65 protein-coding genes, 10 tRNA genes, 1 rRNA gene, 1 pseudogene and 1 riboswitch are annotated in these 84,041 nt (G+C 72.9%); of the genes and pseudogenes, 32 read left to right on the forward strand and 45 right to left on the reverse strand.

Translation table 11 applies throughout. The features are described from left to right. A 16S ribosomal RNA gene (locus AC07BS_RS18635) occupies window positions 1-87 on the reverse strand; the annotation flags it as partial. Between the two features lie 578 nt (window positions 88-665). After that, window positions 666-1,214 carry a MarR family winged helix-turn-helix transcriptional regulator gene (locus AC07BS_RS18640; RefSeq protein ID WP_478648771.1) on the reverse strand — a complete coding sequence of 183 codons (549 nt, stop codon included), beginning with the start codon at window positions 1,212-1,214 and terminating at the stop codon, window positions 666-668. A 101-nt stretch (window positions 1,215-1,315) separates the two neighbouring features. Between AC07BS_RS18640 and AC07BS_RS18645 the strand changes: the two genes are divergently transcribed. Then, complete coding sequence (locus tag AC07BS_RS18645) at window positions 1,316-2,671, forward strand: MFS transporter (RefSeq protein WP_478648773.1); 1,356 nt, start codon at window positions 1,316-1,318, stop codon at window positions 2,669-2,671. Window positions 2,672-2,725: 54 nt separating this feature from the next. Here the strand turns inward: AC07BS_RS18645 and AC07BS_RS18650 are convergent, their stop codons facing one another. Next, entirely contained in the window at window positions 2,726-4,486 is a 1,761-nt protein-coding gene (locus AC07BS_RS18650) for an ATP-binding SpoIIE family protein phosphatase (protein WP_478933231.1), read from the reverse strand. 367 nt (window positions 4,487-4,853) lie between these two features. Then, window positions 4,854-6,149, reverse strand: a complete 1,296-nt coding sequence (locus AC07BS_RS18655; RefSeq protein ID WP_478648777.1) for an NAD(P)/FAD-dependent oxidoreductase — start codon at window positions 6,147-6,149, stop codon at window positions 4,854-4,856. Between the two features lie 703 nt (window positions 6,150-6,852). Here AC07BS_RS18655 and AC07BS_RS18660 point away from each other — a divergent pair. Beyond that, on the forward strand, window positions 6,853-7,614 hold the full coding sequence (locus AC07BS_RS18660) for a TetR/AcrR family transcriptional regulator (protein WP_478648780.1): 762 nt from the start codon (window positions 6,853-6,855) through the stop codon (window positions 7,612-7,614). A gap of 248 nt (window positions 7,615-7,862) precedes the next feature. Further along, window positions 7,863-10,061 carry a sigma-70 family RNA polymerase sigma factor gene (locus AC07BS_RS18665; protein WP_478933233.1) on the forward strand — a complete coding sequence of 733 codons (2,199 nt, stop codon included), beginning with the start codon at window positions 7,863-7,865 and terminating at the stop codon, window positions 10,059-10,061. Here the strand turns inward: AC07BS_RS18665 and AC07BS_RS18670 are convergent. After that, window positions 10,012-10,881: a pentapeptide repeat-containing protein gene (locus AC07BS_RS18670; protein WP_478648785.1), complete on the reverse strand. Its 870-nt coding sequence runs from the start codon at window positions 10,879-10,881 to the stop codon at window positions 10,012-10,014. The genes AC07BS_RS18665 and AC07BS_RS18670 overlap by 50 nt on opposite strands. 104 nt (window positions 10,882-10,985) lie before the next feature. Further along, window positions 10,986-13,046, reverse strand: coding sequence for an asparagine synthase-related protein (locus tag AC07BS_RS18675; RefSeq protein WP_478648787.1), 2,061 nt, complete (start codon window positions 13,044-13,046; stop codon window positions 10,986-10,988). A 742-nt stretch (window positions 13,047-13,788) separates the two neighbouring features. On the opposite strand from AC07BS_RS18675, the gene AC07BS_RS18680 reads away from it, so the two are divergent. Together AC07BS_RS18680 and lhgO are read left to right on the forward strand one after the other, a co-directional pair. Further along, window positions 13,789-15,264 carry an MFS transporter gene (locus tag AC07BS_RS18680; protein WP_478648790.1) on the forward strand — a complete coding sequence of 492 codons (1,476 nt, stop codon included), beginning with the start codon at window positions 13,789-13,791 and terminating at the stop codon, window positions 15,262-15,264. A 220-nt stretch (window positions 15,265-15,484) separates the two neighbouring features. Continuing rightward, window positions 15,485-16,699: an L-2-hydroxyglutarate oxidase gene (gene lhgO / locus AC07BS_RS18685; RefSeq protein WP_478649227.1), complete on the forward strand. Its 1,215-nt coding sequence runs from the start codon at window positions 15,485-15,487 to the stop codon at window positions 16,697-16,699. 29 nt (window positions 16,700-16,728) lie between these two features. On the opposite strand, the gene AC07BS_RS18690 is transcribed toward lhgO, so the two are convergent. Continuing rightward, the gene (locus AC07BS_RS18690) at window positions 16,729-17,712 is read right to left on the reverse strand and encodes a glycoside hydrolase family 16 protein (protein ID WP_478933236.1); all 984 of its coding nucleotides are present in this window, start codon (window positions 17,710-17,712) and stop codon (window positions 16,729-16,731) included. A gap of 305 nt (window positions 17,713-18,017) precedes the next feature. Between AC07BS_RS18690 and trmB the strand changes: the two genes are divergently transcribed. From trmB to AC07BS_RS18710, 4 genes are all read left to right on the forward strand, one after another. Then, window positions 18,018-18,824 carry a tRNA (guanosine(46)-N7)-methyltransferase TrmB gene (gene trmB / locus AC07BS_RS18695; RefSeq protein WP_478933238.1) on the forward strand — a complete coding sequence of 269 codons (807 nt, stop codon included), beginning with the start codon at window positions 18,018-18,020 and terminating at the stop codon, window positions 18,822-18,824. Between the two features lie 124 nt (window positions 18,825-18,948). Next, the gene (locus tag AC07BS_RS18700) at window positions 18,949-20,304 is read left to right on the forward strand and encodes a PrsW family intramembrane metalloprotease (RefSeq protein ID WP_478933240.1); all 1,356 of its coding nucleotides are present in this window, start codon (window positions 18,949-18,951) and stop codon (window positions 20,302-20,304) included. A 70-nt stretch (window positions 20,305-20,374) separates the two neighbouring features. After that, the gene (locus AC07BS_RS18705) at window positions 20,375-20,809 is read left to right on the forward strand and encodes a very short patch repair endonuclease (RefSeq protein WP_478933242.1); all 435 of its coding nucleotides are present in this window, start codon (window positions 20,375-20,377) and stop codon (window positions 20,807-20,809) included. A gap of 132 nt (window positions 20,810-20,941) precedes the next feature. Then, complete coding sequence (locus tag AC07BS_RS18710) at window positions 20,942-21,250, forward strand: hypothetical protein (protein ID WP_478649229.1); 309 nt, start codon at window positions 20,942-20,944, stop codon at window positions 21,248-21,250. Between the two features lie 11 nt (window positions 21,251-21,261). On the opposite strand, the gene AC07BS_RS18715 is transcribed toward AC07BS_RS18710, so the two are convergent. From AC07BS_RS18715 to AC07BS_RS18770, 12 genes are all read right to left on the reverse strand, one after another. Further along, window positions 21,262-22,230, reverse strand: coding sequence for an aldo/keto reductase (locus AC07BS_RS18715; RefSeq protein ID WP_478933244.1), 969 nt, complete (start codon window positions 22,228-22,230; stop codon window positions 21,262-21,264). A gap of 29 nt (window positions 22,231-22,259) precedes the next feature. Next, entirely contained in the window at window positions 22,260-23,774 is a 1,515-nt protein-coding gene (locus AC07BS_RS18720; RefSeq protein WP_478648807.1) for an MFS transporter, read from the reverse strand. A gap of 127 nt (window positions 23,775-23,901) precedes the next feature. Next, window positions 23,902-25,230, reverse strand: coding sequence for a M23 family metallopeptidase (locus tag AC07BS_RS18725; protein ID WP_478933246.1), 1,329 nt, complete (start codon window positions 25,228-25,230; stop codon window positions 23,902-23,904). Window positions 25,231-25,241: 11 nt separating this feature from the next. Beyond that, a riboswitch (cyclic di-AMP (ydaO/yuaA leader) is annotated at window positions 25,242-25,380 on the reverse strand. 138 nt (window positions 25,381-25,518) lie between these two features. After that, window positions 25,519-26,694 carry a PP2C family protein-serine/threonine phosphatase gene (locus AC07BS_RS18730; RefSeq protein WP_478648813.1) on the reverse strand — a complete coding sequence of 392 codons (1,176 nt, stop codon included), beginning with the start codon at window positions 26,692-26,694 and terminating at the stop codon, window positions 25,519-25,521. Window positions 26,695-26,915: 221 nt separating this feature from the next. Continuing rightward, on the reverse strand, window positions 26,916-28,538 hold the full coding sequence (locus tag AC07BS_RS18735; RefSeq protein WP_478933249.1) for a DEAD/DEAH box helicase: 1,623 nt from the start codon (window positions 28,536-28,538) through the stop codon (window positions 26,916-26,918). 188 nt (window positions 28,539-28,726) lie between these two features. Further along, window positions 28,727-28,930 (reverse strand): cold-shock protein, encoded by a 204-nt coding sequence (locus tag AC07BS_RS18740; RefSeq protein WP_478648819.1) that lies wholly within the window; start codon window positions 28,928-28,930, stop codon window positions 28,727-28,729. Between the two features lie 231 nt (window positions 28,931-29,161). Then, a complete protein-coding gene (locus AC07BS_RS18745) occupies window positions 29,162-30,016 on the reverse strand; it encodes a DUF6227 family protein (RefSeq protein ID WP_478648822.1) in 855 nt (284 codons plus the stop codon). Window positions 30,017-30,240: 224 nt separating this feature from the next. Next, window positions 30,241-31,692, reverse strand: coding sequence for an MFS transporter (locus AC07BS_RS18750; RefSeq protein WP_478933252.1), 1,452 nt, complete (start codon window positions 31,690-31,692; stop codon window positions 30,241-30,243). 240 nt (window positions 31,693-31,932) lie between these two features. Then, a tRNA-Lys gene (locus AC07BS_RS18755) sits at window positions 31,933-32,005 on the reverse strand. A gap of 124 nt (window positions 32,006-32,129) precedes the next feature. Beyond that, window positions 32,130-34,379: a DEAD/DEAH box helicase gene (locus AC07BS_RS18760; protein ID WP_478648827.1), complete on the reverse strand. Its 2,250-nt coding sequence runs from the start codon at window positions 34,377-34,379 to the stop codon at window positions 32,130-32,132. Window positions 34,380-34,618: 239 nt separating this feature from the next. Then, window positions 34,619-35,125, reverse strand: a complete 507-nt coding sequence (locus AC07BS_RS18765) for a hypothetical protein (protein ID WP_478648830.1) — start codon at window positions 35,123-35,125, stop codon at window positions 34,619-34,621. 95 nt (window positions 35,126-35,220) lie between these two features. Further along, on the reverse strand, window positions 35,221-35,571 hold the full coding sequence (locus AC07BS_RS18770; RefSeq protein WP_478648832.1) for a metallopeptidase family protein: 351 nt from the start codon (window positions 35,569-35,571) through the stop codon (window positions 35,221-35,223). A gap of 138 nt (window positions 35,572-35,709) precedes the next feature. Here AC07BS_RS18770 and AC07BS_RS18775 point away from each other — a divergent pair. From AC07BS_RS18775 to AC07BS_RS18800, 6 genes are all read left to right on the forward strand, one after another. Beyond that, window positions 35,710-35,782, forward strand: a tRNA-Glu gene (locus tag AC07BS_RS18775). Between the two features lie 40 nt (window positions 35,783-35,822). After that, window positions 35,823-35,897, forward strand: a tRNA-Asp gene (locus AC07BS_RS18780). 25 nt (window positions 35,898-35,922) lie between these two features. Next, window positions 35,923-35,996, forward strand: a tRNA-Phe gene (locus AC07BS_RS18785). A gap of 205 nt (window positions 35,997-36,201) precedes the next feature. Further along, window positions 36,202-40,143 carry an ATP-dependent RNA helicase HrpA gene (hrpA, locus tag AC07BS_RS18790; protein ID WP_478933255.1) on the forward strand — a complete coding sequence of 1,314 codons (3,942 nt, stop codon included), beginning with the start codon at window positions 36,202-36,204 and terminating at the stop codon, window positions 40,141-40,143. A 172-nt stretch (window positions 40,144-40,315) separates the two neighbouring features. Next, window positions 40,316-40,390: transfer RNA gene (locus AC07BS_RS18795), tRNA-Asp, on the forward strand. Between the two features lie 136 nt (window positions 40,391-40,526). Beyond that, window positions 40,527-40,748: a DUF6274 family protein gene (locus AC07BS_RS18800; RefSeq protein ID WP_478933257.1), complete on the forward strand. Its 222-nt coding sequence runs from the start codon at window positions 40,527-40,529 to the stop codon at window positions 40,746-40,748. Between the two features lie 434 nt (window positions 40,749-41,182). Here AC07BS_RS18800 and bldC read toward each other — a convergent pair whose 3' ends face one another. Next, window positions 41,183-41,389 (reverse strand): developmental transcriptional regulator BldC, encoded by a 207-nt coding sequence (bldC, locus tag AC07BS_RS18805; RefSeq protein ID WP_003949541.1) that lies wholly within the window; start codon window positions 41,387-41,389, stop codon window positions 41,183-41,185. Window positions 41,390-41,879: 490 nt separating this feature from the next. Next, window positions 41,880-42,725, reverse strand: a complete 846-nt coding sequence (locus AC07BS_RS18810; RefSeq protein WP_478933259.1) for a DUF8083 family protein — start codon at window positions 42,723-42,725, stop codon at window positions 41,880-41,882. 208 nt (window positions 42,726-42,933) lie between these two features. Between AC07BS_RS18810 and AC07BS_RS18815 the strand changes: the two genes are divergently transcribed. After that, complete coding sequence (locus AC07BS_RS18815; RefSeq protein ID WP_478648842.1) at window positions 42,934-44,034, forward strand: Leu/Phe/Val dehydrogenase; 1,101 nt, start codon at window positions 42,934-42,936, stop codon at window positions 44,032-44,034. 363 nt (window positions 44,035-44,397) lie between these two features. After that, window positions 44,398-44,655, forward strand: coding sequence for a DUF3073 domain-containing protein (locus AC07BS_RS18820; protein WP_478648845.1), 258 nt, complete (start codon window positions 44,398-44,400; stop codon window positions 44,653-44,655). Between the two features lie 174 nt (window positions 44,656-44,829). On the opposite strand, the gene purM is transcribed toward AC07BS_RS18820, so the two are convergent. The 6 genes from purM to purS all read right to left on the reverse strand — a co-directional run bounded on the left by purM (window position 44,830) and on the right by purS (window position 51,717). Then, window positions 44,830-45,897: a phosphoribosylformylglycinamidine cyclo-ligase gene (gene purM, locus AC07BS_RS18825; RefSeq protein WP_478933261.1), complete on the reverse strand. Its 1,068-nt coding sequence runs from the start codon at window positions 45,895-45,897 to the stop codon at window positions 44,830-44,832. 37 nt (window positions 45,898-45,934) lie between these two features. Next, complete coding sequence (purF, locus tag AC07BS_RS18830; RefSeq protein WP_478648849.1) at window positions 45,935-47,452, reverse strand: amidophosphoribosyltransferase; 1,518 nt, start codon at window positions 47,450-47,452, stop codon at window positions 45,935-45,937. A gap of 163 nt (window positions 47,453-47,615) precedes the next feature. Continuing rightward, on the reverse strand, window positions 47,616-48,458 hold the full coding sequence (locus tag AC07BS_RS18835; RefSeq protein WP_478933264.1) for a sterol carrier family protein: 843 nt from the start codon (window positions 48,456-48,458) through the stop codon (window positions 47,616-47,618). 87 nt (window positions 48,459-48,545) lie between these two features. After that, entirely contained in the window at window positions 48,546-50,795 is a 2,250-nt protein-coding gene (purL, locus tag AC07BS_RS18840; protein ID WP_478933265.1) for a phosphoribosylformylglycinamidine synthase subunit PurL, read from the reverse strand. Next, a complete protein-coding gene (gene purQ / locus AC07BS_RS18845) occupies window positions 50,792-51,475 on the reverse strand; it encodes a phosphoribosylformylglycinamidine synthase subunit PurQ (RefSeq protein ID WP_478648855.1) in 684 nt (227 codons plus the stop codon). Before purQ ends, purL begins: the two co-directional genes overlap by 4 nt. Then, window positions 51,472-51,717 (reverse strand): phosphoribosylformylglycinamidine synthase subunit PurS, encoded by a 246-nt coding sequence (gene purS / locus AC07BS_RS18850; protein ID WP_478648857.1) that lies wholly within the window; start codon window positions 51,715-51,717, stop codon window positions 51,472-51,474. The genes purQ and purS overlap by 4 nt, the downstream gene beginning before the upstream one ends. A gap of 316 nt (window positions 51,718-52,033) precedes the next feature. Here purS and AC07BS_RS18855 point away from each other — a divergent pair, with 316 nt between their 5' ends. The 10 genes from AC07BS_RS18855 to AC07BS_RS18900 all read left to right on the forward strand — a co-directional run bounded on the left by AC07BS_RS18855 (window position 52,034) and on the right by AC07BS_RS18900 (window position 57,025). Next, the gene (locus AC07BS_RS18855) at window positions 52,034-52,351 is read left to right on the forward strand and encodes a histone-like nucleoid-structuring protein Lsr2 (protein WP_478648860.1); all 318 of its coding nucleotides are present in this window, start codon (window positions 52,034-52,036) and stop codon (window positions 52,349-52,351) included. A 183-nt stretch (window positions 52,352-52,534) separates the two neighbouring features. Further along, window positions 52,535-52,606, forward strand: a tRNA-Gly gene (locus tag AC07BS_RS18860). Window positions 52,607-52,651: 45 nt separating this feature from the next. Further along, a tRNA-Gly gene (locus tag AC07BS_RS18865) sits at window positions 52,652-52,723 on the forward strand. A gap of 54 nt (window positions 52,724-52,777) precedes the next feature. Further along, window positions 52,778-52,849, forward strand: a tRNA-Gly gene (locus tag AC07BS_RS18870). Between the two features lie 78 nt (window positions 52,850-52,927). Beyond that, window positions 52,928-53,000, forward strand: a tRNA-Gly gene (locus AC07BS_RS18875). 144 nt (window positions 53,001-53,144) lie between these two features. Beyond that, entirely contained in the window at window positions 53,145-54,095 is a 951-nt protein-coding gene (locus AC07BS_RS18880; RefSeq protein ID WP_478933268.1) for an ABC transporter ATP-binding protein, read from the forward strand. Continuing rightward, entirely contained in the window at window positions 54,095-54,853 is a 759-nt protein-coding gene (locus AC07BS_RS18885) for an ABC transporter permease (protein WP_478933270.1), read from the forward strand. Before AC07BS_RS18880 ends, AC07BS_RS18885 begins: the two co-directional genes overlap by 1 nt. Window positions 54,854-54,894: 41 nt before the next feature. After that, the gene (locus AC07BS_RS18890; protein ID WP_478933272.1) at window positions 54,895-56,280 is read left to right on the forward strand and encodes a sensor histidine kinase; all 1,386 of its coding nucleotides are present in this window, start codon (window positions 54,895-54,897) and stop codon (window positions 56,278-56,280) included. A 44-nt stretch (window positions 56,281-56,324) separates the two neighbouring features. Continuing rightward, window positions 56,325-56,918 (forward strand): response regulator transcription factor, encoded by a 594-nt coding sequence (locus AC07BS_RS18895; protein WP_478649231.1) that lies wholly within the window; start codon window positions 56,325-56,327, stop codon window positions 56,916-56,918. A 34-nt stretch (window positions 56,919-56,952) separates the two neighbouring features. Next, window positions 56,953-57,025: transfer RNA gene (locus AC07BS_RS18900), tRNA-Gly, on the forward strand. Window positions 57,026-57,080: 55 nt separating this feature from the next. Here AC07BS_RS18900 and AC07BS_RS18905 read toward each other — a convergent pair. The 6 genes from AC07BS_RS18905 to purD form a co-directional block, all read right to left on the reverse strand. Then, window positions 57,081-58,487 (reverse strand): sensor histidine kinase, encoded by a 1,407-nt coding sequence (locus tag AC07BS_RS18905; RefSeq protein ID WP_478933274.1) that lies wholly within the window; start codon window positions 58,485-58,487, stop codon window positions 57,081-57,083. After that, complete coding sequence (locus AC07BS_RS18910) at window positions 58,484-59,209, reverse strand: response regulator transcription factor (RefSeq protein ID WP_478933276.1); 726 nt, start codon at window positions 59,207-59,209, stop codon at window positions 58,484-58,486. The genes AC07BS_RS18905 and AC07BS_RS18910 overlap by 4 nt, the downstream gene beginning before the upstream one ends. 100 nt (window positions 59,210-59,309) lie before the next feature. Next, window positions 59,310-60,209, reverse strand: coding sequence for a phosphoribosylaminoimidazolesuccinocarboxamide synthase (locus AC07BS_RS18915; protein ID WP_478648875.1), 900 nt, complete (start codon window positions 60,207-60,209; stop codon window positions 59,310-59,312). A 68-nt stretch (window positions 60,210-60,277) separates the two neighbouring features. Next, a complete protein-coding gene (locus tag AC07BS_RS18920; protein WP_478933278.1) occupies window positions 60,278-61,756 on the reverse strand; it encodes a N,N-dimethylformamidase beta subunit family domain-containing protein in 1,479 nt (492 codons plus the stop codon). A 174-nt stretch (window positions 61,757-61,930) separates the two neighbouring features. Continuing rightward, window positions 61,931-63,598 carry a hypothetical protein gene (locus AC07BS_RS18925; protein ID WP_478933280.1) on the reverse strand — a complete coding sequence of 556 codons (1,668 nt, stop codon included), beginning with the start codon at window positions 63,596-63,598 and terminating at the stop codon, window positions 61,931-61,933. Window positions 63,599-63,913: 315 nt separating this feature from the next. Continuing rightward, complete coding sequence (gene purD / locus AC07BS_RS18930) at window positions 63,914-65,164, reverse strand: phosphoribosylamine--glycine ligase (protein ID WP_478933405.1); 1,251 nt, start codon at window positions 65,162-65,164, stop codon at window positions 63,914-63,916. A 280-nt stretch (window positions 65,165-65,444) separates the two neighbouring features. Here purD and AC07BS_RS18935 point away from each other — a divergent pair, with 280 nt between their 5' ends. After that, window positions 65,445-66,161, forward strand: coding sequence for an SLATT domain-containing protein (locus AC07BS_RS18935; RefSeq protein ID WP_478933407.1), 717 nt, complete (start codon window positions 65,445-65,447; stop codon window positions 66,159-66,161). A gap of 52 nt (window positions 66,162-66,213) precedes the next feature. On the opposite strand, the gene AC07BS_RS18940 is transcribed toward AC07BS_RS18935, so the two are convergent. From AC07BS_RS18940 to AC07BS_RS18955, 4 genes are all read right to left on the reverse strand, one after another. After that, the gene (locus tag AC07BS_RS18940) at window positions 66,214-66,864 is read right to left on the reverse strand and encodes a hypothetical protein (RefSeq protein WP_478648882.1); all 651 of its coding nucleotides are present in this window, start codon (window positions 66,862-66,864) and stop codon (window positions 66,214-66,216) included. A 152-nt stretch (window positions 66,865-67,016) separates the two neighbouring features. Further along, window positions 67,017-69,488 (reverse strand): glycosyltransferase, encoded by a 2,472-nt coding sequence (locus AC07BS_RS18945; protein ID WP_478648885.1) that lies wholly within the window; start codon window positions 69,486-69,488, stop codon window positions 67,017-67,019. A gap of 45 nt (window positions 69,489-69,533) precedes the next feature. After that, window positions 69,534-70,229, reverse strand: a complete 696-nt coding sequence (locus tag AC07BS_RS18950) for a GntR family transcriptional regulator (RefSeq protein ID WP_478648887.1) — start codon at window positions 70,227-70,229, stop codon at window positions 69,534-69,536. A gap of 199 nt (window positions 70,230-70,428) precedes the next feature. Next, entirely contained in the window at window positions 70,429-71,784 is a 1,356-nt protein-coding gene (locus AC07BS_RS18955) for an aminotransferase class III-fold pyridoxal phosphate-dependent enzyme (protein ID WP_478933283.1), read from the reverse strand. 355 nt (window positions 71,785-72,139) lie between these two features. Between AC07BS_RS18955 and AC07BS_RS18960 the strand changes: the two genes are divergently transcribed. Both AC07BS_RS18960 and AC07BS_RS18965 read left to right on the forward strand, forming a co-directional pair. Then, window positions 72,140-72,343 carry a cold-shock protein gene (locus tag AC07BS_RS18960; RefSeq protein WP_190063543.1) on the forward strand — a complete coding sequence of 68 codons (204 nt, stop codon included), beginning with the start codon at window positions 72,140-72,142 and terminating at the stop codon, window positions 72,341-72,343. A gap of 168 nt (window positions 72,344-72,511) precedes the next feature. Further along, window positions 72,512-74,239, forward strand: coding sequence for a serine/threonine-protein kinase (locus AC07BS_RS18965; RefSeq protein WP_478933284.1), 1,728 nt, complete (start codon window positions 72,512-72,514; stop codon window positions 74,237-74,239). A 73-nt stretch (window positions 74,240-74,312) separates the two neighbouring features. Here AC07BS_RS18965 and AC07BS_RS18970 read toward each other — a convergent pair whose 3' ends face one another. After that, window positions 74,313-75,599 (reverse strand): adenylosuccinate synthase, encoded by a 1,287-nt coding sequence (locus AC07BS_RS18970; protein WP_478648896.1) that lies wholly within the window; start codon window positions 75,597-75,599, stop codon window positions 74,313-74,315. A gap of 177 nt (window positions 75,600-75,776) precedes the next feature. Here AC07BS_RS18970 and AC07BS_RS18975 point away from each other — a divergent pair, with 177 nt between their 5' ends. Beyond that, on the forward strand, window positions 75,777-76,724 hold the full coding sequence (locus AC07BS_RS18975; protein WP_478933287.1) for a diacylglycerol kinase: 948 nt from the start codon (window positions 75,777-75,779) through the stop codon (window positions 76,722-76,724). 16 nt (window positions 76,725-76,740) lie between these two features. Here the strand turns inward: AC07BS_RS18975 and AC07BS_RS18980 are convergent, their stop codons facing one another. From AC07BS_RS18980 to AC07BS_RS19010, 7 genes are all read right to left on the reverse strand, one after another. After that, window positions 76,741-77,430 (reverse strand): response regulator, encoded by a 690-nt coding sequence (locus AC07BS_RS18980; protein WP_478648901.1) that lies wholly within the window; start codon window positions 77,428-77,430, stop codon window positions 76,741-76,743. Then, complete coding sequence (locus AC07BS_RS18985; protein WP_478649238.1) at window positions 77,427-78,713, reverse strand: sensor histidine kinase; 1,287 nt, start codon at window positions 78,711-78,713, stop codon at window positions 77,427-77,429. The genes AC07BS_RS18980 and AC07BS_RS18985 overlap by 4 nt, the downstream gene beginning before the upstream one ends. 77 nt (window positions 78,714-78,790) lie before the next feature. Then, the gene (locus AC07BS_RS18990) at window positions 78,791-79,543 is read right to left on the reverse strand and encodes an alpha/beta fold hydrolase (RefSeq protein WP_478933289.1); all 753 of its coding nucleotides are present in this window, start codon (window positions 79,541-79,543) and stop codon (window positions 78,791-78,793) included. Beyond that, on the reverse strand, window positions 79,540-80,790 hold the full coding sequence (kynU, locus tag AC07BS_RS18995; protein ID WP_478933291.1) for a kynureninase: 1,251 nt from the start codon (window positions 80,788-80,790) through the stop codon (window positions 79,540-79,542). Before kynU ends, AC07BS_RS18990 begins: the two co-directional genes overlap by 4 nt. Continuing rightward, complete coding sequence (locus tag AC07BS_RS19000; protein WP_478648909.1) at window positions 80,783-81,649, reverse strand: tryptophan 2,3-dioxygenase family protein; 867 nt, start codon at window positions 81,647-81,649, stop codon at window positions 80,783-80,785. The genes kynU and AC07BS_RS19000 overlap by 8 nt, the downstream gene beginning before the upstream one ends. 168 nt (window positions 81,650-81,817) lie before the next feature. Next, a complete protein-coding gene (locus AC07BS_RS19005; RefSeq protein ID WP_478648911.1) occupies window positions 81,818-82,231 on the reverse strand; it encodes a DUF3151 domain-containing protein in 414 nt (137 codons plus the stop codon). Between the two features lie 70 nt (window positions 82,232-82,301). Then, window positions 82,302-83,852 (reverse strand): MFS transporter, encoded by a 1,551-nt coding sequence (locus AC07BS_RS19010; protein ID WP_478933294.1) that lies wholly within the window; start codon window positions 83,850-83,852, stop codon window positions 82,302-82,304. 7 nt (window positions 83,853-83,859) lie between these two features. Between AC07BS_RS19010 and AC07BS_RS19015 the strand changes: the two are divergent. Further along, window positions 83,860-84,041: pseudogene (locus AC07BS_RS19015) on the forward strand (hypothetical protein); the annotation flags it as partial.

An 84,041-nucleotide genomic window follows, 5' to 3' on the forward strand; every position in this document is an offset into this window, starting at 1 on the left:
CCACCCCGAAGGGCTTCATCGTTCGACTTGCATGTGTTAAGCACGCCGCCAGCGTTCGTCCTGAGCCAGGATCAAACTCTCCGTGAATGTTTACCGGTAATCCGGTCGTACACTCGCGTTGAGCGGAACAACCAGGCGGAATAGGCCCGGTCGTTCACAGCGTCCTCGCTGTGTGTTGCCTACCCGATCCATACGGACCCGGCAGGACTTTTTAAAGGAACCTCATCCATCGAGATGGACGGGGTGTCAACATATCTGGCGTTGACTTTTGGCACGCTGTTGAGTTCTCAAGGAACGGACGCTTCCTTTGTACTCACCTCAGCTATTCGCTGGGCTTTCCTCCGGGCGCTTCCCTTCGTTGTTTCCAACCTTACCAGATCCGTTTTCCGTTCCGTTTCCGGTTCGGATTCCTTTTCTGGCCCCCTGCTGGAGCGGGGCTGCCTTTCGGCGTGATCACTACTTTAGCGGATTTTCCTTCCGGCTCCTAATCGGAACCGGAGGGCCTTCTCGTTCAGAATTCCGGGCACGCCGGAATCCATCCCGTTCAGGGACCGTGCAAGTGGTGATTGCCGCCGATGCGGCTGGAGTGGCTGCCGCCGGACCGTACCGGCCCCGCGACAACTCGGAGAACACTACGGATCCGCCACCCCCGTGTCAACCCGCGATCAGTCGAGGTCGCTGAGCCGTCCGCCGGCGTCCGGCTGGGTCTGTTCCACACGGCGGAGCAGGCGGGTGAGCATGGCGCCGAGCTGGCCGCGCTCCTCGGAGGAGAGGTCCTGGAGAAGGTCCTCCTCGAAGACGGTGGCCCTCCGCAGACCCTCCAGCCACTTCGCTCGCCCCTCCTCTGTTACGCCGACGATGACGCGCACCCGGTTGGTCTCGTCCCGCTCGCGCGTAACAAGGCCTTCGGCGACCATGCGGTCGATCCGGTGGGTCATGGCGGCCGGGGTGAGGCCGAGGCGCTTGGCGAGGTCGCCGGGGCCGAGGCGGTAGGGCTCGCCGGCGAGGACGAGGGCCTTGAGGACCTCCCACTCGGCGTTGCTGATGCCCAGGGACGCGGTCTGGCGGCCGTAGGCGACGTTCATGCGCCGGTTGAGGCGGCTGAGGGCCGAGACGATCCGCTCGACCTGGGGGTCGAGGTCCTGGAATTCGCGCTGGTAGGCGGCGATCTGCTCTTCGAGGCTCGGCTCGGCGGGCCCGGGGGTGTCAGCCATGGGCGGCAGTATGACAGAAACCCGTTCGACATAAAGACCTTCGGCATGTACTGTTTAGTTTCGAAGTTTAGGTTCGAAGTCTTTGAGTTCAAGGGGTGAGTGTGACCACCGCGATGGGCGCGGCACTGCGCCGGATCCAGCTGGGCAACGCGCTGAGCGCGTTCGGCAACGGCTTCACGGTTCCGTATCTCTACGTCTATGTGGCGAAGGTGCGGGACCTGGGAGCGGGGACAGCGGGACTGACGCTGTTCACGCTGGCCGTCGCCGCGCTGCTCGTGCTGCCCTTCACCGGTCGGGCGATCGACCGGCGGGGTCCGTTGCCCGTGGCCGTCGTGGGTACGGTCTCGGCGGCGATCGGTTCGCTGGGAATGGGGCTGTCCGCCAGCACGCCGCTGGTCATCGCCTCGGCCGCCGCGCTCGGCGCGGGTATAGCGGTGATCCAGCCGGCCCTCGCGACGATGATCGTGTGGTGCTCGACTCCGCAGACCCGTTCGCGGTCGTTCGCCACTCAGTTCTTCATGAACAACCTGGGCCTCGGTCTCGGTGGTCTCATCGGCGGTCTGATGGTCGACGAGAGCGCGCCGTCGAGCTTCATCCGGCTGTTCGGGATCGAGTCCCTGATGTTCCTGGCGCTCGGTGCGACCGTGGCGACCGTGCGGCTGCCCGCGGCGCCCAAGGTCGAGGGTGTGGTGCCGACCGGTACGCGTCCCGAGGGCGCGTGGCGCACTCTGCTGCGGGACCGCTCGATGGTGTGGCTGTGCGCTCTGGGCTTCGTGATGTTCTTCGCCTGCTACGGCCAGTTCGAGTCGGGCCTGGCCGCGTACGCCACCGAGGTCACCCGGGTCTCCCCCGCGACGCTGGGCATCGCGCTGTTCGCCAACACCGCCGCCATCGTGCTGACGCAGTTCGTCGTACTGAAGCTGGTGGAGCGGCGCCGGCGCAGCCGTGTCATGGCGCTGGTCGGGCTGATCTGGACCGTGGCGTGGGTCGCGGCGGCGCTGTCCGGTCTGGTGCACGGCACCCAGGCGGTGGCGACCGGGCTGCTGATCTCGACGTACGTGCTGTTCGGTGTCGGTGAGTCGATGCTGGCGCCGACCGTGGCGCCGCTGGTGGCCGACCTGGCCCCCGCGTCGCTGATCGGTCAGTACAACTCGGCCTTCGCCCTGGTGAAGCAGCTGGCGATGGCCTCGGGGCCGCTGCTGGGCGCACTGCTGGTGGGGCTCGGTCTGCACGGCGCGTACGTGTCGCTGCTGATCGTGTTCTCGCTCGGCATCACCGTGCTGGCGCTGCGCCTGGGGCGCCGGCTCACCCCGGCGCAGGACAACCCGTTCGTGGCCCGGGCCCGGCGGGCGGACGCCCTGGCGAGCGCCGACGTGGCCGGGTCGGACGTCACCCGGTCGGATGCGACCCGGTCCGATGCGACCCGGTCGGACGAGCGCGTGGCCGTCACCGTCTGACCCTCCGCCCGTCCCGTTCCCGCGATCCCGCCCTGCCCCCTGCCCCGCTGCTCGTCAGCCGTGGCCGGCCGGCAGGGCGAACTCGCACCACACCGCCTTGCCGCCGCCCGGCGTACGGCGCGAGCCCCAGGACGAGGCGATCGTGGCGATGATCGAGATGCCGCGTCCCGCCTCGTCGGCGGGTTCGGCGCGGCGGCGGCGCGGGAGGTGGTCGTCGCCGTCGGTCACCTCGATGATCAGGCGGCGGTCGGTGCGGCGCAGGCGCAGCCGCATGGGCGGTGTGCCGTGCTGGAGGGAGTTGGCGACGAGCTCGCTCGTCGCCAGGACGCCGAGGTCACGGAGGTCGTTGGGGAAGCGCCAGCTGGCCAGGACGCCGGAGGCGAAGGCCCGGGCGCGCGGGGCGGCCTCGACGCCGCCGAGCAGTTCGAGCGCGGCGTTGTGGAAGAGCTCGGCGTCGTGGCCGGTGCGGGCGGGGTGCTGGAGGACGAGCATGGCGACGTCGTCGTCGTGCTCCTCGGTGACGCCGAGGGCGCGGATCAGGCGGTCGCACATGACCTGGGGCGAGCCGGTGGCTCCGGCGAAGGCGCGTTCGAGCGCGGCGACGCCTTCGTCGATGTCCTCGTGCCGGCGTTCGACGAGGCCGTCCGTATAGAGGACTGCACTGGATCCGGGGCCCAGGGCCACAGTGCCGGAGGTGTGCAGCCAGCCGCCGGTGCCGAGCGGGGGTCCGGTGGGTTCGGCGGCGCGGCGGACGGTTCCGTCGGGGTCGCGGACGAGGATCGGCAGGTGGCCCGCGGAGGCGTAGACGAGCCGGCCCTCGTTGGGGTCGTGGACGGCGTAGGCGCAGGTGGCGATCTGGGTGGCGTCGATCTCGGTGGCGAGGCCGTCGAGGAGCTGGAGTACCTCGTGGGGCGGCAGGTCGAGGCGCGCGTAGGCCCGTACGGCGGTGCGCAGCTGGCCCATCACGGCGGCGGCGCGGACGCCGCGGCCCATGACGTCGCCGATGACGAGGGCGGTGCGGCCGGCGCCGAGGGTGATGACGTCGTACCAGTCGCCGCCGACGGCGGTGTCCTTGCCGCCGGGCTGGTAGGTGGCGGCGACGCGGAGGTCGTCGGGCTGTTCCAGCTCCTGGGGCAGCAGGCTGCGCTGGAGGGTGACGGCGGCTTCGCGCTGGCGGCGTTCGCTGGCGCGCAGGCGTTCGGCGGCTTCCACCTGGTCGGTGACGTCCGCGGCGAAGACGAGGACACCGCGCTGGGTGTCCCTGCCCTCTCCCACGTCGATGGGGGAGCAGGTGAAGGTGTAGTAGCCGTGGCGCCGGCGGGGGCCGCGGTCGTGGGCCTCGGCCGGTGGGACGGTCACGCGGCGGGACTTGACGGTGCGGGGCCTGTCGCTGCGCAGGACCTGGTCCATGAGGGGGAGCAGGCCGAGTTCTTCGAGCTCGGGGAGGGCCTCGCGGGCGTGGGTGCCGGGGGTACGGGGGCCGAAGACGGCTGCGTAGGCGTCGTTGACGTAGGCGATGCGGTGGTCGGGGCCGTAGACGACGGCGGCGAGGGCGGGGACCTTGCCGAGGATGTCGTGGACGGAGAGGCCGTCGAGGGTGGGGACGGGAGCGGGGTCGGCGTCCTGGGCCGGCGAGGCCTCGGCCCGGGCCGCGGGCACCGATCCGCCTCCGCCGTTGCCACCACCACTGCCTCCGCCCGTGCCGCCGGCCGCGGCGGAGGCCTTCGGGGACGCGGCGGGGGTGCTGCGGTCGGCGCGGGCCGCCGCTCGGCGTTGTGTGCCGGGGAGCCGGGCGCTCCAGCGGGTGAAGTTCACTGAGGATTACCTCGCGGAGTCGTTCCGGGTCAGCTCGGCGACGTGGGATGCGGGGACGTGGTCATACCTGGGGTCCGGCGTGCGATGGCAGGTGGTCCGGCGGGGGCCGGTTCCCGGGAGAGTGCAGCAAGCGTCCGAATCCTCATGATTGTCACTCTTCGCTGATACCAGCCCACCCATGGTCACACGACCAGTGTGGCCGACAGGGCTGACATCCGTCAGGCGCCGTGTCGGTTGAAGGGGTCGCGTGTTCCGGGCCGTGTCGCGGGCTCGGCCCGCGACCTGCTTCGTCGCGCTCCGGCGCGCCGCGCCGGCTCGCCCGGGCGCGGCGGCCCGCCCCGGGGTGTCGGCCCGCCCCGGGGTGTCGTCAGCTCGCCTCGGGGTGGCGTCCGGTGCCGGCGGCGAGTTCGAACTCCGCCCGGGGGTTCTCGAGCGAGCCCAGGGAGACGATCTCGCGCTTGAAGAGCCCCGCGAGCGTCCATTCGGCGAGGACGCGCATCTTGCGGTTGAAGGTGGGCACCCGGCTGAGGTGGTAGGCGCGGTGCATGAACCATGCCGGGTAGCCCTTGAGCTTCTTCCCGTACACATGGGCGACGCCTTTGTGGAGGCCGAGCGAGGCGACCGAGCCGACGTACTGGTGCCGGTATTCGCGGAGGCCGTCGCCGCGCAGCGAGGACACGAGGTTGCGGGCGAGGACCTTGGCCTGGCGCACGGCGTGCTGGGCGTTGGGGGCGCAGGTCGTGCCGCTCTCGGCGGCCGTGAGGTCCGGTACCGCGGCCGCGTCGCCCGCCGCCCACGCGTGCTCGACGCCCCGGATGCGCAGGGTCGCCTCGCAGGTGAGGCGGCCGCGCTCGTCGAGCGGGAGGTCGGTGGCGGCGAGGATCGGGTGCGGTTTGACGCCCGCCGTCCAGACGAGCGTGCGGGTGGGGAAGCGGGAGCCGTCGCTGAGCACGGCCACGCGGTTCTCGCAGGAGTTCAGGCGGGTGTCGAGGCGTACGTCGACGTTGCGGCCGCGCAGCTCGCGCACGGCGTACCGGCCCATGTCCTCACCGACCTCGGGGAGGATGCGGCCGGTGGCCTCGACCAGGATGAACTTCAGGTCGGCGGGCTCGATGTTGTGGTAGTAGCGCGTGGCGTAGCGGGCCATGTCCTCGAGTTCGCCGAGCGCCTCGACGCCCGCGTAGCCGCCGCCGACGAAGACGAAGGTCAGGGCGGCGTCGCGCACCTCGGGGTCGCGGGTGGAGGAGGCGATGTCCATCTGCTCCAGGACGTGGTTGCGCAGGCCGATGGCCTCCTCGACGGTCTTGAAGCCGATGCCGTGGTCGGCGAGGCCCGGGATGGGGAGGGTGCGGGAGACGGACCCGGGGGCGAGGACCAGTTCGTCGTAGTGGAGGTCGATGGGGCCGGTGCCCTCGTCCGCCGTGGCGAGGGTCTTGACGCTGACGGTGCGCTTGGCGTGGTCGATCGCGACCGCCTCGCCGGTGAGGACGTCGCAGTCGCCGAGGGTCCGGCGCAGGGGGACGACGACGTGGCGGGGCGAGATGGAGCCGGCGGCCGCCTCGGGGAGGAAGGGCTGGTACGTCATGTACGGCTCGGGGTCGATGACCAGGATCTCGGCCTCGTCGCGCTTGAGCCTCCGCTGGAGGTGGAGCGCGGTGTACATGCCGACGTAGCCGCCGCCGATGATGAGGACGCGGGCGGGTTTCCGCGGTTGTGGGGCTTCGGGGGTCTCCGGGGCTTCGGGGGTCCCCGGTGCTTCCTTTGTTTCCTTCGTTTCCCGCGTTTCCTGGGGCTCCGGCGTTTGCCGTGGTTCCGGCGTTTGCCGCGGTTCCTTCGGTTCGACTTCCTTCGGGTCTGCCCGGCGACCGGCTTGATCCGGCCGTGCGGACCGGCCCTCGTGCCCCGCGTGCCCCTCCCGCGCCGGTTCGTTCACCAAGGCCCGTTCCTCCTCGCCTCGTCGCGTCGCCCTCGGCCCTACTCGGCTCTACTCGGGTACCCGCCGTGCTCGTTCGTACTCGGTCGTTCTGGCGCCGCGGCACAACTCCTCCCCATGACGCATCGACATCGGTGGTTTGTCCACAGGACTTGTGATCTGTACGACCGGCGCCGGAGCTGATCCGCCCGGTTCGGGAATGCCGCTCCGGAGCGAAGCCTCGCAGGTCAGGGGGGATGCGGCGGGGTGGTGCGGTAGTGCAGAATCAAGAGGGAGCAGGCCTGTACTCCAATCGGGGGCGGCCTGTGCGGAGCTACCCCCTTCTTTCTTGACCTGGGCTCAACTATGTTCGTACTCCGTCGGGGTGTCGAGACGTGCCCCGGCAGTCAGGGCGGGGAGTCTCCGGGGGGAGACGTCATAACCGGGGGAACGTATGCACATTCAGGGCTCTCATTGGTCTGCTGCTGTCGCGACGGCTGACGGCACCGGTGGCCGTAATACGCCGTTGCGCGTGGATGCACAGCGCAATCTGGAACATGTGCTGCGGGCGGCTCGCGAGGTCTTCGGCGAGCTGGGGTACGGAGCGCCGATGGAGGACGTGGCGCGCCGGGCCCGGGTCGGAGTGGGGACGGTCTACCGCCGCTTCCCCAGCAAGGACGTGCTGGTCCGGCGCATAGCCGAGGAGGAGACGGCACGGCTCACCGAGCAGGCGCGGACGGCTCTGGGGCAGGAGGACGAGCCCTGGTCGGCGCTGTCGCGGTTCCTGCGCACCTCGGTGGCGTCCGGCGCGGGCCGGCTGCTGCCTCCGCAGGTGCTGCGGGTCGGCGTCGACGTGGAGTCCGACGAGCAGCGGCCGCAGGCCGCGGTGCCGGACCGGGCGCGGGTGCCGCAGCAGCGGCAGCCGGGGACGGCCGGTGGCGGTCAGCTGCACGAGCTGCGGCTGGTCGAGCAGCGGCCGGCGGCGATCGACGAGCGGGACGACGCGGGTGCCGCGGCGCTGCTCGACGTCGTGGGCCGGCTGGTCGAGCGGGCGCGGGCGGCCGGTGAGCTGCGCGCGGACGTGACGGTCGCCGATGTGCTGCTGGTGATCGCGACGGCGGCGCCGTCGCTGCCGGATGCCGCGCAGCAGGCGGCGGCCTCCTCGCGGCTGCTGGACATCCTGCTGGAAGGCCTCCGTTCGCGGCCGGTCGAGTAGGCCGGGTTCAGCACGGACACCGGGCTCCGTGGCCCTTCTTCGGTGAGTATCGGTAAGTAAGGGCCACGGCTGCTCGCGGTGATGTGTACGAGCTTCCTGTCCGAGTTTCATATGTCAGCTTCGGCGTGAGCCTCGTGGACGGCTGAACCCGGATGAGTGGTTGCGGTTCGCGGAGTGACCCTGAGGCATGCCCTTGTGCCACGCTGCTCGGTATTCGAGTGTGACGGCGTGTACGGGGAGCATCCGCTATGGGTGTCGACGGGCGCGAAGAACCGCGCAGAACCGAAGAGACGGACGATCCTCCGGCGCCGCACAAGGTGCCCGGCCAGGGCGGTCCGCTCTCTTCCGCCTCGCTGGACCTGTGGAGCGACGGCACCGGACCGGTGTCCGGGCCGCCGGTGTCCGGAGCGGTGTCCGGGCCGGCGGTCCCGCAGCAGCGGACGCCGTCGGGGCCGGGGGGCGACATGGCCTCCGACCCCCGTGGCGATGACGCGGACAGCTCGGACGACGCGGACGGCTCGGATGGTGCGGGCAGCGCGGACATGCCTCCGTCCGACCTCGAGCTGGTCGCCCAGCTGCGCGGCGGCGGGGAGCACGCCGGCGCGTACGAGGAGCTCTACCGGCGGCATGCCGACGCGGTCCGGCGGTACGCCCGGAGCTGCTGCCGTGACGACCACACCGCCGAGGACCTCACCAACGAGGTCTTCACCAGCACGCTGCAGGCGGTGCGCCGCGGTGCGGGGCCCGACGCGGCGGTGCGGGCGTATCTGCTGACGACCGTGCGGCGGGTCGCGGCGGCGTGGGCGAAGACCGCGCGGCGGGAGCAGCTGGTCGAGGACTTCGCGCTGTTCGCGGCGTCGGCGGCGTCCTCGTCCGTGGCCTCCGACGACGACACGCTCAACCTGGGCGCGGACGTGCGGGCCATGCAGGAGGCCGAGGAGTCCCTGGCCGTGCAGGCCTTCCGGAGCCTGCCCGAGCGCTGGCAGACGGTGCTCTGGCACACGACGGTGGAGGAGGAGTCGCCGAGCGAGGTCGCGCCGCTGCTCGGGCTGACCGCCAACGCGACCGCGGTGCTGGCGCACCGGGCCCGCGAAGGCCTCAAGCAGGCCTATCTGCAGGCCCATGTGAACACGCGGCTGATGGCGGGCGGCGACTGCGCGCAGTACGCCGACCGGCTGGGCGCCTACGCGCGGGGCAGGCTGCGCACGCGTGCCGAGCGGGGCATGCGCAAGCACCTGGAGGGCTGCGCGAAGTGCCGTACGGCCGCGCTGGAGGTCGCGGACGTCAACGAGCGGTTGCGCGCGCTGCTGCCGGTCGCGGTCATCGGCTGGTTCGCCACCGGGTGGTCGGTCAAGGCCGTCGCGGGGCTGGCGGCGGGGGCTGGTGCGGCGGCAGGGGCCGCCGGGGCGGGAGTCGCCGCCGGTTCCGGGGCGGGCGCGGGTGCGGCTGCGGGAACGAGTGCCGGTGCGAGTGCTGGTGCTAGTGCCGGCGTGGCGTCCGGTGGGGGGTCGGCCGGTGGCTCGGCCGCGGGCTCCGGGGCCGCGTTGAGCGAGGGGCTGGGGCTGCCGGTCAAGGTGGGGCTCGGCATGGGGGTGCTGGCCGCCACGGGTGCCGTCATCGCGTACGCCGTCGCCGGGCACGCCCCCGCGCGGCCGGAGGAGCCGCGGGCCAGGGCCACGGCGGCCCCGGTCGTACCGGTGACGCCGCACAAGCGGGGGCCGCGGACCGGTCTGACGGCCTCGCCCGCGCCCAGCGCGCCCCCGGCACTGGCGGCGAAGTCCGCGCCGAGTCCCTCCGCGTCGCCCTCGGCCGCCTCACCGTCACCGTCCCCCTCGCCCTCGGTCCCGGCTTCCGCCGGGCCGACGGCGGCGACCGTGCGGCCGTCGCCGGTTCCGTCGTCCCCCGCGCCGAAGCCGTCCGCCGGCGCGTCGGCCGGTGCGACGGTGAAGCCCTCCGTGCCCGCTCCCCCGCCCCGGCCCTCCCACGTCTACCGGCTCAACGAGCTGGACTACAGCGGCATCGGCGACGGCAGGGAGCCCGAGGTGCGGCTGGGCGGCAGCTGGCTGTGGCAGCGGTACGGGCCGCGGGTGGGCGGTACGACGTACCGCGACGGGGTGAGCATGCACGCGGCGTCGTCGGCGACGGTCGAACTGAACCGTTCCTGCACGGCCTACGACGCACTGGCGGGCGTGGACGACATGTCCCTCGGACTCGGTGCCGTCACCTTCTCCGTCTACGGCGACGGCACCCGCCTGTGGAGCTCGGGCCTGGTGCCGGGCGGCCGGGCGGCCGTCCCGGTGCACGTGCCCCTGACGGGGTACCGGACGCTCCGCCTGGTCGTCGAGCCGAGGACGGCGGCGGACCGCGTCGCCGTGGCGGACTGGGCCGACGCCCGGATCAGCTGCGGGCCGTGGCGGGCCCCGACGCCCAGTGCGGGGGCCGGGTGAGGGAGGGCGGCAGCTTGGTGGCGGCATCGCCCCTGGCCGCGTTGATCTGCGGCTGGGTGAGGAAGATGCTGCCGGTCAGGTCGGCGCCCGAGAGGTCGGCGTCGCGGAAGTCGGCGCCGATGAGGTCGGCCGTCCGCAGGTCCGCGCCCGAGAGGTCGGCGGCGATGAGGTAGGCGCCGCGCAGGTTGGCGCCCCTGAGGTCGGCGCGCCGGAGCCGGGCGCCCATGAGGTCGGCGCCCCGGTGGTTCTTGGCCTTGCGCCCGGCCTTGGCACGTACGAGTTCGCTCGTGCGCAGCAGCAGGACGTTGACCTTCTGCCGGTGCTCCGCCACGTCGACCTCCAGCAGGGAGGCGGGGTCGCGGCGGGTGAGCTCCTCGGTCTCGTCGAGGAGGCGGCGCAGGTCGGGGTGGATGGAGCGCGCGGCGGGCAGGCCGAGCGCCTCGTTCAGGTACCAGAGCAGTTCGTGGAGCTGCCGCACGACCGGGAACACGTCGAACATCTGCTGCGCGGTGTCCGGCGCCTGTCGCCAGTCCCGGCCGCCGAAGGTGACCTGGGAGACCTTCTGGCCGGCGCCGAAGCAGTCGTAGACGGTGCAGCCGGGGAAGCCCTGCTTCCTGAGGCGGGTGTGGATGCCGCAGCGGAAGTCCGTCTGCAGGTTGGTGCACGGTTTGCCGGCGGCCTTGTTGACCGCGAAGTCGGCCGAGGCGGCGAAGGGCAGTGCGACGCAGCACAGCCCGAAGCAGTTCGCGCAGTCTCCGCGCAGGGCGGAGTCGCCCTCGCCGGGCTGTGCGTCATGCGTCTGTCGGGGTATTCCAGCCACCGTGGCCACCGTGGTTCCTCTTGCCTGGTCGGGGCCCGAGTAGAGCCCGGCGCGGCCGCGCCCGTCCAGCCATTTTATGCGGGGCATCTTTACGCGGTGCCTCTCTATAGAGGGCCTCGTGGCGGGCGGGGCCCCGGCCAGGCGTCCGCGCCCGCGCCCGTGGCCGTACCGGCTCCGGGTGTCACGCCGCCCGTGACCGCGCGGTGGTCGGCGGCCGGGCCGGCGCTCGCGTCCGTCCAGCAGGTGCCGCGCCGGGCCAGGAGGCGGCGCAGCCAGACCTCCATGGAGACGATCTCCATGAGTCCGTCCGCGGGCACCGGTTCCCCGGCGGCCGCGGCGCGCAGCGCGTCCCGTACGGCCGTGGCGTCGATCAGGCCGGCGTCGGCCAGCAGCGGGCGTCGGAAGAGGTCCGTGAGCGGCCCGGCGGCGGCGCCGAGCCCGGCTCGTACGGCCGCGGCGTGCGAGGCGTGGGACGTCGTTCCCCAACCCGGGGGCAGGGTGAGGATTCCCGCTCCGGCGAGGGCGGCGCGCAGGACGGAGGGGCGCGCTCCCGGTCGTACGCGGAGGGTGTCGGGGAGCGCGCGGCAGGCGCGGACGACCTGGTTGTCCAGAAAGGGGGTGTGCAGCCGTTGGCCGGGCACCTCCGCCGCCTGCTCCAGGACGCGGTGGTCGGTGGCGTGGCGGGTGAGCGCGGCGGCGGCGCGGCGTTCCCCGGGGCGCTGGGGCGGGCCCGCCGGGCGGGCGGCGGTGTCCACGAGGCGAACCGATACTTCTGCGAGCGCTTCCTCCGTGAGCCAGTGCGCCGCCGGTCCGGGCCGGCACCACGCGAGCGCGGCGAGCGAGGCGTCCACCGCCCCGGGCCCGGCGGTACGGAATCCGGGCGCCCGCAACCGTGCCGCCGCGTCCTCCACGCCCTCGCGGTACGGGGTGCGGGCGAGCCGGCGTGCCGCGCGGTAGACGGTGAGCGGTACGGACAGGGAGTGCGCCGGGTGGCCGTCCGCGCGGGCCAGTGCCGAGACCGGGCGCAGCAGGTGGCGGCGCCTGTGGTCCATCAGCAGGTCGGCCAGGCGGGCCGGGTGGGCGTCGAGGACCTGGCGGGCGCCGTGGCCGACGAGGTGGTCGGCGCCGCCGGCGGTCAGTCGCCGCAGGTGCCGGCCGGCGGTGGCGAGGGCGGGCCCGGGCTCGTCGGTCAGCGGGCCGGCGGCCAGGCCGGCGTAGGGGAGGGCCTCCGGGCCGGCCGCGACGATCACGTGCCGTACGGGGTGGCGGGCGGCGAGGGCGCGGGCCCGTTCCAGTTCCGCGTCGTGGGCCGCGCGGGCCGGGCCGGTGCTCGCCGCGAGGTCGTCGAAGGTGACGGCGAGGAGCCGCTCCCCACTGTCCTGCCCGCTCGCGCATCGTGCTCCGCGGTGTGGGTCGGCTTCCCGCGGTCCGGTCGCGGCGAGGAGGGCCAGGGTGGCGGAGGCGACACCGCCGGAGAGGTCGGCGCCGGGCCCGGGGGCGGTGAGCCGGGTGCGTACGGCGTCGACCAGCGCGTCCCGGATGCCGTCGACGGCCTGGCGGGCGTCGAGCCGGTGCGCGCCGGCGGCGAGGGAGGCGGTGGGTTCGTAGCCGGTGATGTCGCGGACGCCGTCGCGGAGGACCAGCGCGTGCGCGGCGGGGACGCGCCGTACGCCGAGGTAGGGCGTGCCGTCGCCGAGGGCCTCGGGCGAGTCGGGGCAGGCGAGGAGGGCGGCAAGGTGGCCGATGTCGAGCTGCGCTCCGGCGAGGTCGGCCAGCGGCAGCGCGGCCGTGGCGTAGGCGGTGCCCTCGTCGAGGGCGGTGTGGAAGACGGGCCGGAGACCGGCCAGGTCGCCGACGACGGTGACGCGGCGGCCGGCCCGGACGACGGAGGTGTAGCTGCCCGGCCAGGCGGTGAGGTGGCGCAGCGCGCCGCCCCGGGCGGCGCGCAGTCCGGCGCTCAGTGCCTCGTCGCTCGCGCCGCAGTGGCCGGCGACGACGAGGCAGGTGCCATGATCGGCACGGACGACGCGGAGTTCGGCGGGGCGCCAGTCGCCGACGGCCCACAGGGGTGACGGACCGCCCCAGAGGAGCCGGCCGCCGACGGGCCGGACGGCGGGGCCGCCGGGTCCGGTGGCGCTGCGGCTCCACCCCACCAACCAGCGCATCGCCGCCTCCACAGGCTGTGGACAACCAACACGTCGCTGTCATCATGCACAGCGGCGCGGCGGTTGCGACATGGGTGGACGGGCGGCGCGCTCCTGGTCCCGCTTCTCAACTCACCCGACAGCACGACGAGATGGCGTGAGGAGAGGGCACGCGGAGAGGACTCGCGGAGAGGGCGCGGAGGGCCGCCTCGGGCGGAATCCGGCCATTTTCGCTCCGGCCGTGGGGACGAGGGTTGAACCGGCGCCGTTCACCAACTGTCGCAGCCTCGCCGAGCCTCCTCCGGGCCGGCCGGACCGCGCGCCCGCGAGCCCGTACGAGCACCGCCGGGCCACGCGCGCGGGCGGCTTCCGCCGTGCCGCCCCGGGCGGATTCCGGGCGGCCCGGCGCGTACGCCCGCACGGCCTGCGACGACGCGGTCCGGGAGGCGCGAGCCACCTCCCGGACCGTTCCGTCGCCCGCGGGGAATGAGGCGACGGCTTCCCCCGGCCCACTGGATCCAGTACAGCGGGCCAACCCACGCTCCTCCATGGAACCTCGGTCCGCGATGGCGCGGACAGAGCGCACGGTGGGCGCACGGCCACACACAACCGGAGCACGTGCCCCTCGATGCACGCACATACGGACCTGAATCTCGCCATCCGGGACATCGCCTCTTAACGGTCGGGATGCGGCGAACTACGCTGGGTTTACGAATGCCTCCCGCCTATGCCGGGGCGTGGGTCGTGTCGTCGAGGGGTGCGCATGTCCAGGGAGCCACGCGGGCCGAATGAGAAGCTGGGCACTGTCCTCGCCCTCGCAGGGATCAGCAACGCCGGTCTCGCGCGCAGGGTCAACGACCTCGGCGCACAGCGCGGATTGACCCTTCGCTACGACAAGACCTCGGTGGCCCGCTGGGTGTCCAAGGGCATGGTCCCGCAGGGCGCGGCCCCGCATCTGATCGCCGCCGCGATAGCGGCCAAGCTCGGCCGTCCGGTGCCGCTGCACGAGATCGGGCTGGCGGACGCGGACCCGGCGCCGGAGGTGGGGCTTTCCTTTCCGCGCGACGTGGGCCAGGCGGTGCGGTCGGCTACCGAGCTGTACCGGCTGGATCTCGCCGGGCGGCGCGGCGGCGGGGGCATCTGGCAGAGCCTGGCCGGATCCTTCTCCGTCAGCGCCTATTCGACGCCCGCCTCGCGCTGGCTGATAACGCCGGCCGACAGTTCGGTGGCCCGCGAGCCGGAGCAGGCCGCCAGGGAGGCCGAGGCGGCCCGGGCGGCCGGCGCGGGCGGCGCGCCCGGCGGCGGTCCGGAGGCTTTACCGCAACGCGTCGGCCACAGTGACGTGGCCAAGCTGAGGGAGGCCGCCGACGACGCCCGCCGCTGGGACTCCAAGTACGGGGGCGGCGACTGGCGTTCGTCGATGGTCCCGGAGTGCCTGCGGGTGGACGCGGCGCCCCTGCTGCTGGGGTCGTACAGCGACGAGGTGGGGCGGGCGCTGTTCGGCGCGACGGCCGAACTGACCCGCCTGGCCGGATGGATGGCCTTCGACACCGGGCAGCAGGAGGCGGCCCAGCGCTACTACATCCAGGCCCTGCGGCTGTCCCGGGCGGCGGCGGACGTCCCGCTCGGCGGGTACGTCCTGGCGTCAATGAGCCTGCAGGCCACCTATCGCGGCTACGCCGACGAGGGGGTGGACCTCGCGCAGGCGGCCCTCGAACGCAACCGCGGCCTCGCCACCGCGCGCACGATGAGCTTCTTCCGGCTGGTCGAGGCGCGCGCCCAGGCGAAGGCGGGTGACGCGCCGGCCTGCGGCGCCGCGCTCAAGGCCGCCGAGGGCTGGCTGGAACGCGCGCGGCCCGGCGACGCCGACCCGTCCTGGCTGGATTTCTACTCCCCCGAGCGGTTCGCGGCCGACGCCGCCGAGTGCTACCGCGACCTGCGGATGCCCCGGCAGGTGCAGCGCTTCACGGAACAGGCGCTGGCCCGGCCCACGGAGGAGTTCGTGCGCTCGCACGGCCTGCGCCTGGTGGTGTCGGCGGTCGCCGAGCTGGAGTCGGGAAACCTGGACGCGGCGTGCGCGGCCGGCGCGCGGGCGGTGGAGGTGGCCGGACGGATCTCGTCGGCGCGGACGACCGAGTACGTCCGCGATCTGCTGCACCGGCTGGAGCCGTACGGCCATGAGCCACGGGTGGCGGAGCTGCGCGAGCGGGCCAGGCCGTTATTGTTCGCGCCGGTGTAGGGCGGGGCCGTCGAGACCGCCTCGGGCCGGCCTCGCGGATCGTCGCCGGCCCGCCCGTCCGCCGCCGGATCGCCCGCCGATCACCCGCCGATCACCCGGGTGGTTACTCAAGAGTCACCTCATCAGGCGCGTCGTTGTCAGCAGCACAGGTCATGATGGGGTGCGTGGGTGAGGCGCTGAGGGGCATTCACGGCGGCGAGCGCGGGGAGGCGAGGTGAGGGTGGCGTACGACTGCGATGTGCTGGTGATCGGGGGCGGGATCGTGGGCCTCTCGACGGCGTACGCGATCACGCGCGCCGCACCGGGTACACGCGTGGTGGTGCTGGAGAAGGAGAGCGGACCGGCCGGCCACCAGACCGGACGGAACAGCGGGGTGATCCACAGCGGGATCTACTACCGCCCCGGCTCCCTCAAGGCACGCTTCGCGGTCGCGGGCGCGGCGGAGATGGTGCGGTTCTGCGCCGAGCACGACCTGCCGCACGAGGTGACGGGCAAGCTGATCGTCGCCACCGATCGGGCCGAGCTGCCACGGCTGCACGCCCTGGTCCAGCGCGGCCGGCAGAACGGCATCCCGGTGCGGGAGCTGGGCCCCGCGCAGATCGCGGAGTACGAGCCCGCCGTGCGCGGCATCGCCGCGATCCACGTCGGCACGACCGGGATCTGCGACTACGGCGCCGTGACGCGGCAGCTGGCGCGCCTGGCCGAGGACGCGGGGGCGTCCGTGCGGTACGACGCGGAGGTGCGCACCGTGGGACGGCGGGGCGCGAGGGTCGCCGTCCGCACGGCGCGCGGCGAGGTGCTGCGCGCCCGGGCGCTGGTCAACTGCGCGGGACTGCACAGCGACCGGGTGGCCCGGCTGGCGGGCGACGACCCCGGTATGCGGATCGTGCCGTTCCGGGGTGAGTACTTCGAGCTGGCCGCCGACCGCGCCGACCTGGTGCGCGGCCTGGTCTATCCGGTGCCCGACCCCGCGTTCCCCTTCCTCGGCGTCCACCTCACCCGTGGCGTCGACGGCGGCGTGCACGTGGGGCCGAACGCCGTGCCGGCGCTGGCCCGCGAGGGGTACGGCTGGCACGTCGTACATCCCGGCGAGCTCGCGGGGACGGCGGCGTACCCGGGCACCTGGCGCCTGGCCCGGCGCCACTGGCGGTACGGGGCGACCGAGGTGCGGCGTTCGCTGTCCCGGAGCGCCTTCACGGAGTCGGTGCGCCGGCTCCTGCCGGAGGTCCGGCAGGAGGACCTGATACCGGCGCCGCCGGGGGTGCGGGCGCAGGCGGTGCTGCGCGACGGCACGCTCGTGGACGACTTCCTGTTCGCCCGGTCGCCGCGGATGGTGCACGTCCTCAACGCCCCCTCCCCCGCCGCGACGGCGTCGCTGCCGATCGGGCGGGAGGTGGCGCGCAGGGTGCTGGCGGAGCTGGACGAGCCGGCCTGAGGGCGGGCACGCGGGCCCTGGCCTCCGGCTCAGTGGCGGGGTGGCGCGTAGACCCGTACGTAGTCGACGAGCATCCGCGCGGGGAAGGGCGTGGTGGCGTCCGGCGGTCCTGGCCAGTCGCCGCCGACGGCCAGGTTGAGCAGCAGGTAGTGCGGGTGGTCGAACACCCACTTCTGGCCGCGCCGCAGCTGCCCCGCGCAGGCGTTCCCATAGGCCCTGCCGTCCAGGAACCAGGTGACCTTGCCGGGTGTCCAGTCGACGCGGTACGTGTGGAAGCCGTCGGCCAGGCTGGCCCCGCGGGGGAGCGCGGTGTGGCGCTCCAGCCCCTGGGTGACGTAGCCGGGGCCGTGGACGGCGCCGTGGGCCGTGCCGGGTTCCCGGCCGAGGGCCTCCATGACGTCGATCTCGCCGTTGGCGGGCCAGGTGACCCTGTCCGCGTTCGCGCCGAGCATCCAGAACGCGGGCCAGAGGCCCTGCCCCTTGGGGATCTTGATGCGGGCCTCGAAGCGTCCGTAGGCGCGGGCGAACCTCCCCTTGGTGGTCAGCCGTGCCGAGGTGATGTCGCAGGGGCCGACGGCGCACCTCATGCCGCGCAGCCGTTCGTGGCGGGCGGTGATGACGAGGCTGCCCCTGCCGTCGAGCGAGGCGTTCGCGGGCCGGTCGGTGTAGTACTGCCACTCGTGGTTGCCCCACTTGGGCTCGCCACCCCGTTCGAAGCCCCATTTGGCGCGGTCGGGGCCGCGATGCGCGGGACCGCGGAACTCGTCGGACCAGACGAGGCGCCACTGGTCCTGATCACCGTCGTCGTGCCGGAGGGCGGCGGCGGAGCGCTTCCGGGGTACGGCGTCGTCGTCGCGGGCGGAGGAGGACGGGGCGCAGCCCGTGCTCACGATCAGGAGGACCGCGGAGGCGGCGGCCGCGGTGGCGGTGATCGCGGCGGTCAGGGGGCGTGGCAGGGAGCGGGTCAGGGAGCGGGTCAGGGAGCGAGGCAGGGCGGGGAGGCGCAGTCGCATGAGGGAGTCCATGGGGGCGCGTGGGGTGTCCGACGGCTCTGACGGCCTGATGCGGGCCGGGCCACGAGGAGCGTATGGGGGCCGGGGACGGGCACGGGGGCGCCGCCACGCCGCCGGAACGACTGATCACACGATCGGCTGAGGTGAGAAGAGGACTGGTGGCCGGGCCGGCTGCGCCCGTGCCGATGCTGGTGCCGGTGCCGGTGCCGGTGCCGGTGCCGGTGCCGATGCCGATGCCGGTGTGACGGTCGCCGCGTCCGTCGGCCCTCCGGGGAGCGGTCGGCCGCCCGTAGACTTGAGGAACTGTGTCCGAGAACCACGCCTCCGCCTCCGCCGCCCCCGCCACTGCCAGCCCGGCTCCGCCGCGCGCCCGGCGGGAACCGATGTTCCCCGACGGTCCGGCCCCGGACCCGGCGGGCTCGCACCACGAGCGCCGCATCCGTTCCTTCCAGCCGCGCCGCAGCCGCGTCACGACCGGACAGGGCGAGGCGCTGCGGCGCCTGTGGCCGACGTGGGGCCTGGACATCGACGGGCTGAGCCGGCTGGACCTCGGCGAGCTCTTCGGCGACCCGGAGCTGCCCGTCGTCCTGGAGATCGGCTTCGGCATGGGCGAGGCGACGGCCCGGATGGCGGCCGCCGACCCCGGCACCGGCATCCTCGCCTGCGACGTCCACACCCCCGGCCAGGGCAACCTGCTCAACCTCGCCGAGCAGCAGGGCCTGACCAACGTCCGGGTGGCCAACGGCGACGCGATCATCCTGCTGCGCGAGATGCTCGTTCCCGACGCCCTCGCCGGCATCCGCGTCTACTTCCCGGACCCCTGGCCCAAGAAGCGCCACCACAAGCGCCGCCTGATCCAGCCGGAGTTCCTGGCGCTCGCCGCCACCCGCATGGCGCCCGGCGCGCTGCTGCACTGCGCGACGGACTGGGAGCCGTACGCCGAGCAGATGCTGGAGGTGCTCTCGGCCAGCCCGGACTTCGAGAACACCCAGCCCGACGGCGGCTACGCCCCGCGCCCGGAGTTCCGTCCGCTGACCCGCTTCGAGGGTCAGGGCCTGGACAAGGGGCACGTGGTGCACGACCTGCTGTTCCGCCGGCGCGCGGACCGCTGAGGCGTACGGACCGCTGAGGCGTACGGACCGCTCAGGCGTACGGACCACTGAGGCGTACGGACCGCGCGGCCACCGGACCGGAAAACGGTCGGTGACCGGGTCGGGCCTTGGTTAGGGTCGTCGCGTGCATGAGCCCGCGACCGCGCCCCACCAGCAGCCCCCGCCACCTGCGGAGTACGCCCACTACAAGCCCCGCCGGGCCCTGTGGGACACCCTCTGGGACAACAGGGCGATACGCCTGGGCGGGCTGTTCCTGCTGCTCGCCCTCTGCGGCCTGATCATCCTCGCGCTGGTGCGCGAGCAGACCGGTACCGAAGGCTTCCTGGTCGGCCTGGGCCTGGCCGTGCTGCCCGTACCGCTGCTGATAGCCGCGTTCCGCTGGATGGACCGGGTCGATCCCAAGCCCTGGCGGAACCTGATCTTCGCCTTCGCCTGGGGCGCCTGCGCGGCCACCCTGGTCGCCCTGCTGGCGAACGGCATCGCCACGAAGTGGCTGGTCACCACGATCGACTTCACCGAGCGGGGCGACGCCTCGAGCGTGGGCGCCACGTTCGTGGCACCGGTGGTCGAGGAGAGCGGCAAGGCCGCGGCCGTGCTCCTGCTCTACCTCTTCCGGCGGCGGGACTTCAACGGCATCGTCGACGGCGTGGTCGTCGCCGGCGTCACGGCGACCGGCTTCGCCTTCACGGAGAACATCCTCTACCTGGGCAACGCCTTCGCGTCCGACCAGAGCTTCGGCTACACCGGACTGCACTCGACGACGGCGGCCACGTTCTTCATCCGCGTGCTGATGTCGCCCTTCGCGCACCCGCTCTTCACCTCGATGACGGGCCTGGGCTTCGGCCTGGCGGCGACGCTGGCCCCGAACCGCCGCGTCCTGCGCGTCCTCGTACCGGTCGTCGCCCTGCTGACGGCCATGCTCCTGCACGGCCTGTGGAACGGCTCGGCCACGCTGGGCGGACTGGGCTTCCTGGCCGTCTACGTCCTCTTCATGGTCCCGGTCTTCGGCCTCCTGACCTGGCTGACCATCTGGTCCCGCCAGAACGAGCTGCGCACCGTCCTGACCCACCTCCCCGCCTACCAGGCCGCGGGCTGGCTCACCCCGCCCGAGCCCTACGCCCTCGCCTCGCTGCGCGCCCGCGGCATAGCCCGCGACGTGGCACGCCGCACCGGCGGCCCGGCGGCGGCCCGCGCGGTCGCCGAGTACATATCCTTCGCCACCTCGCTGGCCTTCCTCCGCCACCGTGCCCACCGCGGCACCCCGGACCCCGACTTCACGGCCAGGGAACAGGAACTCCTCCACCACCTCTGGCACCGCAGGGCAACAGCGCAGCCGGCCCTGACCCAAGCGATAGCAGGCACGCCCCGCCCGTTCGCACCCCCGATGCCCCCCACCCCCTGGACAGGCTGGACACCCCCCACCACCCCACCCCCAATCCCCACCTGCTCCCAGCCCCAGCCCCCGGGCCGGCCGCACTGACCCTGGCACAGCGGGGAACAATCGCTCGCGTCATCCGCAGGACGGTTGACGACGAAGCGCCACCGGCAGAATGGGTCGTGTGTCCATCACTCCCTCCTCGCCCGGCGTTTCCGACCGTATGAGTCGCCAAGCCAGCCGGGACACCAACCCCGAGCTGGCCGTTCGGCGCGCGCTCCACAGCGCGGGATATCGCTATCGCCTGCATCGACCGGTCCCCGGTATGCCCCGTCGATCAATCGATATCGCTTTTCCCGGGCCGAAAATCGCAGTGTTCCTCGACGGGTGCTTCTGGCACGGCTGCCCGAGTCACGCCACCAGCCCCAAGGCGAACGCCGAGTGGTGGCGCCAGAAGCTCGATCGCAACATGGCCCGCGACCGCGAGACGACGAACTGGTTGGTCGACTCCGGATGGACAGTCCTGCGCTTCTGGGAGCACGAAGATCCCGCCATTGTCGCAACCAGCATCGCTGCCGCCGTCACCGCGGCACGGACAGCCGGCCTCTGATCTTTCAGGTCCCGTGCCGTCGGGCGGCCTGCGGCCGGGCGTCTCCCGCCAAAAGTGCGGAGTTAGGCTCGGGAGACGGCTCGTTCAATTCGTGCGTTCTCTTGACGCGGAGGTTCAGCAATGGCGGCAGTGGTGGAGAAGGTTCCTGCGGCGCTTGTGGCTGCCGGGGGGCTTGTCGGGGGGTACGGGGTCGCGCGGTGGACCAAGCAGCGGCCGCTTGGGGGTGTGGTGCTCGCCGCCGCCGGGGCCGTGGCCGCCAAGCGGTGGAGGGACACCGCCGGGGCCGGGCCCGCCGCCGCGCTGACCGGGGCGTACGTCGCCGCGTTCGCCGGGTCGCACCCGCTCGCCAAGAAGGTGGGGGCCTGGCCGTCCGTGTTCGGCGTGGCCGGGGCCGTCGCGCTGGCGTCGTGGGCGGTGGAGCGGGCGCGCCACGACGCCTAGGCGTGCCCCGGTTACGCCGAGGCCTCCGTCAGCTTCGTCAGGTCGGGGGCCGTCAGTTTCAGGTCCGCCACCGCCAGCAAGGGTGGGAGCTGGGCCACCGTGCGGGCGCTGGCCAGGGGGGTGGCCACCGTGGGGCGGGCGGCCAGCCAGGCCAGGGCGACGGTGGCGAGCTCGGCGTCGTGGGCCGTCGCCACCTCGTCCAGGGCAGCGAGGACCCGCCGGCCGCGCTCGGACTCCAGGTGCTGTCCGGCGCTGCCGGCCCGGGCGCTGTCCACCGCGGTGCCCGGGCGGTACTTGCCGGTGAGGAAGCCGGAGGCCAGCGCGAAGTAGGGGATCGCGGCCAAGCCGTGCTCCGCGGCGACGGTGGCCAGCTCGCCCTCGTAGGTGGCGCGGGAGACCAGGTTGTAGTGGGGCTGGATGGCCACGTACTTGGCCAGGCCGGACCGGTCGGAGAAGTCGAGGGAGGCCCGCAGCCGCTCGGCCGTGATGTTGGAGGCGCCGATCTCGCGGATCTTCCCCTCCTTCACCAGCGCGTCCAGCGCGCCGATGATCTCCTCCACCGGCACCGACTCGTCGTCGACATGGGTGTAGTAGAGGTCGATGCGGTCCGTGCGCAGCCGGCGCAGCGAGGCCTCCACATCCGTCTTGATCACCTCGGGGCGCAGGCCGCGGTGGGCCGGGACGCCGTGGCCGACCTTGGTGGCCACGACGACGGCGTCGCGGTTGCCGCGGGCGGCCATCCAGTTGCCGATGATGGTCTCGGACTCGCCTCCCTGGTTGCCGGGGACCCAGGCGGAGTAGACGTCGGCGGTGTCGATGAAGTTGCCGCCGGCCTCCGCGTACGTGTCGAGGACGGCGAAGGACTCCTTCTCGTCCGCCGTCCAGCCGAAGACGTTGCCGCCCAGGGCCAGCGGGTGGACGGAGAGGGCGCCGATGCCCCGGTGGCCCGTGGTGCCGTGGTTGCGATGAGTGTCAGCCATGCGATGGTGCAACTCCCCTGCTGGGATTGTTATTCCGCGGGCGCGGGCGCCGGCAGGGGCTCGGGAGGGTGGACGGACAGGGGTGCCGCGATGTCCTCAAGGGACCGGCCCTCGGCGCGTACGGCGAGGAAGGCGGCCACCACGCCGCCCGCGCACATCAGCGAGGCGCCGATGCTGAACGCCAGGACCGTGTCGCTCACGACGCCGCTCTGCGTCAGCGCGGCGAAGAGCAGGGGGCCGCTGATGCCGCCGGCCGCCGTGCCGACCGCGTAGAAGAAGGCGATCGCCATGGCCCGGGTCTCCATCGGGAAGATCTCGGACACCGTGAGGTAGGCGCTGCTCGCGCCGGCCGAGGCGAAGAAGAGCACGACGGCCCAGCAGGCGGTGAGCGTGACGGCGTTCAGCTGCCCCTCTCCGAAGAGCACGGCCGTACCGAAGAGCAGGACCCCCGCCAGCAGATACGTGGAGGAGATCATGATCCGCCGGCCCAGCGTGTCGAACAGCTTGCCGAGGAGCAGCGGGCCCAGGAAGTTGCCCACCGCTATGACCGCGAAGAAGTAGCCGGTGCGGGACGTCGACACGCCGAAGAAGCGGGTGAGGATGGCGCCGAAGCCGAAGGTGATGGCGTTGTAGAGGAACGCCTGGCCGATGAACAGGGCGAGTCCCAGGATGGCCCGGCGCCGGTAGTCGGAGAAGACCGTGCGCGCGATGTCCCGGAAGCCGAAGCTCTCGCGCTGGCGGATGGTGATGCTGCCCTTGGGGGCCGGCAGCTCCGTGCCCTTCTCGGCGGCGACGCGTTTCTCGATCGACGTCACCAGCCGCTCGGCCTCCTCGGCCCGGCCATGGATGAACAGCCAGCGCGGACTCTCCGGCACCTGGCGCCGGACGAGCAGGATCACCAGTCCCAGGACGACGCCCATCGCGAACGTCAGCCGCCAGCCCAGGCTCTTGGGGAAGATGCTCGTGTCGAGCATGAGGATCGACAGCAGGGAACCCGCGATGGCTCCCAGCCAGAAGCTGCCGTTGATGATCAGGTCGACCCGGCCGCGGTAGGCGGCCGGGATCAGCTCGTCGATGGCCGAGTTGATGGCCGCGTACTCCCCTCCGATGCCGAAGCCCGTCACGAAGCGGAAGACGAAGAACCACCAGGAGGTGTACGACAGCGCGGTCAGCGCCGTGGCGCCCAGATAGACCGCGAGCGTGACCATGAAGAGCCTTTTACGGCCGAAGAGGTCCGTCAGCCTGCCGAAGAAGAGAGCGCCCGAGCACGCTCCCGCCACATAGAGCGCGGCGGCCAGGCCGGTCACCCCACCGGAGGTGATGGACAGGCCGCTGCCCTGTTCGGAGAGACGGCCGGCGATATTGCCGACGATCGTCACTTCCAGGCCGTCCAGGATCCAGACCGTGCCGAGACCGATCACCACCGTCCAGTGCCACCGGGACCAGGGCAGACGGTCCAGGCGGGCAGGCACCGACGTGGTGATGGTTGTCGCGGGCGTCGTCACATGCTCTGATTTCCCGATTGGCGACAGAACATTCCCCATATCGGGATATTGGGCGTCTGTTACCCGGGTGCACCGCTGCGCTTGCGGAGCGCGCGTTCAGGCGCCAGGCGCGGAGCACGGAATGCGCGCCCCCAGCCCTACGCGCCTCTGCCCTACGCGTCCCGTCCTACGGCCGCAGGCCCTTGCCCCGCAGCCACGTCAGCGGGTCCACCGGCGCGCCGCCGTCCGGCCGCACCTCCAGGTGGAGATGCGCGCCGGTGACGTTGCCGGTGGCGCCCACCCGGCCGATGACCGTGCCGGCCCCGACCTTGCCCGACGTCACCACCATCGACGACAGGTGGCAGTACCAGATCTCGGTACCGTCATCGAGCGTCAGCACGACCCGGTAGCCGTACGCGCCCGCCCAGCCCGCCTGGGTGACGGTGCCGCCGCCCACCGCCTTCACCGGGGTGCCGGTCGGCGCCGCGAAGTCCTCGCCGGTGTGGTGCGCGGACCACATGTCGCCCGCCTGGCCGAAGCCCGCGGTCAGGGTGTACGAGGCGACGGGGAGGACGTACCCGCCACGGTGGGATCTGTCGGCCCGCTGTCCGTAGTCGTGGTCGGCGACATACTCCTGTGCGCCGTGCGCGGCCTTCTCCGCACGCCGGGAGAACGCCGTCGCGCCCGCCTTCCCGGCCTTCCCGGCCGCCGCCGACTCGTCCGACCCGCTCGAATCGTCCGACCCGCTCGACTCGTCCGACCCTGCCGACCCGGCCGCCCCCTGCGACTCGCCGGCTCTCCGGGCGTGCTGGGCGGCCACCTGCACCTGGTGCGCCTCAGCCTTCTCCGCCGCCGTCCTCCGCGTCGCCTCGACCGCCGTCCGCTCCTCGGCCGCGCGGGCCTCCTCCTCCGCGGCGCCCTGCTGGCGCTCGGCCTGCAGGAGGATGCGCGCCCGCAGCGCCTCACCGGCGTCGGCCGCGCTGTGCGCGGGCTCCGGCGCCGCCTCGGCCTGCCCGGCGGGGCTCGCCTCCGCCGGGGCCGCCGCGTTCTCCGTCGTCCGGGCCTCGTCGCCGCCGATCAACGAGCCGACGCCCGGGATCTTCGACAGTTCCGGCACGGATATCGGGGCCGCCGGGCGGTCCTGGGCACTCGCCATGCCGCCGGCGCCCACCGCCGCGATCATGCCCACGCCGAGCACGGCGCCGCTGCGGGCCATCGTGCCGCCGCGCTGCTTGACGACGCGGTGTCTGCCGCGGGCCGGGGGCGCCAGGGAGTCCTCGGACGGGTTCCACTCGCCGCCGGGCCCCTCGGCGCTCACGGGCTCGTGGGCGGGCTCGGGAGCGGTCCCGTAGGCCGGCTCGTAGGCCGGCTCGTAGGCGGGCTCGTACGCCGGGTCATGGGCGGGCCCGGTCTCGTACGCGTACCCGTATGTGGGCTCGTGCGTCTCGTAGGCCGCGTACGGCACTCCGTGCGCGTCGTGCGAACTTCCGTCCAGATCGGACCTGTTGGACGCCACCGGGGCGCACTCCTTTCCTTCCGACTCGCCTACCGGGTTAGCTGACGGGTTCGGAGCAGGAAGGTCTCCTACGGGCCGGCGTACGGCCCGATTCACCCCAAAGGTTGATGGTTCCCCGGTTCCACCCACGGGATTCGGCGAAGGCGCACGGCGCCGCCCCTGGCGACGGCTCAAGGACCGCGCTGCGTTATCGAACGTTAATAGACACGGCGGCCGGAAACCAAGCCGAAAGCGTGAATCCGTAGGCCTCTTGGGGCGATGTGGCCATACGTCCCAGCTGATCGTTCGTCAGTCGTTATCGGACCGGACGCGGATCATACGGGGTGTGGCCTGGTCGATCGTCTGAGTGACCGTGACGGGGCGGTGACGGCCGTCGCCGCGCCGGATGGCCAGCAGGGCCATGTCGTCGTTCGTCCGCCCCCCGGCATGCCGCGCGACGTCGGCGACGAGGGTGTCCAACAGTGCCTCGGGGCTCTTGAAGTGCCGGCCGGCCAGGCGCCTCCTGGGCTCGTAGAACGTGCCGCTCGGGTCCCGCGCCTCGGTCACCCCGTCGGTGAACAGCAGCAGGGTCGCACCCGCCGGGAAGTCCCACTCCTCCACCCGGTCCGGCCAGACGCCCAACTCGCCCATGCCGAGCGGCAGGGCGGGCATGGCGGGGTGGGCCTCGCCGACCATGCCGCCGGGGTAGAGCAGCAGAGGCGGCGGGTGGCCCCGGTTGATCATGCGGAGCACGCCGGGGCCCGACGGGACCTCGGCGAGGACGGCCGTGGTGAAGCCCTCGCTCTGGTCGAGGTTCGCCCTCCGTACGCCCTCCCGCTGCAACGCGCGCTCCAGGCGTACGGCGAGCCCCTCCAGCGTGCGCTCCTGCTCCGCGGCCTCGCGGAACGTGCCGAGCAGCACCGCGACCGCCTCCACCGCGCCCAGCCCCTTGCCCCGGACGTCCCCGACGATGACGCGCACGCCGTACGGGGTGTCCTGCACGGCGTACAGGTCGCCCCCGATGCGCGCGTCGGCCTCCGCCGCCACGTAGCGCGCGGCGACCCGCAGCCCGGCGATACGGGCCGGGGGCGCGGGGAGCACGGCACGCTGGGCGGCCTCCGCGATGCCGCGTACGGAGGCCAGCTTCCGGTCGCCGTGGTGGAGGACGTGGTTGATGCCGAGGGCGAGGGCGCCGACGGTCAGCACGGTCACCACCTCGGTCACCGATTCGCCCGCCTCGGGGGCCTGGCGGCCCACGGTGAGGCCCACCATGGCGGCCAGGGAGGTGAGCGCGACCAGCAGGGTGGCGCTCGGTGACAGCAGGGACGCCGCGACGAGCGGTGCCGAGGCGAAGAAGGGCGCCGAGGAGTACCGGGGAGGCGTGAGGACGTCGAAGAGGACACCGGCCACGATGATGGCGACCGGCAGCCAGCGCACCTGGGCCGGGAGACCGCGCGCGGCAGGGGTGTCGGGTTGAGTGGGCATCTCGGCCCACCCTCGCCGGTGCGGGGCGCTCCGGCGAGCGGGGTTGGGCCGATCGAGGGGACACCTGGCGCGACGAGGACGGGGGCCGAGGGGCGGTGTGCTCCGCCCCTCGGCCCCCGTCAGCGGCCCTCGTCAGCGGCCCCCGTCAGCGGCCCTCGTCAGCGGCCCCGTCAGCGGCCCCCGTCAGCCGTAGGGCCCTGCGCGGTTCGGCCCGCCGTGGTTCAGTTCGCCGGACGACGGTCGGCGCGCGCCGCCCCGTCACCGCCGCGACGGCGCGGGCGGCGGGCGGACCCGCCGGAGCGCGCGGGACGCGACGCGCCCTCGGCGCGCGCCGCCCCCTGACCCTGCTGCTGCCGCTGACCCTGCTGCCGCTGGCCCTGCTGCTTCTGGGACGGCCTCCGGGAGGACGGCTTCCGCGCCGGCTTCTGCGCGGCCTTCGGCGCCGGCTGCTGCGGCGGGGCGATGACGACCGGCACACCGCTGGGGCGGCGGGCGCCCGTGACGCGCGCGAGCTCGGCGTCCTCGGCGTGGACGTCGGCCTTCCGGGGCGTGATCTTCGCGGTGGCCATCATCCGGCTCATCTCGCGGCGCTCCTCGGGCAGTACCAGCGTCACGACGGTGCCCGACTCGCCCGCGCGCGCCGTGCGGCCGCCCCGGTGGAGGTAGTCCTTGTGGTCGACCGGCGGGTCGATGTTCACGACCAGGTCCAGGCCGTCGATGTGGATGCCGCGCGCGGCCACGTTCGTGGCGATCAGCGCGGTGACCTGCTCGGTGCGGAACTGCTCCAGCACGCGGTTGCGCTGCGGCTGGCTCTTGCCGCCGTGCAGCGCGGCGGCCCGTACGCCCTCCGAGAGCAGCCGCTTGACCAGCCGGTCGGCGCCGCGCTTGGTGTCCACGAACATGATCACGCGGCCCTCGCGCGCCGCGATCCAGGTGACGGTCTCCTTCTTCGCGTCCACGTCGGCCACGTGGAGCAGGTGGTGCTCCATCGTGACGACCGCACCCGCCGACGGGTCGACGGAGTGGGTGACCGGGTCGGAGAGGAAGCGGCGCACGAGACGGTCGACGTTGCGGTCCAGCGTCGCGCTGAACAGCATCCGCTGGCCCTGCGGGGCGACCTGGTCGAGCAGCCGGGTCACCTGCGGCAGGAAGCCCATGTCGGCCATCTGGTCGGCCTCGTCGAGGACCGTGATCGCCACGTCGCCGAGCTCGCACTCGCCGCGCTGGATGAGGTCCGCGAGCCGCCCGGGCGTGGCGACCAGGACCTCCGCGCCACGGGCGAGGGTCTGGGCCTGGCGGCCGATGGACATGCCGCCCACGACGGTGGCCGTCCGCAGGTTGACGGCGGTCGCGTACGGGGCGAGCGAGTCGGTGACCTGCTGGGCCAGTTCGCGGGTGGGCACGAGGACGAGCGCGAGCGGACGGCGGGACTCGGCCCGGCGTCCGGCGGTACGGGCGAGGACGGCCAGACCGAAGGCGAGGGTCTTGCCGGAGCCGGTGCGGCCACGGCCCAGGACATCACGACCGGCCAGCGAGTTGGGCAGGGTCGCCGCCTGGATCGGGAAGGGCTCGGTGACGCCCTCGCGGGTCAGCGTGGCGAGCAGCGCGGCGGGCATGTCCAGCGCGGCGAAGGAATCCACCGGCGGCAGCGCCGGCGTCGTGCTGACCGGCATCTCGAAGTCGCCCTGCGGCTCGACGGGCCGGCGCCGGGCGGAGCCCCGTCCGGACGACTGGCGGGCCTCGGCGCCGTCGCCACGCGTACGGGGAGAGCGCGAGGGGCGCGAGGAGCGCGTGGAGCGCTCCGGACGATCGGAGCCGGCGGAACGGGCGGCGGAGCGAGTCATGCGGGGGGACCTTCCCTCAATGGGGTGCCAAGCCCCCTGTTCGAACGGACGCGGTGGGCGTCCGGGACGCGGTGATCGTCGCGGACGCGGTGGGCGCCGTGATCGCGGCAGGCGCGACGATGGGGCCCGCACACAGTGGTGCGGGCCCCATCGGAAGCGTCAACGCGCTGCGGCGCTGCGGATGGTCGTCAGATGGTGACGATGTTCTCCGCCTGCAGGCCCTTCTGGCCCTGCGTGACGTCGAAGGACACCTTCTGGCCCTCGAACAGCTCGCGGAAGCCCTGCGAGGTGATGTTCGAGTAGTGGGCGAAGACGTCGGGGCCGCCGCCGTCCTGCTCGATGAAGCCGAAGCCCTTCTCGGAGTTGAACCACTTCACGGTGCCGGTCGCCATGTCTGTCTCCTTAGTGATGGGATGGGCCCCAGACCGGAAATAGACCGGCTAAAACAAAAATGCGCCGTCGGCTACATGGCCGAGGCGCACACGAGTTCATGGGTACCACAACTGCAACTCGAACAATCGTAGCATGCGACGAGCCCGGCGATGGCGCGTACATGGCAATCGCACAATGCGCACCGGCACCGCCCGGGCCCACGAGCCACCGGCCGCCCCTCCCGCGCGGGTCTATAACTCGACCCCCTGGGCCCTGGCGTGCCGGTCCGCCGCGACCTCCGCCTCCGCCTCGTCGAGGTAGACCTCGCACACCAGCCGGCCGTCCGCCGTCATGTTGTGCTCCAGCTCCCAGAGGCTGACCTCCCCGCCGCCCTCCAGCAGGAACGCGTGCTCGTAGAACCGGCACCACGTGGTGTCCCGGCCGGAGCCCCGGCGGCGGGGCTTGGTGATGAGCGCGATGTGGTGGCCGAGCGCGCCCTGCAGCAGCTCGCGCACCACCTCGCCGGGGCCGTCCTGGTTCTCGGCGCGCCGCAGCAGCCGGCGGGCGTGGTCGGGCGAGGCCTCGGAGACGTACTCCCGCCGGGGCCGCGTGGGCCCCATGGCGAGCAGCAGCTCCTCGGCCAGCCACGGCGGCAGCTCCTCGGCCTCGCTGCCCGGGCCGATGCCCCCGCCGCCGATCCGCTCGTGCACCCGCCGCTCGGCGGCGTCGAGGGCGTCCTCCTGGGCGTACAGCTCGTACAGAAAGCGGTCGTGGGGGCCGGTGTCGTGCTCCAGCTCGTAGAGCAGCAGGCTGCTGCCGTCCGCGAGGAGGAAGATGTGGCGGTAGGTGTTGCAGCGCAGCGGGCGACTGCCGTCGTTGCGCTGACGGTACGAGCGCAGCTCCGCCTGGTGCATCAGGGCGGTGGCCAGCCGCTCCAGCACCCGCTCGGCGATCTCGAACCCGTTCTGGGCCCGTTTCAGCAGCTCCTCGACCTGCTCGGCGGGGGTCGGCTCGGGCGCACGGCCGCGCGGGCCGCGGCCGGGGCCGCCCGGCTCGCCGCAGCCCCTGCTCTCGCCCTCGCCCCCGCCCGCTCGCGTCTTCGCCATGCCTGCCGCCTCCCGACCCTCGCCACACCGGACCCCACCCCGCGCACTTACCGTAGCGGCGCGAACACGGCCGCGGGGCGGGGTTTTCACCAACTGGCGGGAGCCCGACGGCGGACGGGGTGAACCACCGCGGGCGCCCGCTGACAGCCGTGCGTCCCCCGAACGCCCGGCGCAACGGACGGCCCCGGAGGCCGCACCCGGCGGCGTGCCGGGCTCCCACCCCCCTACGTCCTCCCGCCCGTGCCCACACGATCGGCGGCCTCCCCGCCCCCGCGGCCGGCGAGCCACCACCCGAGCAGGGCCGCCGCCGACAGCAGCGCCCCGGCGACCACGAAGGAGCCCGCCGGGGCGGCGTCCACGGCGAACGGCAGCAGCAGGAGACCGGCCGTGCTCGCCGTCCGGACGGCCGTCTGGTCCACGGTGAGCAGCCGCAGCCGTTCGGCGGCGACGAAGCCGGAGAGGTGGGCCCGCAGCGTCACCGCGGTCACCGGGAACAGCAGACCGGAGGTCACACAGAGGACGATCACCGCCGTGATGGAGTCCGCGACGCCGAGACCCGCCAGCGACAGGCCGGACGCCGCCCAGGCGACGCAGTACGTGGCCAGCCAGGTCCAGTGGGCGGGGAGGTGGCCGGTCAGCAGGTTGCCGCCGAGGCCGCCGGCCGCGGTGGCGGCGAGGGCCAGCCCGTAGCCCGCGGCACCCTGCCCGAAGCGGGTGACGAGGAGCGGTGGCAGGCCGACGGTGGAGACGGCGGCGGTGAACTGGGCCACGCCGTGCACGGCGATGGCCACGGCGACGCCCCGGTGCCGGCGGAGGACCTCCCAGGCCCGGACGGCCCGTTCGCGCCCGGCGGCCGCCGCCCCGAGGGGCCGCTTCCCACCGGGCTCCTCCCGCCCACCGGACTCGCCCCGCCCGCCCTCGACCGGGGACGTCCCGGCCGGAGACGTCCCGGCCGGAGACGTCCCGGCCGGAGACGTCTCGACCGGAGACGCATCGACCGGAGACGTCTCGACCGGGAACGCATCGACCGGAGGCGCCTCGGCCGCGCGCCCCGCGTCCGGCCACAGGTCGGCGCGGTCCAGGCCGGCCGCCGCGAGTGCCGTCCGGCGGCCGAGCCAGCCGAGGGCGACGGCCGACACGGCGAAGGTGAAGCCGTCGATCGCGAAGAGGTGGATCTCGGGGACGAGCACCAGGAGCGCGCCCACGCTGCCCTGTCCGACGACCGCCGCCACCCTCGACGTCAGGTCGAACAGACAACTCGCGTCGGCCACCTGGTCCGGAGCCACGAGCTGGGGGATCAGGGCGCCCAGGTTCGGCTCGAAGACGGCGCTGAGCGAGCCGAGCAGCAGCACGAGGACGAGCATGATGAGGAAGCCCGGCAGGTCCGGGGACCACAGCAGGGGCACGGCGACGGCCACGAGCGCGCGGGCGGCGTCGACCCGGGCCAGGGAGTGCCAGCAGGTGAAGCGCTCCACCACCGAGCCCGCGACGCCGAGCACGATGTACGGCACCGACTCGACGACGCCCACCAGCCCCATCAGCGAGGACGACCCGGTCGATTCGTAGACGACCCACATCGCGGCGAGCCCGTAGAGCCGGTCGCCCAGGACCGACAGCGCCATCGAGAGCCACAGCACTCGCACGGTCCTGGAGCGCAGCAGCCGTATATGCCTCATGGCGCACGTACCTCCGGCAATTCCGGTCCGGGGCCCGTCACCCTAGGGCGGCGCCCACCGGCCCATCACCGGCAAACCCTCACGAAACCGGACCGGAATCCCCCCATGACCACCCGCACGGGTAGCGCGCCGGTGAACGGCCGCCACCCACCCCCGCATCGCCGCCCGCCGGGGTCGCGCGGGGGCCCGTGAAACGCGAGGAGGCCCAGGTCGGAAGGGATCCGACCTGGGCCTCTGCGGTAGGCCGTGTGGGACTCGAACCCACAACCAATGGATTAAAAGTCCACTGCTCTGCCAATTGAGCTAACGGCCCGCACACCGCAGCATAGCCCGGCCGACCGCCGTAGCCCGAGTCCTTATGACGCGAGATGGCGAAACGTACGAGGGCCCGTACGACGCCTCACGCGTCGTACGGGCCCTCAGTTCAGCTGTGGGGATCAGCCGTTGCGCTTCCAGCGCGGCTTCTCGGCGCGCCGGTCGAAGGAGTTCGCGCCACGGTGGTCGTCACGGCGGCCGTACGGGCGGTCGCCGCCGCCGGAGCGGAAGCCACCGGACGGACGGTCGTCACGACGGTCGCGGTTGAACGGGCGGTCGCCGCCACCGGAGCGGAAGCCACCGGACGGACGGTCGTCACGGCGGAAGCCACCGGACGGGCGGTCGTCGCGACGGAAGCCACCGGAGGGGCGGTCGTCACGGCGGAAGCCGCCACGGTCGCCACCGCGGTCGTCACGACGGTCGTCGCGACGGAAGCCGCCACGGTCCTCGCGACGGTCGTCGTGGCGGAAGCCACCACGGTCGCCACGGTCGTCACGACGGAAGCCACCACGGTCGCCACCGCGGTCGCCGCCACGGTCGTCACGGCGGTCGTCACGGCGGAAGCCACCGGACGGACGGTCGTCGCGACGGAAGCCGCCACGGTCACCACCGCGGTCGTCACGGCGGAAGCCACCGCGGTCGCCGCCACGGTCGTCACGACGGTCGTCACGACGGAAGCCACCACGGTCGCCACCGCGGTCGCCGCCACGGTCGTCACGACGGAAGCCACCGCGGTCACCGCCACGGTCGTCACGGCGCTCGTCACGACGGCGGTCGAAGTTGCCCCGCTCGTCGCGGCGCTCGAAGGCGGGCGCGGACGCCTGGGCCGGGACGGCCGCGGCGGCGGCCGCCTCCTCCGCCTTGGCGGCCTCGTTCGCGGCCTCCTCGGCCGCGGCGGCCACAGCGGCCTCCGGGTCCTCGCCGCGCTCGCGGGCGGCACGGGCCAGCAGGCGGTCGGCCTCCTCGCGGAGCTCGGTGGCGCGGCGCTGGGCGCGCTCCAGCTGACGGGTGAGGTCGGCCAGGTCACGCTCGGCCTGCTTGGCGGCGTTGGCCGCGGAGTCGGCCTGGACCTCGGTGAGGGAGCGAGCGCCGGTGATCTTGGCGACGTCCTCGTCGAAGGCGCCGGCACCGCCGACGATGTGGCGCGAGGCGTCGACGCCCGCGTCCTCCATCAGGCGGAAGATCTGCTTGCGCTGGTGCGGCAGGGCCAGGGAGACGACCGTGCCGGACTGACCGGCGCGGGCCGTACGGCCGGAGCGGTGCAGGTAGTCCTTGTGGTCGCCGGCGGGGTCGACGTTGAGGACCAGGTCGATGCCGTCGACGTGGATGCCGCGGGCGGCGACGTCGGTGGCGACCAGGCAGTTCACGTAGCCGGCCTTGAAGTCCTCCAGGACGCGGGTACGGGCGCCCTGGGTCATGCCGCCGTGCAGCGCGTCCGCGCGGACACCGGCGTCGAGCAGCTGCTCGGCGACGCGGTCGGCGCCCATCTGGGTGCGGACGAAGATGATGGTGCGGCCCTTGCGGGCGGCGATGGCGGCGGTGACCGGCGCCTTGTCCTTCGGCTTCACGACGAGGACGTGGTGGGTCATCGTCGAGACGGCGCCGGCGGACGGGTCGACCTCGTGCGTGATCGGGTCGACCAGGTAGCGCTTGACCAGGGTGTCGATCTCGTTCTCGAGGGTGGCCGAGAAGAGCAGACGCTGGCCGCCGGAGGGCACCAGGTCGAGGATCTCGGTGACCTCGGGCAGGAAGCCCATGTCGGCCATCTGGTCGGCCTCGTCGAGGACGGCGACCTGGACCTTGTCGAGGGAGGCGGCACCGCGGTTGATGATGTCGCGCAGACGGCCCGGGGTGGCGACGAGGATGTCGACGCCGCGCTCCAGGGCGTAGATCTGGTTGCCCATGGACGTACCGCCGCAGACGACCTTCATCTTCAGGCCGAGGACGTCGCCGTACGGCTGGAGGGCGTCGGCGACCTGCATCGCCAGCTCACGGGTCGGGGTGAGGATCAGACCGCGCGGGCGCTTCTTCTCGGTGTGACCGCCGGCCAGGGTGGACAGCAGCGGCAGACCGAAGGAGAGGGTCTTGCCGGAGCCGGTGCGGCCACGGCCGAGGATGTCCTTGCCGGCCAGGGCGTCCGGGATGGTCGCGGCCTGGATCGGGAAGGGGGTGGTCACACCGTTCTGCGCGAGCTTGCGGACGATCGCGTCGTCCAGGCCCAGGTCGCCGAAGGTGATCTGGGGCTCGGCGGGCTCAGCGGCCTCGGTGGTGCTCTCGGCGGCCTCCGCGGCGGCCTCGACGACCTCGGCGGCGGCTTCGACGATCATCTCGTCGGCCTCGGGCATGACGGTCTGGTCAGTGGAAATGGACATGCGAAATGCGAAACCTTCCGGAGTTTCGGCACGCGCCCAAGCTCCGTGTCGGCTTCACAAATGACCGCCTCGATGCGGTCAGCCACGGCAAGGTAAGGAACGCGCCACACGGCGCGCTTCTGCTGGCGCCGGGCAAATGGGATCAAACGATCTACCACCATACGCACCCAACGCGGTGCCGCGCAAGCCGCGACGCCATGGCCTGCGCCACACACCCTTCCCCGCCCGCTCCCGGACGGCTACGACGGCCCGGCCTGCGGTCCCGGCTGCGGGGACGGCGGCGAGGACGAGGGCGGCTGCGACGGGGGTGTCGGCGCCTGGCTGCTCGGGGGCTGCGAGGGCGGCTGCGGCGGGGCCGACGGCTTGCCCGGCGGGTGGGACGCGGCCGGGCCGGAGCCGGCCGGGGGCTTCTTCCCCTCCCCCGGCTTGTCCGGCTTCTCGGCGGGCGGCGACGCCTCCGGGGCCGCCGACGGGGGCGCCGAGGCGGAACCACTGCGCCCACCCTTGGCCGCCGGGCTGCCGCTCGCGCCGCCCCGGGCCGCCTTGGCGTCCGCGTGGCCGCCCCGGCCGCCCGGCAGCCGGACGCCGCCGTCCGGCTCCGCGCCCGTCTCGCGCAGCCTGCCCGCCCCCGTGGGCGCCGGCCGCCCGGGGTCGCTCACGCTCATGCACCCGCCCAGGGCCAGAGTGGCCACGGCCGCGGCCGCGATTCGGGTGAGCGCTGACGCGGGCGCCGACATTGCGCGCATGAATGGGACCGCCTTCGGGTGCAGGGGACAGGCTTCCTGCCCAACTGGCCCCGCCCCGCCCAGGACACGCCGGGCGGGCGGCCGTCAGCCATCGATCATCCGTAGCCCAGCGCGTGCAGCCGCGCGTCGTCGATCCCGAAGTGGTGGGCGACCTCGTGAACGACCGTCACCTCCACCTCGGCCACGACCTCGTCCCGGGTCGCGCACATCCGCAGCGTCGGTCCCCGGTAGATCGTGATCCGGTCCGGCAGCACGCCCGCGTACCACTCGCCCCGCTCGGTCAGGGGCGTGCCCTCGTACAGCCCGAGCAGCTCCGGGTCGTCCGCCGCCGGCTCGTCCTCGACGAACACGGCGACGTTGTCCATCAGCCGCGTCAGCTCCTGCGGGATCCGGTCCAGGCCCTCGGCGACCAGTTCCTCGAACTCCTCGCGCGTCATCTCCAGCACGCCGCCATTGTCCGGCACGGGGGGCCGTCGGGAGGGGTCGGCGGAAGGCCGTCGCCAAACCGTTTTGGCGATCGGTCCCCGCATCCCATATGCTTCTCACGTCCCCGAGGCGCTGCGAAGCGCCCAGGTGGGCCATCAGCCCTCATCGTCTAGTGGCCCAGGACGCCGCCCTTTCAAGGCGGTAGCACGGGTTCGAATCCCGTTGGGGGCACGCTTGACCATGTGCGAGACTTGTTCTCGCACATAGCCAAGGTCCTGTGGAGCAGTTTGGAGTGCTCGCCACCCTGTCAAGGTGGAGGCCGCGGGTTCAAATCCCGTCAGGACCGCTTGTGACCGCTACGGTGGTCACATGGCTGGGTAGCTCAGTTGGTACGAGCGTCCGCCTGAAAAGCGGAAGGTCGCCGGTTCGACCCCGGCCCCAGCCACAGTGAGGCCCCCGTCTTCGGACGAGGGCCTCGGTGTTTTTCCCCCACCCGTCCGGCCCCACGGTCCTTGCCCGCCACGCCGGACCCCGGCGGGGGCCCACCCGCTCGCCGCGGCCCCTGCGAGACCCGGCCTCCGCCCGGGCGCGGCGGCCCCGAGCAAATGCGTTCGCCCCTCGCCCGGGGGTGGTGCGATCCTGGGGTTCGTATGTCTACGCAGCCTGCCCCCGCCACCTTCGACGGCCTCGCCGCCCGCCTGCCCGAGCTGATGCTGCGCGACGCGCAGCGGCTGGGCCGGCGGCTGGACGGGGCGCGCCGTATTCGTAAGCCCGAGGCCCGTGCGGCCGTCCTGGCCGAGATCGCGGCGGAGGCCGACGCGGCCGAGCTGCGGGTCCTGGGCCGCCGGGCGGCCGTGCCCGTGATCGACTATCCCGAGCAGTTGCCGGTCAGCCAGAAGAAGGACGCGATCCTGGAGGCGATACGCGACCACCAGGTCGTGATCGTCGCCGGTGAGACCGGCTCCGGAAAGACCACCCAGATCCCCAAGATCTGCATGGAGCTGGGCCGGGGGATCAAGGGCCTGATCGGCCACACCCAGCCCCGCCGGATCGCGGCGCGCACGGTCGCCGAGCGGGTCGCCGAGGAGCTGCGGACGCCGCTGGGCGGCGCGGTCGGCTGGAAGGTCCGCTTCACCGACCAGGTCGGCGGCGAGACCATGGTCAAGCTGATGACCGACGGCATCCTGCTCGCGGAGATCCAGACGGACCGCGAGCTGCGCCAGTACGACACGATCATCATCGACGAGGCACACGAGCGCAGCCTCAACATCGACTTCCTGCTCGGCTATCTCGCCCAGCTGCTGCCGCGCCGGCCCGACCTCAAGGTCGTCATCACCTCCGCCACCATCGACCCCGAGCGCTTCTCCCGCCATTTCGGCGACGCGCCGATCGTCGAGGTCTCCGGGCGTACGTACCCCGTCGAGGTGCGGTACCGGCCGCTGCTGGAGGAGGACTCCGGCGACGCGGACCGCGACCAGGTCACCGCGATCTGTGACGCGGTCGAGGAGCTGCAGAAGGAGGGGCCCGGCGACATCCTGGTCTTCCTCTCGGGCGAGCGGGAGATCCGGGACACGGCGGACGCCCTGGAGAAGAAGAAACTCCGCTTCACCGAGATCCTTCCGCTGTACGCGCGGCTGTCCCACGCCGAGCAGCACCGCGTCTTCCAGCGGCACACCGGCCGCCGCGTCGTCCTGGCGACCAACGTCGCCGAGACGTCCCTGACGGTCCCCGGCATCAAGTACGTCATCGACCCCGGCTTCGCCCGGATCTCGCGCTACAGCCACCGCACCAAGGTCCAGCGGCTGCCGATCGAGCCCGTCTCGCAGGCCAGCGCCAATCAGCGCAAGGGCCGCTGCGGCCGGACGAGCGACGGCATCTGCATCCGGCTGTACTCGGAGGACGACTTCCTGGCGCGTCCGGAGTTCACCGACGCGGAGATCCTGCGGACGAACCTCGCCTCCGTCATCCTCCAGATGACGGCGGCCGGCCTCGGGGACATCGAGCGGTTCCCGTTCATCGACCCGCCGGACCGGCGCAACATCAAGGACGGCGTCGACCTGCTCCAGGAGCTCGGCGCGATCGACCCGCAGCAGAAGGACGCCCGCAAGCGTCTGACGCCGCTGGGCCGCAAGCTGTCCCAGCTGCCGGTGGACCCCCGGCTGGCCCGCATGGTGCTGGAGGCGGACCGCAACGGCTGTGCCCGCGAGGTCATGGTCATCGCGTCGGCCCTGTCGATCCAGGACCCGCGCGAGCGGCCCGCGGAGAAGCAGGCGCAGGCCGATCAGCAGCACGCCCGGTTCAAGGACGAGACGAGCGACTTCCTCGCCTTCCTGAATCTGTGGCGGTACGTGCGCGAGCAGCAGAAGACTCTGTCGTCGTCGGCCTTCCGCCGTATGTGCAAGTCGGAGTACCTGAACTATCTGCGCATACGCGAGTGGCAGGACATCTACTACCAGCTGCGCACGGTCGCCAAGGGCATGGAGATCCACCTCGCCGAGGAGGACGCCGCGCCCGAGCGCGTGCACCAGTCGCTGCTGGCGGGGCTCCTGTCCCACATCGGGCTGAAGGATACCGAGAAGAACAACGAGTACGTCGGCGCGCGCAACGCCAAGTTCGCGGTGTTCCCGGGTTCGGCGCTGTTCAAGAAGCCGCCGCGCTGGGTGATGTCGGCGGAGCTGGTGGAGACCTCCCGCCTGTGGGCGCGGGTGAACGCGAGGATCGAGCCCGAGTGGGTCGAGCCGCTCGCGCAGCACCTGGTGAAGCGCACGTACAGCGAGCCGCACTGGGAGCAGAAGCAGGCGGCGGTGATGGCGTACGAGCGGGTGACGCTCTACGGCGTGCCGATCGTCGCCCAGCGCAAGGTCAACTACGGCCGGATCGATCCGGAGGTCAGCAGGGAGCTGTTCATCCGCAACGCCCTGGTCGAGGGCGACTGGCGCACCCACCACCAGTTCTTCCACGACAACCGCAAACTCCTCGGCGAGGTCGAGGAGTTGGAGCACCGTGCCCGTCGTCGCGACATCCTGGTCGACGACGAGACGTTGTTCGACTTCTACGACCAGCGGTTGCCCGAACACGTGGTGTCCGGTGCCCACTTCGACTCGTGGTGGAAGCACAAGCGGCGCGACGAGCCCGAGTTGCTCAATTTCGAGCAGTCGATGCTCATCAACGAGAAGGCCGGGGCGGTCACCAAGGACGACTATCCGGACGCGTGGCGTCAGGGCCGGCTGAAGTTCAAGGTGACGTACCAGTTCGAGCCGGGCGCGGACGCGGACGGCGTGACCGTGCACATCCCGCTCCAGGTGCTCAACCAGGTGTCGGCCGAGGGCTTCGACTGGCAGATCCCGGGGCTGCGCGCGGACCTGGCGACGGAGCTGATCCGGTCGCTGCCCAAGCCGATCCGCCGCAACTACGTCCCGGCCCCGGACTTCGCCCGGCGCTTCCTGGAGGGTGCCGTGCCGCTCCAGGAGCCGCTGACGACGGCGCTGGCCCGTGGGCTGCACCGGATGACGGCCGTGCGCGTGGACGCGGAGGACTTCGACCTCGCCAAGGTGCCCGACCACCTGAAGATCACCTTCCGGGTGGTGGACGAGCGCAAGCGCAAGATCGCCGAGGACAAGGACCTGGAGGCGCTGCGGCTGCGGCTGAAGCCGAAGACGCAGGCCGCGATCACCAAGGCCTTCGAGAAGGCCTCCGAGGCGTCCGGCGACAGCCGCCTCGAGCAGCGGTCCGGCCTGACCTCCTGGACGATCGGCGCGCTGCCCCGCACCTTCGAGACGCGCCGCGCCGGCCAGCCGGTCAAGGCCTTCCCCGCGCTCGTGGACGAGGGCACGTCGGTGGCCGTCCGGCTCTTCGACACCGAGCAGGAGCAGCGCGAGGCGATGTGGGCCGGAAACCGCCGCCTCATCCTGCTGAACCTGCCCTCCAGCCCCGCCAAATTCGCCCAGGACAAGCTCGGCAACCAGCAGAAGCTCGCCCTGTCGCGGAATCCGCACGGTTCGATCCAGGCGCTCTTCGACGACTGTGTCGCCGGCGCGGCCGACCGGCTGATGGCGGCGCACGGCGGGCCGGCCTGGGACGAGGAGTCCTTCCGCAAGCTGTTCGACGCCGTGCGCGCCGACATCGTGGACGCGACGCTGGACACGATCCGCAGGGTCCAGGAGGTGCTGGCCGCCTGGCAGGCCTGTGAGCGCCGTCTGAAGGCCGTCACGAGTCCCGTCCTGCTGCCGTCCCTGACGGACGTCAAGCAGCAGCTGGCCGAGCTGATCAAACCCGGCTTCGTGACCGCCCACGGCGTCCGGCGGCTGCCGGACCTCCTGCGCTACCTCGTCGCCGTCGACCGGCGCCTGACGCAGCTGCCGTCCAACGCCGAGCGGGACAGGACCCGGATGGCGAAGGTGGCGGAGATGCGCGACGAGTACGCGTGGCTGCTGGAGCAGTTCCCCAAGGGGCGCCCGGTGCCCCAGGAGGCCCGGGAGATCCGCTGGATGATCGAGGAGCTGCGGGTGAGCTACTTCGCCCACGCGCTGGGCACGGCCTATCCGATCTCGGACAAGCGGATCGTGAAGGCGATCGACCAGCTCGCGCCGTAGCGACGGGCGCCGCGGTGTCCGGTGCCGGGGCCGGTTCCAGGGCCTCCGGCACTCGGGCCCGGTGGCGGCGCCGGAGGGGTGTGCTCCACGCCTCATGGGCGGAGTTCGACCACACCCCCTGACCTGCTGTAGAGTCTGTCTCGCAACACCGCGAGAGCGGGGAAGCAAGCAAGGTCCTGTGGAGCAGTTTGGAGTGCTCGCCACCCTGTCAAGGTGGAGGCCGCGGGTTCAAATCCCGTCAGGACCGCATCGAAGAAAGGCCCGCGCCATAGAATTGGCGCGGGCCTTTCTGCTTGCCCGCCACCCCGATCCGGCCGTCGCGCGTCCGACCTTGACTGCGACACGTGCCAGGGGTACCCAGTCAGTGGGAGGTGCTGCGCCCCATGACGACGACCCGGCCCGATCAGCGGACGGTGAGCATCCGGCATGAGACCCGGGCCCTGCTGCGCGCCCATCTGGCCGCCGCCGTCGGTTACCGCCATCTGACCCGGCACTGTCCGGTCTGCCACCGGCTCCTGCGCCTGGCCCTGGAGGCCGGCGGTGATCCGCCGGAGCCCTGGGACGCCGCTCCGCCGCCGCCCCGGCGCCCCGGTGACCCGCGGTGACGTACGCCGTGCGAGCGCTCAAGTCCTTTACCGCACAGGCATGGTGGGCGACAAGCACGCCACGCTGTGACGGGAGTCACCGAAAGAGTTATAGGAGTAGGGGAACTTAACCCCTTCCTACACCCGGTCAATTTAATATGTGCAATTGCACCGACCTCGTGACCCCGCGCTCCGCCCGTCCGGGACACCCCCCGGGGCGGCGGGACCGGACCGGAGCCGGCACACGGCCGGCGGCCCCGGGCGTCACCACGGCCCGCCCGGAACATAAAAAGATCGCGCTGGACCCGGCGGAGTCCAGCGCGATCGACGACTCACCCAAGTCGGTGGGCACGATGCCTGTTGGGGCAGGCATCGGGTCGTTTGCTGCGGGGGTGGAGCTTCAGGTGGGCGACTGTCGGGTTGGGGGCCCCGGTGTCACCCGGTCATGCGGCTGTTCAGGCCTCGCTGCGCTGCTGCGGAATGCCCGCCAGCAGGGCGCGGACCTCCGCTTCGCGGTAGCGGCGGTGTCCTCCGAGCGTGCGGATGGACGTGAGCTTGCCAGCCTTGGCCCAGCGGGTGACCGTCTTCGGGTCCACGCGGAACATCGTGGCGACCTCAGCCGGGGTCAGCAGCGGCTCGGCATCAGGGGTGCGAGCGGTCATGAGCGGCCTCCTCGGGAGAACCGAACCATCACGTCGGTTCTTTCCTCTAAATTCTGCACCTTGACCCGCGTTGCCCGAAATGGCGGACGCGGGCCGAGTCGGTTATAGGACGAACGGCTTGTCCTCGGCACTACAACTACACCATCTGTCCAGCCACGTCGGCCAAACCGATGGAATTGCCCTCTCAGGTGTTCAACCTCGACGGAAGCCGATGGACCATGCCATAGCGGACAGTCACACCGCCGTGACGATCAGTCACAGCGGGATCAATCAGATCAGGGGTCATCAGACCCGCCAAGGAGTGCAATACCGATCTATCCGCCCTTACTTGGGCGGAAGGAGCCCTTCCCGGACTCCTTGTCCTATTTTGCCACGAGGATGGGCGATGGGCGCAAGACCTGAAGTAAGTGCTATAGGTCACGGTTGCGGCAATGGCCCGGATCGGGACCTAGGTCCCGGACCCGCCCCCGGCCGGCCCACGGCGCGCCGGTCAGTTGGCGAACTGGCGGTCGCGCACGGCCCGCCAACGTTCCGTCAGCCGTTCGTACGCCGCACCGGCCCGCACTCCGTCACCCGCCCGCAGCGCGATCAGACCCTCCGTCGTGTCCGCGGCGGAATGGTCGTCTTCCAGTTGTGCCTCGGGAACCATATGCACAAGTCCGCCGTAGTCCAGCTCCACCAGGGACCTCGGATGGAACTCTTCCAGCCACCGCCCCACATCCACCAGGCCGTCGATCAAGGGACCCTCCTCGATCGCGTCCCGGAGGGTCCGCAGTCCCCGGGCCACCCGCCGCCGGGCCTGGACCATGGGGGTGCGGTAGCGGAGCACCAGCTCCTCGCCGCCCGGCTCCCCCTTCCCGTACTCGCGCTCCTCGTCGGAGAAGAGGACGAACCAGCGCAGCGGCACCTGCCAGGTGGCCGTCCTGATCCACGGGCGGGCGTCGGGGTTCCGCTCCAGCCAGCGCTCGTAGTCCGCCTCCGCCTGCCGGCGCACGACGGGCGGCAGCACCGCGTCCAGCACCGGCGCCGGAAGGCGCTCGGCCAGCCCCTCCAGCGCCAGCCAGCCCCGCAGCCGGGTCCGCCAGGGGCAGACGCACACCACGCCGTCCACGACCGCCACGAAGGCGTCGCCGCTCTCGTGGACCGGGACCGGCACCGGTGGGGTGGGCAGCAGATCCGCGAGCGACCGGCGCAGTTCGTCCTGGGCGCCGGGGAGGGTCTCGCGGCGCGCGTAACGGGCCCAGTGCGCCCGTTCCGGCTCGGGGAAAGCGGCCAGCGGTTCGTAGACCCGGAGATATGCCGCGTACGGGACGGTCACCGACGACGCCACGCCCACGCTCGCTCCCTCAAGCCGTAGGAGACTTCCGGGGAGTTGCGGGCGTGCCGCTCCCCATACGGTCCAAATCGTCCCATGGCACCGGAGCCCGGGAGAGTGATCCTCCGCACGGGCCGGACCCACCGGGCCCGCAGGTCTTACCCTCTTGGGCAACCGGCCCTCCACCACCCCTCGGAGGGCGACCTCCGCGACATATGGAGTCACCACCGTGACTGACGTACGTCCCACCACCGACGCCGGCAACGGCGTGCTGCACACCCTCTTCCGGACCGACCAGGGCGGCCACGAGCAGGTCGTCCTCTGCCAGGACCGCGCCAGCGGCCTGCGCGCCGTGATCGCCGTCCACTCCACCGCCCTGGGCCCCGCCCTGGGCGGTACGCGTTTCCACGCCTACGCCTCCGACGAGGAGGCGGTACGGGACGCGCTCAACCTCTCGCGCGGCATGTCGTACAAGAACGCGCTGGCGGGGCTCGACCACGGTGGCGGTAAGGCTGTGATCATCGGAGACCCCGATCTGATCAAGACCGAAGAGCTGCTGCTCGCGTACGGACGCTTCGTCGCCTCGCTCGGCGGCCGCTACGTCACCGCGTGCGACGTCGGCACGTACGTCGCGGACATGGACGTGGTCGCCCGGGAGAACCGGTGGACCACCGGCCGCTCCCCCGAGAACGGCGGCGCCGGCGACTCCTCCGTGCTCACCGCCTTCGGCGTCTTCCAGGGCATGCGGGCCGCCGCGCGGAGCCAGTGGGGCGAGCCCACGCTGCGCGGCCGCAGGGTCGGTGTCGCGGGCGTCGGGAAGGTCGGCCACCACCTGGTGGACCACCTGATCGAGGACGGTGCGGAGGTCGTGGTCACGGACGTGCGGGCGGAGGCCGTCGAGCGGGTCGTCGCCCGGCACCCGCGGGTCACGGCGGTCACGGACGCGGACGTCCTCATCCGCACCCCGCTCGACGTGTACGCCCCGTGCGCCCTGGGCGGCGCGCTGAACGACGAGACCGTGGCGGCCCTCACCGCGACCGTGGTGTGCGGCGCCGCCAACAACCAGCTCGCCCATCCGGGCGTCGAGAAGGACCTCGCCGACCGCGGCGTCCTCTACGCGCCCGACTACGTGGTGAACGCCGGTGGTGTCATCCAGGTCGCCGACGAGCTGCACGGCTTCGACTTCGACCGGGCGAAGGCAAAAGCGGCCAAGATCTTTGATACGACTTTGGCCATATTCGATCGGGCGAAGTCGGACGGCATCCCGCCGGCCGTCGCGGCCGACCGCCTCGCGGAGCAGCGCATGGCCGAGGCACGCGCGAACCGGTAACCCTCCGCACCGACGCCACCCGATCGGGTGAACTTCTCGACAGGGGTGCGCGACCGGTCCCCGCACAGCGATCCCCACAGAACACGCCGCCGGGTGGGGGTGAGGGAGAGATCTCTCACCACCCCTCGGCGGGTCGGCGCGCGGGACACGTTAAAATCGCAGCTGACCAGCGAGTACAGGGCATCTCGCCGGTTGTGCTGCGTGGCACGTCATGCGGGCGACGTACCGTATGGCCGCGGAAGCAGGTACCGTTGAAGCTCTACAGGCCGGACACCCTCCCACGGGGGTCCGCTCTGACTCATGAACGTGAACGCGTGTCAAGACTCTGGGGCCGTCGAGCCCCGTCAATGAGGGGGTCGAGCCATGGGGCGCGGCCGGGCCAAGGCCAAGCAGACAAAGGTCGCCCGCCAGCTGAAGTACAACAGCGGCGGGACCGACCTCTCACGTCTGGCCAATGAGCTGGGCGCAACGCAGCCGTCGATCAAGCAGCCGCCGGAGAGCGAGCCGCTTGAGGATGAGCTGGAGGACGACCCGTACGCTCAGTACGCGGCGCGTTACAACGACGATGAGGACGAGGACGAGCAGTCGTCCGACCAGTCCGCATACCGTCGCCGCGCTTGACGCGACTACTTCACCGACCCGGTCCGGGGCCTCGCCCCGGACCGGGTTCTGTGCTGCCCGGCTTCCGGTAGCGGTCGACGACGGCCGACCGGTGACCGGACCGGCCCATGACGAAACCCGCCCGGGGCGCGATGCCCCGGGCGGTTCGTTCATGCCCTTGTCCTGACCGGCGGGTCAGGCGGAGTGGTCGCCGGTGAGGGCCACGGCCTCGGCGTGGTCGCCGCGCGCGGTGATCTCTCCCGCGACCCAGGCCTCCACTCCCCGGTCGGCGAAGGTCGCCAGCGCCACGTCCACGGACTCCGGCGGCACGACGGCCATCATGCCCACGCCCATGTTCAGGGTCTTCTCCAGCTCCGGACGCGCCACCCCGCCCAGCCTGCCGACGAGGTCGAAGACCGCCCCCGGCGTCCAGGTGGACCGGTCGACGACGGCGCGCAGCCCGTCCGGGATCACCCGGGCCAGGTTGTTCGCCAGGCCACCGCCGGTGATGTGCGAGAAGGCGTGCACCTCGGCCGTCCGGGTGAGGGCCAGGCAGTCCAGCGAGTAGATCTTCGTGGGCTCCAGGAGCTCCTCGCCGAGCGTGCGGCCGAACTCCGGAACGTCCCGGTCCAGCTCCCAGCCGGCCCGGTCGAAGAGCACATGGCGGACCAGTGAGTACCCGTTCGAGTGAAGTCCCGAGGACGCCATCGCGATGACGACGTCACCCTCGCGGATGCGGTCGGCGCCCAGCAGGCGGTCCGCCTCGACCACGCCCGTACCGGCGCCGGCCACGTCGAACTCGTCCACGCCGAGCAGCCCCGGGTGCTCCGCGGTCTCGCCGCCGACCAGGGCGCAGCCGGCGAGGACACAGCCCTCGGCGATGCCCTTGACGATCGCGGCGACCCGCTCGGGGTAGACCTTGCCGACGCAGATGTAGTCGGTCATGAACAGCGGCTCGGCGCCGCAGACGACCAGGTCGTCCACGACCATGCCGACCAGGTCGTGGCCGATGGTGTCGTACACGCCCATGCGGCGGGCGATGTCGACCTTGGTGCCGACGCCGTCCGTGGCGGAGGCGAGCAGCGGGCGCTCGTACCGCTTGAGGGCGCTGGCGTCGAAGAGGCCGGCGAAGCCGCCGAGGCCGCCGATGGCCTCGGGGCGGGTGGCCTTCTTCACCCATTCCTTCATCAGTTCGACGGCGCGGTCGCCCGCCTCGATGTCGACGCCCGCAGCTGCGTAGCTGGCACCGGTGGTCTCAGGCATTGCTGGGAACTTTCGTGTCGTCTTGTACTACGGAGCGTTACGGGCGACGGAGTGCGTCGGCGGCGTCCGCGCCACCGGCGAGCTCGGTCTCCAGCAGCTGCTTGCCGAGCAGCTCGGGGTCGGGCAGCTCCATCGGGTATTCGCCGTCGAAGCAGGCACGGCACAGGTTCGGCTTGGCGATGGCGGTGGCCTCGATCATGCCGTCGATGGAGATGTACGCGAGGGAGTCCGCGCCCAGCGACTTGCCGATCTCCTCGACCGTCATGCCGTTGGCGATCAGCTCGGCGCGGGTGGCGAAGTCGATGCCGAAGAAGCACGGCCACTTCACCGGCGGGGACGAGATCCGTACGTGGACCTCGGCCGCCCCGGCCTCGCGGAGCATCCGCACGAGGGCGCGCTGGGTGTTGCCGCGGACGATCGAGTCGTCGACGACCACCAGGCGCTTGCCTCTGATCACTTCCTTGAGCGGATTGAGCTTGAGCCGGATGCCGAGCTGCCGGATGGTCTGGCTGGGCTGGATGAAGGTCCGGCCGACGTACGAGTTCTTCACCAGGCCGGTGCCGTACGGGATGCCGCTGGCCTCGGCGTAGCCCACGGCGGCGGGGGTGCCGGACTCCGGGGTCGGTATCACCAGGTCGGCGTCGACCGGGGCCTCGGCGGCGAGCCGGCGGCCCATCTCCACCCGGGAGAGGTAGACGTTGCGACCGGCGATGTCGGTGTCGGGGCGCGCGAGGTAGACGTACTCGAAGACGCAGCCGCGGGGCTTCGCCTCGGCGAAGCGGGAGGTCCGCACGCCGTTCTCGTCGATGGCGATCATCTCGCCCGGCTCGATCTCGCGCACGAAGGTGGCACCGCAGATGTCCAGCGCGGCCGTCTCCGAGGCGACCACCCAGCCGCGCTCCAGGCGGCCCAGGACCAGCGGGCGGATGCCCTGCGGGTCACGGGCGGCGTAGAGCGTGTGCTCGTCCATGAAGACGAGGCAGAAGGCACCCTTGACGCCGGGCAGGACCTTGGCGGCCGCGTCCTCGACCGACAGCGGCTTGCCGTCGTCGTCCGTCTGGCCGGCCAGCAGGGCCGTGACCAGGTCGGTGTCGTTGGTGGCCGCCACCTGGGTGGCACGGCCGTTCTCCCGGGGGAGCGCCGCGACCATCTCCGCCAGCTCGGCGGTGTTCACCAGGTTGCCGTTGTGGCCCAGGGCGATGGAGCCGTTGGCGGTCGCCCTGAAGGTCGGCTGCGCGTTCTCCCACACCGAGGCTCCGGTGGTGGAGTAACGGGCGTGTCCGACCGCGATATGGCCCGTGAGAGAGCCGAGGGATGTTTCGTCGAAGACCTGGGAAACCAGTCCCATGTCCTTGAAAACGAGGATCTGGGAGCCGTTGCTCACCGCGATGCCCGCGGACTCCTGTCCACGGTGCTGCAGCGCATACAGCCCGAAATAGGTGAGTTTTGCGACCTCTTCTCCCGGAGCCCAGACACCGAAGACGCCACAAGCGTCCTGGGGGCCCTTTTCGCCGGGAAGCAGGTCGTGGTTGAGTCGTCCGTCACCACGAGGCACACATCGAGTCTATGGCAGGGAACAGGTTCATCCGAACCGGGGACCATTGGTTATGGCTCACACCACGGACAGCCACTTCCCGCGCACAGCGAATCACCCTTTCGCGGCGAAAAAGGGGTCGCTCGAACATCCGATCATCACTCTTCGCTCAAGTGAGCAAAGCTCAGATGAGCAAAGGAAGTTGATCGGAAAGGTCGGCCCGCTCCCCGCTCGCGGACACGACGGCGTCACCCACGGCGGAATCCCAGCTCAACCGGCCCGTGGCGAGGCGGATCCAGGTCAGTGGATCGGTCTCGACCACGTTCGGCGGGGTGCCGCGGGTGTGCTTCGGCCCCGCCACGCACTGAACAACGGCGAATGGCGGGATGCGGACCTCCACGGACCCACCCGGGGCCCTGGCCGCGAGGGTGTCGGCGAGCAGCCGTGTGACAGCCGCCAGCGCCTGCCGGTCGTGCCGTACGGGCACACCGGTGGCATCCGCCAAGTCCTGGGCGTGGACGACGATCTCGACCAGCAGCGTCACCAGCAGATCGAGGACCGTCATGGCGCCGAGACGGGTCCGCGCGACCGCCGCGGGATCCGTTCCCGCGACAGCGTCGACGGCCCCCGAGGCGGCCTCGCGCAGCCGTGCGGCGATCACCGCCGGCGGTTCCGCGGCGAGCGCGTCGGCAGCCGCCGACGCCTCCTCCGCGATCTCGCCGGCACGTGAACTCGCCAGCCCCGCATAGTCCGTGAGGGTGAATCCGGAGCGCGCGGAGCCGGCCGTCGCACCCGCCTCGGCGAGGTGGTGCGGCAGCGTCTCCAGCACTCCGGTGATGTGGGCGACCAGCGCGCGGACGCTCCACTCCCCCGGCCGCGTGGGCGCGTCGAGCGTCGCCCGCGCGTCCGGCGCGGCGCACAGCGCGTCCACCGCGTCGCATACGACCCGGACCTGCCCTTCCAGGGCAGCGCTCACCTTGGCGGGGTCGTAACGACGGGGGCGCGGTCTGCGCGGAGTGGAAGGCATGACCACGAGCGTAGGCCCGCCCTCCGACAACGGCCGGGACCAGCAGGGGGAACCGCCGGTCCCGACCGGTGCCGTGGCACCGTCCGGCTAGCCGAACAGAGCCGGGATGGTCGACTCGTGAGCCTCCCGGAGCTCGTCCAGGGAGATCGTGAACTGGCCCTGGACGTCGATCGTTTCACCGTCGACGACGCCGATGCGCGTCGCCGGAAGACCGCGCGCGCCGCACATGTCGCCGAAGCGCAGCTCCTCGCTGCGCGGCACGGCGACGACCGCGCGGCCCGCGGACTCGGAGAGGAGGAACACGAACGGGTCCATGCCGTCGGGGACGACCAGGCGGGCGCCCTTGCCGCCGCGCAGGCACGACTCGGCGAGGGCCTGGATCAGACCGCCGTCGGACAGGTCGTGCGCGGCGTCGATCATCCCGTCGCGGGAGGCCGCGATGAGGATCTCGGCCAGCAGCTTCTCCCGGTCGAGGTCCACGGCCGGCGGCAGGCCGCCGAGGTGGTCGTGGACCACCTGCGACCAGGCCGAACCGCCCAGCTCCTCCTTGGTGTCGCCGAGGAGGTAGAGCAGGTGGCCCTCTTCGGAGAAGGCCATCGGCGTCCGGCGGTCGACGTCGTCGATGACGCCCAGCACCGCGACCACGGGGGTCGGGTGGATGGCCGTCTCGCCGGTCTGGTTGTAGAGCGAGACGTTGCCGCCGGTCACCGGGGTGCCCAGGGCCAGGCAGCCGTCCGCCAGGCCGCGCGTGGCCTCGGCGAACTGCCACATGACGGCCGGGTCCTCCGGCGAACCGAAGTTCAGGCAGTTGGAGATGGCCAGCGGACGGGCGCCGGTGGCGGCCACGTTGCGGTACGACTCGGCGAGCGCGAGCTGCGCGCCCGCGTACGGGTCGAGCTTGGCGTAGCGGCCGTTGCCGTCGGTCGCAACCGCGACACCGAGTCCGGTGTTCTCATCGATGCGGACCATTCCCGAGTCCTCGGGCTGGGCGAGCACGGTGTTGCCCTGCACGAAGCGGTCGTACTGGTCCGTGATCCACGACTTCGAGGCCTGGTTGGGGGAGGAGACGACCTTGAGGACCTGCTCACGCAGCTCGTCGGCGGTCTCCGGGCGGGCGAGCTTCGCGGCGTCGTCGGCCTGGAGGGCGTCCTGCCACTCCGGACGGGCGTACGGGCGCTCGTACACCGGACCCTCGTGGGCCACGGTGCGCGGCGGCACGTCCACGATCTGCTCGCCGTGCCAGAAGATCTCCAGCCGCTCGCCGTCGGTCACCTCACCGATGACGGTGGCGATGACGTCCCACTTCTCGCAGATCTCCAGGAAGCGGTCGACCTTGTCCGGCTCGACGATCGCGCACATGCGTTCCTGCGACTCGCTCATGAGGATCTCCTCGGGCGAGAGGGTCGCGTCCCGCAGCGGCACCCGGTCCAGCTCCACGCGCATACCGCCCGAACCGGCGCTGGCCAGCTCGCTGGTGGCGCAGGACAGACCGGCGCCGCCGAGGTCCTGGATGCCGTCGACCAGGTCCTCGCGGAAGATCTCCAGGGTGCACTCGATGAGGAGCTTCTCCTGGAAGGGGTCGCCGACCTGCACGGCGGGCCGCTTGGCGGGCTTACTGTCGTCGAAGGTCTCGGACGCCAGGACCGAGACGCCGCCGATGCCGTCGCCGCCGGTGCGGGCGCCGTAGAGGATCACCTTGTTGCCGGCGCCGGAGGCCTTGGCGAGGTGGATGTCCTCGTGCTTCATCACACCCACGCACAGGGCGTTGACCAGCGGGTTGCCCTGGTAGCAGGAGTCGAAGACGACCTCGCCGCCGATGTTGGGCAGGCCCAGGCAGTTGCCGTAGCCGCCGATGCCCGCGACGACGCCCGGCAGGACGCGCTTGGTGTCGGGGTGGTCCGCGGCGCCGAAGCGCAGCGGGTCCATGACGGCGACGGGGCGGGCGCCCATGGCGAGGATGTCGCGGACGATGCCGCCCACGCCGGTGGCCGCGCCCTGGTAGGGCTCGATGTACGACGGGTGGTTGTGCGACTCGACCTTGAAGGTGACCGCGTAGCCCTGGCCGACGTCGACGACGCCGGCGTTCTCGCCGATGCCGACGAGGAGCGCGTCGTTCTCGGGGGCCTTGTCGCCGAACTGGCGGAGGTGGACCTTGCTGGACTTGTACGAGCAGTGCTCGGACCACATGACGGAGTACATCGCCAGCTCGGCGCCGGTGGGACGGCGGCCGAGGATGGTGCGGATGCGCTCGTACTCGTCCTGCTTGAGGCCGAGTTCGGCCCAGGGCTGCTCGGTGTCCGGGGTCTCGCCTGCGTGCTTGACGGTGTCGAGGCTCATGTCGCGTTGACCAGCTTCTTGAGGATCGAGGTGAAGAATCCGAGCCCGTCCGTACGACCCGTGCCGACGCCCGGCTCCACGGCGTGCTCGGGGTGCGGCATCAGGCCGACGACGTTGCCGGCGGCGTTGGTGATGCCCGCGATGTCACGGAGCGACCCGTTGGGGTTGACGTCCAGGTAGCGGAAGGCGACGCGGCCCTCGGCCTCCAGCTCGTCGAGGGTGCGCTCGTCGGCCACGTAGCGACCGTCGATGTTCTTCAGCGGGACGGAGATCTCCTGCCCCGCCTCGTAGTCGGCCGTCCAGGCGGTGTCCGCGTTCTCCACCCGCAGCTTCTGGTCGCGGCAGATGAAGTGCAGGTGGTTGTTGCGCAGCATGGCGCCGGGCAGCAGGTGGGACTCGGTGAGCACCTGGAAGCCGTTGCAGATGCCGAGGACCGGCATCCCGGCCCTGGCCTGGTCGATGACGCTCTCCATGACCGGCGAGAAGCGGGAGATCGCACCCGCCCGGAGATAGTCGCCGTAGGAGAAACCGCCGGGCAGGACCACGGCGTCCACCTGCTTGAGGTCCTTGTCGCGATGCCAGAGCGGCACGGGCTCGAGCCCGGCGATCCTGACGGCCCGCTGGGTGTCGCGGTCGTCCAGGGTTCCGGGGAAGGTGATGACTCCTACGCGTGCGGTCACGAGTCCACTCGCACGGTGTAGTTCTCGATCACGGTGTTGGCGAGAAACGTTTCCGCCATCTCGTGGATACGGGCGAGGGCGGCCTCGTCGACCGGGCCCTCCACCTCGAGTTCAAAGCGCTTGCCCTGACGGACGTCGGCGATCCCCTCGAAACCCAGGCGTGGCAGCGCGCGCTGCACCGCCTGGCCCTGCGGGTCGAGGATCTCCGGCTTGAGCATGACGTCGACTACGACGCGTGCCACTGGCACTCCCGGTGTGTGGTGCGTGAGCTGAAGCGGTGATGTCAGAGTACAGTCCCGAAAAATCTACGCGCATAGATATGCTGGGCTTATCCTTCGCGTTTACCCGGGACGGCTCGGGACCGCTCGGAAAAAATTCCGGAAAAACACCGGAAGATCGCATCGTCGCGATTGCGGCGGGGCACACCGACGGAATTAACTGGGCTTCGCCATGCATTGCCTTTTGTTGTACAAATGAATATGTATTGACCGAGAACAACAGCAACCCTCACATCGCCGCAGGTCAACGCGGTGATACCGGCCGAAAGGACCCATTTCCGTGGCGCAGCGCGTAGTGGTCACACTCTCCGACGACATCGACGGCGGGGAAGCCGCGGAGACCGTCACGTTCGGGATCGACGGCAAGTCGTACGAGATCGACCTGAACACTGCCAATGCGAAGAAACTGCGAGGCGTCCTCGCGCCTTACATGGACGCCGGCCGCAAGCAGTCCCGGTCGGGCCGGGCCTACCGCCGCACGGCCGTCGCCCCCGACCCCGCCGCGGTCCGGGCGTGGGCCCGCTCGCGCGGCATGGAGGTCCCGCCGCGCGGCCGCATCCCCAAGAAGGTCTACGAGGCGTTCAACGAGGCGGCCTGACCGCACGGCGGAGGCCCTCCGGCACCGGGCGCGGCGGGCTCCGCCGCCCCGGCCGGGACCCTGGGCCGAACGGGTGACGGAGGCCTCCTCGGTCCCGACTTGCCAAGAGCCCCGGATGATCAGCTAGAGTCTGGATCACGCCGAGGGGCAAGGCCGGGAAACGGGCCCGAACTTCGGGGTCATGCGGGTGTAGCTCAGTAGTAGAGCGCCCCCTTTCCAAGGGGGAGGCGCAGTGTGCGATTCCTGTCACCCGCTCTGACCGTCCAGCCAGTCACACATGTGACTCGGCGGGATGGACGCGCGGGTGTAGCTCAGTAGTAGAGCGCCCTCTTTCCAAGAGGGAGGCGCAGTGTGCGATTCCTGTCACCCGCTCTGACCGTTCGACCGGCCACGTACTCCACGTACGCGGTCCGGAAGGATGGGCGCGCGGGTGTAGCTCAGTAGTAGAGCGCCCCCTTTCCAAGGGGGAGGCGCAGTGTGCGATTCCTGTCACCCGCTCTCATCGCTTTACCGACCACTCCGGTGGATCAGGTAGAGTGGTGCACGCGCCGCCCGGTGAGAGCCGGTCGGAGGCATGCGGACGTAGCTCAGTTGGTAGAGCACCACCTTGCCAAGGTGGATGTCGCGAGTTCGAGTCTCGTCGTCCGCTCAGAGGGAGAAGGCCCCGGTCATCGCGACCGGGGCCTTCTTCGTGTGCGCTGTGCGTGGTGTGCGCCCGCCCGATGACATTCGTCATCCCAGGTCATGACAGGCCGCACTGCCCCGGGGCCGGAACGGCCGGGAGCCTTGAAGCATGGACTTCGGGGAGAGTGTGATCGAGGTCTCAGGGCTGCGGCGGAGGTACGGGCAGCGGTCCGGGGACAAGGGATTCGACGCGGTGCGGGACGTCTCCTTCACCGTGCGGCGCGGAGAGTTGTTCGCCCTGCTGGGGACGAACGGAGCGGGCAAGACCTCCACGGTCGAGCTGCTGGAGGGGCTCGCCCGGCCCACCGGCGGCCAGGTCCGCGTGCTGGGCCACGATCCGTACACGGGGCGGCGCGCGGTGCGCCCGCGGATCGGGATGATGCTCCAGGAGGGCGGCTTCCCCTCCGAGCTCACCGCCGCCGAGACGGTGACGATGTGGGCGGGGTGCACGACGGGCGCGCGGCCCGTCGACGAGGCCCTCGGTCTCGTGGGGCTCACCGCCCGCCGGGACGTCCGGGTCAAGCAGCTCTCGGGCGGTGAGCGGCGCCGGCTGGACCTCGCGCTCGCCCTGCTGGGGCGGCCCGAGGTGCTCTTCCTCGACGAGCCCACGACGGGCCTCGACCCCGAGGCGCGGCACACCACGTGGGAGTTGGTGCGCCGGCTGCGCGACGAGGGCACGACGGTCCTCCTCACCACCCACTATCTGGAGGAGGCCGAGGCACTGGCCGACCGGCTGGCGATCATGCGCGAGGGCCGCATCGTCGCCGACGGGACGCCCGCCGAGGTGATCGGCGCGTATCCGGCCCGGATCCGCTTCGCGATGCCGGACGGATGGTTCGTCGGGGATCTCCCGCCGCTGGCCGAGCTCGGCGTCCTGCGGCACGAGGAGACGGGTGGACGCATAGAGCTGCAGACCAAGGAGCTGCAGCGCACCCTGACCGGACTGCTGGTCTGGGCACGGGACAAGGACGTCGGGCTGGACGGGCTCGACGCGCGGACCGCCTCGCTGGAAGAGGCGTTCCTGGCCATAGCGGGCGCGACGCCGGGGAGGGGCGAGTGATGACGGGCGGACGGGTGCTGGCACTGGGGCGGGCGGAGCTGACCCTGCTCGGGCGCAACAGGATGGCGCTGTACATGGCGCTGCTCATGCCCCTCACGATGGTGTGGGTCATGAGCGGGGGGATGGAGCGGGTCGATCTCGACAAGGCCGGCATGACGGCCCACGAGGTGCTGCTGACGGGAGCCTTCGGTTACATCCTGCTCTTCGCGGTCTACCAGAACCTCGTCAGCGCCTATGTGGCACGGCGCGAGGAGCTGGTCCTGAAGCGCCTGCGCACGGGCGAGGCCGGCGACGCGGAGATATTGGCGGGCACGGCCCTGCCGGCCGTGACGGTGGCGCTGGCCCAGTGCGTGCTGCTGGTCGTGGCAGGCGTCGCGTGGCTGGATCTGCGGGGCGTCGCGCGGCCCGATCTGGTGGCGGCCGGACTGGTGCTGGGCATAGTGGTGAGCGTCACATGCGCCGCGCTGACGGCGGGTTGGGCGAAGACGGTGGAGAGCGCCCAGCTGGTCACGATGCCGCTGTTCCTCGTCTCGCTGCTCGGCTCGGGGATCTTCCTGCCGCTGGAGGTCATGCCGGACACGGTGGCGGAGGTCTGCCGGCTGCTGCCGCTGACGCCGGTGATCGAGCTGGTGCGCGGTGGCTGGCTGGGCGGCATGGACGCGGCCGCGGCCCTGCGGGCCCTGGGGACCGCGGTGGCCTGGTCGGCACTGGGCGTGTTTGCTGTACGACGATGGTTCCGGTGGGAGCCGAGGCGCTGAGCCCCGGCCCGCCGGGCACGGGACGAGGGGGACGGGGGCACATGGGTGTGCGGTCGCGGGTGCGCGAGTGGCGGGGGCGGAGCCGGGTCGCCCAGGTCGACAGCTACATGCGCTGGACGCTCTACGGCATCCCCTGGCTGTTCCCGCTGATCAACGCCATCGCGTGGGTGACCGACCCGGAGGGCAGGCCGCCGCTGGCCTGGCTGCTGATGAGCCTGTGCCTGCTCCAGTGCGCCCAGGGGATGGGGCTCCTCCGGCGGTCGCTGGGCCACTATCTGCGGAAGCGGGCCAAGCCCTGGAAGTGGCTGGCCTGGGCGGTGGTGCTGTTCGCGGCCACCCTGGTGGCGTTCATCCTGCTGCTGCGGCACGAGGGCCCGGCGCACATCGCCGCGAACACGACCCTGCTCATGCACGCCGGGCTGGTGGTCTTCGGCTCGTACAGCCTGTTCACCCGGCGGATCCGCAGCTTCCTGGCCGGCTGTCTCGGGGCGAGCGTCGCCACCGGCGCCCTGCTCGGCGCGTGGGCGGGCTCCCTGGACGGCGGGATCGCGGTCGCCGCGGCGCTGCTGTTCCTGGCGGTGTGGAGCATGAGCACCGTGCGGTCCTCCGCCTGGTTCCTCGCCGTGCTGTGGGAGGTGGAGGCCGCCCGGGGGACGCAGGCGCGGCTCGCGGTGGCGGAGGAGCGGCTGCGGTTCGCCCGGGACATGCACGACGTGCTGGGCCGGAATCTCTCGGTGATCGCGCTGAAGAGCGAGCTCGCCGTGCAGCTGGCCCGGCGGGGCTCGGGGGCGGCGCTGGATCAGATGACCGAGGTGCAGCGGATAGCGCAGGAGTCGCACCGGGAGCTCCGGGAGGTGGTCCGCGGCTACCGCCGGGCCGATCTCCACACCGAACTCGTCGGTGCGAAGGGAGTGCTGGCCGCCGCCGGCATACGGTGCCGCGTCGACGACCGGGCAGGCGGGGCCCTGCCCCCGGCGGTCCAGTCGGCCCTGGCGTGGGTGACCCGGGAGGCCACGACGAACGTGCTGCGGCATGCCGAGGCGAGCCGCTGCGCGGTGCGGCTGAGGGTCGTGGACGAGGTGGCGGTCCTGCGCATGGAGAACGACGGGGTGCGCGAGGCCCCCGCGCCGGCGGCGGGCGAGGAGTCCGGCGGCGGCTCGGGGCTGGCAGGTCTGCGGGAGCGGCTGACGGCGCTGGGCGGGACGCTGACGGCGGAGCCCGGGGATCATGGGACGTTCCATGTGACCGCGAGGATTCCGCTGGCCCGGCCGGAGGGCACGGACGCGGACGACGACCCGGACACGGACCCGGACGGCGAGGAGCCCGGCCCGCCCCCGGAGGCCACTCGGGCGGACGACCGGCCGTCCGTGGTCGACGCCGCCACCGGCGCCACCACCGCCGTCCGGCCGGAGAGGAGCATCGCGTGAACGGGGGCGACGGGGCCCTGGGCGGGGCCGCACCGATCAGGGTCATGCTCGCGGACGACGAGCATCTGATCCGCGGGGCGCTGGCCGCGCTGCTGGGGCTGGAGGACGACCTCCGGGTCGTGGCCGAGGCCGCGTCGGGGCCCGAGGCGATCGCGATGGCGAAGGCGCACCGCCCGGACGTGGCGGTGCTGGATCTTCAGATGCCGGGTGCCGACGGTGTGATGGTCGCCACATCCCTGCGGTCCGAACTACCGGCGTGCAGAAGCATGATCGTGACCGGCCATGGCCGGCCCGGGCATCTGAAACGCGCCCTTGAGGTGGGAGTGCGGGGGTTCGTCCCTAAGACCGTGTCGGCCCAGCGGCTCGCCGAGATCATTCGCACGGTGCACGCCGGAAGCCGCTATGTGGACCCGGAGTTGGCGGCCGACGCGATCAGCGCCGGGGATTCCCCGCTGTCCGCGCGGGAGGCGGAGCTGCTGGAGCTGGCGGAGGACGGGGCGCCGGTCTCGGAGATCGCGGAGCGGGCTTCGCTGACGCCCGGAACGGTCCGCAACTACCTCTCCGCGGCCGCCGCGAAGCTGGGCGCGGAGAACCGTCATGCGGCGGCGCGCATCGCACGTGCTCAAGGTTGGCTATAGTGGTGTCCGCACCGCACGAGAGCGCGGGGCGAATGCGGACGTAGCTCAGTTGGTAGAGCACCACCTTGCCAAGGTGGATGTCGCGAGTTCGAGTCTCGTCGTCCGCTCAGAGAACGAAGGCCCCGGTCGGAAGACCGGGGCCTTCGGCGTTTTCCCCCTCCCTCACTCCTGCCCTTCGGGGAAGCTCAGGCGGAAACGGGCGCCGCCCCCGGGGGCCTGTTCGGCGGAGAGCTCGGCGCCGTGGGCGCGGGCGATCTGGCGGGCCATGGCCAGGCCCAGCCCGGAGCCCGGCAGCGCGCGGGCCTGGCGGGAGCGGTAGAAGCGGTCGAAGACGTGCGGCAGGTCCTCGTCGGAGATGCCGGGCCCGTGGTCGCGGACGGTGAGGTCGAGTGTGCCGCCCACCCGCGCGAGAGTGACCTCGACCACGGCGCCGGGCGGGCTGAACTTGGCGGCGTTGTCCAGCAGGTTGGACAGCAGCCGGGCGAGCCGGGCGGGCACGCCCGGGACGGTGGCCTCGGCCAGGTCGGCGGTGAACACGGTGGCCGGCCAGTGTCCCCGCGCGGCGGTCACACAGCGCTCGGCGAGCCGGTCCAGCCGCACCCGCTCCACCAGCGCCTGCGGCTCCTCGTCGCGCGCCAGCTCGATCAGGTCGTTGACCATGCCCGTCACCTCGCGCAGCTGGCGGCCCAGCGCGTCCGAGGCCCGCTCGCGCTGGGCCGGGGACAGCCGCTCGGCGCGCGCGAGGAGTTCGGCGTTGGTGCGCAGCGCGGTGAGCGGGGTGCGCAGTTCGTGGGAGGCGTCGGCGACGAGCCGGCGCTGGGCGGCGACGGCCTCCTCCAGCTCGCCGAGCATGGTGTTGAAGCTGGTCGTGAGGCGGGTGATCTCGTCCTGGCGGCGTGCCTCGTAGGGCGGCAGCTCGATGCGGTGGGCGGGGTCGCGGGTGGCGGCGATGCGTTCGGCGGTGGCGGTGAGCCGGGTGACCGGCCGGAGGGACGTCCGGGCGGCGAGGTGGCCGAGCACCGCGGCGAGGAGGACCCCGGCGGCGCCCACCGCGCCGAGGTAGAGCCCGGCCTGTTCCACGCTCTGGTCGACGGTGTCGGAGCGGGCCGCCACCTGGAGGGCCCGTCTCTCCCGGCCCGGCAGCGGGGTGGTCAGCATGCGCATGGGGCGGCCGTGGTGGGTGATGTCGCTGTAGTACGCGCCGAGGGTGCCGGCGGCGACGCGCCGCGTCGCCCCGGTGACCGGCAGCACGAGGCCGCCCTGGCCGGGCGCGGCCGGGTCGGCGCGCACGATCTGGGCGCAGGCGGGGGCGGCCCGCCAGGCGCACTGGTCGTAGAGCACGCCGTCGCCCGCGCCGGAGCGCCCCTGCTGGGCGATGAGCCCGGCCTGCTGTTTGAGCTGGAGGTCCAGCTGGCGCACCAGCTCGTACCGGATGACGACATAGGCGCCGGCCAGGGCTCCGAGGGCGACGAGCGCCACCGCGGCGGAGGTGACGAGCGTCAGCCGGGTGCGCAGCGGCCTGCGGCCGAGCAGTCCGGTGCGCGGGCCCGCGCCCGTCCGCCCGCTCATGGCCGGTCCAGGCGGTAGCCGACGCCGTGCACGGTGTGGACGAGGCGGGGCGCGCCGCCCGCTTCGAGCTTGCGCCTGAGGTAGCCGATGTAGACGGCGAGGGAGTTGGACTCGGGGCCGAAGTCGGTGCCCCAGACGCGTTCCTGGATCACCTCGCGCGGCAGCACCTGCCCCGGGTGCCTCATCAGCACCTCCAGCAGCGCGAACTCGGTCCGGGTGAACTCCAGGGCCCGCCCGGCGCGCTCCCCGCCGCGGGTGACGGTGTCGACGCGGAGGTCGCCGAAGACCAACTCGTGCCCCTCCCCCGCCGGTTCGGCGGGGGCCGCCCGGCGCAGCAGGGCCCGCAGCCGGGCGAGCAGCTCGTCCAGCGCGAAGGGCTTGACGAGGTAGTCGTCGGCTCCGGCGTCCAGGCCCGCGACGCGGTCGGAGACGGCGTCGCGGGCCGTGAGGACGAGGATCGGCGTCCGGTCGCCGAGCTCGCGCAGCCAGCGGCAGACGCCGAGGCCGTCGAGCACGGGCATGGCGAGGTCGAGCACGATGGCGGCGGGCGGGGCGCTCGCGACGGCGGAGAGGGCCTCCAGTCCGTCGGCGGCCGCGCGCACGGCGTAGCCCTCGACGGTGAGGCTGTCGACGACGGCGGCCCGTACGTCGGGGTCGTCGTCCACGACCAGGACGAGCGTCGACGTCTCGGGCATGGCGCCTCCGGCGGGGGTGCGGATCATGGGTGGCTCATGTGCGGTCCCACGATGGCACGCCCCGTCTGAGAGGCCTCTTACGGTCCGTCATGCCCAGGACGTGTCCGTCCACGCCCAGGACCTGCCGTTACGACCAGGACGTGCCCGTCAGGCGCTCGTACGCCTCCACGTACTTCGCGCGGGTGCGCTCGACGATCTCGTCCGGCAGCTCGGGCGGCGGGAGCTGGCCGTGGCGGTCCCAGCCCGAGGCCGGCGAGGTCAGCCAGTCGCGGACGAACTGCTTGTCGAAGGAGGCCTGGGGGCGGCCCGGCTCCCAGGAGTCCGCGGGCCAGAAGCGGGAGGAGTCGGGGGTCAGCACCTCGTCGGCGAGGACCAGCTCGCCGTCCGCGAAGCCGAACTCGAACTTCGTGTCGGCCAGGATGATGCCCCGGTCGCGGGCGATGTCGCGGGCGCGGCCGTAGACGGCCAGCGTGGTCTGGCGGAGCAGCGCCGCGGTCTCCGCGCCGACCTGGCGGGCGGTCTCCTCGTAGGAGACGTTCTCGTCGTGCTCGCCGACCTCGGCCTTGGTGGCCGGGGTGAAGATCGGCGAGGGCAGTTCGGAGCCGTCGACCAGGCCCTCGGGGAGGGCGAGGCCGCAGACGGTGCGGGTCTGCTCGTACTCGGCGAGGCCGGAGCCGGTGAGGTAGCCGCGGGCGACGCACTCGACCGGGACCATGTCCAGGGAGCGGCAGACCAGCGTGCGCCCGGCCCAGTCGGCGGGGGCGCCGTCCGGCAGGTCGGTGGAGAGGACGTGGTGGGGGACGAGGTCGCGCAGCCGGTCGAACCACCACAGGGACAGCTGGGTGAGGACGCGCCCCTTGTCGGGGATCTCGGTGGGCAGCACCCAGTCGTAGGCGGACATGCGGTCGCTGGCGACCATCACCAGCCGGCCTTCCGCGTCGCGGTAGAGGTCGCGGACCTTGCCCGTGTGCAGGTGCTCGAGGCCCGGCACCTCGATCGGCTTGGGCTTCTCGACGAATCCGGACACGCGTCCTCCTGGTGGTTTGTCCAAACACCTCGATTCTGCCGTACGCCGGGGCGGGGCTCCGCCCGGGGTCAGGCGCGTTTGCAGATGCGGTCCAGGAGGTTGGCCGTGGCCCGCTGGATCCGGGCGTCCACATGGCCGGGCCGGTCCAGGGCCGGGGACCAGGCGAAGGTGCCGGAGGCGAAGACCAGGGCCCCGCTGGGGGCGCGGTACAGCGAGGTCTCCTGGTGCCGGCGGACGCCGTCGCCGTCCTCGTACGGGGAGTGGGCGAGGAGGATGCGCCCGGTGTGCTCCGGCAGGGCCGTCCGGGGGAAGTAGCGGTCGGCCTCGCCCGCGACGAGGCCGGGCAGCTCGTCGCCCTCGCCGGCGCCGGTGGCCTCCCAGAGCCAGTGGCCGGCGTTGCGGACGACCAGCGGGGCCGGCTCGGGGACCCGGCCGGCGTACTGGATGCCCAGCAGCTGCTGTTCGGGGGGCGCCATGTCGCGCCAGAGCGCCGAGCGGCCGGGGCCGCGGCGTTTGCGGCAGGTCAGCAGATGGTCCGGGCCGGCCGGCGAGGGAGCGAGCTCGACCTGCCAGTACATGGTGTTGGAGGAGAGGAAGACCAGCGAGGTGCCGGCGTCGCGGGCGTCCTCGACGGCGCGCCGCATGGCGGGCGACCAGTACTCGTCGTGGCCGGGGAAGACCATGCCCCGGTAGCGTGCCGGATCGATTCGTCCGGCGTGGAGGTCGCGGGTCTCGGCGTAGGCGAGGCCGTAGCCGTAGCGCTCGGCCCAGCGGATGAAATCGTAGGCGTGGCCCACGTGCAGCGGGAGGCCGGCGCCCGCGTAGGGGCGGTCGAAGGAGACCGTGACGGCGGCGCCCTTCTCGCCGAGGAGCCGGCCGTCCGTGTCCCAGGCGTGGTAGAGGCTGGCGCCCGTCCGGCCGTCCTCGGGGTAGAGGTTGTAGGCCTGCCAGGTGATGTCCGGGAGGACGAGGAGCAGGTCGGCGGGGGCGGTGTCGCGGACCGTGAAGGGGATGTGGCTGCGGTAGCCGTCGGCCGTGGTGAGGACCGCGACATAGGCACCGGTGCTCCAGAAGGACGGGATCTGGAGCCGCCAGGACAGCCACCAGTGGTGGCAGGAGACCGTGCGGTCCACGGTGAGCGGCGGGGGCTGGACGATGCCGGACAGCCGGGGACTGGTGGTGATCTTCGCGGCGCCGACGCCGCCGTAGTGGCCGATGCGGTAGACGTCCACGGCGAACTGCTGCGGGGGGTCCACGGTGATCCGGAAGTCCATGGCCTCCCCGGGGGCCACGGCACTCTCGGTCGCGAAGCCCTTGATCTGGCAGTGGACGTCGTCGGCCGTACGGGGCCCGGGGCGGCGCGGCGGCGGGACGCGGGCGCCGGCCGGGGCGACCACCGGGTCGACGTACCAGGGGATGATCTGGCCGGTGTCGTCGAAGTAGTACTCCCCGCCGCGCAGCCAGGGCAGCGGACCCTGACCGAAGGGGTCGGAGACCGCGTGCGCGAGCGCCCCGGACTCCCAGCGCCGGATCTGCTCCATCCCCATGTGCGCTCTCCCTCCCCTGGATCACCGCATACCCATTCGGTTTCCCAGCAGATCACAGGACACACCCGGCTCGTCACTGTTCGTCGGCAAATTCCCCGGAAGTGATGGCTCTGCCTCTACGCAGAGTCACCGCTTCACCGTCCGTGACGGCGCTCCGGGGCGCCGGCGCCCGGGCTAGCCCAGCCGGACGGGCTTCTCCGGGCGCACTCCGATCTCGCCGAGCCAGGCGCGCAGCGGCTCGCCGTCGCCGTCCTCGATGAGGCTCAGGACCGTGCGGGACAGATCGGCGCGGCGGGCGCCGCCGATCAGCAGGGCCGGGCCGTCCAGCCAGTCCAGGCCGGGGGCGGCGCCGGCGGTGTCCACGGCGGCGCAGCAGACCATGGCCGTCACATGGTCGGTGAGCAGCTCGCGGCCGCTGCGCGGCGGCTGCAGCGGGAACAGCGGGGCCAGTCCGTCGATCCAGGAGCCGGCCGCCGCGCCGAAGGCTCCCCGCTCGGCCGCGTGCGCCTCGCGGGCCGCGTCGCGGGCCACCTCGGCGCTCAGCCGCACCTCCAGCTCCTCGCCGACGCCGCCGCCCGCCGGGCCGGTGAGGCGGTCGAGGACGCGGGCGATGGTGGGCGCGGCGGGTGTGGCGTCCGGGACGAACGGGGGCCTGTTGCCGTCCGGCGTGGCGGACAGCGCGCCGCAGGCGCCGATGTCCTCCAGGACGCGGTGGAGCCGGGCGGCCTCCAGCCGCCATTTGCGGTCCACCACCTCCTCCGGGTACTGGGTCCAGCTGACGGGCGCCCAGTCGGGGCCCGGCTCGGGCGGGCCGCCGTGGAAGAGCCGGGCGGCCAGCAGGGAGGCGGCCTCGTCGATGAGGCCCGGCTCCTCCAGGAGGTCGCAGGCGGGGCGCTCGCCCAGCCGGGAGGCGAAGCCCTCGGCCAGCCGGTCGCGGCGGGAGAGCTCGGTCAGCGCGGAGACCACGCCCGCGTCCAGCCGGCAGGGCCAGCGGCCCATCCGCCAGGCGGGCAGCGCGACGCGGTTGAGCAGCCGGTCCCAGCCGGCGTAGGCGAGGCCGACCTGTTCCTGGGCGACGATCCGCAGGCCGTAGTCCACGGCCTGGGCGCGCTCGGAGGCGGCCGAGGCCACGCCGCGCTCCATCTCGGCGGCGTGATCGCGGCAGGAGCGCAGCAGCACCCGGGCGATCCAGCCGACGAACGCGAGCGCGGGCCGGCCGGCCGCCACCGCCACGGCGGCGTCCAGCCCGCGCACGAAGCGGCGGGCGGCGGCTATGTCGGGGTGGGCGGCCGGGCCCGTGCCCGCCACCACGGGGGCGAGGAGGGCACGCAGCTCGGCGACGCGCATCCACCACAGGAACGGCGAGCCGATCACCAGCACGGGCGCGGCCCCGGCCCGGCGGCGCGGGAGCAGCCGCTCGCGCGGCGGGGCGTGCGCGGGGTGGGTGCGGTCCTCCAGCCAGCTGTCGCAGTCGGGGGTGAGGGCTATGGCCGAGGGGGCCGGGACGCCGAGCCGGTCGGCGAGGTCGCGGACCAGGCGGTAGAGGTCGGGGGCCGTCTCCTCGGGGATCGGGACGGTGGGGCTGAGCGCCGGGCGGGCCCGGGCGACCACGCCGGCCACACCGGCCGCCAGCACCAGGGCCAGCACGGCGAGGGCCGTCACCACCGGGCGGACGACGTCCCAGAAGGCGTCGTCGGGGATGCGGCCCATGGCGGAGCCCGCCGCCAGCACGACCGCGGCCGCCGCGGGCAGCAGGGCGACCGCCAGCGCGGCGCCGCGCACCCGCAGCACGGCGAGGGCTCGGGCGCGCGCGGCGAGCACGCCTGCTTCGGGACCTGCCACGACCGATCACCCCCAGTTGCCTGTAGTGCTCTGCCCAGGTGCCGGCGCGGGGCCGGACGCGGGGCCGACGGCGTCGGCGTCGCTCACCACCCCCACTGTGGCACCGGCCTGTGACATCGCAATGCCGGTGGGCCAGTTGCCGGACGCGCAGCGGGCCTTCGCCGCACCCTAGTTGGGGGTGCGGCACACGTCAGCCGGTTGGCCGAGCGCTCACCCGATGGAATGGCTTTGGGCAAAGGCCCGAGCGCGGGCCGTCAGGACCCGCTCCACCGGTACAGACGTTCGGCGAACAAGGGGGTGGGGCGCAAGGGGGACTCAGGCCGAAGCGGCGGCCTTCGCCGCGATGTCGGTGCGGTGGTGCGAGCCCTCCAGGCGGATCCGGGAGACCGCCTCGTAGGCGCGGTCGCGGGCCCCGGCCAGGCCGGCGCCGGTCGCGGTCACGGACAGCACCCGGCCGCCCGCGCTGACCACCCGGCCCTCGGCGTCGCGCGTGGTCCCCGCGTGGAGGACGTAGGCGTCCTCCACCTCGGCGGCCTCGGCCAGGCCCTCGATCACGTCGCCGGTGCGCGGGGTGCCGGGGTAGTTGTGCGAGGCGACGACGACCGTCACGGCCGCGCTGTCGCTCCAGCGCAGCGGCGGCTCGGCGGACAGATTGCCCGTGGCGGCGTTGAGCAGGACGCTCGCCAGCGGGGTCACCAGGCGGGCCAGCACGACCTGGGTCTCCGGGTCGCCGAAACGGGCGTTGAACTCGATGACCCGCACCCCGCGCGAGGTGATCGCCAGGCCCGCGTAGAGCAGCCCGGAGAAGGGCGTGCCGCGGCGGCGCAGCTCGTCGACGGTGGGCTGGAGCACGGTCCGCAGCACCTCGTCGACCAGCCCGCGGTCGGCCCACGGCAGCGGGGAGTACGCGCCCATGCCGCCGGTGTTCGGGCCCTCGTCCCCGTCCAGGGCGCGCTTGAAGTCCTGCGCGGGCTGGAGCGGGAGGACCGTTTCGCCGTCGGTGATCGCGAACAGCGACACCTCGGGGCCGTCCAGGAACTCCTCGATCACCACCCGCTCGCAGGCCAGCGCGTGCGCCCGGGCGGCGGCGACGTCGGAGGTGACCACGACGCCCTTGCCGGCGGCCAGGCCGTCGTCCTTGACGACGTACGGGGCGCCGAACGCGTCCAGGGCCGCGTCGATCTCCTCGGCCGTGGCGCAGACGTAGCTGCGGGCGGTGGGGACGCCCGCGGAGGCCATGACGTCCTTGGCGAACGCCTTGGAGCCCTCCAGCCGGGCCGCCTCGGCCGACGGGCCGAAGACCGCGAAGCCGCGCCCGCGCAGGACGTCGGCCACGCCGGCGACCAGCGGCGCCTCCGGGCCGATCACCACGAGGTCCGCGCGCAGCGCCGCGGCCAGCTCTGCGACCGCCGCGCCGTCCTGCGCGTCCACGGGGTGCACCTCGGCCACCTCGGAGATCCCGGCGTTGCCGGGGGCGCAGTGCAGCGCGCTGACGTCGGGGTCGAGGGACAGAGAGCGGCACAGGGCGTGTTCGCGGGCGCCGCCGCCGATGACGAGGACCTTCACAGGGGTCACCCTATTGCCTGTCCTGTCGATCACTACGACTCGGGTGCCGCCACCCACTCGTAGGAACCTCCCGGAGGCGTCCACGCCCCCGCCGGGCCGCACTCTTTCGGGTGATGACCTCCCGCCTCCTATACCTGATTCCGCCGCCCTTACGGACGGAAAAGGCTGGATCTTGCGCCCAACGCCAACCGTTCGGCGGTAGGAAGGAGGCTGCCAGCACGGTTGGGGCGCGTGGACGCGCACACGGCGGAGAGGGAGTGCAGGCGTGAGCCAGCCTGAGATGCAGCCCGAGGGGCTCCCTCGGGAGCAGGACGGGAAGCACCGGGGCGACCTGCGCGGCCGGACCTTCCCGCTCGGGGACTGGGGCGAGCCCGCCGAGCGCCTGGACGAGCTGTACAGATGGGTCGAGGGCGGCGCGCTCAATCTGGCCGACTGGTATCTGACCGACCGGGCGTGGAAGCGGCGCTGGGCGCGCGGACTGCGCCTGGCGGCGGCCGTCTGCGCCCTGGTGGGAGCCGCGCTCCCGCTCCTGGAGCTGACCAAGGTGCTGCGCACCGGCTCGGCGTGGGCGTTCCTGGCGCTGCTCGGCGCCGTGGCCTGTGTGGCGTGCGACCGCTACTTCGGCCTGACCTCCGGCTGGATGCGGGCTGTGGCCACGGCGCAGGCGGTCCAACGGCGCCTGGAGGTGTTGCAGTTCGACTGGGCGTCGGAGTGCGTGCGCGAGGTGCTGGGCCCGACGGAGGGCACCGCCAGCGAGGCCGCCGAGCGCTGTCTGACGGTGCTGCGGCGCTTCTCGGAGGACGTCTCGGAGCTCGTACGGGCCGAGACGGCGGACTGGATGGTGGAGTTCCGGGCCGGGCCGGCGCCGCTGCTGACGCAGTCCCTGGTGGCCTGGGGCCCCCGGGGCGAGGGCGGCAATCCCGTGGGACGGTTCCCGATGCCGCCGCACACCCGGCCGAACATGCCGCGGCAGCGGCCGCCGGAGTCGCCGCGCTGAAAAAGCGCCGGTCGGGCTGCGGAATCAGCCCGTCCGGCGCTCGAGGGCACCATCAGCTGAAGACGATCATCGACCCTTGACCGAGGCTCCGCGTCGCCGCCGCGTGCAGCCCCAGCCACACATGCCGCTCCCGGGCGAAGGGGCTGTCGTCGTGCGGCGCGGGCGCCGCGCGCTCCTCCAGCGTGGTCGGGCGGTCCGGGGCCGCGGGCGCGGCGGGCGGGTTGTCCGGGTCGATGCCCAGGACCGGGGCCACGGAGTGGAGTTCGCGCAGCAGGCCGTGGCTGGAGCCCAAGGGGCCGCCGCCTTCGAGGAGTTCGTCGTTGTAGAGCGGGTGGGCGAAGTCCACGGGGACGTAGGCGCCCGCGTGGTCGTAGTGCCACACGAGGTGCGACTGCTGGGCCGTCGCCTCGAACATCTCCAGCAACTGCTCGTAGTCGCCGCCGAGTTCATCCACAGGAGTGACGGCGAGACCGCACAGGTTCAACAGGTGGGCGCGGCGCAGGAAGTGCAGCGCGTCGTAGTCGAAGCCCGCGACCGGTGCGACGTCGCCGGAGAGGCCGGGCATGTAGCCGAAAATGGGCACGGGCGGCAGCCCCGCCTCGCCGAGGACCTTGTCGTACGCGGCGATCTCCTCGGCGAAGGGGTTGTCGGGGCTGTGACACAGCACGTCGACAAGGGGTACGAGCCAGAGGTCACAGGCCACGTGGACTCACTCTCGTTTTCGCGTTCGTGCGATGGTCGGGGCATGCGATGGTCGGGCCAGAGTAGTGCCGCCCAGCCCGTTCTCACACAGGCCCGACGCAGATGGAATCCCTCGCTCCGCACGCGCTCCGGCCCTCGCCGGCGCGGCCCTCGTCAGCGGCCCTCCCGTACGTCCCACACCCACACGCCGTCGGCCCAGCGCGGCTGCCGGCCGGCGAGGGCGGTGACCGCCGAGCGCAGCGCGGCGTCGTTCTGCTGCGGGGCGAGGACGAGGACGTCCGCCCGCCAGAAGTCGAGGTCCCAGCCGAACTCGCGGCGCTGCTGCGCGCCGATCGCGGGCACCTTGCCGGTGTCGCGGACCGTGCGCAGCAGATCGGAGGTCCGGCGCGGCTGGGGCCCGTAGATCCCGATGCGGTCCGGGCCCCAGGGGCCGTTGAAGTAGCCGCCGGGGATGCGGAAGCCGAGGTCCGCCTCGACCTGCCAGCCCAGCGCGGCGGTGTCGGCCGGCGACGGCACCGGTACGGGCACCAGCGAGCGGCCCGGGCGCACGTAGTCGCGCCAGGTGCCGTCGGCGACGAACGCGGGCACGGGGGCGCGCTCGACGGTGCGGTACGGCGTGGGCACCAGCGGCAGCAGGGCCGCCACGACGGCGGCCGTGCCGAGCAGCCGGCGGGAGCTCTCGCGCTCGCTGCGCACCCGCCGCACGGCCAGCCGGTCGCAGGCCAGGGCGAGCAGGATGCCGATCGGCGGCGCGCACACCATGGCCATGCGGGACTCGATGACCGACTCGAAGAGCGGCGTCTCGGCCAGCAGCCGCCAGGGGCCCGGCAGGGTCTTGTCGGTGCCCGGCAGCGGGATGTTCTGACCCAGGGAGAGGACGGCGGCGGCCAGCGCGGTGAAGCCCAGGGCGCGGACGCGGGGCTGGTCGCGGAGGTGGACGACGAGCGCGACGGTCAGCGCGACGAGCGGCCAGCCGAAGAAGGCGTTCTCCTCGGTCCGGTTGAGGGACAGCGAGGCGGCGACGCGCTCGTCGCCGGCGAGCGAGCGGGTGGCGAACTCCAGGAACGCCATGGGGTGGTTGCCGACCTGCCCGTGCAGCACGCTGCGGTAGCTCTGCGGGCCGAAGAACTGCCAGGCGAGGGGGGCGATCACCAGCGGTACGGCGACCAGCGCGGCGATTCCCAGGCCGCGCGCCAGCCGCCCGGCGACGGCCCTGGCCACGTCCGGCGAGGCGACCGCGTAGCCGAAGGCGAAGAGGAGCAGGCCCGTGACGGCCAGCAGCAGCGCCTCCTCGCCGAGGAAGATCTGGTAGGCGAGGAGCAGTCCGAGGACGACGGCGTCGCGCCGGGGGCGCCCGCCCTCGCACAGCCGCAGCGCCCGGTCGATGATCAGCGGCATCACGAAGAGCACCAGGAAGTTCGGGTGCGCGGTGCCGTGCGAGATCATGGGCGGCGCGAAGGCGCAGAAGGCGCCGCCCAGCGCGGCCGCCCAGCGGGAGCGGGTGAAGCGCCGGGCGATGAGCCAGTACCAGGAGCAGGCCGTGGCGGCCAGTCCACCGGTGAGCACGACGGCCCAGGTGACATGGGCGCCGAGGGCGAGCGTGAGGGGTGCCAGCGGCACGGAGAGGCCCGTCATGGCGGTGTTCGCCATGAGGTTGACCCCGAGCGGGGCGTTCTGGAGATCGGTGAAGAACGGGTTCCGCAGATGGGCGACGTTGTCCGCGGTGACCGCGAAGAACCATTCCCACTGCTGCTGGTCGGATCCGGAGTCGGCTATGTACGCGCCGCCGAGGCCGCCCCACAGCCCGCTGTAGAGGACGAACGCGAGGAACACGAAGAGCGCGGGTATCGCCACCCGCACCGGCCGCACCGCCCGCAGGCGCAGGCGCACCAGGTCGGCGAGGACGGTGGGGTAGGCGAGCGGACGGACCTTGGAACCTGCCTGGTGGGCCCAGCGGACGGGCACTTCGGCGACCTCCCAGTCCTGCTCGTGGAAGAAGCGGAGTATCTCGACGTCGTAGCTCCAGCCGTCGAGGCGGGAGCCGGCGAAGGCGGCGCGGACCTTGGGGCCGTCGAAGAGCTTGAACCCGCACTGGGTGTCGCGGATGCCGGGCACGGCGGCGGCGCGTATCAGCCGGGAGCCCAGCCGGCCCAGGAACTCGCGCAGCGGGTTCTGGCGGACGGCGATCCGCGAGCCGGGCAGGGCCCGGGAGCCCACGGCGGCCGCGGCGCCCCCGTCCATCCGGTCCTGGAGCGGGCCGAGCTCCTCGATGGGGGTGGCCAGGTCGGCGTCGGTGACGAGCACGCGGTGGCCGCGCGAGGCGAGCACGCCGGTGCGGACGGCGTGGCCCTTGCCGCGGTTGGCGGGGGTGCGCAGCAGCCGGACGCGGGGCTCCTCGGCGGCGGCGGCCTCGGTGACGGCCGCCGTGCCGTCGGTGGAGCCGTCGTCGACGACGATCAGCTCCCAGCGCAGCGGGGCCAGCGTCGCCAGATGGGCCCGGACCGCGTCGAGCGTCGGGGCGAGCCGGTCCTCCTCGTTGTACGCGGGGACGACCACCGTCAGGTCGACGGCTGGCTCCTGGGTCGCCCCGGAGGGATCCGACGGGTGCGCCGGTGCCGGCTTCATTGCGAATCACATTCCGTAGGTCGACGTCGGAGAGCGACATCGACCTTATGTGGTCGAACTCTGATCGTTCTGTGCGGTCAGACCATTGATCAGTTCCAGCGAGTGGCGGTTGTACGCCACGATGATCCGCTGGGCGCGCGCCACGTCCCGGCAGGCGACGGCCTCCACGAGGTCGGCGTGCCCGTGCCAGAGCCTGCCCCGCAGGTCGGGAAGGCTCCGCAGCAGCGGCACCGTGAAGATCCAGCTCTGCACCCGCACCCGGTCCAGGAAATCCGATATGTACGGATTGCCCACCAGGCCGGCCATCTCCCGCCAGAAGCGCAGGTCGTAGCCGATGAGGATGTCGAGGTCGCCGGCCAGCGCGGCCCGCCCGGCCTCCTCCGCGCGGCGGCGCACGGAGGCCAACGCCTGGGGCGTCGCGGCCTGGAGCGCGCGGTCGGCCGAGCGCCGGAACATGCCCTCGACGATCAGCGTGCGGGCCTCGATCATGTCGCGGAAGTCCGCGTACGAGAACTCGCGCACGCGGTAGCCGCGGTGCAGCTCCACGTCGAGCAGCCCCTGCGAGCAGAGGTCGAGCAGCGCCTCGCGGACGGGCGTGGCCGAGACGCCGTAGGCCTCGGCGATCTCCTTGACGGTGAACTGCCGGCCCGCCGGGAGCCGCCCCGCGATCACCTCGTCGCGCAGGGCCTCGGCGATCTGTGAGCGCAGCGTCGTGCGCTTGACAGTCTCGCTGCCGGGCATGGTTCCTGGTCTCCCCTTTTCCGTGGCCGCGCGCCTGGCATGCGAACGGCCCCCGACACGATATGCGAGGGCCGCCACGGGCGATATATGACCGTGCACACGGGAAGGGCGAACGCTACCGGATGTCCGGCCGGGTCGGTAAGGGCGGGTACGGGCGGTTCGCGCCCGCCGCGCCGCCGGGTGCCGTCCCGGCCACCGGTCAGACCGTGAAGCGGTCCGCCACCGTCAGCGCCCGGTCCAGGGCCGCCAGGCCCTCCTTCGCCTCCGCGTCGGTGACCGTGCACGGCGGCACGACATGGGTGCGGTTCATGTTCACGAAGGGCCAGATGCCCGCCTCCTTGCAGGCGGCGGTGAAGGCGGCCATGGGGGCGTTCGCCTCGCCCGTCGCCGCGTACGGCACCAGCGGCTCGCGGGTGGCCCGGTCCCGGACGAGCTCCACCGCCCAGAACACGCCCAGGCCGCGCACCTCGCCCACCGACGGATGGCGCTCGGCCAGCTCGCGCAGGCCGGGACCGATGACCTCGTCGCCGACCCGGGCGGCGTTCTCGACGATCCCCTCCTCGGCCATCGCGTTGATCGTGGCCACGGCGGAGGCGCAGGCGAGGGGGTGCCCGGAGTACGTGAGACCGCCCGGGTAGGGACGCGTCTCGAAAGTGGCGGCGATCTCGGCGGAGATGGCCACACCACCGAGCGGCACATAGCCGGAGTTGACGCCCTTGGCGAAGGTCAGCAGGTCGGGGACGACGTCGAAGTGCTCGGCGGCGAACCACCGGCCGGTGCGGCCGAAGCCCGCCATGACCTCGTCGAGGACGAGCACGATGCCGTACCGGTCGCACAGGGCGCGCACACCCGGGAGGTAGCCGGGCGGCGGGACCATGATCCCGGCCGTGCCGGGGACCGTCTCCAGGATGATCGCGGCGATCGTGCCCGGCCCCTCGAAGGCGATGGTGTCCTCGAGGTGGCGCAGGGCGCGCTCGCACTCCTGCTCCTCGGTCTCCGCGTGGAACGGCGAGCGGTAGAGGAAGGGCGCCCAGAAACGGACCACGCCCGCGGCGCCGGTGTCGGACGCCCAGCGGCGGGGGTCACCGGTGAGGTTGATCGCGGCGGCCGTGGCCCCGTGGTACGAGCGGTAGGCGCTCAGCACCTTGGGCCGGCCGGTGTGCAGCCGGGCCATCCGGACGGCGTTCTCGACGGCCTCGGCCCCGCCGTTGGTGAAGAAGATCTTGTCGAGGTCGCCCGGGGTGCGCTCGGCGATCAGCCGCGCCGCCTCGGAGCGCACGTCCACGGCGAAGCCCGGCGCGATGGTGCACAGCCGGCCCGCCTGTTCCTGGATCGCGGCGACGACCTTGGGGTGCTGGTGACCGATGTTGGTGTTGACCAGTTGGCAGGAGAAGTCGAGATAGCGGTTGCCGTCGTGGTCCCAGAAGTACGAGCCCTCGGCGCCGGCCACGGCCACCGGGTCGACGAGGCCCTGGGCGGACCAGGAATGGAAGACGTGCGCGCGGTCGGCCGCCTTCACGGCGGCGCCGACGGAGGGATCGGGCTGTGTGCTCACGAGCGTGACCTCTGATCAGGAAGCGGCGTCCGGGGAACGGGTGGTGGGGCTCGGACCGTGCGGGTCGAGCCTACGGAAGCACCCGCCGGGCCCGGTACCGGCACTGTGTCGCCCCCTCGCCCGGCACGCGGACACAGTGCCGGGCGGCCGCGCCCGAGACGTTCCGCCCACGCCCCCGCAAATCGCCGTGCGGGAAATCCCAATTCGTTGGCATTCGCGCTGCTACGGTCCATTGCGGTTGCTGTTTTGGTACCCATTTGTCATGTGCGCCTGAAGGTCCGTGACCTCGGGCGCACTTGCGTTTTTCCCCGGGCGTGCGGAATTACGCCGCACGCCCCCTGATAAGGAGCTCGTCTTGGCTACCGGCATCGTGAAGTGGTTCAACTCGGAAAAGGGCTTCGGCTTCATCCAGCAGGACGGCGGAGGCGCCGACGTCTTCGCCCACTACTCCAACATCGTCAGTCAGGGTTACCGGGAACTCCAGCAGGGTCAGAAGGTCACCTTCGACATCACCCAGGGCCAGAAGGGCCCGCAGGCGGAGAACATCCTTCCGGCCTGACGAAGGCCTGAGGAAGGCCTGACGAAGGCCTGAGGAACGGGGCTTCGCGGCCGTCCCGAGGACGGTCGCCGGCCGGGCCGGGACCGCGCTCGTCCACCGCGCGGATACCCGGCCCTTTGCCGTGCCGCTATTCTCCCCGCGACGCGACATGGGGGAAGGAGAGCCGGCATGGAAGCCCTGACGCCGGAAGACCCACGAGAACTCGGTGCCTATCGCCTGCTGGGCAGGCTGGGTGCCGGAGGCATGGGACGGGTCTATCTCGCCCGGTCCGACCGGGGCCGCACGGTCGCGGTCAAGCTGGTCCAGCCGGAGCTGGCGGGCCAGGAGGAGTTCCGCCGACGGTTCCGCCAGGAGGTCCGGTCGGCCCGCCGGGTGGGCGGCGAGTGGACCGCGCCCGTGCTCGACGCGGACACCGAGGCCGCCGTGCCCTGGGTCGCCACCGGCTACATCGCCGGGCCCTCGCTGCGCCAGGTCGTCGACACCGACTACGGCCCGCTGCCCGAGCGGTCCGTGCGCATCCTCGGCGCCGGGCTCGCGCGCGCCCTGCAGGCGATCCACGCCGCCGGGATCGTCCACCGCGACCTCAAGCCCTCCAACGTGCTGCTGACGCTCGACGGCCCGCGCGTCATCGACTTCGGCATCGCGCGCGCCCTGGAGACGGTCACCGACGGCGGTCTGACCCGCACCGGCGCCGCCGTCGGCTCACCTGGCTTCATGTCGCCCGAGCAGGTGCGCGGCGCCCAGGTCACCCCGGCCAGCGACGTCTTCTGCCTGGGCTCGGTGCTGGCCTACGCGGCCAGCGGCCGGATGCCGTTCGGCACGGCGGACAGCGGTGTGCACGCGCTGATGTTCCGCATCGCCGAGGAGGAGCCGGACCTCGAGGGCGTGCCGGCGTCGCTGCGGCCGCTGATCTCCGCGTTCCTGGCCAAGGACCCCGCGCGGCGGCCCACGCCCGAGGAGGTCCTGGAACGCACGGGCGTCGAGGACCTGCTGGGCGACCTGCGGTCCGCCGACCCCTGGCTGCCGGCGGGCCTCGTCGCCCAGCTCGGCCGGCACGCCGTCCAGTTGCTCGACGTGGAGAGCCCCGCGCGCTCCTCCGCCGAGCCGATACCCCCGGCCTCCTCGGAGGCGCCCACCCGCGTCGACGCGCCCCGCGACGCGGTCCCCGTCGAGCCGCCGACCGCCACCGCGTCGCCCGGCCTGCCGCTGCCGCCGCCCGCGCCGGGCCCGGCCCACGGCCACCCGAGCCCGTACGGCCCGGCTCCGTACGGGCTCCCGGCCCCGCCGCCGGCCCGCTCGAAGAGGCCCTGGGTCCTGGCGGCCATCGTCGTCGCCGGGCTCCTCGCGGGCGGCGGCACGGTCTTCCTGGTGGGCCGCGCCACCCAGGACGACAACAACGGCCCGGGCCCCTCGCCGAGTGCCTCCGCGGGCTCCTCGTCCGCCGCCTCGCCCGCCGCCTCCTCCGCCCCGGGGTCCACCCCGCCGGCCGGCACACCGACGCCCGGGGGCGCGAGCACCGCGCCGACGCCCGCGACCGGGCCGCAGGCCTACCTCGGCACCTGGCAGTCGAGCTTCGGCGGCGGCTCGCGCGTCAACACCCGGACCATCACCATCTCCGGGGGCGGGGGCGTCGACGTCACCATCGACGGCAGCGGCACCCTGGACGACGGCACCTCGTACGTCTGCGCGTGGCACACGACCGCCACCGGCGGCGGCACCGGGGACTCCCCGCTGCACCTGGGCCCCTCCAGCGTCACCCGGGCCATGCCCACGTCGGCCTGCCAGCCGGGCTCGGCGTCCGATCTGGTGCTGCTGCCCGACGGCCGGATGCGGCGCGACTTCTCCGACTCCGGCACGAAGGACGCCTCGCTGGTCTACCGCAGGCTCTCCTCCTGAGGACGCGCGCACAGACGACGGCGCCCCCCGGTGGCCGAGCCACCGGGGGGCGCCGTGCACGCGCGCGTGCCGCCTACGACAGGAACGAGTTGATCTCGATCGTCTCGTCGCGGCCCGGGCCGACACCGATCGCGGAGATCGGGGCGCCGGACATCTCCTCCAGCGCCTTCACGTACGCCTGGGCGTTCTTCGGCAGCTCGGAGAACGTCTTGGCCTTGGAGATGTCCTCGGACCAGCCCGGCAGCATCTCGTAGATCGGCTTCGCGTGGTGGAAGTCGCTCTGGCTGTAGGGCAGCTCCTCGACGCGCTTGCCGTCGATCTCGTAGGCCACGCAGACCGGGATCTGCTCCCAGCCGGTGAGGACGTCGAGCTTGGTGAGGAAGAAGTCCGTCAGGCCGTTGACGCGGGTGGCGTAGCGGGCGATGACCGCGTCGAACCAGCCGCAGCGGCGGTCACGGCCGGTGGTCACACCGCGCTCGCCACCGATGGTGCGCAGCGCCTCGCCGTCCTTGTCGAACAGCTCGGTCGGGAACGGACCGGCGCCGACGCGGGTGGTGTACGCCTTCAGGATGCCGATCACGCGGTTGATCTTCGTCGGGCCCACGCCCGCACCCGTGCAGGCGCCGCCCGCGGTCGGGTTGGAGGAGGTGACGAAGGGGTACGTGCCGTGGTCGACGTCCAGCAGCGTGCCCTGGCCGCCCTCGAAGAGGACGACCTTGCCCTCGTCGATGGCGTTGTTGAGGATCAGCGTGGTGTCGGCGACGTACGGCTTGATCTGCTCGGCGTAGGCCAGCAGTTCCTCGACGATCTTGCCCGACTCGATGGCGCGGCGGTTGTAGAGCTTCGCCAGGATCTGGTTCTTGAAGTCGAGCGCGGCCTCGACCTTCTGCTCCAGGATCGACTCGTCGTACAGGTCCTGGACCCGGATGCCCACGCGGTTGATCTTGTCCGCGTAGGTCGGGCCGATGCCGCGGCCGGTGGTGCCGATCTTCCGCTTGCCGAGGAAGCGTTCCGTCACCTTGTCCACGGTCGTGTGGTACGGCGTGATCAGGTGCGCGTTACCGCTGAGCAGCAGCTTGGACGTGTCGACGCCGCGCTCGTTGAGTCCGCTCAGCTCGGAGAGCAGGACCGCCGGGTCGACGACGACACCGTTGCCGATGACCGGGGTGCACCCCGGCGACAGGATTCCGGAAGGGAGAAGGTGGAGCGCGTATTTCTGGTCACCCACGACGACCGTGTGGCCGGCGTTGTTGCCACCTTGGTAGCGCACCACGTAGTCCACGGAACCACCGAGCAGGTCGGTGGCCTTTCCCTTGCCCTCGTCACCCCACTGAGCACCGAGCAGCACAAGTGCGGGCACAGGCGTACACCCCTTCCGGGCGGGGCATGTCCAACGTGCACATGGTGGCGGAAGGCCTCGGGAATCGGGCCTTCACCACTGCTAGAGCCGTCGAACCGGTGCCCCGGATAGACGAAGCCCCTGGCGCAACAGCGACAGGGGCTCTTGCACCGAGAGATTACCTGAGGAAGGACGAAGGTGTCGGCTGCAGACCCGACCGGACAGCAGCTGCTCGTCGTCATCGACCCGGCCGCCAGGCGCGTGGACGGCGAGTCCACGCGGATCGCGCGGGACGTGTTGTGCGCCGGAGCGGTGGCCAAAATCTGCCTGCCGAACGGCCCGGAGGAGGTGGCCCGCGCGCTCGCCCGGCGCGGGCGGCGCCGGATCGTCGTCATCGGCGACGACCGCGCCCTGCTGCGCGTCGTCGGCCTGCTGCACCGGCGCCGCGAGCTGGCCGCGGCCCCCCTGGCCTGGGTGCCGGTGGGCGCGCTCCCGGCGGTCTCGGTGGCCCGGGTGCTCGGCGTACCGCTGAGCGCCGTCGCGGCCGCACGCGCCGTTCTGGACGGCGTGGAGCGGCGTCTGGGGCTGTTGACCGACGACAGCGACGGCGTCGTCCTGGGCGGCCTGTGGGTGCCCGCGGGGGCCGCCCACAGGGACGGCCCGGAGCCCGCCGGCGGCGGGGCCGGGGCGGACGCGGCGGTGGAGGGCGCGGCGGCCGGGCGGTCACCGATCGGCGGAGGCGGCGGGGACGGAGGCGGCGGGGACGGAGGCGGGGGCGGGGGCCATCAGTCGTGGTGGTCGCCGGCCGCCCGGACCGCCCGGACGGCCCTGACCCTGCTCTCCGGCCCCGGCGGGCGGCACCCGCTGCCCGCGTGCACCCGGCTGCGGGTGGAGGCGGACGGGGTGCTGCTGGCGGATCTCGACCGGCCCGTCGGGCGTGTCGCGGTGTCGGAGGCGGAGGGGCTGGCCGAGGTCGTCGTCCAGCAGCGGCCGGGCGAGGAGCCGGTGCGGGCCCGGGCCCGCGCGGTCACCGTCTCCGGCCCGGACTTCCGCTACCGCGCCGACAACCGCATCCGGGGCCCGGTGCGCACGCGCACCTGGACCGCCCACCCGGAGGCCTGGCGGCTGACCCTGCCGCGCGGCTGACCGCGGGGAGCGCCCCTCAGCCACCCGGGGTGACCAGCCCGGCCTCGTACGCGAACACCGCGGCCTGGGTGCGGTCGCGCAGGCCCAGCTTCACCAGGATGCGGCTGACGTGCGTCTTGACCGTGGACTCGGCGACGACGAGCCCCTCGGCGATCTCCGCGTTGGACCGGCCCTGCGCGACGAGGACCAGCACCTCGGTCTCCCGCTCGGTGAGGTCGCCCACGCGCTCCTGCGAGGGCGCCCGGGGCGCGCCCAGCCGGGAGAACTCCTGGATCAGGCGCTTGGTCACCGTGGGCGCCAGCAGGGCCTCCCCCGCGGCCACCACCCGTACGCCGTCGGCGAGCTGCCGGGCCGAGGCGTCCTTGAGCAGGAAGCCGCTCGCCCCGGCGCGCAGCGCCTGGTAGACGTACTCGTCCAGGTCGAAGGTGGTGAGCACCAGCACCTTGGCGTCCGCGTCGGCGGCGACGATCTCGCGGGTCGCCTCCAGGCCGTTGAGCTCCGGCATGCGGATGTCCATCAGGACGACGTCCGGGCGCAGCGCGGCGACCCGCGCCAGCGCCTGGCGGCCGTCCACGGCCTCGCCGACCACCTCGATGTCGGGCTGGGCGTTCAGCAGGACGGAGAAGCCCTCGCGGACCATCATCTGGTCGTCGACGATCAGGACGCGGATCGGGCCGTTCGTCGGACCTGGTGCCGGGGCGCTCACGCGGCCGCCTCCGCCGAGGTGCCGGCGGGCAGGAAGGCCGCGATCTCGTAGCCGCCGCCGTCCGTGGCCCCGGCGGTCATCTCGCCGCCCAGCATGGCGACCCGCTCCCGCATGCCCAGGACCCCGTGGCCGGCGCCCGGCGAGGCCTTGGCCAGCCGGTCCGGGCGGCCGTTGACGATCCGCAGGCCGAGCCCGCCGAGGACGTACGACACCTCGACGCGCGCCGCGGCGCCCGGCGCGTGGCGCAGGACGTTGCTGAGCGCCTCCTGGACGATCCTGTACGCCGACAGCTCCACGCCCTGCGGCAGGGGCCGCACCGCGCCGGTCGTGACGTGCTCGACGTCCAGTCCGGCCGCGCGGACGTTGCCGAGCAGCGAGGGGAGCGCGGCGAGCGTCGGCTGCGGGGCCTCCGGGCCCTCGAAGGCCTCGGGGTTCTCCGACCGTACGACCCCCAGGACGCGGCGCAGCTCGGTCAGGGCGGCGACGGCGTTCTCCCGGATCGTCTGGAAGGCGGCGGCCAGCTCCGGCGGGGTGTCCTGCACGCGGTAGGGCGCGGCCTCGGCCTGGATGGCGACGACGGACATGTGGTGGGCGACCACGTCGTGGAGCTCGCGGGCGATCGTCGTGCGCTCCTCCAGCACGGTGCGCCGGGAGCGCTCCACCTCGGTGACGGCGGCCTGCGCGGCGACCTGGCGCTTGCTCTCGCGCAGGCCGCGGATCGCGGCGGCGGCGAAGAGCACGACGCCGGAGCCGGCGGTCATCTCCCAGGTTCCGTCGTCGTAGCCGTAGCCGCGGATCATGGTCATCAGCGCGCCGTACGCGCCGGTGATCAGCCACATCTCGGCGGCGACGCGCGGCCTGGTGCGGAGCGTGACGACCGTCATCACGGCGAGGTGCGAGACGAAGCCGCTGGGCGTCCAGGGCGGACCGCCGAGCAGGACGCCGGAGGCGAACGACGCGCCCAGTGACATCCACCACGCGCCGACGGGACGGAACAGTGTCATCAGCAGGGGGGCGCCCGCGAACAGCGCGAGGGCGAGGCCGCCGGGGCTCGGCCGGTAGGCCAGCGCCCCGAACATGAGCAGGGCGGCGAAGGCCGCGACGGCGGTGTGCGGCAGCCAGCGCGCGTACCGGCCGGTGAGGCCCGTGCCCCGGTCCAGCGGCGGCAGCGGCCGGAAGGCGAAGGCGTCCGTGAACAGGTCCTGCCGGATGCCCTCGATGAGGCCGCTCGCTATGCGCATCTCGCTGCGCAGCCCGCCGCCGTTCGTCTCATGCGTCTCCATCACGCTCTCCACCGTAGGCAGACGCGGCGCGCGCGTCGTCCGCACGGATGCGGATCTCCGGGGGTCCGTCTCAAGTACTACGCGGACCGGGTCCCGCGCGGCTCCGGCCGGCCCCCGATCGCCGCCAGCAGGGCGCCGTAGGCGGGGGTGCCCGGGGTGATCGCCGCGTAGTGGCCGGTGCCGGCCAGGGGGCGGAACACGGCGGACGGGACGCGGGCGGCGTACGCGGCCGAGAAGGCCGGCGGCACCTCGCGGTCCTCCTCGCCGTGCAGCAGGGTGACCGGGACGCCGGGCGGGGGCAGCCGCAGGGGGTCGGCGGCCGCCTCGTCGGCCGGGCCGACGAGGCCGGCGACCGCGCCCCGGCTCAGCCCGAGGGCACGGGCCCGGGCCAGGTCGGCGACGGGGGCGAGCGCCACCACGCCGTCCAGGCCCGCCACGGCGGGCCCCGCGGCCAGCCACAGGGCGAGGTGACCGCCCGCGGAGTGACCGGCCACGACGTGCCGGGCGCCGGCCGGGCCCGGGGCCGCGGCGACGGCCAGCGCGACGTCGTCGAAGGTGGCGGGCCAGCCGCCCCCGCCGCCCACCCGCCGGTACTCCGCGAGGGCGACCCGCAGCCCCTCCCCCGCCAACGCGGCGGCCAGCGGCGCCAGGTGCCGCCGGTCGTACGCCTCGCGCCAGAAACCGCCGTGCAGCAGGGTCACCCGCGTCGCGGCGCCGGGCGGCCCGTAGAGGTCCACCACCTGGCTGGGGTGCCCGCCGTAGGCGACGGTCGCGTCGGGCGGCGCGTACGGCAGGCCGAACAGCGCCTCCTCCTCGGCGGCGGGGTTCATCCGCCCTCCCCGGGCGGCGCGGCACGGAGCACCTCGCCCAGGACGCGCGCCGCGCGCTCGGCGTCGGCGAAGCCCGTGTAGAGCGGGGTGAAGCCGAAGCGCAGCACGTCCGGGCGGCGGAAGTCGCCGACGACGCCCCGGCGGATCAGCTCCGCCATGACCCCCTCCGCGTCGCCGGGGCAGCGCAGGGAGACCTGGCTGCCGCGCTCGGCGTGCGCCGCGGGCGTGACGGACTCGACGCGCCACGCCGGGACGTACGCCTCGACGCACCGCAGGAAGAAGTCGGTCAGGGCGAGGCTCTTGGCGCGCACCACTGTGACGTCGACGTCGTCCCAGACGCCGAGGGCTGCGTCCAGCGCGAGCAGCGAGAGGATGTCCGGCGTGCCGACGCGGCCGCGCGCGGCGCCGTCGGCGGGCTCGTAGCCGGGCGCCATGCCGAACGGGTCGGCATGCGAGTTCCAGCCGGGCAGCGGGGAGTCGAAGCGCGGCTGGAGGTCCCCGCGGACGTAGAGGTACGCGGGCGAACCCGGGCCGCCGTTCAGGTACTTGTAGGTGCAACCGACGGCGAAGTCCACGGCGTGCGCGTCGAGCGCGACCGGCAGCGCGCCCGCGCTGTGGCACAGGTCCCACACCACCCGGGCCCCGGCGGCGTGCACGGCGGCGGTGACGGCGGGCAGGTCGTGCAGCCTGCCGGTGCGGTAGTCGACGTGGTTGACGAGCGCGACGGCGGTACGCGGCCCGGCCGCGGCGGCCATCTCCCCGGCGCCGACGGCCCGGACGCGGCAGCCGGTGAGGCGGGCGGCGGACTCGGCGATGTAACCGTCGGTGGGGAAGGTGGCCGCGTCGACGAGGATCTCGTCCCGGCCCTCCCCCGGCGCGGCCAGGCGGACCGCGGCGACGACCGCCTTGAAGACGTTGACACTGGTGGAGTCGCCGACCACGACCTGGCCCGGTGCGGCGCCCACGAGCCGGCCGATACGGTCGCCGGTGCGCTCGGGCGCGGTCCACCAGCCGGACTCGGTCCACGAGCGGATGCGCAGCCGCCCCCACTCGCGCTCGACGACGTCGGCGAGGCGGCCGGACACGGCGCGCGGCAGGGCGCCGAGGGAGTTGCCGTCGAGGTAGACGGTGTCGTCGTCGAGGACGAACTCGTCGCGCTTGGCGCGCAGTTCGTCGGCGGCGTCCAGGGCCAGGGCCTCGCGGGCGGGACCGGGAGCGGCCACCTCGGGCGTCGTCGCGTCAGACATGGCTGCGGGCCGTCCACAGCTCGGGGAAGACGTGCTTGCCGGCGCGCTTCTCCAGCCAGGCGACACCGGCGGAGCCGCCACTGCCCACCTTGGCGCCCATCGCCCGCCGCGTGGCGACGAGATGGTCGTTGCGCCAGCGCCAGACGAGCTCGGCGACCTCGGTCAGCGCCTCGCCCAGGCGGCACTCCTCGCTGTTCTGGTCGCCCGCGTAGACGGCCGACCAGACGTCCTCGACCGCCTCGACGGAGGCGTACCGCTGGGTGAGGTCGCGGTCGAGCACGGCGGCCGGTACCGCGTGGCCGCGCCGCGCGAGCCAGCGCAGCACCTCGTCGTAGAGGCTCGGGGCGTGCAGCGCCGCGTCGAGCCGCGCGTACGTCTCCGGGGCGCCGCGGTACGGCACGAGCATGGCGGCGGACTTCTCGCCCAGCAGGAACTCCAGCCGGCGGTAGGTCGCCGACTGGAAGCCGGACGCCTCGCCGAGCGCCGAGCGGAAGGCGTTGAACTGGGACGGCGTCAGGTGCGCCAGGGGCTCCCAGGAGGCGTTGAGGGAGGTGAGCTCGTACACCGAGCGCTTGAGCGCGGCCAGGACGACCGGCAGGTCGTCCTGGCGCAGGCCCCGCGCCGCGGTCTCCCACTCGTGGACGACGACGGTGAACCACAGCTCCATCACCTGGGTGGTGACCAGGAAGACCATCTCGCCGGGGTCGTCGGAGAGCGGCTTCTGGAGGGTGGTGAGGACCTCGGCGCGGACGTAGTCCTCGTACGGGGTCGAGCCCCGGAATTCGAGGTTCGGGGACGCGGCGGTCTCCGGCTCGGTGCCCTTCAGGGCTGGGGGGAAGGCTGGCTGCGCATGCGACATCGCGGGCTCCTCGGCCTGGCGTGCTCCCGGGTAGCGGTCCGCTCCTTCCTGTCGGCATCGGAGCCCCGGTCCCCTGGGCGCATCATGCGTCCCGCGCTTCGCTCGCGCAAGAGCTGGGCCGGCCGGGACCCCGCGCGGTCCGCGGGGTCCCGGCCGGCTCCGGCGGCGTCAGCCCAGGGTGTTGGCGGCCGTCGGGGAGCTGTCGCGCAGGAAGGTGGAGCAGCGCTCGTACTCCTCCTGCTCGCCGATCGCCTGGGCGGCCCGGGCGAGGGCGTGGAGGGCGCGCAGGAAGCCGCGGTTCGGCTCGTGCTCGAAGGGCACCGGGCCGTGGCCCTTCCAGCCGCTGCGGCGCAGCGCGTCGAGGCCGCGGTGGTAGCCGGTGCGGGCGTACGCGTAGGACTCGACGACGCGGCCGGCCTCGAACGCCTCGTCGGCGAGCTGGGCCCAGGCGAGCGAGGACGCCGGGTACTTCGCGGCGACGTCGGCGGGGGCCGCCCCGGAGGCGAGCAGCTCGCGCGGCTCGGGGTCGTCGGGCAGGTGCGTCGGGGCCGGGCCCCCGAGAAGGTTCTCGTGAATGGACATGGGCCCCAGTCTGCCGCAGCGGCCGCCGGGGGCCGCGGTCCGTGCGGGGGCCGGCCGGGGGCCGGACGGGCTAGCCGTCGCCCCTGGTGTTCTCCCCCGCCTCGCCGCGGGCCTCCTCGCGGGCCTCGTCGCGGGCCTCGTCGCGGACCTCGCCCGGGTCGAGCGGTGGTGAGGTGACCCCGCAGTGGTATTCGCATTCGGGATGACACCGCGCCCGTTCGGGGGCGCGGACCGTGCCCCAGGCCACCGCGGCGCCCAGCACCAGCGCGCCCGCGCACAGCAGCATCGCCCGGCCGAAGGCGGCCGAGAAAGCCCCGGGGTCGCGGTAGGCGTCCGGGCCCATCCCCGCCGCCAGCGGCAGCGCGGCCACGGCGATCAGGCCGGCGGCGCGCGCCGCGGCGTTGTTGATGCCGCTGGCCAGTCCGGCGCGGGCGACGTCGACGGAGGCCAGGACGGTCGCGGTGAGCGGGGCCACCAGCACCACCATGCCCAGGCCCAGCACGACGAGGGCGGGCAGCACGTCCCGCACGTACTGGGCGCCCGCGCCCACACGGGTCATCAGCAGCATGCCCGCCGCGCACAGCAGCGGCCCCACGGTCAGCGGCAGGCGGGCGCCGATGCGCTGGGCGACGCGGCCGGCGCGGGCGGACAGCAGCAGCATCAGCACGGTGGTCGGCAGCAGGGCCGTACCCGCCTCCAGGGCCGACCAGCCGAGCACCACCTGCAACTGGAGCACGGAGAGGAAGAAGAAGCCGCTGAAGGCCGCGTAGACGAAGAGCGTGACGACGTTGATCGCCGTGAACTGCCGGACGGCGAAGATCTCCAGCGGCAGCATGGGATCGGGCCGCCGGTGCTCCACGTACACGAAGGCGACGGCCAGCAGCACGCCGACGACAGCAGGGACGACGACCCAGGGCGAGGCGCCCTTGTCGGGGGCGGCGATCAGCGCGTACGTCACCGCGGCCAGGGCGAGGGCCCCCAGCGCGGCGCCGGCCACATCGAAGCTACCGCCGGCGGAGGGGTCGCGCGTCTCGGGCACCCGCCGGACGGCCACCGGCACGCAGACGGCGGCCAGCGGCAGGTTGATCAGGAACACCCAGCGCCAGCCCGGCCCGTCGACCAGCCAGCCGCCCACGAACGGCCCGACGGCCGACGCCACGCCGCCCAGGCCCGACCAGGCGCCCACCGCGGCCGCCCGGTCGTCGGGGTGGAACACCGACTGGATCAGCGCCAGCGAGCCGGGGGTGAGCAGCGCCCCGCCGATGCCCTGAAGGGCCCGTGCCGCGATCAGGATCCCGGCGTCCGGCGCCACCCCGCACAGCAGGGAGGCGAGCGCGAACCACACCGTGCCGATCACGAACACCCGCCGGCGCCCGTACCGGTCGCCCAGCGAGCCGCCCAGCAGGATCAGGCCCGCGAGGGTGAGCATGTAGGCGTTGACCGTCCACTGGAGGGCGCCCAGGCCCGCGTCGAGGTCCTCGCCGATGTGCGGGAGCGCGACGTTGACGACAGTGCTGTCGAGCATCGCCATGCCGGAGCCGAGGACGGCCGTGAGCACCACCCAGCGGCCCGTGGGCGTACCGAGGCGGACAGCGCCGGCCTCCGCTGCCGAGTCGCTCATACCTGCGATGATCCTCGCGCCGGTCCGGTCCGGCCAGCGCACGGGCGCGGGGGTACGGGCCCGGGCGCGTGGACCCCGCGCGGAAATCGTTGCGAACGCGAAGGGGCCCGGCACCGTCGGCATCGAGGGCATCTGCGGCATGGGCAGCCCGGGCGGAGCCGGCGGAACGGGCGGGGCAGCGGGCGGAAC

This window comes from Streptomyces sp. NPDC044063, assembly GCF_056434285.1.

Excerpts from the sequence above, each read along its gene's own strand:
- AC07BS_RS18640 (WP_478648771.1), bottom strand. The coding sequence starts at position 1,214 with ATGGCTGACACCCCCGGGCCCGCCGAGCCGAGCCTCGAAGAGCAGATC.
- AC07BS_RS18655 (WP_478648777.1), bottom strand. The coding sequence starts at position 6,149 with ATGTACACCGCGCTCCACCTCCAGCGGAGGCTCAAGCGCGACGAGGCC.
- AC07BS_RS18660 (WP_478648780.1), top strand. The coding sequence starts at position 6,853 with ATGCACATTCAGGGCTCTCATTGGTCTGCTGCTGTCGCGACGGCTGAC.
- AC07BS_RS18665 (WP_478933233.1), top strand. The coding sequence starts at position 7,863 with ATGGGTGTCGACGGGCGCGAAGAACCGCGCAGAACCGAAGAGACGGAC.
- AC07BS_RS18675 (WP_478648787.1), bottom strand. The coding sequence starts at position 13,046 with ATGCGCTGGTTGGTGGGGTGGAGCCGCAGCGCCACCGGACCCGGCGGC.
- AC07BS_RS18680 (WP_478648790.1), top strand. The coding sequence starts at position 13,789 with ATGTCCAGGGAGCCACGCGGGCCGAATGAGAAGCTGGGCACTGTCCTC.
- AC07BS_RS18690 (WP_478933236.1), bottom strand. The coding sequence starts at position 17,712 with ATGCGACTGCGCCTCCCCGCCCTGCCTCGCTCCCTGACCCGCTCCCTG.
- AC07BS_RS18705 (WP_478933242.1), top strand. The coding sequence starts at position 20,375 with ATGGGTCGTGTGTCCATCACTCCCTCCTCGCCCGGCGTTTCCGACCGT.
- AC07BS_RS18715 (WP_478933244.1), bottom strand. The coding sequence starts at position 22,230 with ATGGCTGACACTCATCGCAACCACGGCACCACGGGCCACCGGGGCATC.
- AC07BS_RS18720 (WP_478648807.1), bottom strand. The coding sequence starts at position 23,774 with ATGGGGAATGTTCTGTCGCCAATCGGGAAATCAGAGCATGTGACGACG.
- AC07BS_RS18730 (WP_478648813.1), bottom strand. The coding sequence starts at position 26,694 with ATGCCCACTCAACCCGACACCCCTGCCGCGCGCGGTCTCCCGGCCCAG.
- AC07BS_RS18735 (WP_478933249.1), bottom strand. The coding sequence starts at position 28,538 with ATGACTCGCTCCGCCGCCCGTTCCGCCGGCTCCGATCGTCCGGAGCGC.
- AC07BS_RS18740 (WP_478648819.1), bottom strand. The coding sequence starts at position 28,930 with ATGGCGACCGGCACCGTGAAGTGGTTCAACTCCGAGAAGGGCTTCGGC.
- AC07BS_RS18745 (WP_478648822.1), bottom strand. The coding sequence starts at position 30,016 with ATGGCGAAGACGCGAGCGGGCGGGGGCGAGGGCGAGAGCAGGGGCTGC.
- AC07BS_RS18750 (WP_478933252.1), bottom strand. The coding sequence starts at position 31,692 with ATGAGGCATATACGGCTGCTGCGCTCCAGGACCGTGCGAGTGCTGTGG.
- AC07BS_RS18760 (WP_478648827.1), bottom strand. The coding sequence starts at position 34,379 with ATGTCCATTTCCACTGACCAGACCGTCATGCCCGAGGCCGACGAGATG.
- AC07BS_RS18765 (WP_478648830.1), bottom strand. The coding sequence starts at position 35,125 with ATGCGCGCAATGTCGGCGCCCGCGTCAGCGCTCACCCGAATCGCGGCC.
- hrpA (WP_478933255.1), top strand. The coding sequence starts at position 36,202 with ATGTCTACGCAGCCTGCCCCCGCCACCTTCGACGGCCTCGCCGCCCGC.
- AC07BS_RS18800 (WP_478933257.1), top strand. The coding sequence starts at position 40,527 with ATGACGACGACCCGGCCCGATCAGCGGACGGTGAGCATCCGGCATGAG.
- bldC (WP_003949541.1), bottom strand. The coding sequence starts at position 41,389 with ATGACCGCTCGCACCCCTGATGCCGAGCCGCTGCTGACCCCGGCTGAG.
- AC07BS_RS18820 (WP_478648845.1), top strand. The coding sequence starts at position 44,398 with ATGGGGCGCGGCCGGGCCAAGGCCAAGCAGACAAAGGTCGCCCGCCAG.
- purM (WP_478933261.1), bottom strand. The coding sequence starts at position 45,897 with ATGCCTGAGACCACCGGTGCCAGCTACGCAGCTGCGGGCGTCGACATC.
- AC07BS_RS18835 (WP_478933264.1), bottom strand. The coding sequence starts at position 48,458 with ATGCCTTCCACTCCGCGCAGACCGCGCCCCCGTCGTTACGACCCCGCC.
- purL (WP_478933265.1), bottom strand. The coding sequence starts at position 50,795 with ATGAGCCTCGACACCGTCAAGCACGCAGGCGAGACCCCGGACACCGAG.
- AC07BS_RS18880 (WP_478933268.1), top strand. The coding sequence starts at position 53,145 with ATGGACTTCGGGGAGAGTGTGATCGAGGTCTCAGGGCTGCGGCGGAGG.
- AC07BS_RS18885 (WP_478933270.1), top strand. The coding sequence starts at position 54,095 with ATGACGGGCGGACGGGTGCTGGCACTGGGGCGGGCGGAGCTGACCCTG.
- AC07BS_RS18890 (WP_478933272.1), top strand. The coding sequence starts at position 54,895 with ATGGGTGTGCGGTCGCGGGTGCGCGAGTGGCGGGGGCGGAGCCGGGTC.
- AC07BS_RS18895 (WP_478649231.1), top strand. The coding sequence starts at position 56,325 with ATGCTCGCGGACGACGAGCATCTGATCCGCGGGGCGCTGGCCGCGCTG.
- AC07BS_RS18905 (WP_478933274.1), bottom strand. The coding sequence starts at position 58,487 with ATGAGCGGGCGGACGGGCGCGGGCCCGCGCACCGGACTGCTCGGCCGC.
- AC07BS_RS18910 (WP_478933276.1), bottom strand. The coding sequence starts at position 59,209 with ATGATCCGCACCCCCGCCGGAGGCGCCATGCCCGAGACGTCGACGCTC.
- AC07BS_RS18920 (WP_478933278.1), bottom strand. The coding sequence starts at position 61,756 with ATGGGGATGGAGCAGATCCGGCGCTGGGAGTCCGGGGCGCTCGCGCAC.
- AC07BS_RS18935 (WP_478933407.1), top strand. The coding sequence starts at position 65,445 with ATGCAGCCCGAGGGGCTCCCTCGGGAGCAGGACGGGAAGCACCGGGGC.
- AC07BS_RS18945 (WP_478648885.1), bottom strand. The coding sequence starts at position 69,488 with ATGAAGCCGGCACCGGCGCACCCGTCGGATCCCTCCGGGGCGACCCAG.
- AC07BS_RS18950 (WP_478648887.1), bottom strand. The coding sequence starts at position 70,229 with ATGCCCGGCAGCGAGACTGTCAAGCGCACGACGCTGCGCTCACAGATC.
- AC07BS_RS18965 (WP_478933284.1), top strand. The coding sequence starts at position 72,512 with ATGGAAGCCCTGACGCCGGAAGACCCACGAGAACTCGGTGCCTATCGC.
- AC07BS_RS18985 (WP_478649238.1), bottom strand. The coding sequence starts at position 78,713 with ATGGAGACGCATGAGACGAACGGCGGCGGGCTGCGCAGCGAGATGCGC.
- AC07BS_RS18990 (WP_478933289.1), bottom strand. The coding sequence starts at position 79,543 with ATGAACCCCGCCGCCGAGGAGGAGGCGCTGTTCGGCCTGCCGTACGCG.
- kynU (WP_478933291.1), bottom strand. The coding sequence starts at position 80,790 with ATGTCTGACGCGACGACGCCCGAGGTGGCCGCTCCCGGTCCCGCCCGC.
- AC07BS_RS19000 (WP_478648909.1), bottom strand. The coding sequence starts at position 81,649 with ATGTCGCATGCGCAGCCAGCCTTCCCCCCAGCCCTGAAGGGCACCGAG.
- AC07BS_RS19005 (WP_478648911.1), bottom strand. The coding sequence starts at position 82,231 with ATGTCCATTCACGAGAACCTTCTCGGGGGCCCGGCCCCGACGCACCTG.
- AC07BS_RS19010 (WP_478933294.1), bottom strand. The coding sequence starts at position 83,852 with ATGAGCGACTCGGCAGCGGAGGCCGGCGCTGTCCGCCTCGGTACGCCC.